An 81897-nucleotide genomic window follows, 5' to 3' on the forward strand; every position below is an offset into this window, starting at 1 on the left:
GGCGTCCTGGCCGAGCTGTTCCTGCGCGGCATCGCCGGGCAATACCGCGGTGATGGCGAAGACGATGGCCGAGACGGCCAGTAGCGAGATCAGCGCCAGACCGATGCGCCGCGCCAGCAGACGCAAGATGAACAGGTTCATGGTGTCTCTCCTTTCCAGTCCGGATCAGGCGGCAAGCCAGATACGGAACCTCTGGATGTCGCGCCGGCTGGCGCCATGGCGCAGGGCGGCTATGACCCGCGTGGATTCAGCAGGGCCGATGAGGCCGTCGAGCGGCTTCTTGTCTGACATGGCAATAGCTCCTGGGGGGCCGGAGTTCGGGGGATCGCGAAAGTGAAAGCGCACGACCATGCGGCGCGGGGCAAGCTCTTGCTTTGGCAGCACGGGCGCGCAATGTGTCATCCCCTGCCATTGAAGCATGTGGGACCGATGGCTTTGTGGGGTATTGCAGGCCGTAGCAGTAAAACCTGCGGTTTCGCGAGGGCGGTTTGGCATTGCCTGCCATGCGCACTGCGTACGTGCATGTGCACCGCAACAATCCTCGGGATTACCCTAGGCGTGGCACTGCATCGGTGCACCATCCGACGTAGCAAATTTTTCCTATCCGGGCCTTGCCTGTTCATCGCATCATCAGGGCTCTCTGGCTTCGTCCGGCGCTGACACTTACTGCAATGAACTCCGCGCAGCTTCCAGCCATCCGCGTGATGGCACAGTCCGATCTGCCCGTCGCGCTTTCGCTTTCCGAAGATGTACGCTGGCCGCACCGCCCCAGCGACTGGAAGCGGCTGTTCCAGATGGGCGAGGGCCGCGTCGCCGAAGTCGGCGGCGCGGTTGTCGGTGTCGGCATGCGCTGGCTATGGGACGAGCGCGGCGCATCGGTCGGACTGCTTATCGTCGCCCCGGCTTTCCGCGAGCGGGGCATTGGCAGCTTGTTGCTGGAGGCGCTGTGTGCCGGCCTGGAAGGCCGCACTGTGCTGCTTCACGCCCCCGGGAAGCTGCATCGCTTCTACGCGCGCATGGGGTTCGAGCGCATCGGTGAGGTGCATCAATACGAGGGTAAAGCGTTGCCCGCACCGTTGATGGCGCTGCCTGAAGGCTGCCGCCTGCGGCCTGGCGGGCGCAATGACCTGCAACTTCTGGTCGGGATGGAGCAGGGGGCCCGCGGTGTTGCACGGCCGTCCCTGATCCAGGCCTGGCTGAGCCAGTCGATCGGCACGGTGGTGATCGATCACGCCGACGGGCCCCGCGGCTTCGCGATCCTGCGGCGCTTTGGCCGCGGCGCGATGGTCGGCCCCGTGGTCGCACCCTGCGCGATGTCGGCCAAGGCCATGATCGCGCACCTGGCCGGCCTGGTGACCGGGCGCGTGCTGCGCCTGGACGTCCACGCCGATGGCGAACTCGAGGACTGGCTCGGCTGCATTGGCCTGGCGCACGTCGCCGACGCGACGGTGCTGGCCCGCGGCACCCCGGCTTCGCCAACAGCACCATTTCTTCCCTTTGCGCTGGCCGACAAGGCCCTCGGATAAAACAATGCATCAAGACACGACATTTCTGTACAAGGCGGATCCCGTGCGCGGCCGGGACTGGGCCAAGGTGTTTGCGCGCGAGGCGCCTGGCATCGATTTCCGCATCTGGCCCGAAATCGGGGATCCCGACAAGGTCCGCTACCTGGCAGCCTGGGAGGCGCCAGACCGCATCGCAGAGCGGTTCCCGAACCTGCAGGTACTCTTTTCGACCGGAGCCGGCATCGACCAGTTCGACCTGGACGCGCTGCCTGCGCACGTACCGCTGGTGCGGATGATCGAGCCCGGCATCGTCGATGGGATGGTGGAGTACGTGGTGTTCTCGGTCCTTGCGCTGCATCGCGACATGCCGGCGTACCGGCGGCAGCAGGCGCAGGAAGCCTGGAAGCCCCTGCAGGTGCGCGCGGCACACGAGTGCCGCGTAGGCGTGCTTGGCCTGGGCTCGCTGGGCCAGGCCGTGCTGGAGCGGCTGCGGCTGTTCGGGTTCGACTGTGCCGGCTGGGCAAGGTCGCCGCACAGCCTGGAAGGGGTTCAGTGCTATGCCGGCCCGCAGACCCTGGACGCGTTCCTGGCCCGCACCGATATCCTGGTTTGCCTGCTGCCACTGACGGATGAAACAAGTGGAGTATTGAGCGCCCGCGTGTTTGACGCCCTGCCACATGGGGCAGGGCTGGTGCATGTCGGGCGCGGGCAGCATCTGAACGATGCCGACCTGCAGGGCGCGCTGGATGCGGGGCAGATCGGCGAGGCCATTCTCGACGTCACGCACCCCGAGCCGCTGCCTGCCGGCCACCCGTTGTGGCGCCACCCCAGGGTATGGCTCACGCCCCATATTGCCAGCATGACGCAGCCGGGCACCGCTGCGCGGGTCGTACTCGACAATCTGCGCCGCCTGCAGCGCGGTGAGCCCCTGATCGGGCTGGTGGACCGTGCGAAAGGATACTGAAAGGCGATGCGAAACCTTACTTTCCGGGCGTGCCCCGATTGCCCCCGCTGAACCATGCGGGGACAATGTGATCCAGTCATTCCAGTCTTGAAAGCCCATGTCCGCCCCCATCAAACTCGACCGACTCGACCTCCGCATCCTTGCCCAGCTGCAAAAGAACGGCCGCATGACAAACGTGGACCTCGCCGATGCCGTGGGTCTTTCTGCAAGCCCGTGCCTGATTCGCGTCAAGCGGCTGGAGCAGGCCGGCTATATCGGCGGATACAGCGCCCAGATCCGGATGGACAAGCTGGGCGATATTCTCACGGTGTTCACCGAGATCACGCTGGAGGACCACCATCGCGAGGACTTTGCGCGCTTCGAGAAGGCAGTGTGCGCGGTGGACGAGATCGTCGAATGCCACCTTGTCAGCGGCGGCTATGACTACCTGCTCAAGTTCATCACCCGTGGAGTCAACCACTACCAGGAACTGATGGAAAGCCTGCTGGAGCGCAATATCGGGATCGAGAAGTACTTCAGCTTCATCGTGATCAAGTCGCCTTTCATCAAGACGCACTATCCGATCGAACGCCTGTTTCCATCGGCAACTTGAGCCCTGGGCATTGGCGGGCTGCGGCCCATATCGGCGGGGAGCGGGGCACTTGCCGTCTGGAACTGCCGTGGCGTCATGCCGCAGGCGCTCTTCAGGCAGCGCGTCAGGTGGCTCTGGTCATAGAAGCCGCACTCGTGCGCCGTCAGCGCTGGAGAGTGGCCGTGCCTGAGCAACCACTGTGCGTGCCGGACGCGCTTCAGGCTGATGTAGCGGTGCGGCGTCATTCCGACCGTCAGCCGGAACACGGTCACGAATCTTCCGACGCTGAGCTGGACCAGGTCGGCAAGCAGCGGCAGTGGCAGCGGTTCGCCCAGATGCTGGTGAATATAGGCCAGTGCGGCGCCCAGGCGGGGATGATCAGGGGCATCCGCAGTGGGGCCTGGGGCGTGCGGTAGAGAGGATGCAACGGTCTTACTCATGCAGTCGAGCATAAGTGCAACGTTGCCGTGCATCACGCTGATCTTGCCGATCTAGTCCATATCGAATTGCAAACTGAGCTGTCCGGAACGCAGAAACTGCGGTACGGGTGTAGCCGGGGCGATCCGGTGATCCTCAATCCGTCGTGCGTGACGGAGCCTTTTAATCTCGCTGCAGTGCTGCGGGAGGATCTTGAATCACTCGCTTGAGCTTCTCGTGGAACGGTACTATGTTGGAGCCATGCTGGAGGGAGAGCGTGCCCAGGGCTGTCGCTTTCCTAAACTGATCTGGCAAGAACTCAAGCAGCGAGGGTATATGGGCAGTCGCGCCTCCGTGCTGAGTTGCGTGGTCCGCCTTCTCTTTCCGCAAGGCAAGGCACCGCTTGTCCAGATACCCGTGCGCACGATGCCGCGATTACTACACTCCGAAAACGTGTCAATTCCAATCAGCAACGCGAGAAACTGCGGCGCGAAGCGCACGAGTTGCGCCGTCGGGTCCCCGCGTCTGCGGCCGCTGATGGCAAGGTTATAGCTGCCATCGCTGCGGCGGGTGATCGACACGCGCGCGGTATGCAGGGCGTCGGGGAGGTGCTCGGCCACCCCGGACACGCGCACGATGGACTGGCGAACGGTTGCTTGGGGAAAGCGAATGCCCAATTGGCGGCAGAACGAGGACTCCCTAGCGCCGCCCGCGAACACCGCGATGCGGGCCTTGATGGTTCCAGCTTCGGTGACGACGTCCTGCCTGCTTCCCAAGGCAATCTCTGCAACAACGTCTTGCGTCGAAGGGTTGGTGACGGCCGCGCGGACTTGCCAGACGGGTCGAACCCACTCGCCGTCGATGAAGATTCTGTCCACGTTAAAGCGTCACTCCACTTTGAACTGACCGATCGCTGATGCCAGAGCATTTGCCTGTTCCTGTAGCGCGGTTGACGCGGCAGCAGACTGCTCCACGAGGGCCGCGTTCTGCTGGACCATCCCGTCCAACTGCATGACAGCGTGATTGACCTCCTGGATGCCTTGCGTCTGCTCGGTGGCCACACGGGCAATTTCAGAAATGCTGGCCTGGACATCTGCTGCATTCGCGACAATCTCTGTCATCGTCGCGCCGGCTTGGCGTACCTGATTTGAACCTGCGGTGACGCTTTCGACGTTGGAGTCGACGAGGTGCTTGATCTCGCGCGCAGCGTGTGCGCTTCGTTGCGCAAGGCTACGGACTTCCTGCGCGACAACGGCGAAACCGCGACCTTGCTCGCCTGCTCGCGCCGCCTCGACCGCAGCATTGAGCGCCAGGAGATTGGTCTGGAAGGCAATGCCGTCAATCACGCCGATGATTGCACCGATACGGTCGGATGCCTCTTCGATTCTTGCCATGGTGCCAACCACATCCGCCACCACCTCGCCGCCCCGTGACGCAATCCTTGTGGCTGCGGTGGATCGTCTATCGGCATCGCGCGCCGCGGCGGCTGATTGGTCCACCATGCCCGAGATCTCGTCCATCGACGCAGCCGTTTGCTGAAGGTTCGCCGCCGCAGACTCAGTGCGCGACGAAAGGTCGAGGCTTGCCGCGGCGATCTCGCTCGCAGCAGCACGAACAAGTTCGCCGCTATCGCGGATGCGCAGCATTACGCTCTGAAGTTTATCGACGAACTGATTGAAAGATCGCGCGATTTTGGCAACTTCATCCCGGCCGTCGGCCGGCAAACGCTGGGTCAGGTCGCCATTGCCAGAGCCGATCGTCGCCATTGCTTGGCATACGTCGCGAAGGCGTCGGAACGCTGTCGTGGTAATGGCTCCCACGATGACGGAGGCAATGCAGACGACGATAACCAGACACGACAGCGAGGCAATCATCAGCGAACGAAGTCCAGCAGTCGCCTCGGACTTGTCTAGCGCAACCACAACCTGCCAATCCGTGCCCGGAACCGGTTGAGCGCGCACGAGCTTTTTCGCTCCATTGACCGCGAGTTCGAACGTGCCTTTGGTCGTTCCTGAAGCACTTGCTGTGATGCGAGCGAAATCCGCGGCAATTTCAGTAGCAGGTTTGAACCTTAGCTTTGGATCCGGATGCGCGATGATGCGGCCGGTGCCATCGATCAGCATGCCGAAACTTGCGGGTGTTGGGCGAATCGATTTGATGCCGTCGACCACGCTGTTTAACGCAATATCGCCAACGACCACAGCCTTCATCACACCGTCGCGCGTCACCGGTACGCCCAAGGCGACGAGCAACGCACCGCTAGTACTGACGTATGGCGTCGCGACCGGTTTGCCGGCTTGCTCGGCGGCGCTGTACCAAGGGCGAGTGGTAGGGTCATAGCTGGACGGGATGTTAGGCCAGTCCGTGAACTTCGCTGTCTTGTTCGGATAGCCGACGCCCACATCCCAGAACCCTCCCGCGGCAGCGATCTGGTAAAGGAAAGGCATCGATTCAGGTGTCAGGACCGCATCCTGAAGCGATGCGATCATGTGGGTTTTGCCGGCGACCCACTCGCCAATGGCCACGGCACGGTTATCCGTGATCGAGGCTAGGTTGCGATCGATGGCCTCGTTGAGGCTGGCCCTCGCGATGAAGTAGTTTGCGAGCGTGCAGCAAACAATCGACAGAGCGACAAGAACGATGCTGGTACAGACAACGCGTGTGCGGATGGACGAGCGCATCATATAGCGAAAAGGTCGGGCGAATATGCCGACAAGATGGTACGTCCGCATGCTGCGCAAATATCACCGACAAATGGCGCGAAACCGCAGATCCCCCGCGTTTTTTTCTCTGCTATAGACGAACTTGCTTCACGGCACGACGGTGCTCAAGCATCGCTTCGATGGGGCGGCAGAAACGGCCATCGGGCGAAACGCTGCAGTCGTTAACAAAGTTCTAAGGAGGGCAGGTACGCGATACGCCAACAAGCGATCGAGTCGCGCGGCATCAAGCGGTTCCGTCTCAATAACGAAGGCCCGGACCGAAATCATGCGGCGCTGGACAAAGGGGAACGGGCGCTGCGAGCGATTCGGTTGGCAGAAGGTGCCCGCATTGCGGAGCGTATCGCCGCATTCAGGCCGAATCGAGCGAGAGGGTAGGATGACCAGGCGATTCGCCTGCGCAATTCCCGCACCAGCGCACTCCGTCCGGAAGCCCAGTCATGTCTGAAACGCGGACCCCATATGGCAAGGTAGATGCCGAGGCGCTGCAAGCGCTTCCGGACAGGTTCGACACGACCGCCATCTTGCGCGTGGTGGATCATCGACGCCATCCGCCCGCGTAGCTGTGATCCGGCCGGCTCGCGCGACGACCTGCTACGCTTGCACGGCATGGCGCACTCGGTCATCAACGGCGCGGCGTTGTCGTGTTCGACCAGCGGCCTGACCAGCTTGACGACTGGATTCTGCAGCTCAAGCACGCCGTGCAAGCCCTACGTCCGTTGGAGGCTCCTCGCCCTGGTGACGATGGCTGACCCAGGCTGGCCGCCCGCCCGTATCGGTCGCTGCTGCTTGCGGCCACGACCCGTGAGCCGCAGTATCGTGGTGAGCGACCGTACAGGTCAGGCTTCCTTTGTGATGTCATCACCGACGTGCGAGAAATTTCTCCATCGCGACGAAGCGACTCGACATGTAAATGGCCGCTGAATTCCTACCATGCCATGCAATTGGGTGCCCCACCGCCCAGGGGTATCGCCACAACGCACCCGTATGCACGATCAAGTTCTGGAGTTCCGCCGGGAACCTTCTCCTGGGGAGAGCCCCCATAGGGGTGTTCGGGGCTGTTTTCTCTCACTACTGCGAGCAGCGCAGGCATGCTTTGGATGTAGAAGTCTTGGCGGGGCAATTACAAGGTGCGTTTATCGCGGCGCCGCATGCTTGCCCCCGAAAAGCATTGTGGCATCTCGATCGGGGTCTTCTACCAATTCGGCGTCAATGCCTTCCTTGCACGCAAAGCGCAACGAGTCAAAATCAATAGCACCGTCGGTAGCCGTCCCCCCTGGGTGTACGCTCGGCGAGCCGCCATTCGTGACAGGTATCACGCACAAGTGGTCGTCATATTTCTGCGCGGTAAAGTAGGTGCCACTACCAGTCCGGCGGCCTTCGGGCTTAGCGCACAGATGCGTCCTTTCCACAGACCGCAACTTGGCGCTCCCAATGACTCTAATCACCAGCCGGAAGCCGAGATGTGACACGCCCCCGCCACTACTCGATGGCGCCGGCCTGGCGATCGAGCCAGTTGACGATATTCGAGACCGAGTCCTGATAGAACGTGTGATAGAGACCCTCTGTCACATAGCCGACATGAGGCGTAGCCAGGACGTTTGGCAAGACTCAGAACGGATGATCGTGCGGGAGTGGCTCATGATCGTAGACATCGATCGCCGCGCCGGCAATCGCCCTGCGACTGAGAGCATCGACCAGATCTTTCTCCACAACGATCGGCCCGCGCGAAGTGTTGACCAGCCGCGCGGTCGGCTTCATCAGCGCGAGCTCTTGTGCGCCAATCATGCCACGCGTGCGCTGGCTGAGAATCAGATGGATCGACACGATATCGGAGGACGAAAACAATGCCTCCTTGGACACGCACTGCGCGCCATGTGCCGCCGCCTTTTCGGACGTCAGGTTCTCGCTCCATGCCAGCAGCCGCATGCCGAACGCACGACCGATCCGGGCCACCTCGGAGCCGATGTTGCCAAGGCCGACGAGACCAAGGGTCTTGCCCGCCAGGTCGCTGCCAATCCCGACCTGCCAGCCGCCATCGCGCAACGACGCGTTCTCTCCCGCAATGTTCCGCATGCTCGCCAGAATCATCGCCCAGGTGAATTCAATCGTGGGCGTGGACGTATAGCCCGTATGGACGACCTCGATCCCGAGTTCCTGCGCTGCATTGGCATCTATCGCGGCGTTCCTCGCCCCGGTGGATGCAATCAGCCTGAGCTTCGGAAGCCGCTCCATCAAGGCGCGTCGGAAGGGCGTGCGTTCCCGCATGACGCATACCACATCAAAATCACGCAGTCGCTCGACGATGATGTCCTCGTCGTCGACGTGGTCGTCAAAGACAACGATCTCCGTCCTCTCCTTCACTGCAGACCAGTCGGCCACCGTGAGGGCCGCGCTCTGGTAATCATCCAGGATGGCAATTTTCTTCTTGGCGGAGGTCGTCGTCATGCCATCTCCAATCAGTCTGGTTCATTTGACTCAAAATGCTCCGGAAAGCACATAACCTGCATTCTGGATCTTGGCCTTCAGGCTAGGCGTCTTCAGCATCTGGGACGCCGTGAAAGTCACTGCCGAGAGCACGGGGCTGTCGAGCCAGTCTTCTACGGCAAGGTCTGCCCATCCAGTCTCATCTAGAGAATCCACCGGATACGATTCTACGATCATGCCAACGACCTCGCGGCGCCGTCGACCACTGCTTGCGATAGATGGGCCGTGCGACCATTTCCGTTGCGGAAGACGATTGCGATGTTGCTCATGTGTTCTCCCCAGTCACGCTACTCAGGAATTCGTCAATGGTCTGCGTCGCGTGTCCGAACGTTGGATAGGACAGCTCAATCGCCGCCCGATGCGCTTGCTCGGTGAAGTCGGCCACGCCATCGCTGAGAAAGGTGACATGGAAGCCGGCTTCAAGCGCATGGCGGCCGGTACCCTCCACGCACGTGTGCGACGTCAGGCCGGCCAGCACCACGTACTCGATGCCATTGGCACGTAGTTGCTCCTCGAGATTCGTGCCAGCGAAGGAGTCGAACATCCGGTGCTGACTGATGATCACTTCGTGCGGTAACGGTTTGAGCGGTGCGTAGAAGTCGGCTCCCGAGGTGCCTTTCCAGAACACCTTGTTGTCGATCCCAAACTGGAATCGTGGATGCACATGTGGCACGTCGTCAAAGCTATGTTCGTCCACGCCGTGTGGTGAAAAGAACACCTTGAGACCCATCTTGCGGCTGCCAGCCAACAGGCGCTGGAGTTTCGCGACGAGGTCGGTCTTCACCAACATGGGCTCGATCATTGGGTGAAGCTTGCCATCGACGGAGAGAAAGTCGTTCAGCACGTCGACCAGGATCAGGGCCGTCGCGTTCTTTGGATAGTTGTGCATGCTCATTACTGCTCCTTCAGAAGGCTTCCGCAAGTGGCTGGCCAGATGGCCTTGGGGCGTCAGCCGTTGATCAAAGTTTGAGGCTTCGGCCTGTGCGTTACTATCCGGCGCAGGTGAACAACAAATATTCGTCCCGCAAATGAGTGACAGGTTTCTGGAACTGAAGGTGTTCATCCGGGCTGCGGAGTCGGGCAGTTTTTCCGTTACTGCGCGTGAGCTTGGGTTGTCCCAGCCATCCGTTTCGCGGATCGTCTCCGAGCTGGAAGAGCGGCTGGGCGTGAGACTCCTTTTGCGCAGCACGCGCAAGATCGTTCCGACCAATTCAGGCACAGTCTTCCTGCAGAAGGCGCGCCAGATCCTGATCGAACTGGAGGAGGCCGAGGCCTCCGCGCGGGACGAAGACAGCCTGCAAGGCGTTCTGCGCATTGCAATGCCATCCATTCTCGCCACTCGCGTAGTTTTGCCAAACCTGGCCCGCTTCGTGCATCCGCATCCGCTGCTGAAGGTGGAACTGTTGACCGCTGACAGCTTGCAAGACTTGGTGGCTGAAGGCGTGGATGTGGCAATACGCTTTGGGCGGCTCAAAGACTCCGACTTTGGCGTCAAGAAGCTGACCACGCTGGACCGGTTGCTGGTAGCCGCGCCAGCCTATCTGGCCGAACACGGTGCGCCGGAGTCTCCCGAAGCTCTGAAGTCCCACGATTTGATCGTTGGCCCCACGAACTCGCTTCGCTGGCCATGGACCTTCACACAAGGTGCCAGCACCGAGACCATCGACGTCGAACCGCGCTACCTGCTTACTTCCACAGAAGCGGCAATCGTGTGCGCTCGTGAAGGATTGGGCATCACGAGGGCCGCAGCGCTGATGTGCCAAGCCGAACTCGCTGCAGGCCAGCTTGTGCCTGTGCTGGCCGACTATACGCTGGCACGAGTGGATGTGAATGCGGTCTATCCGGCCGGAAGGTTTCCCTCGCCAAAAGCGCTATCCTTCGCTGCATTCGCAGCCGAGATTCTGGCCACCAAGCATCAATGACGCGCGATTGCACGGTGTGACGCGTAGCATCAGGCGCGCGACATTCCGGTGCTCAAACTTGCGCCGAGGATACAAGCGATTCAGCCCCGGATTTCCTCGAAGGACCAAAAATTTGTCACTCGCCCAGTGGTAAATTGCCTGTGTCCCGCGCCTTGAAGTACGGGAGATAACGCGGAGTAATTACTTTGGCGCATACTGCATTTCGCCATTCCCGAACGACCAGTTTTCCGGCTCGACCTCGACAAGACTGATCCAGACGTCCTCGATCCGGACGGGCGTCTCCCGGTTGATTCCCTCGGCGACAGCCTTGTAGAATTTCTTCTTTACTTCGGTGGTACGGCCGACATTCCAGGTCACCTGGATGAATACGATATTGGGTGTGTAGCGAATACCCAGGTAGCCATCCAGGGGGTAAACAAGTTCACCATCCGCATGCCGATGGACAATCTGAAACTTGTCGTTCCGTGGCACATTGGCAACGTCGATCATGGCCTGGTAGATGACCTCGCTGATTGTTGGCAAGCGACCTAGGTTCTCATATTCTCGCCAACGCAACTTGCCTGCCATTGTCCCTCGGAAGTCAACGGATCGAGCAGCAGGCCCAGGCCGCCCGCACGCGGATTGATTGCCCGGCCAGCGAAAGCGCCGGGTGTTGCCGCACATTATGTCTTTGGCTGCATGGAACCGGAGGACAGAATGGTCTTGCCCTTGGATGACGGGACGGCGGCCAGCAGCGCCTTTGCAACCGCAGCCGCCTCGATTGGCCGGTAGTTGGCTGGAATCAGGAAGCCAAGCGCGTTGCCGAGTGCGAATCCTATTTCCTCGCCGCGCCGGGTCGGTTGACCGAGAGACTCCCGGTCCCCGACCAGCAGGGACGGACGCGCGATGACCAGCCGTTCGACTGGCATCTGTGTCAACGCTTCCTCCATATCGCCCTTCACGCGGCTATAGAAGACCCTGGAGCCGGCGTCAGCGCCCATCGCACTGACCACGCCGATCCTTCTTGCGCCGGCAGAGAGCGCCGCGCCGGCCACGGCCAGGTTGGCGTCGTAGTCGACCGCGCGGAATGCTTCCTGACTGCCCGCGACCTTGATTGTCGTTCCAAGCGCCAGATACAACTCGTCCGCATGAGGCAACGGCGGCAATGCGGAAAAATCGACGATCCGGTTCGTCAGCTTGGGATGTCGGATCGCCGGCATTCTGCGTACCAGGCTGTGCACCTCCGTCACCGTGTCATCGGCCAGCAGGCCACTCAGAATTTCCCTGCCGACCAAGCCAGTAGCGCCTGCGATGATGACGATTCGGTTTGCCATGGGTAGATACTCCGCGAGGGAACTTGTCGACGGGCCGTTGCCTGCGCGCAGAGACGAAAGGGCTGCCAGGCCAACCGGGTTTCACAAGCGGAGTCTACCTAACAATTCTCTGCATCAGCGGTGCATACGATCAGCAGCGCGAACCCTTGCCGGTCCGCGCTTCTTCGAAATTGGCGTCGCTCTCATCGGGCGGATGCCATGCACAATCGAGCTAGGCAGTACTGCTCCTTGCGACTTCGGGCACCAAGTCATGAAGGCGAGAAAGAACGAGTCGTGCTGCGCGGGACAATGGATGATGGCGCGTGACGCCCATGGCAATGGTCCGCGGCAAGCGCGGTTCGACAATCTCGACTGCGCATAGACGTCCGGCGGCAACTTCGCTATCGACCGCGAGCATCGGAAGTATCGTCAACGCGCCACCCGAAAGCGCAACTTCCTTCATCGTATTCAGCGATTCGACTTCCAGTTGCACATCCAGCGAGATGCCGAGCTGACGTGCGTGCTGGTCGAGAATCGATCGCAGGCCGTTGGGGGCCGGTGGCAGGACAAGCGGGAGTCCAGCGAGCTTGCGGATGGGCACCTTCGGCACGCCGGCGAGCGGATGCCCGGGTGCGCAGATCAGGTAAGTGGCGACCTCCGCAAGCACGTCTTCGCCCTGGCGGGGCCCGGGACCATAGCGGTTGATGACCGCCAGGTCCAGATGGCCCGACTCCAGTTCCTCGTCGAGTTGTCCACTGAAGCCTTCGGCCACGCGCAGCCGGACACCTGGCGCCGTGGCGCGCAGGTCCTCGAACAGCGCCGGTATCAAGCGTGGCGCCATTGACGGCAGCACGCCGATTCTCACCTGCCCGAACGGAACGCCCGCCGCGTCCTTGACCTCGTCGCGCAGCCGTGCCGACTGGGCCAGCAGCAACTGGACATGCGGGAAGATTCGCTGGCCGAATTCCGACAGCACCACGCCCCGGCCGGTTCGTTCGAACAGCCGGTCGCCCCATTCCGCCTCGATCTGGGCAATCGCACGGCTCACCAGTGATTGGGCAATCCCCAGCGAGCGTGCCGCACGTGACAGCGATCCCACTTCGGCCACCAGCGCCACGGTTTCGAGCTGTTTCAGGTTCACACTGGCACTCCATCCAAAAAATGGATATCAGATATCGATGATTATACTCTTTTGAGTTGGCTTAGGACTCCATACACTAAGGACATCCCTCCCTGCAGAGAGGGCTTACGCAACATCTGGAGACAACATGCCGTGCTATTCCGCTGTGCTTCGCGCATTCCGGCGACCGTTATGTGCCTTGCTGTTCGCTGCCATCCCGGCCGCCTTCAGTGCCGCCGCTGCCGCCTCGACCGGATATCCCGCCAAACCGATCCGCCTGGTCGTGCCGTTTCCGGCCGGCGGGCCCACTGACGCGATGGCGCGACTGATCGGCCAGCACCTGTCGCAGCAGCTTGGACAGCCTGTGCTGGTCGATAACCGCGGCGGCGCCGGCGGCACCATCGCCACCGAGGCCGCTGCGCAGGCGGCTTCCGACGGCTATACGCTCTTCTTCTCCACCACCGGCACTATGGCGATCAACCCGTGGCTCTACCGCTCGCTGAAGGTGGACCCCCTCAAGGCGTTCGATGCCGTGGGCTCGGTGGCCTCCACGGTCAACGTACTGGTGGTGTCGAACAACCTGCCGGTCGGCAACATCAAGGAGCTGATCTCGCTGGCAAGGCAGAAGCCGGGCACGCTGACGTTCGGCTCTGCCGGCAATGGCAGCTCCAACCATCTGTCCGGCGAACTGTTCAAGTCGATGGCCGGAATTGATATCGTCCATGTGCCATACAAGGGCTCGGCCGCGGCGTTCACTGATCTGCTTGGCGGACGCATCTCGATGATGTTCGACACGGTGTCGAGCCAGGGGCAGTACATCAACGCGGGCAAGGTCAAAGCGCTAGGCGTGACCGGCGCGACCCGTTCGGAAGCGCTACCCAAGGTGCCGACGATTGCCGAGGCCGGCCTGCCGGGCTTCGACGTGACCATCTGGTTCGGCCTGTCGGCACCGAAAGGAACCACACCAGACGTGATCCGCCGCGTGAACAGCGAACTGCAGGCCGTGCTCGCGCAGGCAGACGTGCAGAAGCAGCTTGCCGCGCTGGGTGCCCGGCCGCTGCCGGGTACGCCCGCGGACTTCTCCAGGCTGATCCAGCATGACGCGGGCAAGTGGGCGCCGGTGGTCAAGGCATCGGGAGCGAGCCTTGACTGAGACCACTGCAACCTTCGACGCCCTGTTCTCGCCGGCCTCGGTGGCCGTGATCGGCGCCTCGGACAACCCCAACAAGGTAGGCGGACGGCCGATCCACTACATGCGCACCTTCGGCTACACGGGCGAGGTGTTTCCGGTCAACCCGGGGCGCGCGGTCATCCAGGGCTATCGCGCGTACCCTGATCTCGGTGCGATCGGCAAGGCGCCGGACGCCGTGGTGATTGCCGTGTCCGGCGATGCCACGCTTGAACAGGTGCGTCAGTGCGGCGCCGCTGGCGTCAAGGCTGCCGTCATCATGGCGTCCGGTTTCGCCGAGACGGGAGAGGCGGGACGCCAGCGGCAGCAGGAACTGGTGGCGGTGGCCAGAGACAGCGGCATGCGGCTGGTGGGGCCGAACGCGCAAGGTACGGCCAACTTCGCCAGCGGAGCGGTGCTCAATTTCTCGACCATGTTCATGGAGGTGGCGCCCCAGGACGGCCCGATCGCGATCATCAGCCAGAGCGGCGCGGCGAGCGTCATGCCCTATGCGTTGCTGCGCCAGGCCGGCTACGGCGTGCGCTACCTGGTAGCGACGGGCAACGACGCCGATCTCGACGCCTGCGCGATGACCGCGGCCGTGGCGGCGGACCCGGAGGTGCGGCTGATCCTGGTCTACCTCGAATCGGTGTCCGACCCTGCTCAGCTTGCCCGCGCGGCGGAGGTGGCCCGAGTGCGTGGCGCGAGCATCGTGGCGATCAAGGCCGGCAACAGCCAGCGCGGTGCCATGGCGGCAGCCTCGCATACCGGTGCGCTGGTCGGCAACGACGCCGCGATCGATGCCTTCCTGGCCCGTCACGGCATCTGGCGTGCGCGCGATATCGGCGAACTGGTCCGCGCGGTGCCGCTGTATTTGCAGCAGCGCGCCCCGGGGCAGGGCCGCACGGTCGTGATGAGTCATAGCGGCGCCGTGGGCGTGATGGCGGCCGACCTGGCCGAACGGCACGATCTGCCGCTGACCGAACTCCAGGCGGCAACGCTGCGCGAACTGGGCGCGATCCTGCCCGAGTTCGGCACGGCCAGCAATCCGCTCGACATGACCGCGGCGCTGCTGGGCAAGGGCGACATGTTCCCGCGCGTGCTCCAGGCGCTGGGCGCCGATCCGCAGGCCGACATGGTGATGGTCGGCATTCCGGTGGCAGGTCCCGGCTACGACGTCGAGGCACTGGCGCGCGACGCCGCCGCCTTCAGCGCGAACCAAGCCAAACCGTTGGTGGCCAGCGCGCCGCAACAGTCGGTCCGCGAGGTCTTTGTGCGACACGGCGTGCCGGCTTTCGTCACTGAAGCCGATGCCATAGCAGCGCTGGCGCAATACGCCGCGCATCATCGGCTGGCCGAGGCGGCACCGGCGACGGCGCCGCTCTGCCCCGACGCACTGCAGCTCGACGGCAGCGGCTTGCAGGATGAAGCCCATAGCCTGGCCTTGCTCGCCGAAGCCGGCGTACCGACCGTGCCGCACTGGCTATGCGACAGCGTGGATGCGGCGGTGACGGCGTTTAACGCGCTCGGCGGGGTGCCTGTGGTGGTCAAGGGCTGCGCGGCGGAGGTCCCGCACAAGAGCGAGCATGGCCTCGTGCACCTTCGAGTCACCGATGCCGCGAGCGTGGCCCGCGCGACGCAGGCCTGCCTCGACACGCTGCAGCGGTTGGGCGTGGCATTGCCACGGGTGGTCGTGGCGGCGATGGTCAAGGGCCAGCATGAGTTCGCGCTGGGCGTCTCGGTCGATCCCGTGTTCGGGCCGCTGGTCATGATCGGGGAGGGAGGCACGCTGCTCGAGCTCCGCAAGGACGTCGTGACACTGCTGGCGCCGTTCACGGCGCAAGACGTCAAGGCGGCCTGCGCGCGGCTGCGCCTGGCACCGCTGTTCGACGGCTATCGCGATATCCCGGCGCTCGACCTGGAGGCGCTGGCGTCGTCGGCGGTCGCGCTCGGCGACTGGGCATTGCGTCACCGGACTGCGCTGGCATCGGTCGACATCAATCCGCTGATGGTGATGGCAGCCGGTGAAGGCGTCATGGCGGTCGATGCCGTGGTGGAACTCAAGGGGAGTTGAAGCATGGAAGCTGTACGTGTCGAACAGGATGACGAGATCGCCATCGTCACGCTACATCGCCCGGCCCGCATGAACGCGGTCAACGACGCCCTGCGCGGCGAGCTGATCGAAGCGCTGGGCCGGCTCAACGCCGATCCGTCCGTGCGCGCCGTCATGCTGACCGGTGCCGGCGAGCGGGCGTTTTGCGCCGGGCAGGACCTCGATGAGGCCGCCACCGTGACCTGGCAGCAGCTCGTGCCTTGGCTGAACCGGCAGCGGGCGATGTACCAGGCTGTCCGCGACCTGGACAAGCCCTGCGTGGCAGCCGTGCGGGGCGTGGCTGCCGGCGCGGGTTTCCAGTTGGCGCTGTGCGCTGACTGGCGCCTGACCACGGCGGATAGCCGCTGGGGACAGCCGGAGGTCAAGGCAGGCCTGGCGAGCATCGTCGGATCCTATCTGATGACGCTGCACGTGGGGCACACGCATAACGTGCAGATGTCGCTGTCGGGCGAACTGGTCAGTGGCCAGCGCGCCTTCGACATTGGCCTGGTGACGGCGCTGTGCGGCGAGACCGAGCTGATGACGCAGGCGCTCGTACAGGCCAGGTCGCTCGCGGCGCTGCCGCCGACCGCCGTGCGCCTGTCCAAACAGCGCTTTCGCGCCATGACGCAGCCGGGTTTCGATGAGGCCTGTGTCGCCGGCATCCGGGCGCAGCTCGAGTGCTATGCCGACGGCGAACCGCAGCGTGTGATGGCAGCGTTCCTCGATCAACGCAAAACAAGGGAGTCGCAGTGAAGCAGTTGACCCAACACTATATCGACGGCGCACGTCGCACGATGCGAGGCGGTGAATCGATCCGCGTCTACGATTCAGCGACCGAAGCCCCGTTGGCCGAGGTCCGTCTCGGCACCGCAGACGATGTGGCCGAAGCAGTGGCGGCGGCCGCGCGGGCACAGCCAAACTGGCAGGCGCTGGGCGCAGCCGGGCGGGCGCCGTATCTGCATGCGCTGGCCGACGCGCTGGAAGGCTGCGCGGCGGAACTCGCCAATGACATCTCGCGCGAAGTCGGCATGCCGCAGAAGCTGTCACGCCGCATCCAGGTGGATGCACCGATCGCGGCGTGGCGCGCCACGGCGGCGCTGGCCGACACATTCGACTTCGTCCGTACGCTCGGCAATTCCCGCGTGACGCTGGCACCGGTTGGCGTGGTGGCCGCCATTACGCCGTGGAACTACCCGTTGCACCAGATCACTGCCAAGCTGGCGCCCGCTTTGCTGGCCGGCTGCACGGCGGTCCTGAAGCCGTCAGAGTTGGCTCCCGCCGTCACGGAACGGCTGATGGCCGCGTGCGAGCAGGCGAAGCTGCCGCCGGGCGTCCTCAATCTCGTGCTGGGTGGCGCGGCGGTCGGTGAGGCGCTGGTCTCGCATCCCGACATCCACATGGTGTCGTTCACCGGCTCCACGGCGGTCGGCCGCAAGGTCGCCGCGCAGGCGGCCGGCGACATGAAGCGCGTGTCGATGGAGCTGGGCGGGAAGTCGGCGGCCGTCGTGCTGCCGGGCGCGGATCTCGCCAGGGCAGTCAAGGCGACGATCAGTTCCTGCTTCCTCAACTCGGGGCAGACCTGCAGCGCCACCACCCGGATGATCGTTGCACGCGAGGACTATCCGCGCTGCCGGCAACTGCTGGCCGAGGCTGCCGCAGCGATGAAGCTCGGCGACCCCGCCGATGGCGAGACCCGGATCGGCCCCTTGCTGTCGGCGCTACAGCGTCAGCGCGTGCATGCGCATATCGCAGAAGCGGAAGAGGCCGGCTTCGACCGGATCTCCGGCGGTGCCGACGCACCCGTGCCAGCGACCGGCTATTTCGTCGCGCCGACCATCTACGGCAACGTCGCGCCAGACAGCCGGCTGGCGCAGGAGGAAGTCTTCGGGCCGGTGCTGGCGGTGCTGTGCTACGACAGCGTCGACGAGGCGATCGCTCTGGCCAACGGCACGCGCTACGGGCTGGCCGCCACGGTCTGGGCTGCCGATGACAGCGCCGGCGAAGCGCTCGCCAACGCGCTGCGGGCGGGCCAGGTGGACGTCAATGGCGCCCGCTTCAACCCCGCGGCACCATTTGGCGGCTTCGGCCTTTCCGGCGTCGGGCGCGAAGGCGGTGCCTATGGGCTGGAAGAGTTCCTGGAGCCGCGATCCGTTCAGCTCCCCTAAGTCACGACATCGACATCGACATCGAAAGGAATCGCACTATGTACAGTCAGGTTACCGTTGCTCGCGCCGGAAAAAGCGAGCGGATCGCCGTGGTCACCATGAACCGGCCGGACAAGCTCAACGCGCTGACCAAGGTCATGGAGGCCGAACTGCGCGACGCCATGGAGGCCGCTGATCGCGACGACAACGTCCGCGTGGTGGTGCTGACCGGCGCCGGCAAGGGCTTCTGCGCCGGCATGGACATCAACGAACTCGAAGTGCTGCCGCCTGGCGACATCCGCGCCGCCCAGTGGATGCGCCCGTTCGACATGAACCGGCGCGCCGACTATCAGACGCGCTATGGCTACTTTCCGGCCATGCGCAAGCCCGTGATCGCGGCGATCAATGGTGCGGCAGCGGGACTGGGGCTGGTGTTCGCGCTGTACAGCGACATGCGCTTCGCCAGCGCCAACGCCGCGTTCAGCACTGCGTTCGCGCGTCGGGGCTTGATTGCCGAGCACGGTATCTCCTGGCTACTGCCACGCGTGGTCGGCCCCGGTCGCGCCGCCGACCTGCTGTACTCGGCGCGAAAGGTGCTGGCTGACGAGGCGCTGCGGATCGGCCTGGTCGACCGTGTGGTCGATGTGGACACGCTCATGGCTACGACGCTCGACTATGCCGACGACTTGGCAGAGAACGTTTCGCCCCGATCTATCCGCGTGATGAAGCGGCAATTGTGGGAGCAACCGTTCCAGTCATTGGCCGAAGCAACTCGGGTTGCCAATGCCGAGATGTTCGAAAGCATCCAGAGCGAGGACTTTACGGAGGGGGTTGCGCATTTCATCGAGCGCAGACCTGCCCGATTTACCGGCCGTTGACCGGTAGTCGTTCCCGCGCCCGACGACACTCGGATGCTCGGTCGATCGAACACCAAGCCTTGCAGACAATGGGGCAGCGGGCGGTTAAGGCGATTCGCGAAGTCCAGACGGCGGGAGACGTGGCTGCGGCCTTTGGTGTCAATCTGCGCAACGTCTATCGCTGGCTGGCCGACTTTGCCAACGGCGGGAAGAAGGCGCCACTGGCCACGGCGATACCCGGCCGCCCACCGAAGATCAGCGCGAGGGCTGCTTACGCCAGCCTGCCGCCAATCCTTTCGCTGATGGATGCCGCGACCCGCCGCACCATTGGAATCAGGGCTCGCAGTTGTGCTTCGTCGGTGTAGTCGGCCGTGCCCGTGACGCTGATGGCCGCCACGGTCTGGCCGCTGGCGTCGCGGATCGGCACCGCCACGCAGCGAATGCTGGGGGCGTCTTCCTCCAGGTCGAAGGCATAGCCGCCCACTGCGTAGCCGCGCATGCCGGCCAGCCACTTGTCGAGTGGGACGTGGACGTTGTTCCGCTGGGCATCGTAGGCGTAGCGCGCACGCCACTTCTCCTCGCTCTCGTCCAGGATCAGGGCCTTGCCCACGCCGGTCGAGCAGACCGGCTTGCGGCCGCCGATGCGGGAATTCACGCTGATCGCGCGCTGTCCGCCGATCTTGTCGAGGTAGATGATCTCGTCGCCGTCGAGCTGGGCGAGGTGGACGGTGTCCTTGGTCTGCTCGGCAAGCTGCTCCATGCCGGCGCGCGCGCTGCGTGTGATGTCCGAGTCGCGGTACGCAGCGAAGCCGAGCTCCAGCAGGCGAGGCCCCAGCCGGTAGCCGCGCCGGGGTTCGAAATTCAGGTAGCGAACCTGCACCAGCGCCGACGCCAGCCGGTGCGTCGTGCTGAACGGCAGCCCGGTGCGATCGGCGATTTCTTGCACGGTCAGGGCGCCGGCCGCGACGGCATCGACGACGTCCAGGCCGCGGAAAAGCGTCTGGCTGGCAAGGGTGCGAGTGGGGGAAGTCGTGTCGGTCATGCCATAAGTGTAACGCCGCCGGACCAGTGGTCGCGGCGGCGTCGGGGGGAACGGCTCAGGAAATTGCGTGGGCAGCTAAAGCCGGGCTCAGTCGTCCAGCAACTGGCCGCTGCGGTCCTTCGTGAAAGCTACGGCGACCAGTGAGACCGCGCCGCACAGGATCACGAACAGGCTCACCGGGATGTAGCTGCCGCCGTAGTACGCCAGCAGGGCCGTGGCGATCAGCGGCATCGGGCCGCCCACGATAGCCGCGCCGACCTGGTAGCCGAGCGAGACGCCGGTGTAGCGCACGTCAGGCGGGAAGCTCTCGGCGAAGAACGTCCCCAGTACCGAACCGTAGATCGGCCAGATCAGCGCGAAGCCGACGATCACCGCCAGCGCGCACAGCCACACCGAGCCCTGGTTCATCAGCCAGAAGAACGGCAGCACGTAGGCCATGGCGGCGACAGTGCCCAGCACGAACATCGTCTTGCGGCCGATGCGGTCCGACAGGCCGCCGTACACCAGCATCATCGGCGAGCCGATGACGGCGGCGGCCAGCACCATGTTCAGGGCATCGACGCGGGCATAGTGCAGGCCCACCAGGTACGACACCGTGAACGTGGCGAACAGGAAGAAGGTCGACGTCTCGACGAACTTGGCGCCGATCACCACCAGCACCGCGCGCCAGTGGTTCGTCACGGTCTCGACCAGTGGCACCTTCCTTTCGGTCTTGCTCGCCATCACGCGCTTGAATGACGGGGTTTCGTCCACGGTGTTGCGGATCCACATGCCGACCAGCACCAGTACGATCGACAGCACGAACGGAATGCGCCAGCCATAGGCATAGAACGCTTCCTCCGAGAAGGCGACGCTCAGGCCCGAGGTGATCAGATTGCCCAGCGCCAGGCCGACCAGTGCGCCGATCTGCGGCACCGCGCCGTAGAAGCCGCGACGCTTGGGCGGCGAATATTCCACCGCCAGCAGCAGGCCGCCGCCCCACTCGCCGCCCAGTGCCAGCCCTTGCAGCAGGCGCAGCAGCGTCAGGATGATGGGCGACCACACGCCGATGCTCTCGTAGGTCGGGGCCAGGCCGATGGCGACGGTGGACACGCCCATGATGCCAAGGGTCATGGCCAGCGTCTTCTTGCGGCCGATGCGGTCGCCGATATGGCTGAAGACGATGCCGCCGATCGGGCGGATCAGGAAGGCGAGCGCGAACGAGGCCAGGGCCAGCAACTGGCTGGTGACAGCGTCGGTCGCGGGAAAGAACAGCTTGCCGAACACCGTGGCCGACATGGTGCCGTACAGGAAATAGTCGTACCACTCGATGGTGCTGCCCACCGCGCTGCCCACCAGCGCGCGGCGGCGGTCGGTCGACGTGATCAGGGACTCCCTGGGTGCAGCCATGCCGCCCACATTGGAGCCGGTTACAGTCTGTCTCATTGTTCGTGTCTCTTTTGTATTGATGCGTTGCGCCCCGTCGGTTGTGCCACCGGGGCGCGGCGGATGCGGCAGGTTATGCCTTGTTCAGCAAGTCCAGTGCGACGTCGACGATCATGTCTTCCTGGCCGCCGACCATGCGGCGCTTGCCCAGTTCGACGAGGATGTCGACCGTCTTGATGCCGTACTTCTTCGCGGCGACTTCCGAGTGGCGCAGGAAGCTGGAGTACACGCCGGCGTAGCCCAGCGCCAGGGTCTCGCGGTCGACTCGTACCGGGCGGTCCTGCAGCGGACGGACCAGTTCGTCGGCGGCGTCCATCAGCGCGTAGAGGTCGGTGCCGTGGTCCCAGCCCATGCGGTCGGCGGCGGCGATGAACACCTCCAGCGGTGCGTTGCCGGCGCCGGCGCCCATGCCGGCCAGGCTGGCGTCGATGCGGTCGCAGCCTTCCTCGACGGCGACGATGGAGTTCGCCACGCCCAGCGACAGGTTGTGGTGCGCGTGCATGCCGGTCGTGGTCGACGGGTCGAGCACGGCCTTCAGGGCGCGGAAGCGGGCGCGCACGTCGTCCATGCCCAGCGCGCCGCCGGAGTCGACCACGTAGATCGTGGTGGCGCCGTAGCTTTCCATCTTCTTGGCCTCGACCGCCAGGTTCTCCGGCGTGGTCATGTGGCTCATCATCAGGAAGCCGACCGTGTCCATGCCAAGTTCACGGGCGCGCTCGATGTGCTGGCGCGAGACGTCGGCCTCGGTGCAGTGCGTGGCCACGCGCACGATGCGCGCGCCGGCCTTGTAGGCGTTGTCCAGGTCGTGGATGGTGCCGATGCCGGGCAGCAGCAGCGTGGCGATCCGCGCGTGCGAGATCTCGCCGGCCACCGCCTCGATCCACTCCAGGTCGGTGTGGGCGCCGAAACCGTAGTTGAAGCTGGAGCCCTGCAGGCCGTCGCCGTGCGCGACCTCGATGGAGTCGACGCGGGCCTTGTCGAGCGCGCGGGCGATGTCCCTGACGTTCTGGATCGAGTACTGGTGGCGGATGGCGTGGCTGCCGTCGCGCAGCGTCACGTCGGAAATGTAGAGCTTCTTGCCGGGGTTGAAAGGCATGGCGGGTGTCTCCTCAAGCGGTCAGAACGGACTGCGCCATGCGCTCGGCGGTGGCCAGCGCGGCGGAGGTCATGATGTCGAGATTGCCGGCGTAGGCAGGCAGGTAGTGGGCGGCGCCCTCGACCTCCAGGAAAACCGAGGTCTTCAGGCCGCTGAACTTGCCGAGGCCGGGGATGTTGAGCGGGGCGCTGGCCGGGATCTCGTCGAACTGGACCTTCTGCTTGAGGCGGTAGCCGGGCACGTACTGCTGCACGGCGGCGGCCATTTCCTCGATGGAGGCTTCCACTTCCACACGGTTGGCGGCGGCGCTCAGCACGTAGACGGTGTCGCGCATGATGAGCGGCGGCTCGGCGGGGTTCAGCACGATAATGGCCTTGCCTTTGGCGGCGCCGCCGATCACCTCGATGGCCCTGGAGGTGGTTTCCGTGAATTCGTCGATGTTGGCGCGCGTGCCGGGACCGGCCGACTTGCTGGAAATCGACGCAACGATCTCGGCGTAGTGCACCTTCGCCACGCGCGACACGGCTGCCACCATCGGGATCGTGGCCTGGCCGCCGCAGGTGACCATGTTGACGTTCAGCGCGTCGAGACAATGCTCCAGGTTCACCACGGGCACGCAGTACGGGCCGATGGCCGCGGGCGTCAGGTCGATCATGCGGATGCCCGGCTTGACTTCGCGCAGGCGGGCGTCGTTCTTCACGTGGGCGCCGGCGCTGGTGGCGTCGAACACGACGTCGATGTCGGCGAATCCCGGCAGCCCGATCAGACCTTCCACGCCCTCATGCGTGGTCGCCACGCCCATGCGGGCGGCGCGCGCCAGGCCGTCGGATGCCGGGTCGATCCCGACCATGGCGCCCATTTCCAGGTGCTTGCCGTGGCGCAGGATCTTGATCATCAGGTCCGTGCCGATGTTGCCCGATCCGATGATCGCGGCCTTGAGTTTCTTCGTTACCAATTGAGCCTCCTTTGGTGCACCGCTGCTGCCTGCCCTTCTTGCGGGTGCCGGGGGTGAGTCAGCCGTGTGCGGATTCGCGCTGTGCGTTGGCGGGTCTGTACTGCGGGCGAAGATTAACCCGCGGCTTCGTAATTATCAACTTATGAGAAGCTTTCTTATATGTTGAGAAATTAAAGGTGCGAATAGTGCCCGCGAAGCAGAGGGTCAGCTGAAATAGTGGTACGTAGGACACTCAAACGGAGCGCGGGGCGGGGGCTTTGCGACGGCGGCGGGTAGCGTCGGAGGAGGAAATCATTTCCGCAGGCTTTGCCGCCGGCGGCGCGGTTTGCATCGTTCCCGAATCGGACGCTCTCCAGTCGACAGGCTCGACACCTTCAATGCACGGCCGAGCATCTACAAGCCCGAGTCGATGGCGGTGGGAACTCCCAAAGCAATATCGTGGCCGCCCTCATCACAAGGAATACGTAGAGCGGCTCATGCGCCGGAGACGGTGGCACCACCCTTGGGTCTTCAAGAGCCTGCTTCGTTCAGGCGGGGCGGTGAACCCGCCGACCCCCGCTGCCGCCGGCACCGATTGCTGAAATCCACGCTTGGACTCCTTCGGTCGCCCCGTCACGCCCGTCTGGCTGCGGCCAGCGGCTGGACCGCTTCCGAAGTGCCTTAGGTCACTGCCGAGGGCGGGCTGCCTGTAGTTCCCGATATAGGGACGCACGGCTGATGCCAAGCAACGCTGCAGCCTTGTTACGGTCCTGGCCGCAATGTCGAAGCGCGGTCTGGATCATGGCGTGCTTCTGCCGTTCGAGGTGCGTGTGAAGGTCGAAGGTCGCCACTTCTGTCGCCGATTGAGGGGGGGCCGCGCCCTGAGCGGCGGGGATATCGACTTTCCCGTCAAGGTTGTAGCGAATCAATACCCCTTCTAACTCACGCACATTGCCTGGCCACCGATGCTGCAGCAGTGCTTCCATTACGTCGTCTAGCAAGGGCCTGGGATCCAGGCCGTGCCGCGCAAGGAGCCGTGCATAGATCTGGGTGACCAGTCCCCGCAGATCGCTGCGGTCCCGCAGCGGCGGCAACAAAACACGGAACATGGAGAGCCTGTAGTAGAGATCCGCTCGGAAACGGCCGGTCTCGACAGCTTGCGCAAGGTCGCGGTGGGTGGCGCAGATGATGCGAACGTCGATGTCCAGCGGAGATGTCCCGCCCACGCGTACTATCTGCTGGTGTTGAATGGCACGCAGTAGGCTGGTCTGCAGCGCCATAGGCATGTCGCCGATCTCGTCGAGGAACAGCGTGCCGCCGGAAGCCAGTTCAAACTTGCCCGGCTTTCCGCGACTCGACGCACCAGTGAACGCACCCCCCTCGTAGCCGAACAGTTCCGCGTCGATCAATTGCTCAGGGATCGAGGCGCAGTTGACCCAGACAAAAGGCCGCTGGGCACGATCCGAGCCGCTGTGGATGGCATGCGCGGCAAGCTCCTTGCCGGTGCCGGTCTCTCCTTGCAAGAGGGTCGGAAACGCATGCGAGGATGCCACGCGGATCTGTTGCCGCAATGCGTCCATCTCCGGGCCGGTGCCAAGGATATCGTCAGCCGTATGCTGGGTGGTCCAGCCGCTGCGGGCATTCTGCAGAGCGATGCCTGGCGTAAATGCCAGGGCGTAAGTGCGCTTGAGCAGTTCGTAGTTGGAAAAGAGCGCGAGGCCAACGGCACCGACGATACGCCCCTCATGCAGGACCGGAACCTGCCGGGTGATCAGCTTGCAGCCCCGAACCTGCAGCGGCGCGCCGCCCACCACTTCCTCGCCGCGCGCCACCTTGTGCAGGCGCGTGTGCGGAGAGACCACCTCAGTGATATGCCGTCCAAGAAAATCCGCCTCAGTGCCGCCCAGCAACTTGCAGTAAGGCTCATTGATCAGAACGATCTGTCCTTCGGTATCCACCGCAACGAGGCAGTCAGAGACATGATCGAGCACGAGCTTCAGGAATGACGCCTGGCTGTCACTGTTGCCGGAAAGTTCGGGGAAGGGCATGGCACACTATCTCAATGATGAGACGCCTCGTCTCGCTCTTTAGATTAGGCAGCCATCGGCGGGCAGTCAACAGGAGGCATGCCGACCGCCCGCGCCTTGTCGCCGCGTTAGGCGCGCATGTCGCGCCCGCGCGTCTCTGGCAGCCGCCATGCGCCGATGACGAAACAGACCGCAGCCACGATGACGGTATAAAGCAGGCCGTCAAAGATATCGCCGGTCCGCACCACGACCGCCGTCGCGATGAACGGCGCGAAGCCGCCGATCCAGCCATTGCCAAACTGCAGTGCTACTGATACGCCGCTGTAGCGCACCTGCGTGGGAAACAGTTCGACCAGGCACGCGCCGAGCGGGCCATAGACCATGGTCGCGAGCAGTACCAGAACGAACAGCAGTCCGATCATGCGGGGCGCATCAACGCGCGCCGGATCTGCTTTCAGCGGCATGCCCGCGGCCACCAGGTCAGCCTTGAGCCGAGTCTCATCAAAGCCCGCTGTGAGCTTGCCATTCAGGACGATTTCAAGCGGGCCGTCGCCGGGCTTGGCAACATAGGGCACGGCATTGGCGGAAAGAAAGGCTTTGGCGCGCGTGCACGGCGTGGTCAGCTTGGGATTGAACAGTTGGCCGAGAAAAGACTGCTCCTCCCGGCAATCGCCGCCCTGGACCACCACGCTGGTTCGCTCGCGAAACTCGGCGAGTTGCGGATTCCCATAGGTAGTCAGCCCCTTGAAAATCGGTATGAACAGCAGCGCAGATAACAGGCAGCCTGTCAGCATGATCCACTTGCGGCCAATCCGGTCTGACAGCCGGCCGAATACGACGAAAAACGGTGTGCCTAGCACCAACGCGACGGTCAGGTACAGGTACGCCGACTGGTAGTCAAGCTTGAGCGTCGAGGTCAGGAAGTAGAGACTGTAGAAGTGGCCGGTATACCAGATCACCGCCTGGCCTGCGACGATGCCAAAGATCGCCAGCAAGACTAGCCGCAGGGTCTTGCGATCGCCGAAGATGTCCCGGATCGGATTGCGCGAGGTCTTGCCATGGGCCTTCATTTCGGCAAACACAGGCGACTCATGCAGGCGCAGTCGGATATACAGTGAAACCACCAGCAGTCCGATCGACAGCACGAACGGGATGCGCCAACCCCAGGCCGCGAACGCGGTCTCGGACATGATCTGCCGCAACGCCATGATGATCAACAGTGACATCAGCAGCCCTACGGTTCCCGTGATCTGCAGCCAGCTTGTCATCAGGCCGCGGTCCCTTGCCGTCGAATGCTCGGCAATATAGGTCACCGCGCCGCCAAACTCACCCCCGACCGCCAGGCCCTGCAGAAGCCGCAGCGTGACCAGCGTGGCAGGGGCCAGCCAACCGATGGTCTCATAGGTGGGCAACAATCCGACGGCCGCGGTAGCCAGTCCCATGATCAGCATCGTCACAAGGAAGGTGTATTTGCGGCCAATGGTGTCGCCGAGCTTGCCGAACACAATGGCACCGAACGGGCGCAGCACAAAGCCCGCGCCGAAGGTGGCCAGCGACGCAAGCACCGCCGCGGTTTCGTTGCCCTTGGGGAAAAACAAGCTGCCGAAGAATACGGCGAGGCTTCCATAGATAAAAAAATCGTACCACTCGAATACCGTGCCCAAGGCTGCGGCCAGGACGACCTGGCGCGATTCCCGGGTGTTGACTGCCGACGGCTGCGCGGCGATGGTTCCTGCTGACATGATGGAGCTCCTAAATGGCAGGTATGCGTGAAGAGGGCGCTTCAGCAGGTCTGTTCGGCAAGGAACGCGCCGAGGACGGCATTGAATGCCTGCGGCGCTTCCAGCATCGGGAAGTGGCCGGCGCCTTCAACCATGTGCAGCCTCGCTCCGGGAATGCCTGCAGCGAGTTGCACGGACTCCCGCGGCGGTGTGATGGTGTCTTCGGTCCCGCAGATGACGAGCGTAGGCAATGCGATGCCCGACAGGCGATCGCGCGTATCGCTGCCGTTCAGCGAAACGATTGCCTGACGGGCGACATGCTCAGGTGTCTGCACTACCTCGCCCTTGCCGAAGTCGATGAGTTCGCGGCTGGCCGATGGCGCGAACGACCGCTCGATGACGTTCTGGCTCGCCTTGGCAACGCCGTACACATCGATGGCCTCCAGCACGCGCGCCGCGTCGACGTCTTCGCCCAGGCCATGCGGGGTTGCACCGACCAGAACGAGTCCCCGCAGCAGCGATCCATGCTTGAGCGCGAAGAGCTGCGAAACTGTGCCGCCCATCGACAGTCCCACTAGGACCGCGTCCTTGAGACCCAGCGTGGTGAAAACCGCATGCAGGTCGTCTACGAAAGCTGCCATCGTATAGGCACGCTCACGCGGCGCCGGTGAGATCCCATGGCCGGGCAAGTTGATGCAGACCACCGTGTGGTTCGCCGACAGGTCCTCTGCCTGCGACTTCCAAAACTCACTGGTGGTGGTGAATCCATGACAAAACACCACTGCCGGGCCTTGCCCGGACACCCAAGCACACACATCGCCGATTGCCACGAGTTTCTTCTGGACCATTGCTTGTCACCTCCATTTTGTGCGCATGTTCGGCACGCGCACTATGCGCGGGCCGGCTGCCCAAGGGACTTCGCAATCGGCATGCCACCGCCGTCGGTAATGTTATGTTTTTTGGTAAGCCATTGATTCAATGGTGATTATTTAGTTTTGGAGGCGCCACGTATGAGCCCATACGTGTGCGATGGCAACGCGATTATCCAAGAGCTGCGACTGGATGCGTCTCAAGACCGAGACAAAACTTGCCGGCGCCCGGCGAGCAAGGCCACTTCAGCGACGCGTGCTTGTGTAGGGGCGAGCAGGTTCACTAGACCCGTGCGAGCCCACAGGTGCACTACTGTGTCCAGTTGGTGCTATCGCGTTGAGCTTGGCTTGCGAGTAGGCAGATAGGTCGGCTCCTTTTGCTGGCTTCCCTTCTCATTCTCTATTGCCGACCCGACCCGTTCCAGCGCGCCGCATCCACTGTGCAAGACTGAGGCGACTGCCTGCGCCTAGCCAGAGCCCGCCTCTTCCAGCAACCATTCCTTGAACGCCTGTACCGGTGCATGCTGGGCGCTCTCCTTCCTGTGAACTAGGTAGTACGCTAACTCGCACCCCTGAACGTATTCAAAGGGCTTTATAAGGCGCCCCTCCGCCAGGTCGCGCTCGACCAGCGTTGTTCTGCCAAGTGCGACGCCGTGTCCAGAGATTGCTGCCTGAACCGCCATCGCGGAATCATTGAGTTGAAGGCCGCGGTCGGTATCGACAACATTTCCATACCCCGCGTGGAGTAGCCACGAGCGCCACGAGGGAAAGATGCCGAAGCCAATCATCGACGTGTCATGTATCAAGGCATGATGCTTCAGGTCGCTCGGCTCTCGCAATGCGCTGGGACCCTGTAAAAGGGTTGGGCTGCATACCGGAAAGAACTCGTCGCGCAGCAGAAACGTCGACGTGACATCCGGCGATGCGCCAGCACCATATCGGATGCCGATATCGATCCGTTCGGAGGTGAAATCGACCAAGCGGCCACTGGTCTCGATCCGCAGATCGTAATAAGGATGGCGCCGCTGAAAGCGGTCAACCCGCCACAGGAGCCATTTTTCCGCAAATGCCGGCGGGACCGTCACGGTAAAGATAATGCGTGACTTGCTCGCTTTCAGTCTCTCTACCGCGTTTGAAAGGAGATCGAAGCCGCCTTGAAGGTCTGGCAGCGCAGCACGTGCGGCATCCGTTAATGCCAGTCGCGACGGCCCGGAGCTGGAACGGTGGAACAGTTCAATATCGAATAGCTTTCGAGGCCGCGAATGAGTTGCCCGATCGCCGCGGGCGTCACGTTCAACTCTGCATTCCACCCATCTCTTGAGATGAAGGTTCGACAAGTGAATATCTGCTTGAGCCCATTCCTATAGAATCGGGATCATGTCAAAGAAACGGGCTTCAATGGAGTGGATAGGGCTAGGGCTGATCCCGCCTGACCCTCAGGGACTGCCCAGACTGTCCAGTGCAAGACGTCCACCGTTGCTCTCTGCGAAGTCGCGCAAAGTATGCCGCTCGGTAAAGCATCGGCGGGGTCACGGGGACATGATGGGCTGCCGATTGCCTCCTGTCCCCTTAAGCCTGGTCGCCGTTTTGCCGTTAATACAGCGATGTCCTTGACTCGCGTGACTGTGCAATTCGTATACGGCGCCCTGCTGGCGATGGCGGCGGTGCTCACCGCGCCTGCCTGCGCGTTCGCATTCCCCGATCGCCCCGTGCACCTGGTTGTCCCCTTCAGTCCTGGCGGGACCAGCGACACGATTGCGCGCGTGCTGGCCGACAAACTACAGGACAGGCTAGGCAAGCCAGTTCTGGTGGAGAATCGGCCCGGCGCATCCACCGTGACCGCGGCGGAGCGGGTGGCAAAGGCGCTGCCAGACGGGTACACACTGCTGCTGGCCAGCTCGACGACATTCGCCTTGCTGCCTGCCCTGCGACCTCATCTGGCCATCGCCGCGGAAGGCGCGTGGGCGCCTGTCGGCCTCGTCGCGGAAACGCCGGTCATCTTGTCGGTCAGGACCGGCTCGGATATCCAGTCCTTTGCCGGACTGCTGGCACAAGCGCGCGCCCGGCCGGGCATGGTCACCTATGGCACCACTGGCCCAGGGACGGCGCCACACCTCATCGGCGCCATGATTGCCACTACGTTTCAGCTCGATATGCTGCCCGTCGCTTATCGGGGCAGCACGCAAGTGCTTGCAGACGTCCTGGGCGGGCGGATCGATCTGAGCATTGACCCGGTCGGTACCGCGAGGCGCTATATCGATACGGGCTCGCTGCGACCGCTGGCGACCAGCGCTACGGCACGGCTATCTCAGTATCCGGAAGTCCCCACCTTTGCCGACCTTGGCATAGCGAACCCTTGCGGTTCGTTCTGGTTCGGCGTGGCAGGCCCGCGCGGCATCCCGCAGATGGTGCTGCAACGGCTGCAATCGGAACTGCAGGCGGTGCTGAATGACCCGGATCTGGAGAAGGCGCTCGCCCGGCACTCGATTGCCGTCGTGCGAGGCGATGCGGAGGCCTTCCGCCGGCGGGTCCGCGTCGAGACCGCTCGCTATCGGCAGTTGGCAGAGGACGCCGGGATCGTTATTGAGTAGGTTCTGCTCCGCCGGGAATGGGTAGCCCGATTGGCCCCCGATCACCTTGCTCGCCTTTCGACACGGACCTGGTCGTCGCCACTCGCGCGCATTCCATAAAAAAAGGGCAGCGTGAGCTGCCCCTTCTTGCGTCTGGGAGGTCGCGCTGCTTACAGCGCGGCGTCCTTCAGCTTCTTCATGGCACGGACCTTAACCTTCACGGTTGCCGGCTTGGCTGCGAACCACTGGTCTTCGCCGGTGAACGGGTTCTTGCCGAAGCGCTTCTTCGTCGCCGGTACCTGCGTGGCCACGACCTTCAGGAGGCCCGGCAGGGTGAATTCACCGGCGCCCTTCTTGTGCACGGCGCTCAGGATGGTGGTCTCCAGATGCGCGAGCACGGTCTTGACGGTCTTGGCATCCAGTTCGGTCTGGGCGACCAGGTGGGCCAGCAGACTGGACTTGTTGAACGTGTCCTTCAGCGGCTTGGCAACCGGCGCAGCGGCTGCGGCCTTCTTGGCCGGTGCGGCTACCGTCTTGGCCGGGGCAGCGGCCTTCTTTGCAGCGGGCTTGGCAGGGGTCTTCGCGGTGGGTTTTGCTTTGGTTGCCATGTGGGCAGGATCCTCGGATAAGCGGAAATGGCCGCCGGCGGCGGCTAGGCGAGAATATAGCGAATTTTTCGCATCGTGGGCAGACGTTTGTGTCGTCAGGCCGCCTGTAGCGTGGCGGCAATGCGTTCGCAGGTGCGATTGCCCGAAGGCCCCGGCAGCTCGCCGACGCGCTTCGCGAGAGCGTCCTTCCTGCGAGCAAAGCCGGCGGCAATAGGTGTCGGGCGCAATGCGAGGGCGCATCTCGTCGACTTCGAGATCGATCGCTGCGGGTGCCACACGGCGGATCCCCCCCGGGCTCATGCCTTCCTGCCGGAGAGTTCCACCGCTTCAGCGGGCCGCGACCGGCGGCGCGGCAGGCGTGCCGGCCGGCGCGCGATCGGTTCGCGCGATGCGCCGTTGCGCCCATTCGGCGACGAACAACGCCACCGTGATGAAGACCGCGCCGACCAGGCCGAGGGCGTGACGGTCGAACAAGGTGATGGCGGCCCCGCCGATAAGACCCGACATCGACACGCCGACGTAAATGGCGGCCGAGTTCAGCCCCAGCAGGAGCGGCGCCGCGCTGGGCGTGACGCTGATCAGGCGGTGTTGCTGTGGCACCAGCAGGCCCCAGCCGCACAGGCCCCACACGATGAGGGCGGGCACGGCTGTCACAAGCGAGGCCGAGGTCCATGGCAACAGCACGAAGTCCAGCGCGACGATGGCGATCGCAGCGTTGATGATGCGGCGGCCGCCGAAGCGGTCGGTCAGCCTGCCCGCAGCCAGGTTGCCGGCCGTCGCGGCCACGCCCCAAAGCAACAGCAGCACCGCCAGCACGCGCGCGTCGCCGCCCGTGGCGCGGTCGAAGCTCAAGCCGATATACGTGTAGACCAGGAACAGGCCCGCGTACACCAGCCAGGTGGTCAGAAGCGTCAGCAGCACGCGCGCCTCACCCAGCGGCGCGAGCCGGCGCGCGAGGCTGACGGCCGGCGGCGTCGGGATGTCCGGCAAGCGCCAGGCCACGCCCAGCGCGGCCACCGTGCCGACGGCGGCGACGAACCACATGGTCGCGCGCCAGTCCAGCCAGCCGCCGATGAAGGTGCCCAGCGGCGCGCCCAGCGCCGTCGCGCTGGACAGGCCGGCGATGACGATGGCGAGTGCCCGGCCACGCTGCTCGGGCGGCACCAGCGACGCGCCGGTGGCCGTCGCCGTCGGGCTGAACATGGCTGCGCCCAGGCCAGCCAGCAGCCGGCTCGCCAGCACGAGCTCGATGCCTGGCGCCAGGGCGGTCACGACATTGCCGAGCACGAAGATCGCCAGGCCGGTGAGCAGCAGCCGCTTGCGCGGCCAGTGCGCGGCCGCCGCGGCGATGACCGGTGACAGCAGCGCATAGCTCAGCGCGTAGAGGGTGACCATCTGCCCGGCGAGCGCGACGGACACGCCTAGCGAGGCGGATACCTGCGACAGCACGCCGGCAACGACAAAGCTGTCGGTGCCGATGGCGAACATGCCGCAGGCCAGAACGAGGAGGCGTCTATCCATGGGGAAATCCTTGGCGGCGCGCGGCCGCTTGCAGGCTGTCAGCCTGATAAGTTTTGTGACGAAACTTACGATATCAGGTCAAGTTGCGTCGTGCAACTTTTTTACTTAACATGGCTCCATGTACCGAAAAACCTTTGATGGCATGAACTGTTCGATTGCCCGCGCGCTCGAACAGGTCGGCGAGTGGTGGACTCTGCTCATCGTGCGCGAATGCGCGCTGGGTACGACACGCTTCGACGACTTCCAGGACCACCTGGGCATCGCGCGCAACGTGCTCACCGCGCGATTGAACCGCCTCATCGAGCACGGCGTGCTGGACAAGGTGCTGGCCGAGGGCAGCGAGCGGCGCACCGAATACCGGCTGACGGAAAAGGGCGAGGCGCTCTATCCGGTGCTCATCGCGCTGATGCAATGGGGCGACAAGTGGTGCGGACATGAAGCGCCGCTGCGGCTCGTCGAGCACAGCAGCGGCCTGCCCGTCGAACCGATAGGCCTGCGCGTGGGAGAGCGCATGCTTGGGATACGCGACGTGCGGGTCGAAGCCGGCGAGGGCGCGACGGCGAAGACGGCGGAGACGATCAAGGCCCGCAACCGGGCCATCCTCGGCGTGGAGTGAGCCACTTTCCCCCGGCAGCCGATTGCCGGGGCGCCGGCGCTTGTCTCATGAGTTGCGCCGGGTGGACTTGCCGGATCCGGCCTTGGCCGGTTCCGGGTTCCTGCCGCCGCGTCCAGCCGCCCAGCCGTTCTTCTGCCCAGCCGTTCAGCGGTTCAGCCATTCAGCAATGGCAACGGCAATGTCGTCGCCACCACCAATCCCTCCATGCCTTTCGGGCTGGCTTTCATGGCCGGCTTCCGTCTCCATACGCCTTTCTCGCTTGCGTATCGTCGGCCAGTTGCCGCAGGCGGTCGTTGTCGCCGCGGTGGCGACGAACTTGCCTTGACCTTGCACGGGGCGTGTCGAGAATGGCTTGCGGGACGATCAGCGGATCGTCCATTGATGCGTGGCGACTTACCCCTTTCACCCGTCGGGGTACGCGTGCTAGTGACGGCAACGTGCGCTATCGTTTCACGTTAGCTTGATCTTTGACCGCGAGACGCCATCCCTCGTCCAGAGCGGGAGGGCGTTGGCCTAACCTTGTTTGGGGAGCAACTCAGATGTCCGAATTCCGTTCCGAAACTGACTCGATGGGCGCCATCGACGTCCCCGCAGATCGATACTGGGGCGCGCAGACGCAGCGTTCCACCATCAATTTCCCCATCGGCGTAAGCCGGTTCCGCTGGCAACGGCCGGTCATCCGTGCCCTGGGGATCCTCAAGCGGGCGGCGGCCGAGGCCAATGCCGAGCTGGGCGAGTTGCCCAAGGATCTGGCCAGCCTGATCGTGCGGGCGGCGGACGAAGTCATCGCCGGCAAGCTGGACGATCACTTCCCGCTGGTGGTGTTCCAGACCGGATCCGGCACGCAGTCGAACATGAATGCCAACGAGGTGATCTCGAACCGGGCCATCGAGATTGCCGGCGGCGAGCTGGGCAGCAAGAAGCCGGTGCATTCCAACGACCACGTGAACCGTGGCCAGAGCTCCAACGATACCTTCCCCACGGCAATGCACATCGCGGTGGTGGAGCAGATCTACACCAAGCTGCTGCCGGCGGTGGAAGCCCTGCGGGACACGCTCGCGGCCAAGGCCACGGCGTACAAGGATATCGTCAAGACCGGCCGCACCCACCTCCAGGACGCCACGCCGATCACGCTCGGCCAGGAGATCAGCGCCTGGGTCGCGCAGATCGATTTCGGCCTGAACGCGGTCAAGACCGCGCTGCCAGGCCTGCTGGAACTGGCGATCGGCGGAACGGCCGTGGGGACGGGCCTGAATGCGCATCCGCAGTTCGGCGCGCGCGCGGCGGCCTATATTGCCACGCTGACCGGCCATCCTTTTGTCGATGCGCCCAACAAGTTCTTTGCCCTGTCCGCGCACGATGCGCTGGTGCAGACCTCGGCCGCGCTGCGCACCCTGTCCGGCGGCCTGATGAAGATGGCGAATGACGTGCGCTGGCTGGCATCGGGGCCGCGTTGCGGCATCGGCGAGCTGAATATTCCCGAGAACGAGCCGGGTTCGTCGATCATGCCGGGCAAGGTCAATCCGACCCAGTGCGAAGCGATGACCATGGTCTGTGCGCAGGTGTTCGGCAACGATGCCACGGTGGCGTTCGCCGGCAGCCAGGGCAACTTCCAGCTCAATGTGTACAAGCCGGTGATGGTGCACAACGTGCTGGAAAGCATCGAGCTGATTGCCGACGCAAGCCTGGCCTTCAACGACCATTGCGCGGTCGGCATCGAGCCGAACCTGCCGAAGATCGCGGAGAACCTCGACAAGAACCTGATGCTGGTGACGGCATTGAACCGCCATATCGGTTACGACAAGGCAGCGGCAATCGCCAAGAAGGCGCACAAGGAAGGGCTGACGCTCAAGGCGGCGGCGCTGGCGCTGGGCTATCTGAGCGAGGAAGAATACGCCCGCTGGATCGTGCCCATCGAGATGACGCATCCGAGCGCCTGATACCTCAGGCGCGCCGGATCCGGATCCGGACCCACGGCCCGGCTGCCCGACGTAACGGGCGGGCTGGGCCGCGTTGATGCGCAGCGCAACGACAAGCGCCTCGATCAGCTTGGTTCCGTTCAATTCTTCCGTTCGGTTCAGATCGGAGTCATCCCTGACGTTGGCCAGCGCCTCGGCGGCATCACAACATCCTGTCGATCAAGGCGCAGCCCTGGGGCCGAAGCCCGAATAGGGCTTCAGCGCGATCACCGTGGGCGCTTGCAGGAAACCGGATTTCACCAGCGGAAGGGCGGAGAACGAGCGCTCCAGGCTTTGCGCATCGTCGCTCTCGGCGATGATGCAGGCGCCCCCGTCGCCGCGCAGCCAGATTTGCCTGACGACGCCATCCAGGTAGAGATGGCGGATGACCTCGGACTCGGCTTCGCGCTCCGCGAGGGTGGGGATGTCTTCAGGGATGGGCGAGGTACGGGCAACCAGAACAAGAAACTGCATGGGTATCTCCTGTGTGCGGATCGTTTGCTGCTTGCGAAGTGGCGCCGCCCGCGCCGTTGCGGCGCGGACGGGTGCCGGGCGGGATCAGGCCTTCGACAGTTCGCCGTCGGTCAGCCGCCAGAGGCCGCGCGGGTTGTCGTGCCGGAGCGCCTCCGGCAACAGCTCGTCCGGGAAGCCCTGGTAGCAGACGGGCCGGAGAAATCGTTCGATCGCACTCATGCCAACCGACGTGAACCGGCTATCGGAGGTGGCCGGAAACGGACCGCCGTGAATCGATGCGTAGGAAACCTCCTGCGGATGCGCGAACGCATTGATGACGATGCGGCCGGTGCGGCGTTCGAGGATGGGCAAGAGCCGCGTAGCCAGCGCATGATCGGCGCGCTCGAGATGCATCGTCGCCGAGAGCTGGCCCCGGAACCGCCTGGCGATGGCGATCAGTTGCTCGTCGTCCTTGACGCGCACCAGCAGTGCCGCGGGTCCGAAGACCTCTTCGAGCAATGCCGGCTCGTCGAGCAGGCGCGCGCCGTCCACCTCGAACAGGAATGACTGGCCGTCCCACTCGCCTTCGGGCCCGGCGCCCGCCGCGATCTCTTCTGCGCCTGCGTCGAGCTGACGACCCACGTTCTTGCGGTACGCCATGTTGATGCCTGGCGTGAGCATCGTGCGAGACCGCATCGCCTTGACGCGGGCAATCATCGCCTGCTTCAGTTCGCTGTAGCCCACGCCGTCGATGGCGAGCAGGATTGCGGGCTTCAGGCAAGCCTGGCCCACGTTCACCAGCATGCGTTCGGCAAAGCCGTCGCCAATCTCACCGGCACGCGAGAAGAGCGCGATAGGCAGCACGAACGTGGGATTGACGCTGGTCATCTCGGTGAAGACAGGGATCGGATCCGGACGCTGCTGTGCACGCCGGTATAGCGCCATCCCGCCAGCCTCCGAGCCGGTGAAGGTCACGCCCTTGACGAGCGGATGATCCACCAGCGCTTCGCCGATCGCATTGCCACCGCCGCGCAGCAGGGAGAAGACACCTTCGTGCAGGCCCGAGTCTCTTACGGCCTGCTGGATGACGCGGCCCATGATTTCCGATCCGCCGGGATGCGCGTTGTGTGCCTTCAGGATGACGGGACATCCGGCTGCCAGCGCCGATGCCGTGTCGCCGCCGGCGACCGAGTACGAGATGGGGAAATTGCTTGCCCCGAAGATTGCAATCGGACCGAGGCCGATCTTCTGCATGCGGTGATCCATGCGCGGGCGCGGTTGACGCTCCGGCTGCGCGGGATCGATCGTCGCCTGCCGGAAGCGCCCCTGGCGCACCACCGTCGCAAACTGCCGGAACTGGGTAGCGGCCTTTGCGGCTTCCCCGGCAAGCTGGGCGGCGGGCAGGCCGGTTTCCAGCGCGGTGCGTTCGGCCAGCGCCTGGGCATTGGCGTCGAGTCCGTCGGCAATGCGTTCCAGGAACGCTGCGCGCACCTCCAGGCTTGTGCTGTTGTAGCTGTCGAACGCGTCGTCGGCCAGTTGCGCCGCGCGATTGACTTCATCGAGTCCGCCGAACGCGAAGGCTGGCGCGAACTCGAGATTGCTTGCCGGGTTCAGCGCCTGCATGCTGCCCGCCGTGGCGCCCACTTCCTGCGCGCCGATGAGGAGATTGCCTGTGAGGTTCATGCTGCGTTCTCCTGCGAGGCGACGGGAAGGGCGGTAACCAGTTCGGCGGTGGTCAGGATTTCGTGGGCAAAGGTCGGGCCGTTCAGATGATGCGCGGCATGCATCATTTCCTTGCTGAAAGCAGCCGTGGCATCGCGCACGAGCGTGACGTGATAGCCAAGCTCCATGGCGAAGCGTGCCGTCGACTCGATGCAGGTGTTGGCCAGCAGGCCCACGACGATCACATGCGTGATGCCGTGCTGCTTGAGCTGGAAGTCGAGGTCGGTATTGGCGAACCCGCTCTGGCCCCAGTGTTCCTGGATGACGATGTCACCATCCTGCGGCACGAAGTCCGGATGCCATTCGCCGCCCCACGTGCCCTTGGCGAAAGTGTGGCGCTGCTGGACCAGGCGCTGCGTGGGATTCGGGTGGTCCCAGTTGTCGTAATCGCCTGGCTGCCAGCGCCGATGCGGTACGTAGAACACCTGGATGCCGGCGTCGCGCGCTGTCGCCACGGATGCGCGCAGGTTGTCGAGCAGGCGAACGTCGTCTGCCACGTTCCTGAGCATCGGGAACAGCTTGCCGCCGTCGGATAGGAAATCGTTATACGGATCCACCAGCAGCAGGCCGGTGCGCTCCGCGGGATACACGGGATTAGCCATTTCAGTACTCCATTCAGAAAGCATGTGCGACCGGGGTCGCATTTCGCAGTGGCGCCGGACTGCTTTGTTCGGGATGGGCGACGTCTCGCGCATCGGTACGTCCCAGTATAACTATGAAAATCATAGTGTCAAGAAACACAAGGCTTGCAGCCCGATCAGGGAGCAGATAGCAAGTCCAGGAACTGTGTTACTATGAAATCAATAGTTAGTGTTGGAGGGTGGTCGTGGCACATGCAACGCAGGAGAGGGCGGATACGGTATGCCCGGTGGCGCGCTCGGTAGATGTCGCGGGCGACCGGTGGACGATCCTTGTACTGCGGGAGCTGTACATGGGCGCCACGCGGTTCGAGGAAATTCAGATCCAGACCGGCGCTACGCCACAGATGCTGACTTCGCGGCTCAAGGCGCTTGAAGCGGATGGCATGGTCGAACGCCAGCCGTACAGCGAAAAGCCGTTGCGCCACGAATACCGCCTGACGGACAAGGGGTGGGCGTTCTACCCGGTGATCTACGCGCTACGGGCGTGGGGCGAAACGTGGTGCAAGGACAAGGATGAGGAAGTGGCGATGCATTTCGTGCATCGCGCATGCGGCCACGATGTCGGCCTGGCCAGCGTATGTCCGCACTGCGGCATCCCCGTGGAGCGCAAGGATCTCGTGGCTTCGACCGGCCGTCATTTCGCGGCGGAACGCGAAGCCCGGCGCGTTGCCTTCAAGTTGAAGTAATCGCGCCAGCGCCCGGCGCTGTCGAAGCGTCCTTGACGCTCTAGCGGCCCCGGCCCCGGCGGCGGCGGCTGCGGGCATGCGCGGCGACACGAGCCTGCAAGCATTGGCAATCCGGGCTACTCTCTGCGCTTCCAGCCTTCATATCGGACGGGTCGCGCAGCATGTCCGCCGCCCGCCAGGAAAACCATGAAACAACCGCTCAGAATCGATTTTGTCTCGGATATCGCATGCCCATGGTGCGCTATCGGCCTGTCCTCGCTCCAGCTTGCGCTATCGCGCCTCGGCGACGCCGTCGACGCCGAGATTGTCATGCATCCCTTCGAACTGAATCCGCAGATGGGGCCGGACGGTGAGGACATCGTCGACTATCTCGGCAAGAAGTATGGGCGCACGCAGGCCCAGATCGCCGAGACCCAGGCCACGATCCGCGAGCGTGGCGCCAGCGTCGGCTTTGCCTTTGGCCCGCGTACGCGGGTCTACAACACCTTCGATGCGCACCGCCTGCTGCATTGGGCCGGCATGGAGGGCAGGCAGTTGCCGCTCAAGCTGGCACTGCTGCAGGCTTACCATGGCGAGGGAAAGGATCCAAGCAGCCACGATGTCCTGGTCGAAGCGGCGGAATCGGCAGGACTCGACGCCGCGCAGGCGCGCCACATATTGCAGAGCGGTGACTATGCCGATGAGATTCGGGCCGAAGAACGGGAATACCAGGCAATGGGTATCCAGTCGGTGCCCTCGGTCATTTTCAACAACCGCTACCTGGTGACCGGCGGACAACCCGTGGAAGCCTTCGAGCAAGCCATCCAGCGGATCCTGGCCGAGGCGTAGCCGCGAGATCTCCGCGCCGCAACGGCGGCTCGCCACACCAGGGCTGCCCGCGGGCGGGATGCTGACCGGAATGCGCCGGCCCGATCGGCCCGGTCTTCTGTCTGCTCCGCCGCCTCAAGTGCATTGTCTGCTTCGATGCCGGGATAGCGCATGGCGCTCTGCGCCCGCCTCTATCTACGCCCCCGCACGCGGTGCCACGCCGGCGCCCTCGATGCCGTGGCGTCGCAGCGCATCGGCGACGAAGCCCGAAGCCTTCATGTCTTCGATGAAGCTGCCGAGCCAGGCCCGCGCGGCGCCGCGCCCCTTCGGTACACCCATGGCCTGCTCGATCACCATGAAGCGGCCGGGCAGCAAGCGCACGCCACCAACGCGCCGGGCATCCGCCTCAAGCTGCTGTTTCACGCCGGCGGCAACGTCCAGGCGCTGGGCAAGGAACATGTCGGTGACTGCCGGCGAGGTCGGCGCGCGCACCAGCGTGGCCGCCTTCAGTTCGCGCGTGAGGAACAGATCGTAGGCACTACCGCGGCCCACCACTACCCGGGTTCCCGCGTGGTCCACCTCGTCGTTGCGCTGCAGGGCCGAATCGTTGCGCACAAGGTAGGCGCCTTCGATGATCACGTATGGCGCCGTGTATTCGATATCCGCCGCGCGGACCGGGTCGATCGCAACGAACGCGAGGTCCACTTGCCGGGCCTTGACGGCGTCAACCACGCTGCCTGCCGAAGCAAACGGCACCAGCTCGAGCGCCAGGCCGAGGCGGCGCGCTGCTTCACGCGCGAGATCTACCGATACACCCTGGAGCTCGCCGTTCGCGGCGCGGCTCGCGAGGATCGGATTGCCGAGGTTGATGGCCGCGCGCATTGTTCCGCTGCCGCCCAGTTCGGCGATCGCGCCCGTGCGCGAATCGGCGCCCGCCGGGGCCTGGGAGGCGGCGCACCCGGCCAGGGCCATTGCGGCGGCGGCCGGGCCGAGCCTGCAGATCGAACGTCGGATGCGGTTCATCGGAAGCCCGCCTGCTGGCGAGGTTCGGGAACGACCGGGTTTGTCGTGGCGCAAGCGCCGAAGGCCAGGGGAAATCCGGCCAGCGCCCCGCGAGCGAGGAGTGGAAGGCGGCGTCTGATCATGTTCGTCCCTTGCGTGAGCTTTGGCGACATCTCAATCATGCCACCCCGATGCGCCGCGGCAATCTTATTGCCCCTCGACCGAAAATGGCGGCAGCTGGTAGCTCCACGTCTCGCTCAGCGTCCTGGCGCCAGACACCAGCGCGGCGCGCATCTCCACCGCCTTCTTCGGATCCCTGACCTTGATGCGCAGATTCAGCCGCCAGCCTTTGATGACGGGGTTTGGCTCCAGGACATTGGCCAGCAGCTCGGCGTTGTCGCCAACGCTGACTTGTGCGGCGACCTGCGTGCCGGAGGGAAGGTTTGCGAGGACGGGGCCTTCGAAATCGACGACCAGGCCGGTGCTGCCATCGAGATGGCGGATCAGGTTGGCCTGCGTGATTTCTCCTGCCGAGCGCAGTGTCTGCTTGACCCAGGCCAGATCCTTGTCGAACAGGGCGCGCTCGTTCATGGTCCAGTGCATCGTGTAGTCGGCCTGCAACGGCTGGCCCCTGGGCGGCAACTGGTCCGGCGTCCAGAAGGCGACCATGTTGTCGTTGGTTTCGTCCGGCGAGGGGATTTCCACGAGTTCGACCTTGCCCTTGCCCCAATTGCCCTGCGGTTCGATCCAGGCGCTCGGGCGCAGGTCATAGCGGTCCTTCAGGTCCTCATACGCGGAAAACTCGCGCCCGCGCTGGAGCAGCCCGAAGCCCCTTGGATTGGTCACCTGGAAGGTGCTGATGGCGAGGTTGCGCGGGTTGTTCAGCGGCCGCCACAGCCATTCGCCATTGCCCGCGTGGATGGCGAGACCGTTGGAGTCGTGCAGGGCCGGCCGGAAGTTGTGCGGATCGCGTTGCTGGTTCGGCCCGAACAGGAACATGCTGGTCAATGGCGCCACGCCGAGCTTGGCAACGGCTCCGCGCAGGAAGATACGCGCCTGCACCTTGAGGATCGTGTCCTCGCCCGGGATGAGGTCAAAGCGGTAGGCACCGGTGGCGCGTTGCGAGTCAAGCAGGGCGTAGAACACCAGGTGCTTGTCCTGCGGGTCGGGCCGTGCGATCCAGAACTCGCGGAAGGCCGGAAACTCTTCCGCCACCGGCATCCCGGTGTCGATGGCCAGGCCACGGCTGGACAGGCCGTACACCTGGTTCTTGCCGAGCACCCGGAAATAGCTCGCGCCCAGCACGCTCATGATCTCGTCGAGCTTGCCGGGGCGGTTGATCGGATACAGCACCCGGAAGCCGGCATAGCCAAGGTTGCCGGTTGCGGACGCGTCGAACTTCAGGTCGCTGAAGTCGAACCGCGCCGGGCTGTACTTGATCTCATGGACCGCGCTGCCGACGATCTCGTTGATGCGAACCGGGCTGCTGAACTGCATGCCCTGGTGGTAGAAGCCCAGGCGGAACGGCGTGCCCTGGTCCTTCCACTCCATCGCGTCGGCTCGGGGCTGGATCTTGATGTAGTCGGCAAACTGCATCTGGCTGAACACGGGCGGCAGGTTGCTGACCGGCGCGGCATATGGCGTGTTGGCCAGCGTCCTGGCGCGCAGCGTCACGTCATCCAGGGAGAACGCGCAAGCCTGGGCGCCATACAGCAGCGCCCAGGCGGCCATGAGCGCGCCCAAGGCGGCTTGTTTCCTGGTACGTAACGACACGGCGATGGCGGCAAGAACCACGAAAATCTCCAGAAAATGCAACTTAAGTCATGCTGCCGCGGCACGTGCGGCGAAAGCCGCTGGCGTGGGGGCGGTAAACTGCGGGCACAGTGCAGAAAGATAACGTATTTCGCTTTGCACACCTCCGGAACCGGGGGAAGGCCCCAATCGCGGAGTGGCTGCCTGTCGCGCCGCATGGTCCCGTGGACACTTGGATAACTATTGATGAGAATGCTTTCTTCGCTGGTCCTGCTGGCCAGCCTGGCCTGTTCGTCGGCGCTTGCCGGTCCCGCATCGGATTCCCGCGGCGACAAGGACGCATTGATCGCCGATCTCATGAGCCGGATGACGCTCGAGGAAAAGATTGGCCAGATGCGCCTCATCAGCATCGGCGACGACATGCCGCAGCCCCAGTTGCTCAAGGAGATCGCGGCGGGACGGGTTGGCGGCACCTTCAATTCGGTACGGCGCCAGGACAACCGGCCGATGCAGGACGCGGCGGTCAAGCACAGCCGCCTGAAGATTCCCATCTTCTTTGCGTACGACGTGGTGCACGGGCACCGCACCATATTCCCGATCAGCCTGGGCCTCGCGTCGAGCTGGGATATGGAGGTAGTCGAGCAGGCCGCCCGTATCTCGGCCATCGAAGCCAGCGCGGACAGCCTCGACATGACCTTTGCGCCGATGCTCGATATTTCGCGGGATCCGCGCTGGGGGCGCACCTCAGAAGGATTCGGCGAAGATCCCTATCTCGTCTCGCTGTGCGCCCGGGCCAGCGTCAAGGGGTTGCAGGGAACCTCGCCGGCCAACGCCGACAGCGTGATGGCCGTCATCAAGCACTTCGCGCTATACGGGGCCGTGGAAGGCGGGCGCGACTACAACACGGTCGACATGAGCCCGCTGCGCATGTTCCAGGACTATCTGCCGCCGTACCGGGCCGGCATCGACGCCGGCGCCGGCGGAGTCATGATTGCGCTGAACTCGATCAACGGCGTGCCGGCCACCTCCAACAGGTGGCTGCTGCGGGACCTGTTGCGCAAGAACTGGGGGTTCAAGGGCATCACGGTGAGCGACCACGGGGCAATCGACGAACTGCCGCTGCATGGCGTGGCAAAGGACGGGCGCGAGGCCGCCAGGCTCGCCATCCAGGCCGGCGTCGATATGAGCATGCACGACTCGGCCTACCTGGGGTACCTGCCCGGGCTGGTGAAATCGGGCGAAGTCGCCATGCGCGACGTCGACGATGCGGTGCGCGAGGTGCTAGGCGCCAAGTACGACATGGGCCTGTTCCAGGACCCTTACCGGCGCATCGGTGTCGCGCAACAGGACCCGCCGGACGTCGACGCGGAGAGCCGCCTGCACCGGGCGGCGGCACGCGCCGCCGGGCGCAAGTCGCTGGTGCTGCTCGAGAACCGCGGTGGCACGCTGCCCCTGAAGAAGACCGCCACGGTTGCGGTCGTCGGGCCGCTGGCGGACGCGCCCATCGACATCATGGGGAGCTGGTCGGCGGCAGGCAAGTCCCAGCAATCGGTCACGCTGCTGCAAGGCATGCGCGATGCCGTTGGCGACAAGGGCCGCGTGGTCTATGCCCGCGGCGCGAACGTGACCGACGACGCCGAGGTGGTCGGGTACCTGAACTTCATGAACTGGGACAAGCCGGAGATCGTGCAGGACAAGCGTTCGCCGGGCGACATGATTGCCGAGGCCGTGGCGGCAGCGCGAAGCGCCGATGTGATCGTGGTGGCGGTGGGCGAGTCGCGCGGCATGTCGCACGAGGCGTCGAGCCGCACGAGCCTGTCGTTGCCGGGAAGCCAGGAAATCCTGCTCAAGGCGCTCAGGACGACCGGCAAGCCGCTGGTGGTGGTGCTGATGAACGGCCGCCCGCTGGATCTCAACTGGGAAAAGGCGAATGCCGACGCGCTGCTCGAAACCTGGTACGCCGGCACCGAGGGCGGCCACGCCATCGCCGACGTGCTGTTCGGCGACTACAATCCGGCGGGCAAGCTGCCCATTTCCTTCCCGCGCTCGCTCGGGCAGATTCCGACCTACTACAACCATCCGCGCATCGGGCGCCCGTTCGTGCAAGGCAAGCCAAGGAACTACACCTCCCAATATTTCGAGGAGCCGTCCGGCCCGCTGTACCCGTTCGGCTACGGCCTGAGTTATACGGAATTCAGCATGTCCGACGTCACGCTGTCGAGCCGGACCATGCCACGCAATGGCCGGATCGAGGCCAGCGTGACCGTGAAGAACACCGGGCAGCGCGACGGCGAGGCAGTTGTCCAGCTTTATGTCCAGGATGTCGCGGCCTCCGTGGTCAGGCCGGTGAAGGAGTTGAAGGACTTCCGCAAGCTTGCGCTAAAGGCGGGTGAGGAGCGCGTGGTGCAATTCACCATCGATGAAGAGAAGCTGAAGTTCTTCAACGCGGCACTCGAGTATGTCGTCGAGCCGGGTGATTTCAATGTCCAGATCGGGCTCGACTCGCAAGCGGTGCGGGAACAGCGCTTCGCGCTCCAGTAGCATGCTGGTCCGCCTTGGCGGATCGCCTTCGGGCCTGCGGGACGCCGGTTCCCGCAGGGCAGGGCTTGAGGGATGTCCGCTCTGGCGTGTGGATTCAACCGGTTGAATCCGCACGGCGAAGCGGACGCTCGCGGCGCTTGCCTCAGGAAGGCGATGCCGGTGCGACCGTGGCCCCCTGGATTCCGTGGTGCCGCAACGCGGAAGCCACCATTCCCGAAGCTTTCATCTCTTCGATAAAATCCGCCAGGAAGGTGGCGGCTCGTTCACCGCGCGCCTTCGGAACACCCATGGCCTGGCGGATCACCATGAATCGCTCGCCCAGGAGACGCAACCCGGACAGCCCGGCAATGTCTGCCTCGAGCTGTTGCTTGACGCCGGCGGCCACGTCGAGGTTTTGTTCAAGGAAGGTCTTGACCACGGTGGGCGATGTTGGCGAGCGCACAATCTGCGCGTGCTGCAGTTCACGTGTCAGGTACAGGTCGTACGCACTGCCTTTGCCCACCACCACTTGCGTGCCGGCGCGGTCGACATCGGCATTGGTCCGCACCTCGGAATCATCGCGCACGAGGTAATAGCCCTCGATCAGGACATAGGGAGCAGTGAACGCAATGGCGGCGCCGCGCTTCGGATCGATGGCAAAGAAGCCCACGTCGGCCTGTTGATTCGACACGATATCGACAGACTTCCCCGCGGCGTCGACGACGACAAGCTCCAGCGGCACGCCAAGGCGCTCTGCGAGCGCATGCGCCAGGTCCACCGATACCCCGCCGGCACTCCCGTCGCCAGCACGGTGCGCGAGGATCGGATTGCCGAGATTGATCGAAGCACGCAATACCCCGGTGGGCGCGAAGGCGTCGAGCAGTTGCTTGTCTGCAGTCATGTTGTTCCAGTCGTGAAACTAAGGTTCGAGAATTTCGCTGATCCGGGCCAGCGCGGCAAGGGTGTGGTCAAGGTGTTCGCGCATGGCCTGGGACGCCTCCACGTTGCGTTCCCGCTCCAGCAACTCCAGCAGGTGCAAATGCTGCCTTGCATGCTCCTCATACCGTTCTCGATCACGCATCGAGCGGTAGGACAGGAGCCGGCGCACGCGATTGACGCGCCGGATCGCGTCAATGAAGAACGGGTTGCCCGAGGCCTCGACAAGCGATTCGTGAAAGCGGACGCCACGCTCATGCAGCTGGTCAGCCGTGTCCGTCTCGATGCCGCCGTTGAGCAGGTGGAGTTCTGCCGTGCGCAGCCTTTCGATGGTGCGCGCATCGAGTCGATAGCCAGGTTCGAGCAAGGCGGCCGGTTCGAGCGCCAGCCGCATCCGGTACGACTGGAGCAGCGAGTCAGGCGTGGTCAGCATCGTGGAGAACTCCCAGCCGTAGCCCGGCTTGCGTTCTCCCCAGCCCTCCTGTGCGATGCGTTTGAATACCGTGTTGAGCTGCGTGCTGGTCAGCCCGTAGCGCGTCCTGATGGCTTGCTCCGAGACTTCCGTGGGCAGTGAGCCTTTCAGCAGGTCTTCCGCAATCTGGAAATAGGCGGCACCGACGACGTCGGGCTCCGCCAGGCCCAGTTGCGAAGCAAGCTCCGTAGCCGGCGTGCTTACCGGCTGTGCGAGAAAGAATCCCCGGTTCTTCTCGCGCGTGAGAATGCCTTTCTCGTGCAGCAGCGCAAGCGCTTCGTTGACGGGAGAGCGCGAGACGCGCAGCTTGTCGGCCAGCATTTGTGCCGGAAGGTGAGCGCCGGCAGGCAGCCGCTCCGCCTGGATCAGTTCGACGATCTGCGTCGCGATGGATCTGTCGTGATTCATGATGTCCGAGCCGCCGGGGGAGGGGCAATCATGCCGTGGCAATGGCACCCCCCTGTTGTTCCAGCGTCTTGTGCAAGATCGATGGGATGACGCCACCGCGCCGCAGCAGATCGACTTCAAGCCGGGTTTCCACGGCAGCGGTGGCTTCGAATTCATCCACCATCCCGTCCCGGCGCACAATGCTGACCGGCACCTTGCAGCGTGGCGAGAGGTCTTGCGCAGGCGCGCCGATATGGACCTTGTCCCCAGGCTGGATTGCCAGTGCTTGCGGATCGACGCCCGAAGGCATGCGCAACGGCAGGATGCCCATGCCGATCAGGTTGGAGCGGTGGATTCTCTCGAAGCTTACCGCAATCACTGCCCGGATTCCCAAAAGGCGCTGGCCCTTGGCGGCCCAGTCGCGCGATGAGCCGGTGCCGTAACGTTCCCCGGCAATCAGCACCACCGACTCGCCATCCTGACGGTAACGCTGCGCCACCTCGAAGATCGGCAGGACGTCGCCGCTGGGCACGTGCACGGTATGCGCGGTCGGCGCATCCGGTCGCAGCAGGTTGACCAGCGTCTTGTTGTAGAACGCCGCGCGCATCATGACTTCCCAGTTGCCCCGGCGCGATGCGAAGACGTTCAGGTCGTTCCGGTCATCGCCACGGCTGACCAGAAAGTCGGCCACGAAGCTGTCTTTCGGGATCGCGCTGGCCGGGGAGATATGGTCCGTGGTGATGTCGTCACCGAGCACCAGCAGCGGCCATGCGTCGTAGTCACCGAGCTGGGAGCCCTGGTCGAGCGCGGCAAACGGAGGGCGCCGCAATGCCGTCGATCGTGCGTCCCACGGGTAGCGCGGCGCATCGGCCGATGGCAAGGCTGCCCATGCCGGATTACGCGACGCCATGGCGAACGCGCGCCCGTAGTCGGCAGGGTCGGTACCGTTTGCCAGCAGGGCCGCCACCTCCTCCCGCGTGGGCCACAGGTCCTTGAGGAATACGGAGGTGCCATCGGCTGCGATTTGTACCGGGTCCCGGCTCAGGTCGCGCTCGGCGTCGCCAGCCAGCGCGAACGCCACCACGAGCGGTGGCGACATGATGAAGCCCAGGTTCAGGTCGGGATGAATGCGGCCCGGGAAATTGCGGTTGCCCGACAGCATGGCCACCGGCCACGCCGATCCATTTGCGAGCACGTCGCGGATCCCGGGCGTCAGCGGGCCCGAATTTCCAATGCAGGTGGTGCAGCCGAAGCCGACGATGTCGAAACCCACGGCCGACAGATCGTCGGTCAGGCCGCTGCGTTCCAGGTAGGCAGCCGCGGCGGGCGATCCGGGGGCCAGCGAGGTCTTGATCCAGGGCGCCACCGACAGACCCAGCTTGCGCGCCTTGCGCGCCACCAGGCCGGCGGCCATCAGCAAGGCCGGATCTGAGGTGTTGGTGCAACTCGTGATGGCAGCGATGGCCACCGGGTAGCGGGGCATGTCGGCCTGCCGCTTGCCTTCGAACGGAAACCGCGCCAATGCCGCGGCGGTATCGGTATAGGAGAGCAGGTCCTGCGGCCGCCGGGGGCCGGCAATATGCATGCCGATGCTGGCCAGGTCCACTTCGATCACGCGCGTGTAGCGCGGCGTGGCGTGCGGGTCGAACCACAGTCCGGTGCGTCGCGCGTACTCGCCGGCCAGCGTCACGCTTTGCGCGGGGCGCCCCGTGGCGCGCAGGTAGGCCAGCGTCTGGTCGTCGATCGGGAAGAAGCCGGTGGTGGCCCCGTACTCTGGCGCCATGTTGGCCACCACGGACCGGTCTCCGGCCGTCAGCGTGGCGACACCGGGACCGAAGAACTCGACGAATTCGCCCGACACGCCGATCGCGCGCAGGCGCTGCGTGACCGTCAGCGCAAGGTCGGTGGACAGGACGCCGGGTGCCAGGGCATTGGTGAGTCGCACGCCAATGACATCGGGAATTCGTTGCATGACAGGCATGCCGAACATCACCGTCTGGGCTTCGAGTCCGCCCACCCCCCAGCCCAGTACGCCGATGCCGTTGATCATCGGGGTATGGCTGTCCGTACCGATCAGGGTGTCGGGCACCGCCCAGAGGTTTCCTTCGCGCTGCTGCGTGGCGACCACCGTGGCGAGTTGCTCAAGGTTGATCGTATGCATGATGCCCGTGCCCGGCGGGTGAATGCGCACACCGCGAAGGGCCTTCGATGCCCAGCGCAGGAAGCTGTAGCGCTCGGCATTGCGCTGACTCTCGATCTGCAGGTTCACACCTGCCGCGTCCGGTCGGGCGAACGCCTCGACGGCCAGCGAATGATCGACGGACGAGTCCACCGGCAGCACCGGATTGAGCGCGTTCGGATCCGCACCGGCTTCGGCAAGGGCGTCCCGCATCGCGGCGATGTCGACCAGGGCTGGGGTGCTCGTGGTGTCGTGCATCAAGACCCGGCCCGGCTGGAAGGCGATTTCCGCCTCGCTGGTGCCTGTGTCCAGCCACGCGACGATGGCGGAAATGGCATCTGCGCGCTCTTCGCCATCCATGTTGCGCGCCACGTTCTCCAGCAACAGGCGCAAGACCACGGGTAGCCGTGCCAGCGAGTCGCCCAGCATCGCCGGCAAATCCATGTGGCGATAAGTGATGCCACCAGCGCAAAACTGGCCTTCGACGGGGAGGTAGGTGTTTTCCATGACTGAATATTGCACATGTTTACGTAAAAATGCAATCAAGCGGAAACCCCAATGACCCGCGGACTACAGGAGACAAGCCCTTGAAATCCCTCCCGCTCCGAGCTGTTCCTGCGCTGAATGCCCAGCGCCGCCGCCTGCTTGGCGGGGCGGTCGGCATGTCGGCTGTTTCAGCCCTTGGCCTGTATGCCAGCGCCGCGGATGCCGCCGCGGATGCCGCCGCGCCGGGGAGCCAGACCACATCCAAAGGAAACAACATGTACGCATACGTAGGATCGAGAACCACCCGTGAGCGCGACGCGCGAGGGGAGGGCATCAGCGTCTTCCGCATCGATTCGCTGACGGGGGCGCTGCAACTGACGCAGCTCGTCAAGGATCTCGTCAATCCGTCGTTCCTGGCCCTGAGCGGTAATGGCGAGCGTCTTTACGCGGTTCATGGCGACCTCAGCGACATCAGCGCCTTCGCGGTGGAAAAGGCCACCGGCAAGCTCGAATTCATCAATCGCCAGAGCACCCACGGCAAGAATCCGGTTCACCTCGCGATCGATCCGACAGGCAAGCACGTGGTGGTGTCGAACCATATCGGCGCAAGCCTCGCCGTCCTGCCGCTGCAAGCCGACGGCTCGCTCGGTGAAATGACGCAACTGGTGAAGCTCGACGGCCCGGTCGGCCCGCATCGCGTTGAGCAGAAGCAGGCCAAGCCGCACTTCAATCCGTTCGACCCGAGCGGCCAGTTTGTCGTGGTGCCCGACAAGGGGCTGGACCGTACCTTCACCTTTCGCTTTGCCGACGGCAAGCTCTCGCCGGCCGCGCCGGGTTTTGTCGAATCCCGCGAAACAGCGGGACCGCGCCACATCGCATTCCACCCCAATGGCCGCTTCGGCTATATCGTCAACGAGCTTGACTCGACTGTCACCACATACGCCTATGACGGAAACACCGGCGCATTGAAGCCGCTGCAAATCGCGTCCACCTTGCCCGATACGTTCACGGGCAACAGCCGTGCGTCGGAGATCGAAGTCGATGCGACGGGCCGCTTCGTCTATGCGTCCAACCGCGGCTACGACAGCATCGCCATCTTCCACATCGACCAGGCCACGGGTCATCTCCGCTTTGTCGATGCAGTAGCGTCGCAAGGCCGCACGCCGCGTTTCTTCGCATCGGCACCGGGCGGCCGCTACATGTACGTGCTGAACGAAGACAGCGACTCGATCGTCGCCATGCACATCGACAAGACCAGTGGCCGGCTCAAGCCAACAGGGTTCAGTGTGCAATCCGGCAGCCCCGTCTGCATGATCTTCTCCGCGTAACCGGCATGTCCCGGCCGCACAGCATTCCAGCAACGTCACCAACGCCGGGCAGTTCGAACGCCGGCGCACTCACCATGCCGAATTCCATCACCCTGGACGACGCGGCCATTGTCAGGAAGATTACCTGGCGGATCATCCCGTTCGTCTTCGTTCTCTACATCATTTCGTATCTGGACCGCGCGAACATCGGATATGCCGCGCTGCAGATGAACAGGGAGCTGGCACTGAGCAGCGAAGCGTTTGGCTTTGTGTCGGGCATCTTCTTCATCGGATACTTTCTCTTCGAGGTACCCAGCAATGTGATGCTCAACAAGTTCGGAGCGCGGCGATGGATTGCACGAATCCTGGTGACGTGGGGCGCGGTGGCGGTAGCCACTGCGTTCGTGCAGACCGCGCAACAACTCTACGTCCTGCGTTTCCTGCTCGGCGTTGCCGAAGCGGGCTTCTTTCCCGGCATCATCGTCTACCTGACGCACTGGTTCCGCGCGAAGGAGCTGGCAACGACGGTCGCCTTGTTCACGGCGGCGATTCCGGTGTCCTACATCATCGGCGCGCCGCTAAGCACGTGGATCATGGACAACGTGCACTGGATGCAGTGGAGCGGATGGCGCTGGATGCTGTTGCTGGAGGGCGCGCCGGCAGTCCTCGGTGGCGTGCTCTGCTACCTGTACCTGACCGATCGGCCGGCCGACGCCAGATGGCTGACCGACGCCGAGAAGCAATGGCTCAACGATGAACTCGAACGCGACAGGCAGGCGCGTCCGCAGGCGGTTCACCTGAGCACGATGAAGGTGATGCGCAACCCCAGGGTGCTGTACCTGGCCTTCATCTACTTTGTCTACCAGTGCGGCAGCCTGGGCGTCGGCTACTGGATGCCGCAGATCATCAAGAGCTTCTCGGCGAACCTGACGCATACACAGATCGGCGTCATCGCGATGGTGCCCTACCTGTTCGCCACCATCGTCATGATTTTCTGGTCGCGCAGTTCCGATCGCAGGAACGAACGGCGGCTGCACTCGGCGTTGCCGCTGGCGGTTGCCGCGGCATCGCTGGTCGGGGCAGGGGTGCTGACGGATCCTTACATGGCCATCGCGCTGATCGGCGTGAGCCTGGCCGGCCTCTACGCGTTCAAGTCGCCCTTCTGGGCGCTGCCTACGTTGTTCCTGACACGCTCCACGGCAGCCGTGTCGATCGCGGTGATCAACTCGATCGGCAACCTCGGGGGATTCGCAGGCCCGTTCGCCATCGGCTATATCAAGGGCCAAAGTCACAGCGCCGCCACGGGCCTGCTGTTCCTCGCCAGCCTGCTGGTGGTTGCCTTCCTGATGGCCTTCTTCATCCGGATCGCGGAGGCCCGCTCCACGGAGGATGTTCCCGCGGCGTCTGCCCAGACGCCGTAGTCCCGCCGCCGGCGGTATGCGAATGGCGTGAAGGATCGGGTACGGCCAGCCGCCATCCGGCCGCGCGCCATAAGCGTTGGTTGTGGCGGTGCTTGAGAGCGAGGCGGCGTCGACGAATCAGGCAGGTTCGATCTCGCTACCAGCTGAAGCACGATGCTGCGCACGCGGCCGCGCCATGCAACGATGCGCGGCCGTGGCAAGAACGAATGCCACCGCAATCAACGCGGCCGCGACGAGACTCAGGTACCGCGCGCCTATCGATCGGAGCACTACACCGCCAAGCACGCCCGAGCAGGCAAGTCCGATATAAGTGGCCGTATTGTTCAGGGCAAGCAGCAGCGGCGCCACATGCGGCGACAGTTGCACGAGACGGTGCTGTTGCGGAACGATAAGCCCCCACCCGCATACCCCCCAGACGATCAGCGCAACGATAGCGCCAAGCGCATGCGCAGAGGTCCACGGCAGCACACAGAAATTGATGATGGCGATCCATAGCATCGCATTGATGATGTTGCGGCTCTGGAATCGGTCCACGAGACGGCCGGACATCAGGTTCCCGACCGTCGCGGCGACGCCCCACAACAGGAACATCCCCGCGAGAATGCGTTCATCGCCGTGCGTCACGGCCTCCAGCACCACGCCCGCATACGTGTAGACCATCAGGAACCCGCCGAACGCGAATAAGGAAGTCAGCAAGGTAAGCGCGATGCGCATGTCGCGCACGGGCGCAAGCCGCTCTCGCAACCTGACGGACGCGGGCAGGGGAACGGAGGGCAGCATCGTCCAGACGCCGATCATCGCCACAATCCCGAGCGCCGTGACGAACCAGAGGGTTGTCCTCCAGCTGCCGAATCCGCCGATAAAAGTCCCTATTGGCGAACCGAGCGCCGTGGCTCCCGTGAGGCCCGCCGTTACCGTGGCCAGCGCGCGGCCGCGTTTTTCAGGTGTGGCAATTGCCGAGGCAACGCCCAATGCAGTTGGAGAAAACAGCGCGGCGCCAAATCCTGCCAGGGCCCGGCTCACCAGGACCCAGTGCAAGTCGGTGGCGAGCGCACTGATCGCGTTGCCGACGACAAAAATCCCAAGCGCCGAAACGAGCAGAAGCTTGCGCGGCAAGTCGCCCGCCACGGCTGCCATCACTGGCGCAGCCACCGCATAGGTCAGCGCGTAGAACGTAACCATGAGGCCAGCCAGGCTGACGGATGTATGCAGCGAGGCCGCCACACCTGGAAGGATACCGGCGACGACAAAGTTGTCGGTACCCATTGCGAACATGCCAAGCGCCAGTATCAGTAGTCGACGATCCATACGAAGGTTCTTTGCGAAACGCGGTTGGGGGACGGCCTGCGAGGCGGCGTGTCGCCGCGGAGTTGGTACGCAGTCCCGGCCTCCGGCCCGGCCGGCTTTTTGACTGCCAGTCGATCATAATCGTCGTTGACCGCGTCTCAAATGTCATATATACGTCCAATTCAGGACGTGAAACAGGGTGCCCCATGCACACGATCGGCTTTGTCGTATTCCCGAACTTCTATCTGATGGGCTTGGCGGCAGTCACCGCGTTCGAGCTGGCAAACGTCGTACTCGAAGAGCGGGCGTACGACGTGACAGTTCTGTCGGAGGGGGGAGGACTGGTGTCGTCGTCGGCAGGCATCCGCGTCGAGTCGCAGCCCTTCGGCGATGCCGCATTCGACACAGTCATGTTCGGCTCTGGCGTCGAGATTGACATCGTTTCCGCGGCATTGACTGCATTCGTCAGGCGCTCGCTGAAGACGTCGAGGCGGATCGCGGCGCCGTGCACAGGCGCCTTCATCCTGGCGCAAGCGGGCGTCCTGGATGGCCGGCGCGCGACCACCCATTGGCGGTTCGCACACGATCTGCAGTGCCGCTTTCCGAAGATCGCTGTCGAGGAGGACCAGATTTTCATCGTGGACGGACCGATCTGGACGTCCGCGGGCATGACGGCGACGATCGACATGGCGCTCGCCATGATTGAAAAGGACCATGGCCAGGACGTCTCGCGCACGGTAGCGCGCAAGCTTGTCATCTATCACCGGCGCGCGGGCGGCCAGTCGCAGTTTTCGACATTGCTTGACCTCGACCCGAAGTCCGACAGGATCCAGAAGGCCATCGACTACGCGAACGCCAATTTGCGTAACGCATTGACGGTCGACGAACTTGCCGATGTCGCCGGGCTAAGCCCGCGCCAGTTCAGCCGGGCATTCAGCGCGGAGACCGGTCAATCGCCCGCCAAGGCCGTCGAGCATCTGCGCGTGGAAGCCGCGAGGCTTTTGCTGGAAAAGGGGCGTCTTTCGCTGGACGTGATCGCGCACGAAGTGGGTCTATCCGACCGGGAGCGCATGAGGCGCGCATTCGTGCGCACCATCGGGCAGCCGCCCCAGGCTGTCCGTCGCTTGAGCAGGGACATTCGTGGATCGGTTCTGCACGCCGACCAGGGAGATGCGTACTGAGCGCAACGACGTGCGAATCGCTGCCAGGCCGGCAAAAGACGCTGGCACAGCGGAGAGGACCACCGTCATCGTGCCGCAGGCGGGAGGTCGTGCTTGCAGTGGCGCGGGCGCATGCCGGGATCGGCACGCGTTCCTACGCCGGCTAGCGGTCAATCGACACTTGCAATGCATGAGCTGGAAAGAGCAGGGAGGCAAACCTCCCTGTCCATCAGCCTAACGTCGCACCCTGGGTCGCGCTGGGAACTTCGCTACCCGGCATGGCATCGGGCAGCTCGTGTTGCGGCCCACCCACTTCAGGCTGGACACGCTTTGCCGAGTGGGATACATGGTCCTCGGATTTTCCGGAGACATACTCGCGCCAGACGAGAGGAAGGATGCCGCCGTGACGCCAGTATTCAACTTCCTCGCCGGTATCGAGCCGGATCGTCAATGGCACGTTGATCGTCGTCCCATTGCTGCGATGGATGATCGCCTCTATGCGGCCGGAGATATCGAGGCGGTCCGCCAGCGCGAGGATATCGATCGTCTCGCTCCCGTCGAGCGCGAGCGATTCCGCCGTGGTGCCTGCCTCGAACTGCAAGGGGAGCACGCCCATGCCGACCAGGTTGGTGCGGTGAATCCGCTCGAAGCTTTCGGCGATCACCGCCTTCACGCCGAGCAATGCAACGCCCTTGGCCGCCCAGTCACGCGATGAGCCGCAACCATAGTTCTTGCCGGCAATGATCGCGAGCGGGACATCTCGCTTCAGGTATTCGGTGGCCGCCTCGTAGACGCGCATCTGCGTGCCGTCCGGCATCAGCCTCGTGACGCCGCCTTCCACGCCCGGCACGATGTGGTTGCGCAAGCGGATATTGGCAAACGTCGCACGCACCGCGAGGTCGTGGTTCCCACGGCGTGTCGTGTAGTTATTGAAGTCGCGCTTCTCGATGCCCTTTGCAAGGAGGAAGTCGGCAGCCGGTGTGCCGATGCTGATCGCGCCAGACGGCGAGATATGGTCGGTAGTCACCGAATCACCAAGGATGACCAGGGGCCGCATGCCCTTGATATCCTGAAGGGGCGCTGCGTCTCGCGACAGGTTGTCGAAGTACGGTGGCCTGCGGACATAGGGCGAGAGTTCATGCCACCGTGCGTCTAGGGAATACCATTATTTGACTGGGTATCAAAAATCCCGTAACTTTAATTGTGTGCATATCAATTTCAGTCGTCGGTGGATTCGGAACCGCTGAGTGACGGATAGCGTTGGGCGGCACATCGTGGGCCAACGCTCGGCCACGATCCAAGATCAATTACGGAGGAGAAATGAAACGGAGCCTGGCCATCGCCGGTGCGCTGCTAGCGACCGGTGCGACCGCGCACGCCCAATCGTCTGTCACGCTGTACGGCGTGGCGGATGCGGGCATCGAATATCTGAACCACGTGCCGAATGCTGCAAAACAGAGTTCGAGCCTCGTGCGCATGACGTCGGGCAACATTGCCGGTAGCCGCTGGGGGATGCGTGGTGTCGAGGACCTTGGTGGCGGTCTGAAGGGGATCTTCCTGCTGGAAGGCGGGATGGTGCTCGATTCCGGGGCGGCGGCACAGGGCGGGCGGCTGTTCGGGCGCCGGGCGTATGTCGGGCTCGATACACCGTACGGGCAGGTCACGATGGGGCGGCATCACAACCTGACATTCGACCTGGTCATCGGCTTCGATCCGATGTTCTTCGCGCCCAAGTATTCGTCGTACTCGCACGATACGTGGCTGGCAGGCCGTACCGATAACGCGGTGAAGTACACCGGCAAGTTCGGCGCGCTGACGGCGTCGGCGCTGTACAGCTTCGGCGTGGACTCCACGATTGCGAACGGTTCGGAAGTGCCGGGCAACAGCAGGGTTGGCCGCGAGATGAGCGCGGGGTTCTCGTACGACATGGGCAGATTCCGCCTGGCCGGCGTCTACGACCAGCTCAACGGTACATCCGCTGCCACCGCGGGGCGAACTGAGCGTCGCTATGTAGCCTCGGCCGCAGGCGACTTCGGTCCGGTGTCAGCGTACTTTGGCTATCGGCGTCTGGTCAGCCAGATCCTGTCGTCAATGACGCGTACCGATCTGTTCTGGACGGGGGTGACCTACAACTTCGGCCAGGCATTCGCCTTGACCGGCGCGGTCTACAAGACCAACGACCGCACATCGGCGAAGGACCCGATGTCGATCGTTCTGTCGGCGGACTATCGTTTCTCGAAGCGCACCGATGCCTATCTGTCGACGTCATATACGCTGAACAAGGGCGGTTCCGCACTGGGCGCAAACGGGTATGACGGCTCGGTGATCGCGGGTGCCAACCAGTTTGGCGCCGTGATCGGTTTGCGGCACAACTTCTGAGCCTTGCGTCAACTGGCGCGCCGGCCAGGTCGCGCCTTGAGGCGTGCCGCATCCGTGGCACGCTCTTTTTTCATGAGTCCGGGCAGCCATTCCAAAATTATTTGACAGCATATCAAATAGATACTAGATTATTGAGACGGTAGCATTTACCAAGGAGACAGCGTGACTGAACAAGACAAGCCGCAGGTGACGGCAGGGATGCGAGGCGCATCGTGGGACGCCCGCCTGATGAACCGCTCATATCAGATGGTGCCCTACGCGCTAGGCACGGCCGACGGCCAACGCACGCTTGGCTTCCTGTTCAGCGTGACCGGCAAGGAGAAGACCGTCGTCTCGCTGATGCATCCGCGCGAGATGGCCATCACGCATTACCTCGTGCCGTTCGTTCTCGATGCGGGCTGCGCCTGCTGGGTGCAGGGGCCGCGTTCGATAGGCAACGACTTGCGCCTGGAACACGAGGTCGCGCTGTTCGATGTGGCCGCCGGCATGACGCACCTGCGCGAACTGGGCTACGAGAAACTCGTGATGCTCGGCAACTCTGGCGGCGCCGGGCTCTACACGTTCTACAACCAGCAGGCGCTGACCCCGCGTGAGACGCGCATCGCCCGCACGCCGGGCGGACGACCGACGAATCTGGGCGAACTGCACATGCCGGAGGTCGATGCCTTCATCCTGGTGTCGCCCCATCCGGGCCAGGGCAAGCTGCTGATGAGCAGCATCGATCCGTCCGTCATCGACGAGAGCGATCCGATGCAGACAGACCCCACGCTCGATCCGTTCGCGAAAGCCAATGGCTTCGATGTGGAAACGGGGAAGGGCAGTTATGCGCCCGCGTTCATCGAACGCTACCAGGCTGCGCAAACCGCCCGCGTGGCACGCATCGACGAGCGCGCAAAGGCGATGCTGCGCGCCAAGCACGAAGCACGAAAGAAGATCAAGGCAGGCAGCGCCACGGAGGCCGATCGCCGCCTGGCCGCCCATGCCCCGATCTTCCAGGTCTGGCGTACCGATGCCGACCTGCGGTCGTGGGACATCGCGCTGGACCCGTCGGACCGCAAGACCGGATCGCTATGGGGCAAGGACCCGTTTATATCGAACTGGGGCAGCGTGGGCTTCGGCCGCACCGTGACGCCGGAATCGTGGCTTTCCACATGGTCCGGCCTGTCGTCGAATGCCGCACTGGACAGGACGCTCGGTGCGCTGCATCAGCCGACACTGTTGCTCGAATACACGGGCGACCAGTGCACCTTTCCCGCCGACATCCGCGCGATCTACGACCAGATCCCGGCGCCGCACAAGCGCCACGTCCGCGTGCGCGGCAACCACCACGGCATGGCCCTCAGCCGTGAGGAGGAAGCGGGGCAGCGTATTGCAGGCCGACTCATCGTCGAGTGGCTCCGCGAAACGATGGTTTGAGCCAGATTGCAGGAACAAAGACAAATACAGAGGTAGACAGATATGCTGCAACCCACCCATTTGCGCCCGTCAGTGCTGCTCGACGGCGTGCGCTACCCCGACGAAAGCCGCCTGCGCCAGTACGTGGCGGAAGGCTATCTGACCGGCGAAACGCTGGTTGGCGCCTTCCGCCAGTCATTTCGCGACAATAAGGATCGCCTGGCCCTGGTCGGCCCCGAGGGGGAATTCACATATCAGGCGCTCGACGAGCAGACCGATCGGCTCGGTGCCGCGTTGCTGGCACTCGGACTCAGGCCGCTTGACCGCGCCATCTTCCAGTGCGGCAACAGCAACGAATTGCTGCTGGCCTTCTTCGGCTGCCTGAAGGCCGGCATTATTCCGTTGTGCTCGCTGCAGGCGTTCCGCAAGCTCGAAATCGGCTATCTGGGCAAGCTGTGCGAAGCGCGGCTGCACTTTGTGCAGGGCGATGATCCCAAGTTCGATGATGTGGCCTTTGCCGAGGAAATGCAGGCCGAGGTGCCGAGCCTCAAGATCATCCTGCAGGCCCGGGGGGTACGCCGTGGCCGCGCTGTGTTGCTGGCCGACCTGATCCGCGACATGCCGCTGGCGCGCGCCCGGGAAGTACTGGCCGATGTGAAGCACGAGCCGTTCCAGGCCGCCGTGTTCCAGTTGTCAGGCGGCACCACCGGCGTGCCCAAGATCATCCCGCGCTTCCAGAACGAGTACCTGTACAACATGCGCGCGGTGGCAACGTGCAACGGCTACACCCGCGAAGACGTGCTGTTCTTCCCAACGCCGTACATGCACAACCTCAATATGGGTTGCTTCTTCGGCCCGTTCCTGCTGAGCGGCGCGAAGGTGACGGTGGCGCCCGATATCTCGGATGACACACTGCAGGCGCTGGTCCGCGACTACGAACCGACCTGGTTTGGCGTGGCCGGGCCGATCCTGAACCGCATCGCGCCGGCACTGCTGCGCGGCACGGCCGCCGACAAGGCGCGGCGCAACTTCATCGCGCCCAAGAACGCCGCCAATCTGACGCGTCTGACGGGCTCGCCTACGCACCATATCTTCGGCATGACCGAAGGCGTGATCATGTTCACGCGGCCGGATGATCCGCAGGAGATCCGCGACCAGTCGATCGGCCACCCGGTGTCCGCCGCCGACGAGGTGCGGATCGTGCACCCGGGCACCGAAGACGTCGTCGCCGACGGCGAGCCAGGCGAAGCGCTGTTTCGCGGCCCCTATACGATCGGTGGCTACTACAAGTCCGAACAGGAAGACGTCGCGCGCTTTACCGCCGACGGCTTCTACCGCTCGGGCGACCTGATGTCGTCAAGCGTGGTCGACGGCAAGCGCTATTACTTCTTCCGTGGCCGCATCAAGGATGTGGTGGATCGTGGCGGCGAGAAGATCAACGCTGAAGAGCTCGAGAACGTCATCAACCAGCATCCCGCGATCCTGGCTTGCGCCGTGGTAGGCATGCCCGACAAGGTCTACGGCGAGCGCGTCTGTGCCTTTGTGCAGCTCAAGCCCGCCGCCGCCGCGGCTGGCTTGACGCTGCCGGCGCTGACCGGATACCTGCAGGACGCCGGGCTGGCCAAGTTCAAGTGGCCGGAGCGCCTGGAAATCATCCCGGAGTTTCCACTCACCGCCTCGGGCAAGCTCAGCAAGGTGCTGCTGCGCGACCACATCGTGCAAGTCCTGCAGGCCGAGGCCGCAACAAGCATTGTTCAGCAAGCCAAGTGACGAAGGAAAGTGACATGACCCAATCCACGCAAGCCGCCCAAGCCAACGTGCCCGCTGTCGCGCTGCACGGCGTCCATCACACCGCCAGGCCTACCTGGAAACTGGCCGAGACGGTGCATTTCTACCGCGACCTGCTTGGCCTGCCGCTGGTCCACGCCATCTCGGCCAAGGGCTGGGGCCCGGACAATCATGCCGATTTCCTGCATTTCTTCTTCGATAGCGGCAACGGCAGCACCATCGCCTTCTTCTATTACATCGGCACCGAACGCCCGGACTGGCTGACGGTTCGCGAGCACTATCAGGATCGTGCCACGCACACGGCATGGCGGGTCCGCGATGAGGCCGAACTGCTGCAATGGCGCCAGCGTGTGGAAGCCGTGGGCATTGCGCTGCGCTACCAGATCCGCCACGAGGTCATCGAGTCCATCTACTTCAACGACCCGAACGGCTATCCGATCGAGATCACCTGGCAGGTGCGTGCGTTCAGCGATGCCGACATGCACGATGCCGCGCTGACCATGGATTCGGCCATCGAACTGGAATGCGCACGCGACAAAGGCGCGGCGTTCGCATCGATCGATCCGGTGTGGCAGCGCAAGGCGGAGCGCATCGAGGCGGTGGCGGACAAGGACAAGGCATCGATCTATGTACTCGACGTGCCCGAGTTTGCGCCGCTGATCGACGTGGCGCGCAAGACCGATGGATACCTGGCCACGGCGCTGGGCAACGGCTATGTGCGCATCGACGGCAATCCGACGCTGCAGTTCCGCCGCAAGGAGCTGGGCTTCAAGCCCGCGGTCTGGTACGGCGCGCTGACCGGCGGGCTGGCGGGCCAGATTCGCCAGTTCGACATGGATGCGCTGGTGATTGCTCCGCGAGGCGCGCAATGAAAGTGACCATCATCGGCGGCGGCCCGTCCGGCCTGTTCCTCGCAATTCTGCTCAAGGAGAGAGTGTCGAATGTTGACATCGACGTGTACGAGCAGAACCCCGAAGACGCCACGTTCGGCTTTGGCGTGGTGCTGGCCGATACGGGGTTGTCGAACCTGCGCTCGGCGTCGCCGATTGTCGTGGATCGGCTAGCCAGGATCATGCGGTTCAATGATCAGCATTCGATCGTGTGCCGCGAGCACCCGATCGTCATGAAGAAACCGGGCGCCGGCGGTGGCGCCATTCCCCGGATCAGCCTGCTGTCCGTCCTGCAGCAGCGTGCGCATGAGCTTGGCGTGCGCGTAACGTACAACAAGCGTATTGCCGATTTCGACGCCATCGATGCCGACCTGGTCGTTGGTGCCGACGGCATCAACTCGCAACTGCGCGCGGCCAATGAAGCCGGCTTCGGCACCACGCGTCGCACCCTGACGAACCACTTCGCCTGGTACGGCGTCGAGAAGCCGTTCCCGAGCCCCGCACTGGTGTTCCGCAAGTTCGAGGCCGGCTACTTCGTCGCGCACTACTACCCATACTCGGATTCGATGAGCACGTTCGTGGCCGAGTGCGACCACCAGACCTGGCTGGACTTCGGCATGGAGGCGATGAGCGCGCAAGCCCGGCAGGCACTGTTCGAGAAGGTGTTCGCGCCGGAACTGGCCGGCTACGGCTTGGTGTCGAACAATTCGGTCTGGCGCCAGTTCCCTGTCATCCTCAATGCGAACTGGCATGTCGGCAAGCAGGTGCTGATCGGCGATGCGCTGACGAGCGCGCACTTTTCAATCGGGTCGGGTACGCGCATCGCCATGGAAGATGCGATGGCGCTGGCCGATGCGATCATGGCCCATTCCGATGACGTCCCCGCCGCTTTGCAGCAGTATGAGGCCGTGCGCAAGCCGGAGAAGGCCAAGCTGATCAGCGCGTCCGAGGCGTCGTACAACTGGTACGAGCGCATCCGTGAATGGATGGATCTGCCGACGCCGCACGAGTTCGTGTTCCGCTTCATGACCCGCACGGGCCGCGTGGATGCTGAGCGGCTGCGCGCCCAGTTTCCGGTCCTGATGGCGGAACTCGCCGCCGGCGGTGTGACAGGCAGCACCATCGTGGGACAGCCATGATCAACGCCACGGAGTACGTGCTGAGCGAGAGCCCATTCGTCGTCAGGCGCAAGGTGCGGTGGGGCGACTGCGATCCGGCTGGTGTGGTCTACACGGGCCGGTTCACGGATTACCTGCTGGGCGCGGTAGGGCTCTACACCGCGTACATGGCCGGCGGTGACGGCAGGCTGGGCGAGGTCCACGGCGTGGGCACGCCATGCAAGGCAATCCGTTTCGAGTTCATCGGCACGCTCTGGCCCGATGACGAGATCGACATCGCCTGCACCGTGGAAGCCATTCGCACGAGATCCTTTGATATCCGCTGCGTGGCGCGCCGCCCCGATGGCGCAGCGGTGTTCGATGCCATGTTCTCGCCGATCTGCGTGCGCCTGGACCGGCGCGAAGGCACGCCGATCCCCGATTCCCTGCGCGCGGATCTGAACCGCTTTTATTCTCCCGCCCCCTGAACGTTCCTGGAATTGCCAATGATGAAGTTTCGAATCGGACAAATTGTGCCGAGCTCCAACATCACGATGGAGCGCGAGGTGCCCGCCATCTTCGCCGCCCGCATGCAGGCGCTGCCGGAGCGGTTCAGCTTCCACGCCAGCCGGGTGCGCATGCACCGCGTGGTGGCCGAGGAGTTGGAGAGGATGAACCGCGACATGGGTCGCTGCGCACTGGAGTTGGCCGATGCGCGCGTCGATGTCATGAGCACGGCGTGCCTGGTGGCCACCATGTGCATGGGCATGGGCTATCACCGGCAGGTGATCGAGGAACTGGGCGGGGCGATTGCCGATGCGCCGTATCGCCCGCAGATCATGACATCGGCCGGTGCGCTGGTCGATGAACTGAAGGATTTTGGCGCGCGCCGCATCGCGCTGATGGCGCCTTACAGCGATGCGCTGACCAGGACGGTAGTCGAATACATCGAGCACGAAGGCATCGAGGTCAGGGATGTGATCAATTTTTCGATCCTCGACAACCTGGAAGTCGGCGAGCGTGATCCGCTGCAGTTGCTGGAAGACGTCAAGCGGCTGGACGTGAAGGGCGTGGATACCGTGGTGCTGTCGGCCTGCGTGCAAATGCCGTCGCTGGCGGCCATCGAGCCCGCGCAACAGGCACTGGGCATTCCCGTGACATCCACTGCCATCTGTACGGCGCGGCAGATGATGCGCAAGCTGGGCATCGCGGCTACGGCGCCGGGCGCGGGCGCCTACCTGGGCAGCCAGACCGGCCTGCGCTGATCGCAACATTCCGACAAAGAGGTAGCCGTCCGTATAAGGCGGCACCGCCAACAAGGAGACTACTCCATGCAACCCGTCCCCAACGCGCCGCCTCGCGTGTCTGTCTGGATCTACGTGGGCGTGATTCTTGGCGCCGCGCTCGGCATGATGGCTGGCTATGCACCGCTGTTCAATGCCACTGCCGGTGTCTTCGTCAGGCCACTTGCCGCGGAGTTCGGCTGGGGGCGGTCTCAGGCATCGCTTTCCTACGCGGCTTCGATGTTTGGGCTGGCGATCGTCAGTCCGATTGTTGGCGCGCTGATGGACCGCTTTGGCATCCGTCGCGTGATCGCATGTTCGGCAATCGTGTTCGGTCTGGCAACGGCGGCGATGGCGCTCCAGAACGGCAGCATGCTGATCTGGGTAGCATTGTCCATTGTGGTGGGCGTCTCGGGCGCCGCTACCTCGGTGCTGGGCTACCTGGCCGTGTTGCCACAATGGTTCGACCGGCGACTAGGCCTGGCCTTGGGCATCGCCATGTGCGGGCTCGGCGTGGGCACGGTCATCCTGCCGATCATCGCGCAGTATCTGGTGACGACAGTTGGCTGGCGTATGGCTTATGTAGGCCTTGCGGCTGGCTCGATCGTGTTGTCGCTGCTGGCGTGCGGATTGCTGCGCGAGCGGCTCCGGGCCGGGCACAAGGTGGGGCGGGTGGCAACGCCCGCGCCGGAGGGTGTGCCACTGGCGGCGGCGCTACGCAGCTATCGGCTGTGGGCAATCTGGTGCGTATTCATCTTGAGTTCGGCGGCAACGCTGTCCCTCGGGCCGCATCTGCCATCGTTGTTCGCGGATCGGGGGTTCGATGCGGCAATGGCGGCGCGCAGTGGGTCGACGGTCGGCATCGGCCTGCTGGCGGGGCGCCTGCTGACTGGCCTGTTGATCGATCGCATTCACGCGCCGCTGGTGGCCAGTGTGTTCTTCGTGGGCGGTGCCATCGGCGTATTCCTGCTGCGCGGCTCGAACGACTACAACACACTGCTGATTGCCACGATGCTGATCGGGCTGACGATCGGCGCGGAAGGCGATCTGATCTCCTATCTTGTCCGCTCGTACTTTGGCCTGACATCGTTCGGCTCGCTGTTCGGGATTGCGTTCTCTGGCTACGGGCTTGGCGCCGTGATCGGCCCGATCGGCCTGGGCGCGTGGTTCGACGCACGCGGGAACTACGATCTGCCGTTGCTGATACTGCCCTGCATATTGCTGGTGGCTGCCGCGCTGGTGCTGTCTCTGGGGCGCTACAGGATGGGCAGCCGACATGGAGCCGTGGCGGCTGCCGCATCGGCCTAGGGCGGGGCAATAGCTGGCAGGACGGGCGAACGCGGATAGAATTGGCATACTACCAATTCCGAAGCGGTCCGCTTCGTCCCTCGATCATGCCTGCCGCACGTAAATCGCCAGCAGTCAAGGCTGCCGCACCGCAACCATCCAGTCCGGCACCTCGCCGTCGCGGGCGTCCGCCCAAGACGGAGTCGCCGATCGGTACCGAGCCGATGCTCAGCCGCGTGACGATCCTGCAGCACGCGATCAAATTGACCAAGACGATGCCTCTGGACCAGATTTCCATGGTCCAGCTCGCGAAGGATTTCGGCGTGGCGCCCGGGCTGATCCACTACTACCTGGGCGGGCGGGACCACCTGGTTTCCGGCGTACTGAACGATTACTACCGCCAGCGGATCCAGCGCGTGGCGCCCTTGACCGGCGACTGGCGGGCGGACGTCGAGCACATCGCGCGGCTCAGCTTCCAGGTGGCAGTGGAGAATCCCGGCGTCAGCAACTATGTGGCGTCGCATAACCGGTATCGCCTGTTCCAGGACGTGCAACCGGGCGAGACCGACTACGGCCTGGAATTCTTCAATCGCATGACATCGGCCATCATGCAGGGCGGCTTCACGGCGGAGCAGGTCGCGCTTGGGTATCATTTCCTGGCGCAATACCTTGTCTCGGCCAGCATGGCCGAAGCCTCGCGGCAATTGCCGGCCTACCACCAGGCATTTATCCAGAACAAGCTCGAATCGGTATCGGCCGAGCAATATCCAGGGGCGCGCTTTGTCAGCAAGGCGTTCTCCCATCTCTCCTCGGACACGGCCTTTGAAGAGGGCCTGCGCATTACGCTCGACGGCATCGAAGCCTGGCCGCGCGACGCAAAACCCGCGAAAAAGAAGAGCGCGCGCGCCGCATAGGCGGGGCCATTCTCGTCACTTCGACCCACGCGCGCTCGTAGTGGTTTCTCCTTATTTGATATGCAGTCAATAAAACTACAATCCTGATTTGACTGTGTATCAAATAAGTGCCGGCGCCGGTGGGGTTGCCGGTACGCCAGACGTTGGAGACATCATGAAGCGCCCCTTTATTACACTGGCCATGCTTGCCGGTTCCATCATTGCGCTGCCTGTCGGCGCGAATGCGTATCCGGACAAGATGGTCCGCATTCTCGTCCCTTCCATTGCGGGCAGCGCGCCGGACATCATCGCGCGGCAAATGGCCGAGCGCCTGGCCGCGTCATGGAAGCAGCAGGTGATCGTGGAGAACAAGCCGGGCGGCAACGGCATCGTTGCCATGAGCGCGCTCAAGCAGGCGCCCGCCGACGGTTACACGCTGGTGCTCTTTCATGCGGCGGCCGCCGTGACCACGCCCGTGATGTACAAGGAAGCGAAATTCGATATCCGGCGCGATACCGAAGTGGCGGCAACGCTGGCCTATACGCCGATGATGTTCGTGGCCGGCCCGGGCACGCACTACAAGACGCTGTCCGATGTGCTCAAGGAGGGCAAGGCCCGTCCGGACGATGTGGTGATCGGCAGCCCCACGCGCGGCTCGGTGCCGCACCTGACGGCCGAGATGATGGGGCAGCTGCAGAAGACGAAGTTCCGGCAGGTCAGCTTCAGCGGCACCACGCAGGCCATCCAGGCCGTTGTGAAAGGCGACATCCCGGTCTATGTCGATGGCATCGCGCCACTGGTGCCGCTCGTGCGCGGGGGACGGCTCAAGGCGCTTGCGGTGACATCGGATGCAAGCCTGCCCGGCCTCGACGGCATTCCCCTGGCCAAGGACGTGGCGCCGGGACTGGTCGCCAAGGGCTGGTTCACGGTATTCGCGCCGAAGGGCACGCCGCTGCCTGTGCTCGATCGGATCAATGCTGCCGTGAACCAGAGCCTGACCCAGCAGCCTTTCATCGACCGACTGAAAGACCTCGGCACCTATCCGATGCCGATGTCGCGCGCGGACGGCGCACGGTTCATCGAATCAGAAAAACTCCGCTGGGAAAAAGTCATTGCCGAAGCGGGTGTCAAGCCTGAGTGATCGGGCCTTCTGACTGATTTGTCCCGGAGCCCCCCGATCTGGCCGGGTGATCGGGGGCCACGACGCAACACACTTAAGACCGCGTGGCCACCTTATGCAAGGCAAACTCCTGAGCAATCGCTAATTCTTGAGGAGGCGCCATAGCGTGGAGCGACCAATACCCAGGCGTTTTGCGGCCAGGGTACGGTTTCCTCCACACGCATTGAGAACCTCCTTCACATTGGCGATGGTCATGCCAGAGAGCGTGGTGTCGGGGGGCTCCGGCATGGCGACCAGTGAATCGTAGTGGTACGCATCACGGTCGAGAAGCGCGGCCAGTTGGCTTCCCGGGACTGCCGCGCCGGCTTCGAGACAAGCCATGGCAACACGCTCGGCGAAGTTCTCAAGCTCGCGGACATTACCTGGCCAGGCGTGTTGTCTGGCGACGACCAGGGCGGCAGGCAGGACAGCGTCAAGCAAGTCTGCAAGTTGCACCCGCCGCATCGCGGCACTTACCAGCGCCGTAGTGAGGGAGTCGCGGTCCTCGGGGCGCTCGCACAGTGGTGGCACCTGGACGCGCAGCACGCTAAGGCGATAGAAGAGATCTTTCCGAAAGGCGCCTTCGCGCACGCGCTCCCACAGGTCCCGATGCGTGGCGGCAACGATCCGGACATTGACCTGCATCGTGTCGGTACCGCCGACTCGCGTCACTTCCCGCTCCTGCAAGACGCGCAGCAGCCGCGTTTGCAATAGCGATGGCATCTCCGCCACCTCGTCGAGGAAGACCGTTCCCTCGTTGGCGGCTTCGAACAGGCCTGCTTTGCCGTTTCGCCGCGCGCCGGTGAAGGCGCCTTCCTCGTAGCCAAAGAGTTCCGTCTCCAGCAGCGTCTCAGGCAATGCGCCGCAATTGACCGCCAGGAACGGGTGCCGCCGTCGGCGGCTGGCGTTATGCAGGCCTTGGGCAAGCAGTTCCTTGCCGACGCCGGTTGGCCCTGTGATGAGGACCGTAGCATCGCTGCGCTCGGCCGCAACTCGGCAACGGGTGATGGTGGCGGCCATGGCTGGCGAGGCGCCTACGATGTCCTCAAGTTTGTACCTGGCTGTTTGCGAGTGCGTGTACCGATGCGTTCGAAGCCGGTTAAAGGCCTTCTCGACGCGTGTCGGCTGGCGCAGGGTCAGTACCGCCCCAACGCGCGCATTCCCTTCGTACAGCGGCGCCCGGTCAACGATTACCGTGCGTCCGTCGATCTCCTCGACGGCGCCGCTGTCATGCTCGCCATCTGACAGGGCGCGTCCTGGGCGCAAGGCAGGGAATGGTAGCGAGAGCGTTTTCCCGGTAGATGGGATGAGGGGACTGCCAAGTAATTTCTCCGCTGCGGGATTGGCCGCGATCAGCCGGCCGGCAGCATCCAGCGCGACAACGCCATCGCCAAGGTGGTAAAGGACGCTGTTCAGCAGCGAATACCGCGAGCGCTCGACTGCCTTCGCGTTCGCCAGGGCGATCGCGTCTTCCAGTGCAAGCCGCACCGAGTCGACCGAATAGAGGAACACCCCCGCCATGCCCGCCGCGGCTGCCGCCTGCATCACTACGCCCGCGCCCACGACCACGCGCGTGTCCAGGCGCCGCAGCTCGTCGATCACGTTGCGGACGTCCGGGGCGGACTCGTACGACCGAAATGCAATTGGCAATGCAAACACTTCCGCAAACTTCGCCATGTCATCACCGGCATCGCGGTGGAGCACCACGGCGATGCGTTCGGAGATTGCCCTGGCCCGGACGATGGCGGCCATCACATCATGGCCGCCGACGCGTACGGAGACCACCGGAATCGACAAGTGGCTGCGCAGGAATTCCGCATTTGCTCCGGCTGAGACCACGACGTCGCACGGCGCCGCTTCCTGCCGACGCTGAATCTCGGCGAGCGCCTCTTCAAAATGGGCGTCGACCACGCTCACTTGCGCGCGCGCGTGAAGCGCCGCACCCACGTCGCGGATGTGCTCCGCGAGTTGGTAGGCGCTTACGCCAATGATCACGGGGCGGCGTGGCTTTGGGGGTTCTTCCATGAGGAGCGTCGGGTGGCGTAACTGGTGGTGCCAGTTTAGCGTTTCATTCGTTCGTTTCAAAGTGAAACGATAGCGTTCCAATGTGAATCTGTTCTTTTGTTGTCCTGGTGACCCGGAGACTAAATTTTCCGTTAATAATCAATCGCTTACGCTACGCCTGGTTTCGCTCCGGCATGTGGCATGGTCATTGCGCTTATGGAGTCACCTACGAACCAGCAGGAAAACCTATGAATCGCAGAGACTTCAACCGCATTGCCTTGACCTTGCTCGGCGCCGCCCCACTAGCGGTGGCGCGCGCCGGCGAGCGCTATCCCGTGAAGCCGATTTCCCTTGTCGTCGCCTACAGCGCCGGCGGAAGCGCGGATTTGCGGGCACGCCAGGTGGGCCGCTTCATGAGCACTGCCCTGGCGCAACCGGTCGTGGTGGAAAACCGGCCCGGCGGCGCGGGAAACATCGGTACGCAATACGTGGCACGGGCGAGGCCCGATGGCTACGTGCTTGGCATCGGCAACCTTGGCCCGTTGAGTGTCAATCCTTCGCTGTTTGCCAACCTCTCGTTCGATCCGGCCAGGGACCTGACAATGATCGCGCTGATTGAGCGCGGCCCGCTGCTGTTGCTGGTGAGGCCGGATTCGCCGTACAGAACGGTGGCCGACTTGATACGGTCCGCCAAGGCCAGCGCCACCGGCCTGTCTTATGGTTCCAGCGGAGCGGGCGGCGCGCATCATCTTTCCGGCGAATTGCTGAAATCCATGACTGGCACCAACCTGGTACATATCCCCTATAAGGGCGGCGCCGGCGCGATGGTCGACCTGTTGGGCGGCCGCCTTGATTTCCTGTTCGAGCCGATGTACTCGGCGCTGCCGGCAACGCGTATGGGCAAGGTGCGCTCTCTAGCGATTACCAGCAAGGGGCGTTCGCCATTGCTGCCGGACGTCCCAGCCTTGAATGAGGCAGGCGTCCCCGGATTTCAGGTGGAGAACTGGCAGGGGCTGGTTGGCCCCGCCGGCTTGCCGACGTCCATGGTCCAGATTCTCAACAAGACCGTCAATCAAGCGCTCGAGGACCGCGAGATTCGACCCCTCCTGTTATCCCAGGGCAATGAGCCAGGCGGGGGGACACCAGAGGCATTTGCAGCCTACGTCAAGGCCGAGAGAAGCCGCTGGCAACAACTGATCCGCTCCAGCGGCATCGAACCGAGCTGACTTACCTGGACATCGCTTTTCTATACATACAACCAACTTCCGAGAACAAAATGAAAGCCATCATGATCGAGAGCTATGGCGGCCCCGAAGTCCTGCAACGCCGGGAAATACCGGCACCGGAGCCCGGCCCCGGCGACATCGTTGTGAAAGTCGCCTACGCCGGCATCAACTTCATGGACGTGCATACGCGCCAGGGCAAATATGCGATGTCGACGACCTACCCAGTGCGGCTCCCATGCACCTTGGGTATGGAAGGAGCCGGCGAGGTGGTCCATGTAGGTAGCGAAGTAAGCCGCTTCGCGCCCGGCGACCGGGTGGCTTGGTGCATCGCATGGGGCAGCTATGCCGAGTACGCTCGGGTGCCGGCGGGGCTCGCGGTCCGGTTGCCCGACGACATCGCCTACGATCAGGCGGCGGCCAGTCTCTTCCAGGGCAGCACCGCCCACTATCTGCTCAACGAGGTGGCCAGGCTGCATGCCGGGCAGGCCTGCCTGGTGCACGCCGCCTCGGGCAACATCGGACAGTTGCTCGTACAGATGGGCAAGGCCGCCGGCGTTACTGTCTTTGCGACGGGCAGCTCGCCGGAAAAGTGTGCCGTGGCGCGTCGCCTCGGCGCCGATCACGCCATGCTCTACGACCACGGCCGATTCGCCGACGCAATACGCGAAGCCACGCGGGGCCATGGTGTTGATGTGGTATTCGACTCGGTCGGGAAAGCGACACTGCGCGACAGCTTCCGCGCCACGCGCAAGCGCGGGCTGGTGATCAACTACGGCAACGTTTCCGGATCGGTGGACGATCTGGACCCCATGGAACTGGGGGAAAGCGGCTCTTTGTTCCTGACCCGGCCTCGATTGGCAGACCATATGTCCGATCCCGAGACGGTACAGCGACGCGCGGATGACATCTTCGCGGCGCTCGCCTCGAAGCAGCTCCATATGCCCATCGCGAAGCGCTATGGCTTTGCCGATGTGGAGCAGGCACATGCGATGATCGAGCAACGGCAGCAGATCGGGAAGTCCGTATTATCGATTGCCGCTTAGAAGCGGCACGGGGAGGGGGGCTCAATGAGCGCCCCCGAAGGACACCAGACTTCGATACACCAGCCGAACGATTCCACGAATCCGTTGCGTTGACCGGTTGAATCCGCGGGTCGATCCGGCCATCCGCGGGTGCGCTGCCGGCTGGCCAGGACCGGCCGGCAAGCGACGCGCGCCTGCTGAGGCCGCTCGGCTCTTGCCACGCAAGTCTTCAACAGTTGGCGGACAGTCCTGCCGCTGCCGCATCTCGCTTCACTGCCACGCACTTGATTTCGACAAGCAGGCCGGGATGCGCAAGCTCTGAGACACCGATGGCGGTCCATGCGCACGTCCCGCGTGGAAACACCTGATTCTTCACCTCGCGGAAGAGCGGCATGTGCTGACGCATCTGCACATGGTACGTCGTCATATCGACAACGTCCTCGAAAGTACAACCGGCCGCTTCCAGCAGTACGCGCAGGTTTTCCCAGCAAGCGAGGAATTGCGCTTCAGGATCGGCAATCACTTCAAGGTCTGCAGTACGCCCGACCTGTCCGGCGCAGTAAACGGTAGAGCCGACCTTGAGCGCGGGCGCGTAGCCAGCGCGCTCGATGATTGGTTGCAGTGTCGGCGGTACGAGAACGTCACGGTCTGTCATCTGGTATTTCTGTCTGGAGAGTGGAGTAACTCGTGGGATCGGCCAGTGCCGCGAAATGGGTTGTCTGGGCTGCTTCCCCGGTGCGATCGACGAAGCCCGGTCTTTGACCGGGCTGCACGCCGCCTTTGTCTGAGCCGCAGATTCCAACGGCGTCCGGATCGTCGAGATGCCCGGGGGGTACTCTCTGGCAATAACTCGGTACCGTCAGTCCAGTTGAATGTTGGCGCGCTTGATCACCTCGGTCCAACGCTTGTTGTCCTCGGCGATCACCTTGTTCAGGTCTTCGCCGGTGCCATAGAACGGCCGCGCCCCCTGGGCTGTGAGCTGGCTGACCATTGCCGGTTCGGTGGCGACGGACCTGACGGTGTCTTGCAGCTTCCTGATGACCTCCGCGCTGGTTCCGGCGGGCGCCATCAGCGCTGACCACGACTCCGTTTCCGCGTCCTTGATGCCAAGTTCACCGAAGGTCGGCACATCGGGGATTGCCGCATTTCTTTGCCGGCTGGCCACGCCGAGCAGCCGGATTTTCCCCGACTTCACATACGGTTGCAGGCCTGGAAGATTCGCAAAGAGAATCTGAATCTGGCCCCCAAGGAGATCGGCCGTTGCCGGCCCGGCACCCTTGTATGGCACGTGCGTGAACCTGACGCCCGTGCGCAGCATGAAAAGCTCACCGATCATGTGGTTGACGGACCCTTGGCCTGCCGACCCCATATTGAGTTTTCCAGGATTGGCCTTCGCATACTGGATTAGCTCGGCCATGCTCTTCGCTGGCGTGTTCGCCGAGACGGCCAGCACGTTTGGTACCGTAGCGAAGAGCGCGATCGGCGCAAGGTCCTTCGACGGGGAAAACGTCAGGTTCTTCGATAGCAGCGGCTGGATGACCTGATTGCCCATCGTTGCATACAGAAGCGTGTACCCGTCGGCGCGCGCCTTGGCGACGAACGCCGCGCCGATGGCGCCGCCAGCGCCTGGCTTGTTATCGACGATGGCCGGTTGCCCCAGCACCTGGGACATGCGGGTCGCCAGCAGCCGCGCGGTGAGGTTCACGGTCCCGCCAGGAGCGAAGGGCACGACGAGGTCGATCGGCTTGTCGGGATACCCCTGCGCGCCGGCGACAGAGCAGCACCCCATGGCAGCAACCAGCACTGCGGTGAACTTGAACATGGTTGTCTCCTCTCGAACGTCAGATCGCCTGCGCCCGGGCCAGCGGCGCGTGGTCAGGCGTGACAAGCGCCCGGGTACGCTGCTCCAGCAATGCGGATGCCTCGCGAATCCGTTTGTCGGTGGCCTCCAGGGTGTCGGCGCGCATGCCGAGCGCGAGTCGCTGTGCATCGAGCCGCTCGAGCACGCCTTGTGGCGCGGGCGCACCGTACGACTGGCGTCCATTGACATTGCAGATCGGATCCAGGCATTTTGCAACGTCCTCCGCCGAAAGCGCTGCCGGTCGTCCGACCTGCTGTTCTGCCGCGGCATCGATCATCGCTGGCGTGATCGCGGTGGCCGGCAGGCCATCGTCGAGTGCGCGCCGCACCACGGCGCCGATGATGTGATGGGCATCGCGGAACGAAAGATCGGCCTTCCTGACAAGCAGGTCGGCGAGATCGGTCACCGTGGAGAAATCGGCCGCCGCACGCGACGCCATGCGCTCACGATCGGGCTGCACGTCCTGCACAAGCAGCTTCATCAGTTCAAGACATTTCTGCGCTTCTTCGCAGCTCTCCCAGCAGGTTCGCGTGCTTTCGCGGCTGCTGTCGCCGGAATGCGTGAAGTGCGAGGACTTCACCGTCGTCAGCGCGGCCGAGGTGAGCCCGATCAGATGCGCGGTCTTGCCGCGCAGGTACTCGAGCACGACCGGATTCTTCTTTTGCGGCATGATGCTTGACGTCCCCGCGATGCTATCCGGAAACACCAGGAAGCCGAATTCGGGCGTCGACCAGATATAGAAATCCTGCACCATCCGGCTGCACGTAATCATCATGATCGAGAGCGTTGCGCTCAGCTCCAGGGCAAAGTCTCGTGACGCTACGCTGTCCAGCGCGTTGCCGAGCGGCCGGCTGAAGCCAAGCAAGGTGCTGGTCAGGGTGCGATCGATCGGGAACGACGTACCGGCGAGTGCACACGCCCCCATCGGGCAGCCGTCTAGGGTTTCCAGCACATGCAACAACCGGTCGATGTCCCGGGACCATGCCTCGACCAGCGCCGAGAAGTAATAGCCATACGTGATCGGCTGGGCGGCCTGCATGTGGGTATAGCCTGGCATGACATGGCTGGCGTACCGGGCCGCCTGGTTCAGCGCGGCATCGCATAGCTCTATAAGCGCAGCGCAAATCCGGATCACAAAGCCGCGCGCGCGAATCCTGTCATTGGTCGCGCCAATATCGTTGCGGCTCCGTGCCGTATGCAGGCGGCCACCGAGATTCTGGCCGACAAGCCGGATCAGGTGCGCTTCGTAATTGAAATAGGCGTCTTCTCTCGCCGCATCGAGCTCAACGGCCTCGGGACCATCCTGCTGCATTTTCAATAATGCATTGGCAAGTGCTGCCGTCGTGGTTTTGTCGAGAATGTCCTGCTGGTCCAGCATGGCCAGGTGAGCGAGGTTGATCTGTGTAAGTACATCGAAATTCTTGGTGAAGAATTCTCGCGTGGTGCGGGGCTGGAAAATGTACTGGATAACCTCCTTCGCGGGAGGTTGTTTGAGGCGGCGGCTGACTTTGGATTCCATTTTCACACTCTCTTGAAATAAACCTGTATCGAGTTTGGTTTCCAGGGACCTATACGTCAAATCAGCGTTTCGTAGCTTCCTATACAATTCCGATATGGGTTGCGGGGCTGGCACCCCGGCGCGGCGCAGCACGGCGCGTGTCACAATCCGGTCCTTTCTGGAGCCCGGACAATGAACTTCAAGCAGATCGAAGCGTTTCGTGCCGTGATGATGTCGCGTTCCATGACCACGGCGGCGGGGCTCTTGCATACGTCGCAACCCAATATCAGTCGCTGGATTGCATTGTTGGAGCGCAAGGTGGGCTTTGAACTGTTCCAGCGCATCGGCACCAAGCTCATTCCCACCGCCGAGGCGGAGGCATTTTATGCGGACGTCGAGCGTGCCTTTATTGGCCTGGAGTCTCTTGACGAAAGCGCGAATTCCATACGGCGCAGGGGTACCGGATTGCTCCGCGTCGGCGCCGTGGGCTCCATTGCTGAAAGCGTGCTGCCGGACGCCATTGCTGTTTTCCGGCGGGATTTTCCCGATATCCCGGTTCTGCTCAATATGGGGCGATCGGACGTGGTGGCAAAATGGACCGCGACGGGGTTTTGCGATATTGGATTCTGCTCTGTCCCTACCGAATTACCCAGTCTGCACTATGAAGAAATCAATGCTGCGCAAGGAATATGCATCGTTCCCGGTTCACATCGGCTGGCGACAAGAGCCGTTCTGGATCCCGCCGATTTCGAAGGGGAGCACTTTATTTCGCTGCCGACGGAAAGCGCGAACCGGCGCGAGATCGACCGGCATTTCCCGACGGGATCCAGGGTGCTCGCCATCGAAACGCCCTACGCCACAACCATCTGCAAAATGGTCAGCAAGGGACTCGGCGTGTCGATCGTAAGTCCGATCGTGAGCCGTGCGCTGGGTCTCGCCGACGCGTGCGAGGTTCCATTCTCGGGCGAGGTGATGTTCCGCAGCTTCGCAGTCACGTCCGACCATTTCCCGCTCAACTTCCTGGCAGGCCGGATTGTGGAATGCGTACGCAATACCTTTGATGCGTTCAATTCGCAAAACCGTGCGTAGAGGCGCGCCTTGCGGCATGGAGATGCTGCAGTGTCATGCGCAAGGACAGGAAGCGGCCGCCAACTCGACCGAAGGCTGACCTTGGCTTGCGCTGCCTATTCCTTCGGCTGGAAGTAGATGTTGATGTCGGGAGGCGCCACGCCGTTTTCGTCGCGAGGCAGGGGATCGGATCGCTCCACCGCGCGCAGCACCGCGTTGTCCCAGCCGACATTCCCGCTGGACTTGGCGAGGCGTACCGACAGCAGCGAGCCGTCTGCGGCCAGATGCACCGCGACCACCGCGGTCGGGTTGCCGGCCACCTCTTCGGTGTAGATGATGTTCGGCAAGATGCGGCGCCGCACCCGGTCCGCATAGCCTGGCGAGGCGGTGCCACCCCTGCCGGCGCCGTTGCCGGCGCGGCCGCCCACACCGTCAGTAGCGGGGGCGGGGGCGCTGTTGGCCATTGCCTGCAGGCGTGCCAGTTCGCTCAGCCGCTGCTGCTTTGCGGCCGCCTGGCGCTCGGCCTCGCGCGCCTTGTGGTCGCGCTGCTCAGCCTGCCTGGCTGCTTCGGCCGCCGCGGCTGCCTGGCGGCGCTTGCGCGCCTGCAAGGCGATGTCGGCGTTTTCCTCCGGCTTCACCACCGGCTGGGGTGGCTCCCGCTTCGGCTGGATCACGGGCTGGGTCGAGACGTCGGGTTCCGCGTCCCACAACTCGGCTTCCACGCCGGCCGGGGTCCGGCTTTGCCAGTGGACCGCGTAGTAGAGCAGTGTGCCCAGCAGCACGTGCATGAACAGAGCCAGCAGGAAACATTTCAGTGTTCCCCGCTCCTGTGGCATTTGATAGGGATAGGCGATGGACTCCATGACGCGCGGCGGGAAACAGGCGGCCGGTCTTCGGTGCGGTCGATTTAAGACGGAAGGGCGACAATCGGAAGCGCAATGCCCCAGGCGCTTGCCTCCAACCGCCCATCACCCGGTTTGAGTATAGGTGCCGAAGGCCTCACGTCAATTGACGAGCGGCCGCTGCAACCCGCCACCGGTTTCGGGGAAAGACGCAGGCATGCCGGCCGCCATCCAGGTTTTCAGTAAAACTGCTCGCCGATCACCCGCCGGACGGTCTGCAAACCACTCCGCAGACTGTCCAGCCCGACCGAGCCGACCGCCAGGCGGAGGGCGTGCGGCACATGCTGCGACGTGGCAAAGGGCTCGGCCGTCGACACGGAGACCCCGTCGCGCATCAGCGCCGCCGCGACCCGGTCGGCGCGGATCTCTTCCGGCAAAGGAAGCCAGGCGAAGTAAGACGCAGGGTGGCGCACGCACGCCATCCCGGCGAGGGCGTCGCCGACCACCGCCTGTCGCTGCACGGCGTCGCGCCGTTTCTCTGCTTCAAGGCGCGCGACCGTACCGTCGTCCAGCCAGGCGCAGGCGATCGCCGTCGTCACACCGGGTGTGCTCCAGGTCGTGGCTCGGATCGCCCGTTCAAGTTTCGGCACCCATGCGTGCGGTGCGACGACGAACCCCACGCGCAGCCCGGTCGCCACGCTCTTGGAAAAGCCGGAGACATAGACCGTCGTCTCCGGCGCGAGCGCAGCCAGCGGTGGCGGCGGGTCGTCGGCCAGAAAGGCGTAGGCACCGTCCTCGATGATGAGCAAGCCGTGCCGCCGCGCGATCGCGGCCAGGCGGCGGCGCCGACTCTCGCTCGTCACCCAGCCCAGTGGGTTGTGCAAGGTTGGCATTGTGTAGACGGCCCGGACCCGGCGGCGCGAGCACAGGTGCTCCAGCGCGTCCAGGTCCGGCCCCTGTCCGGCTGCCGGCACGGGCGCCAGCTCCAGCCGTTGTGCCTCGGCGAGAACCTTGAATCCCGGATAGGTCAATGCATCGACCGCGACCACGTCGCCCGGCTGAAGCAGCGCCATGACAGTCACCGCCAGGCCGTGCTGTGCGCCGTCCACGAGCAGCACCGTGGACGCGTCGGCCGTCAGCCCGCGCGCTGCGAGGTGCCGGGCGACGCACGCGCGTTCGTGTATCCGGCCACCATGGGGTGCATAGCGCAGCATGGCCTCCAGGTCACCGCCAGCGGCAAGCTGGCGCAAGGCGCTGCGCAGCAGATCCGCCTGCCCGGGTAGCGACGGATAATTGAAGTTCAGGTCCACCAGACCCGCCGCCACGGCTTGCTGATCGATGGCCCGGCCGGGGGGGAGGGCGATCTCGCGAACGAAAGTGCCGCGCCCGACCTCGCCGCTAACGAGCCCCATCGCCTCGAGTTCGGCATACACGCGCGACGCCGTCACCAGCGCCAGGCCGTGGCGCTCGGCCAGGCGCCGATGCGTGGGCAGGCGGGTGCCGGGCCGCAGCCGTCCCGTGCGGATCTCGGCGGCGAGTCCATCGACCAGTTGCTTGTATCGGGATCCAGCCATCGCGCAATGTATCCATGACAATTTTTTGATTGTATTCCTTGTCTCGCCTACGATGGGCGCGTCTCCTTCCACGATCTCGCCACCTTGGACCGCCATGCACATCGCAATCCTTACCTTCGACGGCTTTAATGAACTGGATTCCTTTATCGCTCTGGGCATCCTCAACGGAATCAAGAAGCGTGACTGGCGCGTGACCCTCTGCTGCCCGAAGCCGGAAGTCACGTCCATGAACGGCGTTACCGTTCGTGCCCAATCCTTGCTCGACGACGCTCCGCTTGCCGATGCCGTCGTCATCGGCAGCGGGATGCAGACACGCGAGGTCGTCGGCAATTCGGAGCTGATGGGGCGCCTGGCGCTTGATCCTGGTCGCCAGCTGATTGCGGCCCAGTGCTCCGGCACGTTGATTCTGGCCAGGCTCGGCCTCCTGGGGAGCGTGCCGGCGTGCACGGACCTGACCACCAAGCCGTGGGTGCAAGAAGCCGGCGTGGAAGTTCTGAACCAGCCCTTCTACGCGCACGGTAACGTCGCTACCGCGGGTGGCTGCCTTGCCTCGTCATACCTGGCTGCCTGGATCATCGCCCGCGCCGAAGGGCCAGAGGCCGCTGCGGCGGCGCTTCACTACGTCGCCCCCGTGGGCGAAAAGGAAGCCTACGTTGCCAACGCGCTCAAGAACATCGCGCCGTACCTGCCACAGTGACGCATCGCATGGAAAAGCTCGTGCCCTGGAGCGGGCCAGGACACCGCAGAGGGCAGGGGCGCCGCAGCGCGCCCCGCACTGCCTACTCCACCTTCCCGATCTTCCGCACGGCCGTGGCGATCTTGCCGGCATCCTTGTCCCAATACGCCTGGAACTGGGGCGAATCCATATAAAGGACCGGCGAACCGGCGTTCTGGATGACCGAATTGACCTTGGGATCGGCGGCCGCGATACGCGCGGCGTCGCGCAGGCGCTTGATGACCGGATCGGGGGTGCCGGCGGGCACGAACAGGCCCGACCACTGCGCGAACTCGACGTTGTGGCCCAGTTCCATCAGGCTGGGTACATCGGGGAGCGCGGCGAGCCGGTTGTTGCCCCACTGGGCCAGTGCGCGCAGCTTGCCGCCCTTGATGAACTGGAGGACCGAGGAGGGGCCGGTCGAGACGGCATCCACCTGGCCGCCCATCAGGGCAACCACCGCCGGGCCGGCACCCGTGTAAGGTACGTGGAGCATGCTAAGGCCAGCCTGGTCGGCCAGCATGGCCATCGGCACATGCATGGTGCCGTAGTTGCCGGACGAGCCGTAGCTATAGCGGCCGGGATGCGACTTCACGTCGGTGATGAAGTCCTTCGCGGTCTGCCATGGGCTGTCCGCGCGTACCACCAGCACGGTGGGATCGGCCGTGAAGCGCGCAATGGGTTTGAGCTGATCGAGCTGAAACAGCGGCTTGCGCCCGATGACCTTGTCCGCCTCCGGAATCATGGAGATGGACGACAGTGCCATCAGGACCGTGTAGCCATCCGGGGCTGCCTTGGCGACGTAGCCCATGCCGATGCCGCCGCCGGCGCCGCCCCGGTTGTCCACCACCACCGGTTGGTGAAGTTCGCGCGAGAGCGCTTCCGCGACCGGCCGAGCCACCGCGTCCGCCACGCCGCCGGGCGCGAAGGGTACCACCATGGTGATTGGCCGCGCGGGCCATGAATCCTGAGCCGAAACCGCTGACGCGGCCAGGACCAGCGTCGCTCCTGAGATGCAGAGCCATTTGTTGTTCATCTTGTCTCCTGCCGTCCCCGGCGTGGGCAGCCCGCGTCGTCTGGATTGCGCAGGTCTGCCAGGCTTTGTTTTTTGTCACCCGACGCGCACTGCGCTGCCGGGGCTGCCCTCAGACAACGCGATTGGTCAGGGTGCCGATGCCCTCGATGCTCACTTCCATCACGTCGCCTGCTTGCAGGAACCTGGGCGGCTTGAAGCCCAGGCCGACGCCCGCCGGCGTACCGGTCGCGATCACATCGCCGGGGTGCAGTTCCATGGCCGCGGACAGCGTTTGGATCAGCGTCGGGATGTCGAAGATCAGGTCGGCGGTATTGGCGTCCTGGCGCAGTTCGCCGTTCACGCGGCACTGGATCTTCAGATTGGCGCCATCGACGGCATCCGCCGTGACGATCCACGGTCCCATCGGGCAGAAGGTGTCGATGGACTTGCCGAGGAACCACTGGCGGTGCTGTTGCTGCAGGTCACGTGCGGTCACATCGTTGACGATGGTGTAGCCAAAGACGTGCTGCCAGGCATTCGCCTTCGAGATCGCCTTGCCGCGCTTGCCGATGACGATGGCAAGTTCCGCCTCGTAGTCCAGCTGCGAGGTGATCTGGCGATGGGCATCGACGGCCTCGCCGTCGGCGATGATGGCAGTTGGTGCCTTGGTGAAAATCACAGGAAAGGGCGGGGCATGTTCCCCATCCTTGGACGACGAGTCGAAGCCTGACTGCTGGAACTCCCTGGCGTGCTCGTGGTAATTCTTGCCGACGCAAAAGACATTGCGCCGGGGACTCAGCGGAGCGAGCAGCTTCGTTCCATCGAGTGTTTTCCAGGCGGCATCCGCGGGCGGACTGGCCAGCCTGGCGCCGTCGACAAACTTGCCGATCAGCGATTCCATGTCGCCCTCATGGGCGACGCCATCGCTGAAGGTCTGGCAGTAGCTCTTGCCATCGGTGGAGATCGCGACGACGCGCGGGCCGGTGGCAGTCTGGATGCGGGCTAGCTTCATAAATTGGGCCTAATTGGGTTGTTTTTGAGTCCATAACAACCCAATTAAACGCCAAGGTTTTCCGGCAGTCAATGCAGTTTTGATAAAACTCAGGCCGCTGCAATGCCCCGGCCGCCAACCCAAATTGGCCCAATTTAGTCCAGTGCGATAGAATGCTGGCCAGTTACAGGGTGGAAACAGGGATGACGCAACTTGTCGAGGAAGACGGTATCCAGGGCGCGCTGGCTCTCAAGAACCAGATTCTGGAGAACCTCCGGAGCGGACGGTGGATCGCCGGGCAGAAACTGCCGACCGAACGAAGGCTTAGCGAGACGTTCCAGATCGGGCGCTCCACCGTACGTCGCGTGATCGCACAGTTGAAGGAGAAGGGTCTCTTGCGCCAGAGCGTAGGTAGCGGAACCTATGTGGCCGACGATATCCAGGAGACGATCGGCGTCGAGCGTGCCGCAACCACGACCAACGTCAGCCCGGCAGACCTGATGGAGGCGCGCCTGGTCTTCGAGCCCGCCCTGGTGGAGTTAATCGTGCGCAACGCCACCGCGGTGGACTTCGCCGAGATGGAGCGGTGCTGCGACGAAGCTGAGGCCGCCACCAGCCTGGAACTGTTCGAGTATTGGGACGGCGCGCTGCACCGGCAGATTGCCGCCGCCGCGCACAACAACTTCGTGCTGGACGTATTCGAATCGATGAATCGCGTCAGGGCAACGGGCGAGTGGGGTGCGATGAAGCGCAAGAGTGTCACGCCCGAGCGGCGGGCGGCCTACCAGATCGAGCATCGCACCATCGTCAGGGCGCTCAAGGACAGGGATATCGAGCAAGCACGCGAAGCGACATTGGCACACCTCGCGCATGTGAGGAAGAACCTTCTGGGTTACTAGTACAACATCCCGTAAATAGATTTAATAATTATCAGGCTGTAGGTACGGCTCCAGGAGCGTGACGACCACCTGGGCCATCTCGTCGAGCGAGCCTGCGCCTGGCAACGGCTCCCAACGCCCACTATGGTTGCGAAAGGCGGCGCC

General features: G+C 63.9%; 72 protein-coding genes and 3 pseudogenes. 34 read left to right on the forward strand and 41 right to left on the reverse strand.

Annotated elements, in window-relative coordinates:
• Window positions 1-141, reverse strand: a pseudogene (locus AC1DKV_RS19685) (ABC transporter permease); the annotation flags it as partial.
• A 24-nt stretch (window positions 142-165) separates the two neighbouring features.
• Window positions 166-291 (reverse strand): hypothetical protein, encoded by a 126-nt coding sequence (locus tag AC1DKV_RS19690; RefSeq protein WP_269148712.1) that lies wholly within the window; start codon window positions 289-291, stop codon window positions 166-168.
• Between the two features lie 380 nt (window positions 292-671).
• Between AC1DKV_RS19690 and AC1DKV_RS19695 the strand changes: the two genes are divergently transcribed.
• From AC1DKV_RS19695 to AC1DKV_RS19705, 3 genes are all read left to right on the forward strand, one after another.
• Window positions 672-1526 (forward strand): GNAT family N-acetyltransferase, encoded by an 855-nt coding sequence (locus AC1DKV_RS19695; protein WP_441620964.1) that lies wholly within the window; start codon window positions 672-674, stop codon window positions 1524-1526.
• Between the two features lie 4 nt (window positions 1527-1530).
• Complete coding sequence (locus tag AC1DKV_RS19700; RefSeq protein WP_441620966.1) at window positions 1531-2469, forward strand: 2-hydroxyacid dehydrogenase; 939 nt, start codon at window positions 1531-1533, stop codon at window positions 2467-2469.
• A gap of 97 nt (window positions 2470-2566) precedes the next feature.
• Entirely contained in the window at window positions 2567-3061 is a 495-nt protein-coding gene (locus AC1DKV_RS19705) for an Lrp/AsnC family transcriptional regulator (RefSeq protein WP_013956719.1), read from the forward strand.
• On the opposite strand, the gene AC1DKV_RS19710 is transcribed toward AC1DKV_RS19705, so the two are convergent.
• From AC1DKV_RS19710 to AC1DKV_RS19740, 7 genes and pseudogenes are all read right to left on the reverse strand, one after another.
• Window positions 3025-3513, reverse strand: a complete 489-nt coding sequence (locus tag AC1DKV_RS19710) for a helix-turn-helix domain-containing protein (protein ID WP_441621079.1) — start codon at window positions 3511-3513, stop codon at window positions 3025-3027. The two genes, AC1DKV_RS19705 and AC1DKV_RS19710, sit on opposite strands and share 37 nt — an antisense overlap.
• Window positions 3514-3927: 414 nt before the next feature.
• Window positions 3928-4335, reverse strand: a pseudogene (locus AC1DKV_RS19715) (hypothetical protein); the annotation flags it as partial.
• Window positions 4336-4344: 9 nt separating this feature from the next.
• The gene (locus tag AC1DKV_RS19720; RefSeq protein WP_441621081.1) at window positions 4345-6138 is read right to left on the reverse strand and encodes a methyl-accepting chemotaxis protein; all 1794 of its coding nucleotides are present in this window, start codon (window positions 6136-6138) and stop codon (window positions 4345-4347) included.
• 1521 nt (window positions 6139-7659) lie between these two features.
• A complete protein-coding gene (locus AC1DKV_RS19725) occupies window positions 7660-7785 on the reverse strand; it encodes a hypothetical protein (protein WP_441620968.1) in 126 nt (41 codons plus the stop codon).
• Between the two features lie 3 nt (window positions 7786-7788).
• On the reverse strand, window positions 7789-8625 hold the full coding sequence (locus AC1DKV_RS19730) for a D-2-hydroxyacid dehydrogenase family protein (RefSeq protein ID WP_441620970.1): 837 nt from the start codon (window positions 8623-8625) through the stop codon (window positions 7789-7791).
• A gap of 30 nt (window positions 8626-8655) precedes the next feature.
• Window positions 8656-8841: a hypothetical protein gene (locus AC1DKV_RS19735; RefSeq protein ID WP_441620972.1), complete on the reverse strand. Its 186-nt coding sequence runs from the start codon at window positions 8839-8841 to the stop codon at window positions 8656-8658.
• An 88-nt stretch (window positions 8842-8929) separates the two neighbouring features.
• The gene (locus tag AC1DKV_RS19740) at window positions 8930-9559 is read right to left on the reverse strand and encodes a cysteine hydrolase family protein (RefSeq protein ID WP_441620974.1); all 630 of its coding nucleotides are present in this window, start codon (window positions 9557-9559) and stop codon (window positions 8930-8932) included.
• A 133-nt stretch (window positions 9560-9692) separates the two neighbouring features.
• Here AC1DKV_RS19740 and AC1DKV_RS19745 point away from each other — a divergent pair, with 133 nt between their 5' ends.
• Complete coding sequence (locus AC1DKV_RS19745; protein WP_441620976.1) at window positions 9693-10586, forward strand: LysR family transcriptional regulator; 894 nt, start codon at window positions 9693-9695, stop codon at window positions 10584-10586.
• A 180-nt stretch (window positions 10587-10766) separates the two neighbouring features.
• Here AC1DKV_RS19745 and AC1DKV_RS19750 read toward each other — a convergent pair whose 3' ends face one another.
• From AC1DKV_RS19750 to AC1DKV_RS19760, 3 genes are all read right to left on the reverse strand, one after another.
• The gene (locus AC1DKV_RS19750; RefSeq protein ID WP_441620978.1) at window positions 10767-11153 is read right to left on the reverse strand and encodes a tautomerase family protein; all 387 of its coding nucleotides are present in this window, start codon (window positions 11151-11153) and stop codon (window positions 10767-10769) included.
• Between the two features lie 95 nt (window positions 11154-11248).
• Window positions 11249-11899, reverse strand: coding sequence for a Rossmann-fold NAD(P)-binding domain-containing protein (locus AC1DKV_RS19755; RefSeq protein ID WP_441620980.1), 651 nt, complete (start codon window positions 11897-11899; stop codon window positions 11249-11251).
• Window positions 11900-12110: 211 nt separating this feature from the next.
• A complete protein-coding gene (locus AC1DKV_RS19760; protein ID WP_441620981.1) occupies window positions 12111-13019 on the reverse strand; it encodes a LysR family transcriptional regulator in 909 nt (302 codons plus the stop codon).
• A 127-nt stretch (window positions 13020-13146) separates the two neighbouring features.
• Here AC1DKV_RS19760 and AC1DKV_RS19765 point away from each other — a divergent pair, with 127 nt between their 5' ends.
• The 6 genes and pseudogenes from AC1DKV_RS19765 to AC1DKV_RS19790 all read left to right on the forward strand — a co-directional run.
• Window positions 13147-14151, forward strand: coding sequence for a Bug family tripartite tricarboxylate transporter substrate binding protein (locus AC1DKV_RS19765; protein ID WP_441620983.1), 1005 nt, complete (start codon window positions 13147-13149; stop codon window positions 14149-14151).
• On the forward strand, window positions 14144-16240 hold the full coding sequence (locus tag AC1DKV_RS19770) for an acetate--CoA ligase family protein (protein ID WP_441620985.1): 2097 nt from the start codon (window positions 14144-14146) through the stop codon (window positions 16238-16240). The genes AC1DKV_RS19765 and AC1DKV_RS19770 overlap by 8 nt, the downstream gene beginning before the upstream one ends.
• Window positions 16241-16243: 3 nt before the next feature.
• The gene (locus AC1DKV_RS19775; RefSeq protein WP_441620987.1) at window positions 16244-17014 is read left to right on the forward strand and encodes an enoyl-CoA hydratase/isomerase family protein; all 771 of its coding nucleotides are present in this window, start codon (window positions 16244-16246) and stop codon (window positions 17012-17014) included.
• Window positions 17011-18426, forward strand: a complete 1416-nt coding sequence (locus tag AC1DKV_RS19780; RefSeq protein WP_441620988.1) for an aldehyde dehydrogenase family protein — start codon at window positions 17011-17013, stop codon at window positions 18424-18426. The genes AC1DKV_RS19775 and AC1DKV_RS19780 overlap by 4 nt, the downstream gene beginning before the upstream one ends.
• A gap of 38 nt (window positions 18427-18464) precedes the next feature.
• Complete coding sequence (locus AC1DKV_RS19785; RefSeq protein ID WP_441620990.1) at window positions 18465-19283, forward strand: enoyl-CoA hydratase; 819 nt, start codon at window positions 18465-18467, stop codon at window positions 19281-19283.
• Window positions 19284-19351: 68 nt separating this feature from the next.
• Window positions 19352-19522, forward strand: a pseudogene (locus AC1DKV_RS19790) (helix-turn-helix domain-containing protein); the annotation flags it as partial.
• A gap of 11 nt (window positions 19523-19533) precedes the next feature.
• Here AC1DKV_RS19790 and AC1DKV_RS19795 read toward each other — a convergent pair.
• The 8 genes from AC1DKV_RS19795 to AC1DKV_RS19830 form a co-directional block, all read right to left on the reverse strand.
• Entirely contained in the window at window positions 19534-20304 is a 771-nt protein-coding gene (locus AC1DKV_RS19795) for an IclR family transcriptional regulator (RefSeq protein ID WP_441620992.1), read from the reverse strand.
• An 87-nt stretch (window positions 20305-20391) separates the two neighbouring features.
• Window positions 20392-21729, reverse strand: a complete 1338-nt coding sequence (locus AC1DKV_RS19800; protein ID WP_441620993.1) for an MFS transporter — start codon at window positions 21727-21729, stop codon at window positions 20392-20394.
• Window positions 21730-21802: 73 nt separating this feature from the next.
• Entirely contained in the window at window positions 21803-22825 is a 1023-nt protein-coding gene (dmpG, locus tag AC1DKV_RS19805; RefSeq protein ID WP_441620994.1) for a 4-hydroxy-2-oxovalerate aldolase, read from the reverse strand.
• A 13-nt stretch (window positions 22826-22838) separates the two neighbouring features.
• Window positions 22839-23780: an acetaldehyde dehydrogenase (acetylating) gene (locus tag AC1DKV_RS19810; RefSeq protein ID WP_441620996.1), complete on the reverse strand. Its 942-nt coding sequence runs from the start codon at window positions 23778-23780 to the stop codon at window positions 22839-22841.
• A gap of 665 nt (window positions 23781-24445) precedes the next feature.
• On the reverse strand, window positions 24446-25807 hold the full coding sequence (locus AC1DKV_RS19815) for a sigma-54 interaction domain-containing protein (protein WP_441620998.1): 1362 nt from the start codon (window positions 25805-25807) through the stop codon (window positions 24446-24448).
• A gap of 107 nt (window positions 25808-25914) precedes the next feature.
• A complete protein-coding gene (locus tag AC1DKV_RS19820; protein WP_441621000.1) occupies window positions 25915-27528 on the reverse strand; it encodes an MFS transporter in 1614 nt (537 codons plus the stop codon).
• Window positions 27529-27569: 41 nt separating this feature from the next.
• The gene (locus tag AC1DKV_RS19825) at window positions 27570-28355 is read right to left on the reverse strand and encodes an alpha/beta fold hydrolase (protein ID WP_441621002.1); all 786 of its coding nucleotides are present in this window, start codon (window positions 28353-28355) and stop codon (window positions 27570-27572) included.
• A 488-nt stretch (window positions 28356-28843) separates the two neighbouring features.
• Window positions 28844-29713, reverse strand: coding sequence for a LysR substrate-binding domain-containing protein (locus AC1DKV_RS19830; protein WP_441621004.1), 870 nt, complete (start codon window positions 29711-29713; stop codon window positions 28844-28846).
• 288 nt (window positions 29714-30001) lie between these two features.
• On the opposite strand from AC1DKV_RS19830, the gene AC1DKV_RS19835 reads away from it, so the two are divergent.
• Window positions 30002-30967, forward strand: coding sequence for a Bug family tripartite tricarboxylate transporter substrate binding protein (locus AC1DKV_RS19835; RefSeq protein WP_441621005.1), 966 nt, complete (start codon window positions 30002-30004; stop codon window positions 30965-30967).
• A 149-nt stretch (window positions 30968-31116) separates the two neighbouring features.
• Here the strand turns inward: AC1DKV_RS19835 and AC1DKV_RS19840 are convergent, their stop codons facing one another.
• Window positions 31117-31554, reverse strand: coding sequence for an HU family DNA-binding protein (locus AC1DKV_RS19840; RefSeq protein ID WP_441621007.1), 438 nt, complete (start codon window positions 31552-31554; stop codon window positions 31117-31119).
• 327 nt (window positions 31555-31881) lie between these two features.
• Complete coding sequence (locus AC1DKV_RS19845; RefSeq protein WP_441621009.1) at window positions 31882-33075, reverse strand: MFS transporter; 1194 nt, start codon at window positions 33073-33075, stop codon at window positions 31882-31884.
• Between the two features lie 142 nt (window positions 33076-33217).
• Between AC1DKV_RS19845 and AC1DKV_RS19850 the strand changes: the two genes are divergently transcribed.
• Window positions 33218-33691, forward strand: a complete 474-nt coding sequence (locus AC1DKV_RS19850; protein ID WP_441621011.1) for a winged helix-turn-helix transcriptional regulator — start codon at window positions 33218-33220, stop codon at window positions 33689-33691.
• 144 nt (window positions 33692-33835) lie between these two features.
• Here the strand turns inward: AC1DKV_RS19850 and AC1DKV_RS19855 are convergent, their stop codons facing one another.
• Window positions 33836-34024 (reverse strand): hypothetical protein, encoded by a 189-nt coding sequence (locus AC1DKV_RS19855; protein WP_441621013.1) that lies wholly within the window; start codon window positions 34022-34024, stop codon window positions 33836-33838.
• Between the two features lie 206 nt (window positions 34025-34230).
• Between AC1DKV_RS19855 and fumC the strand changes: the two genes are divergently transcribed.
• The gene (gene fumC / locus AC1DKV_RS19860; RefSeq protein WP_441621015.1) at window positions 34231-35631 is read left to right on the forward strand and encodes a class II fumarate hydratase; all 1401 of its coding nucleotides are present in this window, start codon (window positions 34231-34233) and stop codon (window positions 35629-35631) included.
• Window positions 35632-35829: 198 nt separating this feature from the next.
• On the opposite strand, the gene AC1DKV_RS19865 is transcribed toward fumC, so the two are convergent.
• The 3 genes from AC1DKV_RS19865 to AC1DKV_RS19875 form a co-directional block, all read right to left on the reverse strand.
• A complete protein-coding gene (locus AC1DKV_RS19865) occupies window positions 35830-36123 on the reverse strand; it encodes a hypothetical protein (RefSeq protein ID WP_441621017.1) in 294 nt (97 codons plus the stop codon).
• Between the two features lie 84 nt (window positions 36124-36207).
• Entirely contained in the window at window positions 36208-37785 is a 1578-nt protein-coding gene (locus tag AC1DKV_RS19870) for an aldehyde dehydrogenase (NADP(+)) (protein ID WP_441621019.1), read from the reverse strand.
• Window positions 37782-38426: a cysteine hydrolase family protein gene (locus AC1DKV_RS19875; RefSeq protein WP_441621020.1), complete on the reverse strand. Its 645-nt coding sequence runs from the start codon at window positions 38424-38426 to the stop codon at window positions 37782-37784. Before AC1DKV_RS19875 ends, AC1DKV_RS19870 begins: the two co-directional genes overlap by 4 nt.
• A 224-nt stretch (window positions 38427-38650) precedes the next feature.
• On the opposite strand from AC1DKV_RS19875, the gene AC1DKV_RS19880 reads away from it, so the two are divergent.
• Window positions 38651-39151, forward strand: coding sequence for a winged helix-turn-helix transcriptional regulator (locus AC1DKV_RS19880; protein ID WP_441621022.1), 501 nt, complete (start codon window positions 38651-38653; stop codon window positions 39149-39151).
• Between the two features lie 186 nt (window positions 39152-39337).
• On the forward strand, window positions 39338-39979 hold the full coding sequence (locus AC1DKV_RS19885; RefSeq protein WP_441621024.1) for a DsbA family oxidoreductase: 642 nt from the start codon (window positions 39338-39340) through the stop codon (window positions 39977-39979).
• 174 nt (window positions 39980-40153) lie between these two features.
• On the opposite strand, the gene AC1DKV_RS19890 is transcribed toward AC1DKV_RS19885, so the two are convergent.
• On the reverse strand, window positions 40154-40840 hold the full coding sequence (locus AC1DKV_RS19890) for an ABC transporter substrate-binding protein (protein ID WP_441621083.1): 687 nt from the start codon (window positions 40838-40840) through the stop codon (window positions 40154-40156).
• Window positions 40841-41167: 327 nt separating this feature from the next.
• Window positions 41168-42691, reverse strand: coding sequence for a glucan biosynthesis protein G (locus AC1DKV_RS19895; protein ID WP_441621085.1), 1524 nt, complete (start codon window positions 42689-42691; stop codon window positions 41168-41170).
• 273 nt (window positions 42692-42964) lie between these two features.
• Here AC1DKV_RS19895 and bglX point away from each other — a divergent pair, with 273 nt between their 5' ends.
• Window positions 42965-45253 (forward strand): beta-glucosidase BglX, encoded by a 2289-nt coding sequence (gene bglX, locus AC1DKV_RS19900; RefSeq protein WP_441643485.1) that lies wholly within the window; start codon window positions 42965-42967, stop codon window positions 45251-45253.
• Window positions 45254-45395: 142 nt separating this feature from the next.
• Here the strand turns inward: bglX and AC1DKV_RS19905 are convergent, their stop codons facing one another.
• From AC1DKV_RS19905 to acnA, 3 genes are read right to left on the reverse strand one after another with little or no spacing between them, the layout of a single operon-like run.
• Complete coding sequence (locus tag AC1DKV_RS19905) at window positions 45396-46133, reverse strand: ABC transporter substrate-binding protein (RefSeq protein ID WP_441621026.1); 738 nt, start codon at window positions 46131-46133, stop codon at window positions 45396-45398.
• Window positions 46134-46151: 18 nt separating this feature from the next.
• The gene (locus AC1DKV_RS19910) at window positions 46152-47048 is read right to left on the reverse strand and encodes a GntR family transcriptional regulator (protein WP_441621028.1); all 897 of its coding nucleotides are present in this window, start codon (window positions 47046-47048) and stop codon (window positions 46152-46154) included.
• A 28-nt stretch (window positions 47049-47076) separates the two neighbouring features.
• Window positions 47077-49713, reverse strand: a complete 2637-nt coding sequence (gene acnA / locus AC1DKV_RS19915) for an aconitate hydratase AcnA (RefSeq protein WP_441621030.1) — start codon at window positions 49711-49713, stop codon at window positions 47077-47079.
• Between the two features lie 155 nt (window positions 49714-49868).
• Between acnA and AC1DKV_RS19920 the strand changes: the two genes are divergently transcribed.
• Window positions 49869-51020 carry a lactonase family protein gene (locus AC1DKV_RS19920; RefSeq protein ID WP_441621089.1) on the forward strand — a complete coding sequence of 384 codons (1152 nt, stop codon included), beginning with the start codon at window positions 49869-49871 and terminating at the stop codon, window positions 51018-51020.
• A 74-nt stretch (window positions 51021-51094) separates the two neighbouring features.
• Complete coding sequence (locus AC1DKV_RS19925) at window positions 51095-52420, forward strand: MFS transporter (RefSeq protein WP_441621031.1); 1326 nt, start codon at window positions 51095-51097, stop codon at window positions 52418-52420.
• Window positions 52421-52537: 117 nt separating this feature from the next.
• Here AC1DKV_RS19925 and AC1DKV_RS19930 read toward each other — a convergent pair whose 3' ends face one another.
• Window positions 52538-53728: an MFS transporter gene (locus tag AC1DKV_RS19930; protein WP_441621033.1), complete on the reverse strand. Its 1191-nt coding sequence runs from the start codon at window positions 53726-53728 to the stop codon at window positions 52538-52540.
• A gap of 185 nt (window positions 53729-53913) precedes the next feature.
• On the opposite strand from AC1DKV_RS19930, the gene AC1DKV_RS19935 reads away from it, so the two are divergent.
• Complete coding sequence (locus tag AC1DKV_RS19935; RefSeq protein ID WP_441621035.1) at window positions 53914-54888, forward strand: GlxA family transcriptional regulator; 975 nt, start codon at window positions 53914-53916, stop codon at window positions 54886-54888.
• A 208-nt stretch (window positions 54889-55096) separates the two neighbouring features.
• Here the strand turns inward: AC1DKV_RS19935 and AC1DKV_RS19940 are convergent, their stop codons facing one another.
• On the reverse strand, window positions 55097-55924 hold the full coding sequence (locus AC1DKV_RS19940) for a hypothetical protein (RefSeq protein WP_441643482.1): 828 nt from the start codon (window positions 55922-55924) through the stop codon (window positions 55097-55099).
• A 263-nt stretch (window positions 55925-56187) separates the two neighbouring features.
• Here AC1DKV_RS19940 and AC1DKV_RS19945 point away from each other — a divergent pair, with 263 nt between their 5' ends.
• From AC1DKV_RS19945 to AC1DKV_RS19990, 10 genes are all read left to right on the forward strand, one after another.
• Window positions 56188-57246 (forward strand): porin, encoded by a 1059-nt coding sequence (locus tag AC1DKV_RS19945; protein WP_441621039.1) that lies wholly within the window; start codon window positions 56188-56190, stop codon window positions 57244-57246.
• A gap of 228 nt (window positions 57247-57474) precedes the next feature.
• Window positions 57475-58662: an alpha/beta hydrolase gene (locus AC1DKV_RS19950; protein ID WP_441621091.1), complete on the forward strand. Its 1188-nt coding sequence runs from the start codon at window positions 57475-57477 to the stop codon at window positions 58660-58662.
• A 42-nt stretch (window positions 58663-58704) separates the two neighbouring features.
• Complete coding sequence (locus AC1DKV_RS19955; protein WP_441621041.1) at window positions 58705-60411, forward strand: AMP-binding protein; 1707 nt, start codon at window positions 58705-58707, stop codon at window positions 60409-60411.
• Window positions 60412-60425: 14 nt separating this feature from the next.
• The gene (locus AC1DKV_RS19960; protein WP_441621043.1) at window positions 60426-61301 is read left to right on the forward strand and encodes a VOC family protein; all 876 of its coding nucleotides are present in this window, start codon (window positions 60426-60428) and stop codon (window positions 61299-61301) included.
• Window positions 61298-62458 carry an FAD-dependent monooxygenase gene (locus AC1DKV_RS19965; RefSeq protein WP_441621045.1) on the forward strand — a complete coding sequence of 387 codons (1161 nt, stop codon included), beginning with the start codon at window positions 61298-61300 and terminating at the stop codon, window positions 62456-62458. Before AC1DKV_RS19960 ends, AC1DKV_RS19965 begins: the two co-directional genes overlap by 4 nt.
• Entirely contained in the window at window positions 62455-62904 is a 450-nt protein-coding gene (locus tag AC1DKV_RS19970) for an acyl-CoA thioesterase (protein ID WP_441621047.1), read from the forward strand. Before AC1DKV_RS19965 ends, AC1DKV_RS19970 begins: the two co-directional genes overlap by 4 nt.
• A gap of 18 nt (window positions 62905-62922) precedes the next feature.
• Window positions 62923-63681: a maleate cis-trans isomerase family protein gene (locus AC1DKV_RS19975; protein WP_441621049.1), complete on the forward strand. Its 759-nt coding sequence runs from the start codon at window positions 62923-62925 to the stop codon at window positions 63679-63681.
• 66 nt (window positions 63682-63747) lie between these two features.
• Window positions 63748-65007 carry an MFS transporter gene (locus tag AC1DKV_RS19980; RefSeq protein ID WP_441621051.1) on the forward strand — a complete coding sequence of 420 codons (1260 nt, stop codon included), beginning with the start codon at window positions 63748-63750 and terminating at the stop codon, window positions 65005-65007.
• Window positions 65008-65282: 275 nt separating this feature from the next.
• Window positions 65283-65900: a TetR/AcrR family transcriptional regulator gene (locus AC1DKV_RS19985; protein WP_441643484.1), complete on the forward strand. Its 618-nt coding sequence runs from the start codon at window positions 65283-65285 to the stop codon at window positions 65898-65900.
• A gap of 154 nt (window positions 65901-66054) precedes the next feature.
• Window positions 66055-67020, forward strand: coding sequence for a Bug family tripartite tricarboxylate transporter substrate binding protein (locus tag AC1DKV_RS19990; protein ID WP_441621055.1), 966 nt, complete (start codon window positions 66055-66057; stop codon window positions 67018-67020).
• Window positions 67021-67140: 120 nt separating this feature from the next.
• Here the strand turns inward: AC1DKV_RS19990 and prpR are convergent, their stop codons facing one another.
• Window positions 67141-69144 (reverse strand): propionate catabolism operon regulatory protein PrpR, encoded by a 2004-nt coding sequence (gene prpR / locus AC1DKV_RS19995; protein WP_441649942.1) that lies wholly within the window; start codon window positions 69142-69144, stop codon window positions 67141-67143.
• A gap of 146 nt (window positions 69145-69290) precedes the next feature.
• Between prpR and AC1DKV_RS20000 the strand changes: the two genes are divergently transcribed.
• Both AC1DKV_RS20000 and AC1DKV_RS20005 read left to right on the forward strand, forming a co-directional pair.
• Complete coding sequence (locus tag AC1DKV_RS20000; protein ID WP_441621059.1) at window positions 69291-70268, forward strand: Bug family tripartite tricarboxylate transporter substrate binding protein; 978 nt, start codon at window positions 69291-69293, stop codon at window positions 70266-70268.
• A 50-nt stretch (window positions 70269-70318) separates the two neighbouring features.
• Window positions 70319-71311, forward strand: coding sequence for a quinone oxidoreductase family protein (locus AC1DKV_RS20005; RefSeq protein WP_441621061.1), 993 nt, complete (start codon window positions 70319-70321; stop codon window positions 71309-71311).
• A 208-nt stretch (window positions 71312-71519) separates the two neighbouring features.
• Here the strand turns inward: AC1DKV_RS20005 and AC1DKV_RS20010 are convergent, their stop codons facing one another.
• The 3 genes from AC1DKV_RS20010 to argH form a co-directional block, all read right to left on the reverse strand.
• A complete protein-coding gene (locus tag AC1DKV_RS20010; protein ID WP_441621063.1) occupies window positions 71520-71945 on the reverse strand; it encodes a RidA family protein in 426 nt (141 codons plus the stop codon).
• Between the two features lie 204 nt (window positions 71946-72149).
• On the reverse strand, window positions 72150-73112 hold the full coding sequence (locus AC1DKV_RS20015; protein ID WP_441621064.1) for a Bug family tripartite tricarboxylate transporter substrate binding protein: 963 nt from the start codon (window positions 73110-73112) through the stop codon (window positions 72150-72152).
• Between the two features lie 19 nt (window positions 73113-73131).
• The gene (argH, locus tag AC1DKV_RS20020) at window positions 73132-74670 is read right to left on the reverse strand and encodes an argininosuccinate lyase (protein ID WP_441621066.1); all 1539 of its coding nucleotides are present in this window, start codon (window positions 74668-74670) and stop codon (window positions 73132-73134) included.
• A gap of 171 nt (window positions 74671-74841) precedes the next feature.
• Here argH and AC1DKV_RS20025 point away from each other — a divergent pair, with 171 nt between their 5' ends.
• Complete coding sequence (locus AC1DKV_RS20025; RefSeq protein WP_441621068.1) at window positions 74842-75738, forward strand: LysR substrate-binding domain-containing protein; 897 nt, start codon at window positions 74842-74844, stop codon at window positions 75736-75738.
• 95 nt (window positions 75739-75833) lie between these two features.
• On the opposite strand, the gene tolA is transcribed toward AC1DKV_RS20025, so the two are convergent.
• Together tolA and AC1DKV_RS20035 are read right to left on the reverse strand one after the other, a co-directional pair.
• Entirely contained in the window at window positions 75834-76580 is a 747-nt protein-coding gene (tolA, locus tag AC1DKV_RS20030; RefSeq protein WP_441621070.1) for a cell envelope integrity protein TolA, read from the reverse strand.
• 218 nt (window positions 76581-76798) lie between these two features.
• Entirely contained in the window at window positions 76799-78133 is a 1335-nt protein-coding gene (locus AC1DKV_RS20035) for an aminotransferase-like domain-containing protein (RefSeq protein WP_441621093.1), read from the reverse strand.
• A 94-nt stretch (window positions 78134-78227) separates the two neighbouring features.
• Between AC1DKV_RS20035 and AC1DKV_RS20040 the strand changes: the two genes are divergently transcribed.
• Window positions 78228-78830: a DJ-1/PfpI family protein gene (locus tag AC1DKV_RS20040; RefSeq protein WP_441621072.1), complete on the forward strand. Its 603-nt coding sequence runs from the start codon at window positions 78228-78230 to the stop codon at window positions 78828-78830.
• A gap of 82 nt (window positions 78831-78912) precedes the next feature.
• Here AC1DKV_RS20040 and AC1DKV_RS20045 read toward each other — a convergent pair whose 3' ends face one another.
• Window positions 78913-79884, reverse strand: coding sequence for a tripartite tricarboxylate transporter substrate binding protein (locus AC1DKV_RS20045; RefSeq protein WP_441621074.1), 972 nt, complete (start codon window positions 79882-79884; stop codon window positions 78913-78915).
• A gap of 109 nt (window positions 79885-79993) precedes the next feature.
• On the reverse strand, window positions 79994-80875 hold the full coding sequence (locus AC1DKV_RS20050; RefSeq protein ID WP_441621075.1) for a fumarylacetoacetate hydrolase family protein: 882 nt from the start codon (window positions 80873-80875) through the stop codon (window positions 79994-79996).
• A gap of 182 nt (window positions 80876-81057) precedes the next feature.
• Between AC1DKV_RS20050 and AC1DKV_RS20055 the strand changes: the two genes are divergently transcribed.
• The gene (locus AC1DKV_RS20055) at window positions 81058-81753 is read left to right on the forward strand and encodes a FadR/GntR family transcriptional regulator (protein ID WP_441621077.1); all 696 of its coding nucleotides are present in this window, start codon (window positions 81058-81060) and stop codon (window positions 81751-81753) included.
• Window positions 81754-81897 lie beyond the last annotated feature (144 nt).

This window comes from Cupriavidus sp. 05T41 (assembly GCF_056396525.1).

What these genes read in the sequence shown, in the direction of transcription:
- AC1DKV_RS19690 (WP_269148712.1), bottom strand. Translation starts at nt 291, where the DNA reads ATGTCAGACAAGAAGCCGCTCGACGGCCTCATCGGCCCTGCTGAATCC.
- AC1DKV_RS19695 (WP_441620964.1), top strand. Translation starts at nt 672, where the DNA reads ATGAACTCCGCGCAGCTTCCAGCCATCCGCGTGATGGCACAGTCCGAT.
- AC1DKV_RS19700 (WP_441620966.1), top strand. Translation starts at nt 1,531, where the DNA reads ATGCATCAAGACACGACATTTCTGTACAAGGCGGATCCCGTGCGCGGC.
- AC1DKV_RS19705 (WP_013956719.1), top strand. Translation starts at nt 2,567, where the DNA reads ATGTCCGCCCCCATCAAACTCGACCGACTCGACCTCCGCATCCTTGCC.
- AC1DKV_RS19710 (WP_441621079.1), bottom strand. Translation starts at nt 3,513, where the DNA reads ATGCACGGCAACGTTGCACTTATGCTCGACTGCATGAGTAAGACCGTT.
- AC1DKV_RS19720 (WP_441621081.1), bottom strand. Translation starts at nt 6,138, where the DNA reads ATGCGCTCGTCCATCCGCACACGCGTTGTCTGTACCAGCATCGTTCTT.
- AC1DKV_RS19730 (WP_441620970.1), bottom strand. Translation starts at nt 8,625, where the DNA reads ATGACGACGACCTCCGCCAAGAAGAAAATTGCCATCCTGGATGATTAC.
- AC1DKV_RS19735 (WP_441620972.1), bottom strand. Translation starts at nt 8,841, where the DNA reads ATGATCGTAGAATCGTATCCGGTGGATTCTCTAGATGAGACTGGATGG.
- AC1DKV_RS19740 (WP_441620974.1), bottom strand. Translation starts at nt 9,559, where the DNA reads ATGAGCATGCACAACTATCCAAAGAACGCGACGGCCCTGATCCTGGTC.
- AC1DKV_RS19745 (WP_441620976.1), top strand. Translation starts at nt 9,693, where the DNA reads ATGAGTGACAGGTTTCTGGAACTGAAGGTGTTCATCCGGGCTGCGGAG.
- AC1DKV_RS19750 (WP_441620978.1), bottom strand. Translation starts at nt 11,153, where the DNA reads ATGGCAGGCAAGTTGCGTTGGCGAGAATATGAGAACCTAGGTCGCTTG.
- AC1DKV_RS19755 (WP_441620980.1), bottom strand. Translation starts at nt 11,899, where the DNA reads ATGGCAAACCGAATCGTCATCATCGCAGGCGCTACTGGCTTGGTCGGC.
- AC1DKV_RS19765 (WP_441620983.1), top strand. Translation starts at nt 13,147, where the DNA reads ATGCCGTGCTATTCCGCTGTGCTTCGCGCATTCCGGCGACCGTTATGT.
- AC1DKV_RS19775 (WP_441620987.1), top strand. Translation starts at nt 16,244, where the DNA reads ATGGAAGCTGTACGTGTCGAACAGGATGACGAGATCGCCATCGTCACG.
- AC1DKV_RS19785 (WP_441620990.1), top strand. Translation starts at nt 18,465, where the DNA reads ATGTACAGTCAGGTTACCGTTGCTCGCGCCGGAAAAAGCGAGCGGATC.
- AC1DKV_RS19795 (WP_441620992.1), bottom strand. Translation starts at nt 20,304, where the DNA reads ATGACCGACACGACTTCCCCCACTCGCACCCTTGCCAGCCAGACGCTT.
- AC1DKV_RS19800 (WP_441620993.1), bottom strand. Translation starts at nt 21,729, where the DNA reads ATGAGACAGACTGTAACCGGCTCCAATGTGGGCGGCATGGCTGCACCC.
- dmpG (WP_441620994.1), bottom strand. Translation starts at nt 22,825, where the DNA reads ATGCCTTTCAACCCCGGCAAGAAGCTCTACATTTCCGACGTGACGCTG.
- AC1DKV_RS19815 (WP_441620998.1), bottom strand. Translation starts at nt 25,807, where the DNA reads ATGCCCTTCCCCGAACTTTCCGGCAACAGTGACAGCCAGGCGTCATTC.
- AC1DKV_RS19820 (WP_441621000.1), bottom strand. Translation starts at nt 27,528, where the DNA reads ATGTCAGCAGGAACCATCGCCGCGCAGCCGTCGGCAGTCAACACCCGG.
- AC1DKV_RS19825 (WP_441621002.1), bottom strand. Translation starts at nt 28,355, where the DNA reads ATGGTCCAGAAGAAACTCGTGGCAATCGGCGATGTGTGTGCTTGGGTG.
- AC1DKV_RS19840 (WP_441621007.1), bottom strand. Translation starts at nt 31,554, where the DNA reads ATGGCAACCAAAGCAAAACCCACCGCGAAGACCCCTGCCAAGCCCGCT.
- AC1DKV_RS19845 (WP_441621009.1), bottom strand. Translation starts at nt 33,075, where the DNA reads ATGGATAGACGCCTCCTCGTTCTGGCCTGCGGCATGTTCGCCATCGGC.
- AC1DKV_RS19850 (WP_441621011.1), top strand. Translation starts at nt 33,218, where the DNA reads ATGAACTGTTCGATTGCCCGCGCGCTCGAACAGGTCGGCGAGTGGTGG.
- fumC (WP_441621015.1), top strand. Translation starts at nt 34,231, where the DNA reads ATGTCCGAATTCCGTTCCGAAACTGACTCGATGGGCGCCATCGACGTC.
- AC1DKV_RS19865 (WP_441621017.1), bottom strand. Translation starts at nt 36,123, where the DNA reads ATGCAGTTTCTTGTTCTGGTTGCCCGTACCTCGCCCATCCCTGAAGAC.
- AC1DKV_RS19870 (WP_441621019.1), bottom strand. Translation starts at nt 37,785, where the DNA reads ATGAACCTCACAGGCAATCTCCTCATCGGCGCGCAGGAAGTGGGCGCC.
- AC1DKV_RS19875 (WP_441621020.1), bottom strand. Translation starts at nt 38,426, where the DNA reads ATGGCTAATCCCGTGTATCCCGCGGAGCGCACCGGCCTGCTGCTGGTG.
- AC1DKV_RS19885 (WP_441621024.1), top strand. Translation starts at nt 39,338, where the DNA reads ATGAAACAACCGCTCAGAATCGATTTTGTCTCGGATATCGCATGCCCA.
- AC1DKV_RS19890 (WP_441621083.1), bottom strand. Translation starts at nt 40,840, where the DNA reads ATGCGCGCGGCCATCAACCTCGGCAATCCGATCCTCGCGAGCCGCGCC.
- AC1DKV_RS19895 (WP_441621085.1), bottom strand. Translation starts at nt 42,691, where the DNA reads ATGGCCGCCTGGGCGCTGCTGTATGGCGCCCAGGCTTGCGCGTTCTCC.
- bglX (WP_441643485.1), top strand. Translation starts at nt 42,965, where the DNA reads ATGCTTTCTTCGCTGGTCCTGCTGGCCAGCCTGGCCTGTTCGTCGGCG.
- AC1DKV_RS19905 (WP_441621026.1), bottom strand. Translation starts at nt 46,133, where the DNA reads ATGACTGCAGACAAGCAACTGCTCGACGCCTTCGCGCCCACCGGGGTA.
- AC1DKV_RS19910 (WP_441621028.1), bottom strand. Translation starts at nt 47,048, where the DNA reads ATGAATCACGACAGATCCATCGCGACGCAGATCGTCGAACTGATCCAG.
- acnA (WP_441621030.1), bottom strand. Translation starts at nt 49,713, where the DNA reads ATGGAAAACACCTACCTCCCCGTCGAAGGCCAGTTTTGCGCTGGTGGC.
- AC1DKV_RS19920 (WP_441621089.1), top strand. Translation starts at nt 49,869, where the DNA reads ATGTCGGCTGTTTCAGCCCTTGGCCTGTATGCCAGCGCCGCGGATGCC.
- AC1DKV_RS19925 (WP_441621031.1), top strand. Translation starts at nt 51,095, where the DNA reads ATGCCGAATTCCATCACCCTGGACGACGCGGCCATTGTCAGGAAGATT.
- AC1DKV_RS19930 (WP_441621033.1), bottom strand. Translation starts at nt 53,728, where the DNA reads ATGGATCGTCGACTACTGATACTGGCGCTTGGCATGTTCGCAATGGGT.
- AC1DKV_RS19935 (WP_441621035.1), top strand. Translation starts at nt 53,914, where the DNA reads ATGCACACGATCGGCTTTGTCGTATTCCCGAACTTCTATCTGATGGGC.
- AC1DKV_RS19940 (WP_441643482.1), bottom strand. Translation starts at nt 55,924, where the DNA reads ATGCGGCCCCTGGTCATCCTTGGTGATTCGGTGACTACCGACCATATC.
- AC1DKV_RS19945 (WP_441621039.1), top strand. Translation starts at nt 56,188, where the DNA reads ATGAAACGGAGCCTGGCCATCGCCGGTGCGCTGCTAGCGACCGGTGCG.
- AC1DKV_RS19950 (WP_441621091.1), top strand. Translation starts at nt 57,475, where the DNA reads ATGAACCGCTCATATCAGATGGTGCCCTACGCGCTAGGCACGGCCGAC.
- AC1DKV_RS19955 (WP_441621041.1), top strand. Translation starts at nt 58,705, where the DNA reads ATGCTGCAACCCACCCATTTGCGCCCGTCAGTGCTGCTCGACGGCGTG.
- AC1DKV_RS19960 (WP_441621043.1), top strand. Translation starts at nt 60,426, where the DNA reads ATGACCCAATCCACGCAAGCCGCCCAAGCCAACGTGCCCGCTGTCGCG.
- AC1DKV_RS19965 (WP_441621045.1), top strand. Translation starts at nt 61,298, where the DNA reads ATGAAAGTGACCATCATCGGCGGCGGCCCGTCCGGCCTGTTCCTCGCA.
- AC1DKV_RS19970 (WP_441621047.1), top strand. Translation starts at nt 62,455, where the DNA reads ATGATCAACGCCACGGAGTACGTGCTGAGCGAGAGCCCATTCGTCGTC.
- AC1DKV_RS19975 (WP_441621049.1), top strand. Translation starts at nt 62,923, where the DNA reads ATGATGAAGTTTCGAATCGGACAAATTGTGCCGAGCTCCAACATCACG.
- AC1DKV_RS19980 (WP_441621051.1), top strand. Translation starts at nt 63,748, where the DNA reads ATGCAACCCGTCCCCAACGCGCCGCCTCGCGTGTCTGTCTGGATCTAC.
- AC1DKV_RS19985 (WP_441643484.1), top strand. Translation starts at nt 65,283, where the DNA reads ATGGTCCAGCTCGCGAAGGATTTCGGCGTGGCGCCCGGGCTGATCCAC.
- AC1DKV_RS19990 (WP_441621055.1), top strand. Translation starts at nt 66,055, where the DNA reads ATGAAGCGCCCCTTTATTACACTGGCCATGCTTGCCGGTTCCATCATT.
- AC1DKV_RS20000 (WP_441621059.1), top strand. Translation starts at nt 69,291, where the DNA reads ATGAATCGCAGAGACTTCAACCGCATTGCCTTGACCTTGCTCGGCGCC.
- AC1DKV_RS20005 (WP_441621061.1), top strand. Translation starts at nt 70,319, where the DNA reads ATGAAAGCCATCATGATCGAGAGCTATGGCGGCCCCGAAGTCCTGCAA.
- AC1DKV_RS20010 (WP_441621063.1), bottom strand. Translation starts at nt 71,945, where the DNA reads ATGACAGACCGTGACGTTCTCGTACCGCCGACACTGCAACCAATCATC.
- AC1DKV_RS20015 (WP_441621064.1), bottom strand. Translation starts at nt 73,112, where the DNA reads ATGTTCAAGTTCACCGCAGTGCTGGTTGCTGCCATGGGGTGCTGCTCT.
- argH (WP_441621066.1), bottom strand. Translation starts at nt 74,670, where the DNA reads ATGGAATCCAAAGTCAGCCGCCGCCTCAAACAACCTCCCGCGAAGGAG.
- AC1DKV_RS20025 (WP_441621068.1), top strand. Translation starts at nt 74,842, where the DNA reads ATGAACTTCAAGCAGATCGAAGCGTTTCGTGCCGTGATGATGTCGCGT.
- tolA (WP_441621070.1), bottom strand. Translation starts at nt 76,580, where the DNA reads ATGGAGTCCATCGCCTATCCCTATCAAATGCCACAGGAGCGGGGAACA.
- AC1DKV_RS20035 (WP_441621093.1), bottom strand. Translation starts at nt 78,133, where the DNA reads ATGGCTGGATCCCGATACAAGCAACTGGTCGATGGACTCGCCGCCGAG.
- AC1DKV_RS20040 (WP_441621072.1), top strand. Translation starts at nt 78,228, where the DNA reads ATGCACATCGCAATCCTTACCTTCGACGGCTTTAATGAACTGGATTCC.
- AC1DKV_RS20045 (WP_441621074.1), bottom strand. Translation starts at nt 79,884, where the DNA reads ATGAACAACAAATGGCTCTGCATCTCAGGAGCGACGCTGGTCCTGGCC.
- AC1DKV_RS20050 (WP_441621075.1), bottom strand. Translation starts at nt 80,875, where the DNA reads ATGAAGCTAGCCCGCATCCAGACTGCCACCGGCCCGCGCGTCGTCGCG.
- AC1DKV_RS20055 (WP_441621077.1), top strand. Translation starts at nt 81,058, where the DNA reads ATGACGCAACTTGTCGAGGAAGACGGTATCCAGGGCGCGCTGGCTCTC.